The sequence below is a fragment of the Rhodanobacter hydrolyticus genome, assembly GCF_044904645.1.
The window spans coordinates 746,669-859,044 of record NZ_JADIKK010000008.1; the positions used below are offsets into that span (position 1 = coordinate 746,669).

Annotated in this window: 110 protein-coding genes, 2 tRNA genes, 1 other RNA gene and 2 pseudogenes (2 of these 115 running past the window's edge); 45 read left to right on the top strand and 70 right to left on the bottom strand. The window is 64.6% G+C overall.

Features of this window, described 5'->3' with window-relative positions; all coding sequences use genetic code 11:
- The 16 genes from ISP25_RS05745 to ISP25_RS05820 all read right to left on the bottom strand — a co-directional run.
- On the bottom strand, positions 1-226 hold the 5' portion of the coding sequence (locus ISP25_RS05745; protein WP_192155088.1) for an NADH-quinone oxidoreductase subunit A. Its footprint begins 131 nt before the window's first position; only the first 226 of its 357 coding nucleotides appear in the window; its start codon is at positions 224-226; its stop codon lies off the left edge, out of view.
- A 233-nt stretch (positions 227-459) separates the two neighbouring features.
- Positions 460-819, bottom strand: a complete 360-nt coding sequence (locus ISP25_RS05750) for a PilZ domain-containing protein (protein ID WP_192155086.1) — start codon at positions 817-819, stop codon at positions 460-462.
- A gap of 345 nt (positions 820-1,164) precedes the next feature.
- Positions 1,165-2,106, bottom strand: a complete 942-nt coding sequence (locus ISP25_RS05755) for a PIG-L deacetylase family protein (RefSeq protein ID WP_404612358.1) — start codon at positions 2,104-2,106, stop codon at positions 1,165-1,167.
- Positions 2,097-3,032: a DNA polymerase III subunit delta' gene (gene holB / locus ISP25_RS05760; RefSeq protein ID WP_404612360.1), complete on the bottom strand. Its 936-nt coding sequence runs from the start codon at positions 3,030-3,032 to the stop codon at positions 2,097-2,099. Before holB ends, ISP25_RS05755 begins: the two co-directional genes overlap by 10 nt.
- Positions 3,029-3,664, bottom strand: coding sequence for a dTMP kinase (tmk, locus tag ISP25_RS05765; RefSeq protein ID WP_192155081.1), 636 nt, complete (start codon positions 3,662-3,664; stop codon positions 3,029-3,031). The genes holB and tmk overlap by 4 nt, the downstream gene beginning before the upstream one ends.
- Positions 3,657-4,700, bottom strand: coding sequence for an endolytic transglycosylase MltG (mltG, locus tag ISP25_RS05770; RefSeq protein ID WP_404612362.1), 1,044 nt, complete (start codon positions 4,698-4,700; stop codon positions 3,657-3,659). Before mltG ends, tmk begins: the two co-directional genes overlap by 8 nt.
- A complete protein-coding gene (gene pabC / locus ISP25_RS05775) occupies positions 4,697-5,512 on the bottom strand; it encodes an aminodeoxychorismate lyase (protein WP_404612364.1) in 816 nt (271 codons plus the stop codon). The genes mltG and pabC overlap by 4 nt, the downstream gene beginning before the upstream one ends.
- Positions 5,509-6,861: an aminodeoxychorismate synthase component I gene (locus ISP25_RS05780; RefSeq protein WP_404612366.1), complete on the bottom strand. Its 1,353-nt coding sequence runs from the start codon at positions 6,859-6,861 to the stop codon at positions 5,509-5,511. The genes pabC and ISP25_RS05780 overlap by 4 nt, the downstream gene beginning before the upstream one ends.
- Before the next feature lie 14 nt (positions 6,862-6,875).
- On the bottom strand, positions 6,876-8,114 hold the full coding sequence (gene fabF / locus ISP25_RS05785) for a beta-ketoacyl-ACP synthase II (RefSeq protein WP_192155075.1): 1,239 nt from the start codon (positions 8,112-8,114) through the stop codon (positions 6,876-6,878).
- 188 nt (positions 8,115-8,302) lie between these two features.
- Positions 8,303-8,542, bottom strand: a complete 240-nt coding sequence (gene acpP, locus ISP25_RS05790; protein WP_007513179.1) for an acyl carrier protein — start codon at positions 8,540-8,542, stop codon at positions 8,303-8,305.
- Between the two features lie 227 nt (positions 8,543-8,769).
- A complete protein-coding gene (fabG, locus tag ISP25_RS05795; protein WP_404612369.1) occupies positions 8,770-9,513 on the bottom strand; it encodes a 3-oxoacyl-ACP reductase FabG in 744 nt (247 codons plus the stop codon).
- Position 9,514: 1 nt separating this feature from the next.
- Positions 9,515-9,718 carry a DUF1737 domain-containing protein gene (locus ISP25_RS05800; RefSeq protein ID WP_404612370.1) on the bottom strand — a complete coding sequence of 68 codons (204 nt, stop codon included), beginning with the start codon at positions 9,716-9,718 and terminating at the stop codon, positions 9,515-9,517.
- Between the two features lie 15 nt (positions 9,719-9,733).
- Entirely contained in the window at positions 9,734-10,687 is a 954-nt protein-coding gene (gene fabD, locus ISP25_RS05805) for an ACP S-malonyltransferase (RefSeq protein WP_404612372.1), read from the bottom strand.
- Between the two features lie 106 nt (positions 10,688-10,793).
- Entirely contained in the window at positions 10,794-11,768 is a 975-nt protein-coding gene (locus tag ISP25_RS05810) for a beta-ketoacyl-ACP synthase III (protein WP_192155069.1), read from the bottom strand.
- A 184-nt stretch (positions 11,769-11,952) separates the two neighbouring features.
- Positions 11,953-12,147, bottom strand: a complete 195-nt coding sequence (gene rpmF / locus ISP25_RS05815) for a 50S ribosomal protein L32 (protein ID WP_192106966.1) — start codon at positions 12,145-12,147, stop codon at positions 11,953-11,955.
- A gap of 63 nt (positions 12,148-12,210) precedes the next feature.
- A complete protein-coding gene (locus ISP25_RS05820; protein ID WP_404612374.1) occupies positions 12,211-12,729 on the bottom strand; it encodes a YceD family protein in 519 nt (172 codons plus the stop codon).
- A 133-nt stretch (positions 12,730-12,862) separates the two neighbouring features.
- Between ISP25_RS05820 and ISP25_RS05825 the strand changes: the two genes are divergently transcribed.
- From ISP25_RS05825 to ISP25_RS05855, 7 genes are all read left to right on the top strand, one after another.
- Entirely contained in the window at positions 12,863-13,312 is a 450-nt protein-coding gene (locus ISP25_RS05825) for a hypothetical protein (RefSeq protein ID WP_192155067.1), read from the top strand.
- Positions 13,309-13,899: a Maf family protein gene (locus tag ISP25_RS05830; protein ID WP_404612376.1), complete on the top strand. Its 591-nt coding sequence runs from the start codon at positions 13,309-13,311 to the stop codon at positions 13,897-13,899. Before ISP25_RS05825 ends, ISP25_RS05830 begins: the two co-directional genes overlap by 4 nt.
- A gap of 55 nt (positions 13,900-13,954) precedes the next feature.
- The gene (locus tag ISP25_RS05835; protein WP_404612378.1) at positions 13,955-15,151 is read left to right on the top strand and encodes an RDD family protein; all 1,197 of its coding nucleotides are present in this window, start codon (positions 13,955-13,957) and stop codon (positions 15,149-15,151) included.
- A complete protein-coding gene (locus ISP25_RS05840; RefSeq protein ID WP_192155061.1) occupies positions 15,148-16,095 on the top strand; it encodes an AAA family ATPase in 948 nt (315 codons plus the stop codon). Before ISP25_RS05835 ends, ISP25_RS05840 begins: the two co-directional genes overlap by 4 nt.
- Positions 16,096-16,288: 193 nt before the next feature.
- The gene (locus tag ISP25_RS05845; protein ID WP_404612380.1) at positions 16,289-17,236 is read left to right on the top strand and encodes a DUF58 domain-containing protein; all 948 of its coding nucleotides are present in this window, start codon (positions 16,289-16,291) and stop codon (positions 17,234-17,236) included.
- Positions 17,233-19,191 carry a transglutaminase TgpA family protein gene (locus tag ISP25_RS05850; RefSeq protein WP_404612382.1) on the top strand — a complete coding sequence of 653 codons (1,959 nt, stop codon included), beginning with the start codon at positions 17,233-17,235 and terminating at the stop codon, positions 19,189-19,191. The genes ISP25_RS05845 and ISP25_RS05850 overlap by 4 nt, the downstream gene beginning before the upstream one ends.
- A gap of 44 nt (positions 19,192-19,235) precedes the next feature.
- On the top strand, positions 19,236-19,814 hold the full coding sequence (locus ISP25_RS05855) for a Slp family lipoprotein (RefSeq protein WP_192155054.1): 579 nt from the start codon (positions 19,236-19,238) through the stop codon (positions 19,812-19,814).
- A 67-nt stretch (positions 19,815-19,881) separates the two neighbouring features.
- Here ISP25_RS05855 and ISP25_RS05860 read toward each other — a convergent pair whose 3' ends face one another.
- The 8 genes from ISP25_RS05860 to ISP25_RS05895 all read right to left on the bottom strand — a co-directional run bounded on the left by ISP25_RS05860 (position 19,882) and on the right by ISP25_RS05895 (position 25,097).
- The gene (locus ISP25_RS05860; protein ID WP_192155052.1) at positions 19,882-20,226 is read right to left on the bottom strand and encodes a histidine triad nucleotide-binding protein; all 345 of its coding nucleotides are present in this window, start codon (positions 20,224-20,226) and stop codon (positions 19,882-19,884) included.
- A gap of 141 nt (positions 20,227-20,367) precedes the next feature.
- Positions 20,368-20,958, bottom strand: a complete 591-nt coding sequence (recR, locus tag ISP25_RS05865) for a recombination mediator RecR (RefSeq protein WP_404612384.1) — start codon at positions 20,956-20,958, stop codon at positions 20,368-20,370.
- Between the two features lie 76 nt (positions 20,959-21,034).
- Positions 21,035-21,358, bottom strand: coding sequence for a YbaB/EbfC family nucleoid-associated protein (locus ISP25_RS05870; RefSeq protein WP_404612386.1), 324 nt, complete (start codon positions 21,356-21,358; stop codon positions 21,035-21,037).
- Between the two features lie 15 nt (positions 21,359-21,373).
- Positions 21,374-23,035, bottom strand: a complete 1,662-nt coding sequence (gene dnaX / locus ISP25_RS05875; protein ID WP_404612388.1) for a DNA polymerase III subunit gamma/tau — start codon at positions 23,033-23,035, stop codon at positions 21,374-21,376.
- A 252-nt stretch (positions 23,036-23,287) separates the two neighbouring features.
- An RNA gene (ffs, locus tag ISP25_RS05880) (signal recognition particle sRNA small type) lies at positions 23,288-23,384 on the bottom strand.
- 49 nt (positions 23,385-23,433) lie between these two features.
- A tRNA-Ser gene (locus tag ISP25_RS05885) sits at positions 23,434-23,526 on the bottom strand.
- Positions 23,527-23,616: 90 nt separating this feature from the next.
- Complete coding sequence (locus ISP25_RS05890) at positions 23,617-24,375, bottom strand: MBL fold metallo-hydrolase (RefSeq protein WP_404612390.1); 759 nt, start codon at positions 24,373-24,375, stop codon at positions 23,617-23,619.
- Complete coding sequence (locus tag ISP25_RS05895) at positions 24,372-25,097, bottom strand: 3-deoxy-D-manno-octulosonic acid kinase (protein ID WP_404612392.1); 726 nt, start codon at positions 25,095-25,097, stop codon at positions 24,372-24,374. The genes ISP25_RS05890 and ISP25_RS05895 overlap by 4 nt, the downstream gene beginning before the upstream one ends.
- A gap of 39 nt (positions 25,098-25,136) precedes the next feature.
- Here ISP25_RS05895 and ISP25_RS05900 point away from each other — a divergent pair, with 39 nt between their 5' ends.
- Entirely contained in the window at positions 25,137-26,180 is a 1,044-nt protein-coding gene (locus ISP25_RS05900) for a glycosyltransferase family 9 protein (protein ID WP_404612394.1), read from the top strand.
- 15 nt (positions 26,181-26,195) lie between these two features.
- On the opposite strand, the gene ISP25_RS05905 is transcribed toward ISP25_RS05900, so the two are convergent.
- The 5 genes from ISP25_RS05905 to hisS all read right to left on the bottom strand — a co-directional run bounded on the left by ISP25_RS05905 (position 26,196) and on the right by hisS (position 33,838).
- Positions 26,196-26,939: a 3-keto-disaccharide hydrolase gene (locus ISP25_RS05905; RefSeq protein WP_404612396.1), complete on the bottom strand. Its 744-nt coding sequence runs from the start codon at positions 26,937-26,939 to the stop codon at positions 26,196-26,198.
- Between the two features lie 50 nt (positions 26,940-26,989).
- Entirely contained in the window at positions 26,990-29,428 is a 2,439-nt protein-coding gene (locus ISP25_RS05910) for a GH92 family glycosyl hydrolase (RefSeq protein ID WP_404612398.1), read from the bottom strand.
- A 570-nt stretch (positions 29,429-29,998) separates the two neighbouring features.
- Positions 29,999-30,397 (bottom strand): DUF6165 family protein, encoded by a 399-nt coding sequence (locus ISP25_RS05915; RefSeq protein WP_404612400.1) that lies wholly within the window; start codon positions 30,395-30,397, stop codon positions 29,999-30,001.
- A 15-nt stretch (positions 30,398-30,412) separates the two neighbouring features.
- Positions 30,413-32,314, bottom strand: a complete 1,902-nt coding sequence (locus tag ISP25_RS05920; protein ID WP_404612402.1) for an HAL/PAL/TAL family ammonia-lyase — start codon at positions 32,312-32,314, stop codon at positions 30,413-30,415.
- 150 nt (positions 32,315-32,464) lie between these two features.
- On the bottom strand, positions 32,465-33,838 hold the full coding sequence (hisS, locus tag ISP25_RS05925) for a histidine--tRNA ligase (protein WP_192155032.1): 1,374 nt from the start codon (positions 33,836-33,838) through the stop codon (positions 32,465-32,467).
- 134 nt (positions 33,839-33,972) lie between these two features.
- On the opposite strand from hisS, the gene ISP25_RS05930 reads away from it, so the two are divergent.
- A tRNA-Pro gene (locus ISP25_RS05930) sits at positions 33,973-34,049 on the top strand.
- 114 nt (positions 34,050-34,163) lie between these two features.
- Here ISP25_RS05930 and ISP25_RS05935 read toward each other — a convergent pair.
- Positions 34,164-34,664 (bottom strand): hypothetical protein, encoded by a 501-nt coding sequence (locus ISP25_RS05935; RefSeq protein ID WP_404612404.1) that lies wholly within the window; start codon positions 34,662-34,664, stop codon positions 34,164-34,166.
- 191 nt (positions 34,665-34,855) lie between these two features.
- Positions 34,856-35,704, bottom strand: coding sequence for a ferritin-like domain-containing protein (locus ISP25_RS05940; RefSeq protein WP_404612406.1), 849 nt, complete (start codon positions 35,702-35,704; stop codon positions 34,856-34,858).
- Positions 35,705-35,799: 95 nt separating this feature from the next.
- On the opposite strand from ISP25_RS05940, the gene ISP25_RS05945 reads away from it, so the two are divergent.
- Positions 35,800-36,177 carry a VOC family protein gene (locus tag ISP25_RS05945; protein WP_404612408.1) on the top strand — a complete coding sequence of 126 codons (378 nt, stop codon included), beginning with the start codon at positions 35,800-35,802 and terminating at the stop codon, positions 36,175-36,177.
- A gap of 4 nt (positions 36,178-36,181) precedes the next feature.
- On the opposite strand, the gene purF is transcribed toward ISP25_RS05945, so the two are convergent.
- From purF to ISP25_RS05980, 7 genes and pseudogenes are all read right to left on the bottom strand, one after another.
- Positions 36,182-37,657 carry an amidophosphoribosyltransferase gene (purF, locus tag ISP25_RS05950; RefSeq protein WP_192155028.1) on the bottom strand — a complete coding sequence of 492 codons (1,476 nt, stop codon included), beginning with the start codon at positions 37,655-37,657 and terminating at the stop codon, positions 36,182-36,184.
- A 12-nt stretch (positions 37,658-37,669) separates the two neighbouring features.
- Positions 37,670-38,374 (bottom strand): CvpA family protein, encoded by a 705-nt coding sequence (locus tag ISP25_RS05955; RefSeq protein WP_404612410.1) that lies wholly within the window; start codon positions 38,372-38,374, stop codon positions 37,670-37,672.
- 24 nt (positions 38,375-38,398) lie between these two features.
- Positions 38,399-39,553: an SPOR domain-containing protein gene (locus ISP25_RS05960; RefSeq protein WP_404612412.1), complete on the bottom strand. Its 1,155-nt coding sequence runs from the start codon at positions 39,551-39,553 to the stop codon at positions 38,399-38,401.
- A 75-nt stretch (positions 39,554-39,628) separates the two neighbouring features.
- Positions 39,629-40,912: pseudogene (folC, locus tag ISP25_RS05965) on the bottom strand (bifunctional tetrahydrofolate synthase/dihydrofolate synthase); the annotation flags it as partial.
- 79 nt (positions 40,913-40,991) lie between these two features.
- Complete coding sequence (locus tag ISP25_RS05970; protein WP_404612414.1) at positions 40,992-41,123, bottom strand: hypothetical protein; 132 nt, start codon at positions 41,121-41,123, stop codon at positions 40,992-40,994.
- A gap of 112 nt (positions 41,124-41,235) precedes the next feature.
- Positions 41,236-43,845 (bottom strand): heavy metal translocating P-type ATPase, encoded by a 2,610-nt coding sequence (locus tag ISP25_RS05975; protein WP_404612416.1) that lies wholly within the window; start codon positions 43,843-43,845, stop codon positions 41,236-41,238.
- Positions 43,842-44,267: a heavy metal-responsive transcriptional regulator gene (locus tag ISP25_RS05980; RefSeq protein ID WP_404612418.1), complete on the bottom strand. Its 426-nt coding sequence runs from the start codon at positions 44,265-44,267 to the stop codon at positions 43,842-43,844. The genes ISP25_RS05975 and ISP25_RS05980 overlap by 4 nt, the downstream gene beginning before the upstream one ends.
- A 175-nt stretch (positions 44,268-44,442) precedes the next feature.
- Here ISP25_RS05980 and ISP25_RS05985 point away from each other — a divergent pair, with 175 nt between their 5' ends.
- Positions 44,443-45,267: a hypothetical protein gene (locus ISP25_RS05985; RefSeq protein WP_404612420.1), complete on the top strand. Its 825-nt coding sequence runs from the start codon at positions 44,443-44,445 to the stop codon at positions 45,265-45,267.
- Positions 45,268-45,292: 25 nt separating this feature from the next.
- Here ISP25_RS05985 and ISP25_RS05990 read toward each other — a convergent pair whose 3' ends face one another.
- The gene (locus tag ISP25_RS05990) at positions 45,293-45,766 is read right to left on the bottom strand and encodes an Lrp/AsnC family transcriptional regulator (protein WP_192155020.1); all 474 of its coding nucleotides are present in this window, start codon (positions 45,764-45,766) and stop codon (positions 45,293-45,295) included.
- A 162-nt stretch (positions 45,767-45,928) separates the two neighbouring features.
- Here ISP25_RS05990 and ald point away from each other — a divergent pair, with 162 nt between their 5' ends.
- The gene (ald, locus tag ISP25_RS05995; RefSeq protein WP_192155019.1) at positions 45,929-47,047 is read left to right on the top strand and encodes an alanine dehydrogenase; all 1,119 of its coding nucleotides are present in this window, start codon (positions 45,929-45,931) and stop codon (positions 47,045-47,047) included.
- A 193-nt stretch (positions 47,048-47,240) separates the two neighbouring features.
- On the opposite strand, the gene ISP25_RS06000 is transcribed toward ald, so the two are convergent.
- The gene (locus ISP25_RS06000) at positions 47,241-48,224 is read right to left on the bottom strand and encodes an aldo/keto reductase (protein WP_404612422.1); all 984 of its coding nucleotides are present in this window, start codon (positions 48,222-48,224) and stop codon (positions 47,241-47,243) included.
- 122 nt (positions 48,225-48,346) lie between these two features.
- Here ISP25_RS06000 and ISP25_RS06005 point away from each other — a divergent pair, with 122 nt between their 5' ends.
- A complete protein-coding gene (locus ISP25_RS06005; protein WP_404612424.1) occupies positions 48,347-49,237 on the top strand; it encodes a LysR family transcriptional regulator in 891 nt (296 codons plus the stop codon).
- Positions 49,238-49,264: 27 nt separating this feature from the next.
- On the opposite strand, the gene ISP25_RS06010 is transcribed toward ISP25_RS06005, so the two are convergent.
- Positions 49,265-51,106 carry an ATP-binding cassette domain-containing protein gene (locus ISP25_RS06010; RefSeq protein ID WP_192155448.1) on the bottom strand — a complete coding sequence of 614 codons (1,842 nt, stop codon included), beginning with the start codon at positions 51,104-51,106 and terminating at the stop codon, positions 49,265-49,267.
- 159 nt (positions 51,107-51,265) lie between these two features.
- Here ISP25_RS06010 and ISP25_RS06015 point away from each other — a divergent pair, with 159 nt between their 5' ends.
- Complete coding sequence (locus ISP25_RS06015; RefSeq protein WP_404612426.1) at positions 51,266-53,692, top strand: DUF3772 domain-containing protein; 2,427 nt, start codon at positions 51,266-51,268, stop codon at positions 53,690-53,692.
- A gap of 218 nt (positions 53,693-53,910) precedes the next feature.
- Here ISP25_RS06015 and ISP25_RS06020 read toward each other — a convergent pair whose 3' ends face one another.
- The 3 genes from ISP25_RS06020 to ISP25_RS06030 all read right to left on the bottom strand — a co-directional run bounded on the left by ISP25_RS06020 (position 53,911) and on the right by ISP25_RS06030 (position 58,120).
- Positions 53,911-54,408 (bottom strand): DUF3761 domain-containing protein, encoded by a 498-nt coding sequence (locus ISP25_RS06020; RefSeq protein ID WP_192155015.1) that lies wholly within the window; start codon positions 54,406-54,408, stop codon positions 53,911-53,913.
- 211 nt (positions 54,409-54,619) lie between these two features.
- Complete coding sequence (locus ISP25_RS06025; RefSeq protein WP_404612429.1) at positions 54,620-56,269, bottom strand: alpha/beta hydrolase; 1,650 nt, start codon at positions 56,267-56,269, stop codon at positions 54,620-54,622.
- Between the two features lie 192 nt (positions 56,270-56,461).
- Complete coding sequence (locus ISP25_RS06030) at positions 56,462-58,120, bottom strand: serine hydrolase (protein ID WP_404612431.1); 1,659 nt, start codon at positions 58,118-58,120, stop codon at positions 56,462-56,464.
- 125 nt (positions 58,121-58,245) lie between these two features.
- Here ISP25_RS06030 and ISP25_RS06035 point away from each other — a divergent pair, with 125 nt between their 5' ends.
- The 4 genes from ISP25_RS06035 to ISP25_RS06050 are packed head-to-tail and all read left to right on the top strand — an operon-like array spanning position 58,246 to position 60,151.
- Complete coding sequence (locus ISP25_RS06035) at positions 58,246-59,025, top strand: phosphatase PAP2 family protein (protein WP_404612433.1); 780 nt, start codon at positions 58,246-58,248, stop codon at positions 59,023-59,025.
- 45 nt (positions 59,026-59,070) lie between these two features.
- The gene (locus tag ISP25_RS06040) at positions 59,071-59,484 is read left to right on the top strand and encodes a ribonuclease domain-containing protein (protein ID WP_404612435.1); all 414 of its coding nucleotides are present in this window, start codon (positions 59,071-59,073) and stop codon (positions 59,482-59,484) included.
- Positions 59,481-59,909, top strand: coding sequence for a barstar family protein (locus ISP25_RS06045; RefSeq protein WP_404612436.1), 429 nt, complete (start codon positions 59,481-59,483; stop codon positions 59,907-59,909). The genes ISP25_RS06040 and ISP25_RS06045 overlap by 4 nt, the downstream gene beginning before the upstream one ends.
- Positions 59,906-60,151 carry an RNA-binding S4 domain-containing protein gene (locus ISP25_RS06050; RefSeq protein ID WP_192155003.1) on the top strand — a complete coding sequence of 82 codons (246 nt, stop codon included), beginning with the start codon at positions 59,906-59,908 and terminating at the stop codon, positions 60,149-60,151. Before ISP25_RS06045 ends, ISP25_RS06050 begins: the two co-directional genes overlap by 4 nt.
- Here the strand turns inward: ISP25_RS06050 and ISP25_RS06055 are convergent.
- Complete coding sequence (locus tag ISP25_RS06055; RefSeq protein WP_404612438.1) at positions 60,141-60,296, bottom strand: hypothetical protein; 156 nt, start codon at positions 60,294-60,296, stop codon at positions 60,141-60,143. The genes ISP25_RS06050 and ISP25_RS06055 overlap by 11 nt on opposite strands.
- Before the next feature lie 166 nt (positions 60,297-60,462).
- Positions 60,463-61,278, bottom strand: coding sequence for an arylamine N-acetyltransferase family protein (locus tag ISP25_RS06060; protein ID WP_404612440.1), 816 nt, complete (start codon positions 61,276-61,278; stop codon positions 60,463-60,465).
- Between the two features lie 107 nt (positions 61,279-61,385).
- Between ISP25_RS06060 and msrA the strand changes: the two genes are divergently transcribed.
- Positions 61,386-62,066, top strand: a complete 681-nt coding sequence (gene msrA / locus ISP25_RS06065) for a peptide-methionine (S)-S-oxide reductase MsrA (RefSeq protein WP_404612441.1) — start codon at positions 61,386-61,388, stop codon at positions 62,064-62,066.
- A 12-nt stretch (positions 62,067-62,078) separates the two neighbouring features.
- On the opposite strand, the gene ISP25_RS06070 is transcribed toward msrA, so the two are convergent.
- A complete protein-coding gene (locus ISP25_RS06070) occupies positions 62,079-64,799 on the bottom strand; it encodes a putative bifunctional diguanylate cyclase/phosphodiesterase (RefSeq protein WP_404612443.1) in 2,721 nt (906 codons plus the stop codon).
- Between the two features lie 93 nt (positions 64,800-64,892).
- A complete protein-coding gene (locus ISP25_RS06075; RefSeq protein ID WP_404612445.1) occupies positions 64,893-65,669 on the bottom strand; it encodes a TenA family transcriptional regulator in 777 nt (258 codons plus the stop codon).
- 381 nt (positions 65,670-66,050) lie between these two features.
- Here ISP25_RS06075 and ISP25_RS06080 point away from each other — a divergent pair, with 381 nt between their 5' ends.
- Both ISP25_RS06080 and ISP25_RS06085 read left to right on the top strand, forming a co-directional pair.
- Complete coding sequence (locus ISP25_RS06080; RefSeq protein ID WP_192154994.1) at positions 66,051-66,896, top strand: YXWGXW repeat-containing protein; 846 nt, start codon at positions 66,051-66,053, stop codon at positions 66,894-66,896.
- A 143-nt stretch (positions 66,897-67,039) separates the two neighbouring features.
- Positions 67,040-69,244, top strand: a complete 2,205-nt coding sequence (locus tag ISP25_RS06085) for a penicillin acylase family protein (protein WP_404612447.1) — start codon at positions 67,040-67,042, stop codon at positions 69,242-69,244.
- 574 nt (positions 69,245-69,818) lie between these two features.
- Here the strand turns inward: ISP25_RS06085 and ISP25_RS06090 are convergent.
- Both ISP25_RS06090 and ISP25_RS06095 read right to left on the bottom strand, forming a co-directional pair.
- Positions 69,819-70,667 (bottom strand): methyltransferase domain-containing protein, encoded by an 849-nt coding sequence (locus ISP25_RS06090; protein WP_404612449.1) that lies wholly within the window; start codon positions 70,665-70,667, stop codon positions 69,819-69,821.
- Positions 70,664-71,365 (bottom strand): glutathione S-transferase N-terminal domain-containing protein, encoded by a 702-nt coding sequence (locus tag ISP25_RS06095; RefSeq protein WP_192154988.1) that lies wholly within the window; start codon positions 71,363-71,365, stop codon positions 70,664-70,666. Before ISP25_RS06095 ends, ISP25_RS06090 begins: the two co-directional genes overlap by 4 nt.
- 126 nt (positions 71,366-71,491) lie before the next feature.
- On the opposite strand from ISP25_RS06095, the gene ISP25_RS06100 reads away from it, so the two are divergent.
- Positions 71,492-72,541: an NAD(P)-dependent alcohol dehydrogenase gene (locus tag ISP25_RS06100; RefSeq protein ID WP_404612451.1), complete on the top strand. Its 1,050-nt coding sequence runs from the start codon at positions 71,492-71,494 to the stop codon at positions 72,539-72,541.
- A 108-nt stretch (positions 72,542-72,649) separates the two neighbouring features.
- Positions 72,650-73,495 carry an NAD-dependent protein deacetylase gene (locus ISP25_RS06105; protein ID WP_404612453.1) on the top strand — a complete coding sequence of 282 codons (846 nt, stop codon included), beginning with the start codon at positions 72,650-72,652 and terminating at the stop codon, positions 73,493-73,495.
- Positions 73,496-73,587: 92 nt separating this feature from the next.
- Here ISP25_RS06105 and ISP25_RS06110 read toward each other — a convergent pair whose 3' ends face one another.
- Positions 73,588-74,553, bottom strand: a complete 966-nt coding sequence (locus ISP25_RS06110) for an alcohol dehydrogenase catalytic domain-containing protein (RefSeq protein ID WP_404612455.1) — start codon at positions 74,551-74,553, stop codon at positions 73,588-73,590.
- Between the two features lie 315 nt (positions 74,554-74,868).
- Entirely contained in the window at positions 74,869-75,255 is a 387-nt protein-coding gene (locus ISP25_RS06115; protein WP_404612457.1) for a carboxypeptidase-like regulatory domain-containing protein, read from the bottom strand.
- 522 nt (positions 75,256-75,777) lie between these two features.
- Between ISP25_RS06115 and ISP25_RS06120 the strand changes: the two genes are divergently transcribed.
- From ISP25_RS06120 to ISP25_RS06135, 4 genes are all read left to right on the top strand, one after another.
- Positions 75,778-76,221, top strand: coding sequence for an SRPBCC family protein (locus ISP25_RS06120; RefSeq protein ID WP_404612459.1), 444 nt, complete (start codon positions 75,778-75,780; stop codon positions 76,219-76,221).
- Positions 76,222-76,325: 104 nt separating this feature from the next.
- Positions 76,326-76,805 carry a VOC family protein gene (locus ISP25_RS06125; RefSeq protein ID WP_404612461.1) on the top strand — a complete coding sequence of 160 codons (480 nt, stop codon included), beginning with the start codon at positions 76,326-76,328 and terminating at the stop codon, positions 76,803-76,805.
- 145 nt (positions 76,806-76,950) lie between these two features.
- A complete protein-coding gene (locus ISP25_RS06130) occupies positions 76,951-77,577 on the top strand; it encodes an AHH domain-containing protein (protein ID WP_404612463.1) in 627 nt (208 codons plus the stop codon).
- Positions 77,578-77,590: 13 nt separating this feature from the next.
- Positions 77,591-78,148 (top strand): hypothetical protein, encoded by a 558-nt coding sequence (locus ISP25_RS06135; protein ID WP_404612465.1) that lies wholly within the window; start codon positions 77,591-77,593, stop codon positions 78,146-78,148.
- A gap of 152 nt (positions 78,149-78,300) precedes the next feature.
- On the opposite strand, the gene ISP25_RS06140 is transcribed toward ISP25_RS06135, so the two are convergent.
- On the bottom strand, positions 78,301-78,777 hold the full coding sequence (locus ISP25_RS06140) for a hypothetical protein (protein WP_404612466.1): 477 nt from the start codon (positions 78,775-78,777) through the stop codon (positions 78,301-78,303).
- A 429-nt stretch (positions 78,778-79,206) separates the two neighbouring features.
- On the opposite strand from ISP25_RS06140, the gene ISP25_RS06145 reads away from it, so the two are divergent.
- Positions 79,207-79,908, top strand: coding sequence for a pirin family protein (locus ISP25_RS06145; RefSeq protein ID WP_404612468.1), 702 nt, complete (start codon positions 79,207-79,209; stop codon positions 79,906-79,908).
- 81 nt (positions 79,909-79,989) lie between these two features.
- Here the strand turns inward: ISP25_RS06145 and ISP25_RS06150 are convergent, their stop codons facing one another.
- The gene (locus ISP25_RS06150) at positions 79,990-81,126 is read right to left on the bottom strand and encodes an MBL fold metallo-hydrolase (protein WP_404612469.1); all 1,137 of its coding nucleotides are present in this window, start codon (positions 81,124-81,126) and stop codon (positions 79,990-79,992) included.
- Positions 81,127-81,332: 206 nt separating this feature from the next.
- Between ISP25_RS06150 and ISP25_RS06155 the strand changes: the two genes are divergently transcribed.
- Positions 81,333-81,560, top strand: coding sequence for a hypothetical protein (locus ISP25_RS06155; protein ID WP_192154964.1), 228 nt, complete (start codon positions 81,333-81,335; stop codon positions 81,558-81,560).
- A gap of 81 nt (positions 81,561-81,641) precedes the next feature.
- Here ISP25_RS06155 and ISP25_RS06160 read toward each other — a convergent pair whose 3' ends face one another.
- The gene (locus tag ISP25_RS06160) at positions 81,642-82,646 is read right to left on the bottom strand and encodes an MBL fold metallo-hydrolase (RefSeq protein WP_404612472.1); all 1,005 of its coding nucleotides are present in this window, start codon (positions 82,644-82,646) and stop codon (positions 81,642-81,644) included.
- A 312-nt stretch (positions 82,647-82,958) separates the two neighbouring features.
- Here ISP25_RS06160 and ISP25_RS06165 point away from each other — a divergent pair, with 312 nt between their 5' ends.
- The 5 genes from ISP25_RS06165 to ISP25_RS06185 all read left to right on the top strand — a co-directional run bounded on the left by ISP25_RS06165 (position 82,959) and on the right by ISP25_RS06185 (position 87,811).
- A complete protein-coding gene (locus ISP25_RS06165; protein WP_404612473.1) occupies positions 82,959-83,678 on the top strand; it encodes a hypothetical protein in 720 nt (239 codons plus the stop codon).
- Between the two features lie 179 nt (positions 83,679-83,857).
- Positions 83,858-84,688, top strand: a complete 831-nt coding sequence (locus ISP25_RS06170) for an AraC family transcriptional regulator (RefSeq protein WP_404612475.1) — start codon at positions 83,858-83,860, stop codon at positions 84,686-84,688.
- Between the two features lie 31 nt (positions 84,689-84,719).
- Positions 84,720-85,793: an alpha/beta hydrolase family protein gene (locus ISP25_RS06175; protein WP_404612477.1), complete on the top strand. Its 1,074-nt coding sequence runs from the start codon at positions 84,720-84,722 to the stop codon at positions 85,791-85,793.
- A gap of 560 nt (positions 85,794-86,353) precedes the next feature.
- On the top strand, positions 86,354-86,908 hold the full coding sequence (locus ISP25_RS06180) for a YaeQ family protein (RefSeq protein ID WP_404612479.1): 555 nt from the start codon (positions 86,354-86,356) through the stop codon (positions 86,906-86,908).
- A 498-nt stretch (positions 86,909-87,406) separates the two neighbouring features.
- A complete protein-coding gene (locus ISP25_RS06185; protein ID WP_404612480.1) occupies positions 87,407-87,811 on the top strand; it encodes a GFA family protein in 405 nt (134 codons plus the stop codon).
- 311 nt (positions 87,812-88,122) lie between these two features.
- Here the strand turns inward: ISP25_RS06185 and ISP25_RS06190 are convergent, their stop codons facing one another.
- The 3 genes from ISP25_RS06190 to ISP25_RS06200 form a co-directional block, all read right to left on the bottom strand.
- Entirely contained in the window at positions 88,123-88,602 is a 480-nt protein-coding gene (locus ISP25_RS06190) for a hypothetical protein (protein ID WP_404612482.1), read from the bottom strand.
- A 101-nt stretch (positions 88,603-88,703) separates the two neighbouring features.
- Complete coding sequence (locus ISP25_RS06195) at positions 88,704-89,339, bottom strand: hypothetical protein (RefSeq protein ID WP_192154948.1); 636 nt, start codon at positions 89,337-89,339, stop codon at positions 88,704-88,706.
- Positions 89,340-89,539: 200 nt separating this feature from the next.
- Positions 89,540-90,061: a hypothetical protein gene (locus ISP25_RS06200; protein ID WP_404612484.1), complete on the bottom strand. Its 522-nt coding sequence runs from the start codon at positions 90,059-90,061 to the stop codon at positions 89,540-89,542.
- 355 nt (positions 90,062-90,416) lie between these two features.
- Between ISP25_RS06200 and ISP25_RS06205 the strand changes: the two genes are divergently transcribed.
- Both ISP25_RS06205 and ISP25_RS06210 read left to right on the top strand, forming a co-directional pair.
- The gene (locus tag ISP25_RS06205; RefSeq protein ID WP_404612485.1) at positions 90,417-91,169 is read left to right on the top strand and encodes a nuclear transport factor 2 family protein; all 753 of its coding nucleotides are present in this window, start codon (positions 90,417-90,419) and stop codon (positions 91,167-91,169) included.
- Positions 91,170-91,432: 263 nt separating this feature from the next.
- Positions 91,433-91,780 (top strand): YciI family protein, encoded by a 348-nt coding sequence (locus tag ISP25_RS06210; RefSeq protein ID WP_404612487.1) that lies wholly within the window; start codon positions 91,433-91,435, stop codon positions 91,778-91,780.
- A gap of 182 nt (positions 91,781-91,962) precedes the next feature.
- Here ISP25_RS06210 and ISP25_RS06215 read toward each other — a convergent pair whose 3' ends face one another.
- Positions 91,963-93,123 carry an AAA family ATPase gene (locus ISP25_RS06215; RefSeq protein WP_404612489.1) on the bottom strand — a complete coding sequence of 387 codons (1,161 nt, stop codon included), beginning with the start codon at positions 93,121-93,123 and terminating at the stop codon, positions 91,963-91,965.
- Positions 93,124-93,308: 185 nt separating this feature from the next.
- Positions 93,309-94,046 carry a hypothetical protein gene (locus tag ISP25_RS06220; RefSeq protein WP_404612491.1) on the bottom strand — a complete coding sequence of 246 codons (738 nt, stop codon included), beginning with the start codon at positions 94,044-94,046 and terminating at the stop codon, positions 93,309-93,311.
- Between the two features lie 276 nt (positions 94,047-94,322).
- Here ISP25_RS06220 and ISP25_RS06225 point away from each other — a divergent pair, with 276 nt between their 5' ends.
- Positions 94,323-95,645 (top strand): amidohydrolase family protein, encoded by a 1,323-nt coding sequence (locus ISP25_RS06225; RefSeq protein ID WP_404616279.1) that lies wholly within the window; start codon positions 94,323-94,325, stop codon positions 95,643-95,645.
- 279 nt (positions 95,646-95,924) lie between these two features.
- Here the strand turns inward: ISP25_RS06225 and ISP25_RS06230 are convergent, their stop codons facing one another.
- Positions 95,925-96,320 (bottom strand): MAPEG family protein, encoded by a 396-nt coding sequence (locus ISP25_RS06230; protein ID WP_404612493.1) that lies wholly within the window; start codon positions 96,318-96,320, stop codon positions 95,925-95,927.
- 81 nt (positions 96,321-96,401) lie between these two features.
- Between ISP25_RS06230 and ISP25_RS06235 the strand changes: the two are divergent.
- Positions 96,402-96,527 (top strand): annotated as a pseudogene (locus ISP25_RS06235) (IS3 family transposase); the annotation flags it as partial.
- A 20-nt stretch (positions 96,528-96,547) separates the two neighbouring features.
- Here ISP25_RS06235 and ISP25_RS06240 read toward each other — a convergent pair.
- Positions 96,548-97,729: a S41 family peptidase gene (locus tag ISP25_RS06240; RefSeq protein WP_404612495.1), complete on the bottom strand. Its 1,182-nt coding sequence runs from the start codon at positions 97,727-97,729 to the stop codon at positions 96,548-96,550.
- Positions 97,730-97,837: 108 nt separating this feature from the next.
- On the opposite strand from ISP25_RS06240, the gene ISP25_RS06245 reads away from it, so the two are divergent.
- The 3 genes from ISP25_RS06245 (at position 97,838) to ISP25_RS06255 (ending at position 100,941) form a co-directional block, all read left to right on the top strand.
- On the top strand, positions 97,838-98,323 hold the full coding sequence (locus ISP25_RS06245; RefSeq protein WP_404612497.1) for an Lrp/AsnC family transcriptional regulator: 486 nt from the start codon (positions 97,838-97,840) through the stop codon (positions 98,321-98,323).
- A 247-nt stretch (positions 98,324-98,570) separates the two neighbouring features.
- Positions 98,571-99,962: a hypothetical protein gene (locus tag ISP25_RS06250; protein ID WP_404612499.1), complete on the top strand. Its 1,392-nt coding sequence runs from the start codon at positions 98,571-98,573 to the stop codon at positions 99,960-99,962.
- Between the two features lie 463 nt (positions 99,963-100,425).
- Complete coding sequence (locus ISP25_RS06255; RefSeq protein ID WP_404612500.1) at positions 100,426-100,941, top strand: hypothetical protein; 516 nt, start codon at positions 100,426-100,428, stop codon at positions 100,939-100,941.
- A 226-nt stretch (positions 100,942-101,167) separates the two neighbouring features.
- On the opposite strand, the gene ISP25_RS06260 is transcribed toward ISP25_RS06255, so the two are convergent.
- Entirely contained in the window at positions 101,168-101,692 is a 525-nt protein-coding gene (locus ISP25_RS06260) for a hypothetical protein (RefSeq protein WP_404612501.1), read from the bottom strand.
- Positions 101,693-102,111: 419 nt separating this feature from the next.
- On the opposite strand from ISP25_RS06260, the gene ISP25_RS06265 reads away from it, so the two are divergent.
- Positions 102,112-103,752 (top strand): diguanylate cyclase domain-containing protein, encoded by a 1,641-nt coding sequence (locus ISP25_RS06265; RefSeq protein ID WP_404612502.1) that lies wholly within the window; start codon positions 102,112-102,114, stop codon positions 103,750-103,752.
- A gap of 89 nt (positions 103,753-103,841) precedes the next feature.
- On the opposite strand, the gene ISP25_RS06270 is transcribed toward ISP25_RS06265, so the two are convergent.
- The 6 genes from ISP25_RS06270 to ISP25_RS06295 all read right to left on the bottom strand — a co-directional run bounded on the left by ISP25_RS06270 (position 103,842) and on the right by ISP25_RS06295 (position 107,934).
- On the bottom strand, positions 103,842-104,360 hold the full coding sequence (locus ISP25_RS06270) for a hypothetical protein (RefSeq protein WP_404612503.1): 519 nt from the start codon (positions 104,358-104,360) through the stop codon (positions 103,842-103,844).
- Between the two features lie 111 nt (positions 104,361-104,471).
- Positions 104,472-104,900 carry a hypothetical protein gene (locus ISP25_RS06275; RefSeq protein ID WP_404612505.1) on the bottom strand — a complete coding sequence of 143 codons (429 nt, stop codon included), beginning with the start codon at positions 104,898-104,900 and terminating at the stop codon, positions 104,472-104,474.
- Positions 104,901-105,482: 582 nt separating this feature from the next.
- Positions 105,483-105,860: a hypothetical protein gene (locus ISP25_RS06280; protein ID WP_404612507.1), complete on the bottom strand. Its 378-nt coding sequence runs from the start codon at positions 105,858-105,860 to the stop codon at positions 105,483-105,485.
- Positions 105,861-106,133: 273 nt separating this feature from the next.
- Complete coding sequence (locus ISP25_RS06285) at positions 106,134-106,490, bottom strand: DUF1428 domain-containing protein (RefSeq protein ID WP_192154914.1); 357 nt, start codon at positions 106,488-106,490, stop codon at positions 106,134-106,136.
- A gap of 164 nt (positions 106,491-106,654) precedes the next feature.
- Positions 106,655-107,119, bottom strand: a complete 465-nt coding sequence (locus ISP25_RS06290; RefSeq protein WP_192154906.1) for a hypothetical protein — start codon at positions 107,117-107,119, stop codon at positions 106,655-106,657.
- A gap of 395 nt (positions 107,120-107,514) precedes the next feature.
- Entirely contained in the window at positions 107,515-107,934 is a 420-nt protein-coding gene (locus ISP25_RS06295; protein ID WP_404612509.1) for a VOC family protein, read from the bottom strand.
- A 956-nt stretch (positions 107,935-108,890) separates the two neighbouring features.
- Here ISP25_RS06295 and ISP25_RS06300 point away from each other — a divergent pair.
- The 3 genes from ISP25_RS06300 to ISP25_RS06310 all read left to right on the top strand — a co-directional run bounded on the left by ISP25_RS06300 (position 108,891) and on the right by ISP25_RS06310 (position 111,313).
- Positions 108,891-109,439, top strand: coding sequence for a hypothetical protein (locus ISP25_RS06300; protein WP_404612511.1), 549 nt, complete (start codon positions 108,891-108,893; stop codon positions 109,437-109,439).
- Positions 109,440-109,547: 108 nt separating this feature from the next.
- Positions 109,548-110,462 carry a hypothetical protein gene (locus ISP25_RS06305; RefSeq protein ID WP_404612513.1) on the top strand — a complete coding sequence of 305 codons (915 nt, stop codon included), beginning with the start codon at positions 109,548-109,550 and terminating at the stop codon, positions 110,460-110,462.
- A gap of 488 nt (positions 110,463-110,950) precedes the next feature.
- A complete protein-coding gene (locus ISP25_RS06310) occupies positions 110,951-111,313 on the top strand; it encodes a hypothetical protein (protein WP_404612515.1) in 363 nt (120 codons plus the stop codon).
- Between the two features lie 317 nt (positions 111,314-111,630).
- Here the strand turns inward: ISP25_RS06310 and ISP25_RS06315 are convergent, their stop codons facing one another.
- Positions 111,631-112,376: the 3' portion of a hypothetical protein gene (locus tag ISP25_RS06315; protein ID WP_404612517.1), read on the bottom strand. 409 nt of this gene lie beyond the right edge of the window; only the last 746 of its 1,155 coding nucleotides appear in the window; its start codon lies beyond the right edge, outside the window; it ends in the stop codon at positions 111,631-111,633.

A 112,376-nucleotide genomic window follows, 5' to 3' on the forward strand; every position in this document is an offset into this window, starting at 1 on the left:
AGGCGATTTCCAGATCGAAAATGATGAAGAGGATGGCCAGCAGGTAGTAGCGCACGTCGAAACGCGCTCGGGCATCCTCGAAGGCTTCGAAGCCGCACTCGTAGGGCGCAAGTTTTTCCGCACTGGGCCGGTGCTTGCCGGCCAGCATGCCGATCACCAGCAGGACGATGCCCAGGCCGGCGGCCACGGCGATGAAAAGTAATACAGGCCAATATTCGGCAATCACGGTGCAACCTACCTCCGCGCCATCGGGGCGCATCAGCGACCGCGGGGAAACGGTCCGGCAATGCATTTCGGGCAACCACGCTCCCGTCTGGTGACAACCACGGGCGCCCGACTCTCCACGATCCAGGTCGTGAACCGACGCATTGTATCAGCGCATGCCGACACCACAACAGCTTGACGTTCGTCGGATGCGCGAAAACAACCCCTAGGTGCGCATGCGCTGGAAGCCGATGGTCACATCGTGTGCGTGGGCCGCTCGGAATTGAGCACGCCGGCCAGCATGTTCTCGATCCGTTGACGCGCCACTTCGGCGTCCGGCGTCTCGTTGAAATGGATGCCGATGCCCGCGGTGCGATTGCCCTGGGCACCAGTGGGGCAGATCCACGCCACCTTGCCCACCACGGACAGTCGCTCGCTTTCGTCGGCCAGGCTCACCAGCAGTACCACCTCGTCGCCCAGCGAATACGCCTGTGCGGTAGGTGCGAACAGGCCGCCGTTGCGCAGGAAGGGCATGTAGGCGTTGTAGAGCGCGGCGACGTCCTTGATCTTCAGCGAGATGATGCCCTGGCGGGCGGCAGCGGCAACGGGATTCATGCGGGCTCCTGGACGACTCTCGGCTGTCGATGCGACGACGCCCATGCTAGCGAGGGTCGCTCGCCGCGCAAAGCTCTAAGAGCTTGTTCACGATCTCTCCACGTCTCGCGCCGGGAGCTGTTTGCACGCAGCCCTAGGGAAAACCAAGGAGTGGATGCCCATCCACGACCGAGTGATGAAGCAGGGACGTTGGCAAACAGACCCGGCCCTTCGGGTTGTCTTGCCGCGACCGTCAGGCGGTAGCGCGCGGCGCAGCGGTTACCTGGCCGGCAGGTCAAGCCGCGCGCTACCGCATGACGTCCATCGCAAGACAACGCGGGCTACGGGAAAATCGTGAACAGGCCATCAGATCTCGCGCCAACCCCAATGGTCGAAGATCCATGGCGATGGCAGCGCCAACGACAAGCGTGCGAAGCAGACTTCGTTTGCCTGCGCAGCCGGCCAATCCAGCTGCCAGCCCCCATGCCCGTCGCGCCGCAACGGCGCGTCACGCCATGGCCATTGCCTCACTTCGCCGGAGGTGGTCGCTACGGTCAGGCGCAGGCATGGCCATAGCAACGGCGACGGGCGCCACGGCAGTCCCCGATCCGCAGCGGACGAAACGGACGCGATCGACGCATGGCGTTCGGGGCGCCGGGCCAACCGGCGAAACCGCTCGCCACTCAGGGCCAGTTGGGTGCCATAAGCGGCCAGCGCTTCTTCTTTGGCGGCCTGCTCCGCGGCGGTGCCGATCGATCCGGGCTCCGGAGCGGCATCACCAGGCCCGTGTATCAGATAACCGAGCAAGGTCGGCGTATATCCCAGCCGTGCCAACGCCATGCGCACCAGCACATGCGCTGCGCCGTGATCAGGATGGCGATCGGTCAGCGCCGGCATGGCGATCAGGTCGGGGGCGAAATCCGCCAACGTCACCGCCAGTTCGGCTGGTGCCTGACGATCCGGCTGCAACAGGCGGTCAAGCACACCCATGTCCGGCCAGCTCAGCGGTTGCAGCGCCGAGGGCGGCACGCCTAATCGATACAGCGCCTCTCCGCATTCGGCGCGGCGGCGGGATCCCCAGCGCGCCCGCCCGGCCGCGCCGATGAACCAGCGCCGTTCCAGCCAGCGCTGCGGCCATGGATTGTTGTCGCCATCGGTGAGCAGCAGTACGCGCACCGCACCGCCGACCGCTAGCACGCGCTGGATCAACAGGCCATTGGCAAGGGTTTCGTCGTCGGGATGCGGCGCCACCACCAGCAGGCGGGTTTGCGCCGTGATGCTCGGTGGCGTCGGCGCACTCAGCGCCATTGCGCCAGCAGTTCCAGCAACAACAGGTCGCCGCGCAAGGGGCCGCGCAAGGCATCCCGGGTGCGGTTGGCGGCGTCGTACCAGCGCGCCAGCGCTTCGCCATCCATCACGCTGGCGAGCGGCGACGCGGCCTGCGACGCCTGCGCACGACGTTCGTCGGCCACCGCCTGCGCGGCAAACCACAGGCGCTGTGCGGCTTCGTCGTCCAGCCAGCGACGGGCCATATCGGCCGCCTGTCCGCGGCCGGCGGCCAGCGCAGCCAGGTCGCGGCGTACTTCGGCGCGACGCTCCAGTGCGCCTTCCTGCGTCCATGCCAACGCCAGGCCCGGATTACCCAGCGCCGCTTCGAGCGCCTTCTGAGGTTGCGCCACGCCCTGCCCCTCCAGCCAGGATTGCGCCTCCGCGGGTGGCGGCACGTTGAATTCGATGCGCTGGCAGCGGCTGCGTATGGTCTGCGGCAAGCGCCACGGTGCATCGGCAAGAAGGACCAGCATGGTGCGCGTGGCTGGTTCTTCCAGCGTCTTCAACAGCGCGTTCGCGGCCGCCGCGTTCATCGCATCGGCCGGATCGATCAGCGCCACCTGCCAACCGCCAAACTGGCTGCTCATCGCCAATCGCGCGGACAGGTCGCGGATCTGCTCGACCACGATCTCGGTGCGCGGCGTGCCGTCTTTGCGCAGGCCGAAGCTGAGCGTCACCACGTCGGGGTGCGTGCCCGCAGCCAGCAGCAGGCAGCTGCGGCATTGCCCGCAGGCTTCGCCATCCTGTGCACGCTCGCACAGCAAGCCACGCACGAAGCGCTGCGCGAAGGCACGCTTGCCCAGTCCGGCGGGACCGCACAGCAACAAGGCGTGCGGCAAGGCGTCGCGCTGGCGGCGCGCCTGCAGGCGTGCCCAGTCCGCTGCGTGCCAGGGCATTGCGCTCATGCTGTCGCCCCGAACAAATGCGCGGTGGCCGCAATGGCGGCGCGCAGCACCGCCTCGGGCGGCTGGCCGGCGTCGATCACGCGGAAGCGATGCGGCTCGTCCACTGCGCGCGCGCGATACGCAGTACGTACGCGCTCGAAAAAACCATCCGCCTCGACCTCGATGCGATCCGCCTCGCCACGACCGGCTGCGCGCGCGCGCCCGTCGGCCACGGGCAGGTCGAGCAACAGGGTGAGGTCGGGCTTCAGTCCGGCGCAGGCCCACCGTTCCAGCGCGGCGATGCGCTCGACCGGCTGGCCGCGGCCACCGCCCTGGTAGGCATAGCTGGCATCCACGTAACGGTCGCACAGCACCCAGCGGCCTGCCGCCAGCGCGGGTTCCAGCGTTTCGCGCACCAGCTGCGCACGCGAGGCGAACATCAGCAGCAGTTCGCTCTCTGCACACATCGAGCGCTGCGCGGGATCCAGCAGGATGGTGCGCACCTGTTCGCCCAGCGCAGTGCCGCCTGGCTCGCGCGCCAGCAACGGATCGACACCGTGGCTTTCCAGGTGCGCACGCAAACCCTCCAGCAAGGTGCTCTTGCCTGCGCCTTCGCCGCCTTCCAGCGTGATGAGTCGGCCGCGCTCAATCATTGCCGCAATGCTTCAGCTGGTAGCAGGCCACGTTGCGGCTCTGCTGGTCGAGGGTGTCGGCAAACACGTGCGTGCCGTCGCCACGCGCCACGAAATACAGCGCGGTACCGGGCTCGGGATGCAAGGCCGCCATGATCGCCGGCTTGCCCGGCATCGCGATGGGCGTGGGCGGCAGGCCCGGGCGGGTGTAGGTGTTGTAGGGCGTATCGGTGGTGAGGTCGACCTTGTGGATCTTGCCCTGGTAGCTGTCGCCCATGCCGTAGATCACGGTGGGGTCGGTCTGCAGCAGCATGTGGTCCTCCAGGCGGCGCACGAATACGCCGGCGATCTTCGCGCGCTCGTCGGCGCGGCCGGTTTCCTTCTCCACGATGGAGGCAAGAATCAGCGCATCGTAGGGCGTGGCCAGCGGCAGATCCTTGTCGCGCCCCGGCCACAGCTGGTCCAGCATCTTTGCCATCGCCACATGCGCACGCTTGAGGATGTCGAGATCGCTGTCGCCCTTCACGTAGGCGTAGCTCTCGGGCAGGAAACGGCCTTCCGGCTGTTCACCCGTCGCGCCGATCTTCTGCATGATCGCCGCATCATCCAGACCGGCGGTGTCGTGTTTGAGCTTCTCCGCCTTGGCCAGCGCCGCGAGCACGTCGCGGAAAGTCCAGCCGTCGACAATGGTGAAGTTGCGCTGCAGCACCTTGCCCGCGGCCATATTGGCGAGCAGCTGGCGCGGAGTAATGCCGACGGGCGTGGCGTATTCGCCGGCATGCAGCTTGCCCGCGGCGCGCATCTGCATTGCCAGCAGGCGCCAGTACAGCGGCGACGCGCCGCTTAGCTGCTGACTGCGCAGCTGTCTCACGATTTCCTTGAAGCTGCTGCCGCGACCGATGTCGATGCTCTCGCCCTGCGCCGAAACGTGCAGCGGCGTATTGCCGAAGCGGCTGAAATCGCGCCAGCTCCACACCGCGACACCGATCAGCGCCAGCAACAGCACCAGGATCGCATTGCGCCAGAAAACACGTCCGCGCGAGGTCTTGCCAGTCATGCCTGCTCCCAAGTGAAGCCAAGCCCGCGCCAATGCGCCTGCATCGCGCGGGCCACCGGGCCGGGAGCGAACACCCTATCGCCCACGGCCTGAACGGGCAGAATGCCGCGAACGCTGGAGCATAGGAAGAGTTCGCCGGCGACAAGGCATTCGGCCAGCGGCAGATCGCGCACTTGCGCCTGCGGCAATGCAGCCAGCAGCTCGGCACGCAATACGCCGGCCACGCCGCAGCGGTGCACGCGCGGCGTCACCGGCACGTCGCCGATCACCGCAAACAGATTGGCCGCGGTAGCCGAGATCGCATTGCCGTGCGGATCGCACAGCACTCCTTCGGCGATCGCGGGATCGCTCCACTCGGCGCGCGCCAGCACCTGTTCCAGCCGGTTGAGGTGCTTGATGCCGGCAAGCAAGGGCTGCTCGGCCAAGCGCGTTTCACACAGGTGCAGGCGCACGCCGTCGCGGTACGCCGTCGCATCGATCTCCGGCAGCGGGAACGCCGCCACGATGCGGGTGACATGCGGTACCGCGGGCATCGCGTACCCGCGTGCACCGATGCCGCGGGTGAGCGTGATGCGCAGCACGGCATCCACGATGCCCTGAGTTACCGCCAGCGCCTCGCGCCATAGCAATACGGGATCGGGCGCAGGCAAACGCAGCCGCTCGCAGCCATGTGCAAGCCGCTGCATGTGACGCGCCCACAGCGGCGCGTTGCCGCCCACAAAACGGATCGTCTCGAACAGGCCATCGCCATACAGCAGGCCGCGATCCAGCGCGGCGACCGTGTCCTGCGACTGACCATCGACGAGCATCATGTGTCCCCTGCCCCCAATGCGCGCAACAGGCCGCGCGCCTTGGCGCGGGTTTCGTCGAGCTCCTTCTCCGCCTCCGAGTCGGCCACGATGCCGGCACCCGCGCGCAGGCACACCGTGTCGCCGGTCAGCGTCAGCGTGCGGATCAGGATGTTGAGGTCGAGATCGCCATTGCGGTCGAGATAGCCCAGCGCACCGGTATAGGCGCCGCGTGGCGCATCCTCCAGCGCGGCGATGATCTGCATGCAGCGCACCTTGGGGCAGCCGGTGATGGTGCCGCCCGGGAACACCGCTGCTATCGCCTGCCCCGGCGTCACGCCTTCGCGCAGGCGCCCGCGCACGTTGGAGACGATGTGGTGCACGTGGGCATAGCTCTCCACCGTCATCAGCTCGTCCACCTCGACGGTGCCCGGCACGCAGACACGACCAAGGTCGTTGCGCTCGAGATCGATCAGCATCACGTGCTCGGCGCGCTCCTTGGGATGCGCGGCGAGCTCGCGGATACGCGCAACGTCGTCGTCGCCGACCGTGCGTGGGCGGGTACCGGCGATGGGACGCGTCTGCGCGATGCCGTCGCGCACTTCCACCAGCCGTTCGGGCGAGGAGCTGGCGATTGCCCAGCCCGGCTGCTGCAGCAGGCCCGCGAACGGCGCGGGATTGGCGCGCCGCAAGGCCAGGTGCAGCGCCGCCGCGGTCGGCGGCTCGGCGTAGTGCGCACGCCATGCGCGCGACAGGTTCACCTGAAAGATGTCGCCCGCGGAAAGGTGTTCGTGGATGCGCGCCACGCCGTCGAGGAAAAGCTTTGGCTCGTCCTCGGCCAGTCGTACCGGCAAAGGCAACGTCGGCGCGGACGTCGCGGGCGCCGTTGCCAGATCGGCTTCCAGCACGTCGAGCAGGTGCTCGCTGCCGGCCTCGGCCACCAGCACGGTGCAACCGCGCGCATGGTCGACGATGACGGCGGCCGGGCAGCGCAGGGCCAGTGCCACCGGCAGCACGGCATCGGTGCGCAAGCGCAGCTTCGGCTCGATTTCGCTGGCCAGCTCGTAGCCGAGCAGCAGCGCCCAGCCGCCGTGGAACGGCAGGCCATCCTCTTCGCGCGGCAGGCGCTCGGCCCGCCAGGCGGAATCCAGTGCGTCCAGGAAGCGCGCGCCCACCGCATCGCCGGAAGCATCGCGCACGACACCGTCGGCAGTCAGCGTGAGGCTACCCTGCGGAAACGCGAACAGGATGTCGTAGCGCGCCTGCGGCGTGCCATGCAGCACGCTTTCGAGCAGGCAGGGATAGCGCTGCGGAAATGCAGCGGCCGGCGCGAGCAAGTCGCGCCGGCCGTGCAAGGTTCGACGATGTGTCACAGCGCAGCGGCTTATTAAACGCGACGGAACGCCAGCGTGCCGTTGGTGCCCCCGAAGCCGAAGGAGTTGGAGATCGCCACGTCCAGCTTCGTTTCGCGTGCGGTGTGCGGCACGAAGTCGAGGTCGCAGCCTTCGCCCGGCTCGTCGAGGTTGATGGTCGGCGGCAGCACCTGGTCGCGCAGCGCCAGGATGGTGAAGATCGCCTCCACGCCGCCAGCGGCACCCAGCAGATGGCCGGTCGCCGACTTGGTCGAGCTCATCGCGAGCTTGTAGGCGTAATCGCCGAACACGCGCTTGGCAGCCAGCACTTCGCCCAGGTCGCCCAGCGGCGTCGAGGTGCCGTGCGCGTTGACGTACTGCACGTCAGTCGTATTGAGGCCCGCGTCCTTCAGCGCGGTATCCATGCTACGTGCCGCGCCCTCGCCGCCCTCGCTGGGGGCGGTGATGTGGAACGCATCGCCGCTCATGCCGAAGCCCACGAGTTCTGCGTAGATCTTCGCGCCACGCGCCTTGGCATGCTCGTATTCCTCCAGCACCAGCACGCCGGCGCCGTCGGACAGCACGAAGCCGTCGCGATCCTTGTCCCACGGCCGACTGGCCTTGGTCGGCTCGTCGTTGCGGGTGGACATGGCCTTGGCCGAGCAGAAGCCCGCCATCGCCGTGCCGGTGGTGGCGAACTCGGCGCCGCCGGCGATCATCACGTCGGCATCGCCGTACTGGATCATGCGCGCGGCCAGGCCGATGTTGTGCGTGCCGGTGGTGCAGGCAGTGACGCAAGCGATGTTCGGACCCTTCAGGCCGTACATGATCGACAGATGCCCGGACACCATGTTGATGATCGACGAAGGCACGAAGAACGGCGATACGCGACGCGGGCCTTTCTCGTGCAGCTCGATCGAGGTGTGTTCGATGGTGTGCAGGCCGCCGATGCCGGCCGCCACCGCCACGCCGATGCGCGGCGCGTTGGCCTCCGTCACTTCCAGTCCGGAATCCTTCAGGGCCTGCGTGCCCGCGGCGATGCCGTAGTGGATGAAGGGATCCATCTTCTTGATCTCTTTCGGCGCGATCCATTGCGCCGGATCGAAATCCTTCACCTGGCCGGCGATGCGCGTGGCATAAGTGGTCGCATCGAAATGGGTTACCGGGCCGATGCCGCTGGCACCCTTGAGGATGTTGTCCCAAGCCGTGGACAGGTCGTTGCCGACCGGCGAGATGATGCCCATGCCGGTCACTACCACGCGTCGCTTGCTCATGCTCTTTTCCTTCGTGTTGCGGGGAGCCGGCGCGTGGCCGGCACCCTTCGTTCGCGGATGCCCATGGCCATGGCGCACCATACGGGATCGGACGTTACGGATTACAGAAACGAAAACTGCGCCAGTCGGCGCAGCTTCCGGTACCGCTCGCGAAGCAATGGCGCATTGCGCCTGCCTGCGTCGCTTGATCAATCCTTGGAGTGGGCCTTGATGTAGTCCACGGCTTGCTGCACGGTGGTGATCTTCTCGGCGTCTTCGTCCGGAATTTCGGTCTCGAACTCTTCTTCCAGCGCCATCACCAGCTCGACGGTATCGAGCGAATCGGCGCCCAGATCGTCCACGAACGAAGCGTTCGCCGTGACTTCATCTTCCTTCACGCCCAGCTGCTCCACGACGATCTTCTTGACGCGCTCTTCGATGGTGCTCATTGCAAATCTCCCACGGGGAATGTGTTGTGCGCCGGCTTGCGGCCGGCAAAGACCGGCGGATTGTAGTGGCTAAACCGCAAGGCCGCCATGCACCTGCCAGTGTTGCTGTGCCAGCCTCGCGGCCGATGCGAAAACGCGATTGTCGCCGAAAACGCGACCCTGTGCGACAGGTTTGGCATGCGTTGCCGTATGGACTCGGCACCGTTTGAAACTGCCGCGCCAAGCGCTCAGGGCATGTACATGCCGCCATTGACGTGCAGGGTTTCGCCAGTGATGTAGGCGGCAGCGGGCGATGCGAGGAAACCCACCGCCTTGGCAATGTCGCTGGCCTCGCCCAGTCGGCCCAGCGCGATCTGGTTCAGCAGGCCCTCTTTCGCGGACTCCGGCAGCGCACGCGTCATGTCGGTATCGATGAAGCCAGGCGCCACCACGTTCACGGTGATGCCGCGCGAACCGATCTCGCGCGCCAGCGACTTGGAGAACGCGATGATGCCTGCCTTGGCCGCCGCGTAATTGGACTGGCCGGGATTGCCGGTCAAGCCGATCACCGAGGCGATGGAGATGATGCGCCCCTTGCGCGCCTTCATCATGCCGCGCATCACCGCCTTGCTGGTGCGGAACACCGAGCTGAGGTTGGTGTCGAGGATGGCCTGCCAGTCCGCCTCGGGCATGCGCATCAGCAGCTGGTCACGGGTGATGCCTGCGTTGTTGACCAGGATGCTCACCGCGCCGAACTCCTTGGCGATGCCGTCGATCAGTGCCTCCACGGCGGCGGTATCGGCCACGTCCAGCACGCGGCCATGGCCGCCGTGCGCAGCCAGCCGCTCGCCGATGGCGGCCGCACCGTTTTCGCTGGTGGCCGTGCCGATCACGGTGGCGCCCATCGCCGCCAGCTCGTCCGCGATCGCCGCGCCGATGCCGCGGCTGGCGCCGGTGACCAGCGCGATTTCACCTTGCAGAATTGCACTCATGTCAGTTCTCGTGGATTGTGTGATGCGACGGCCAGACCACGGCCTGCGCGACAATGACCGACTTGCCGTCGAAGGTTGCGGCAGGGGATCCGTACAGCGTATAGCCCAGCGCCAATGCTTCGCTCACCCTCCGGCAGAACGCGGAGTCGTCCGGGCCGGTAAGCAATCGGTATGCAGGAAGCCCCTCGGGTGGCGATGATTTCACGGGTACGACTCCGGATCAGGGGTTCTGCCATTCGCCTTGCGTCTGGGCAAGTTCGGCAGGCATACCGATGGCGCGCGCTTCCAGCGATTTGTCGATGCGCTTGACCAGGCCGGCCAGCACCTTGCCCGGGCCGCACTCTGCGATGCGCGTGGCGCCGCCGGCGGCCAGCGCCTGCACGCATTCGGTCCAGCGCACCGGCAGGTAGAGCTGGCGCTGCAACGCACCGCGGATGTCTTCGATGCTGTCGTAACGCTTCGCCTCGGCGTTCTGCACCACCGGAATCGCCGGCAACTGCCACGACAGCGCAGCCATGCGCTCGCCCAGCCTGTCGGCGGCATCGCGCATCAGCATGCAGTGCGAAGGCACCGACACGGCGAGTTTCACCGCCTTCTTCACGCCCAGCTCGGCGAGCCTGGCCAGCGCGCGATCCACCGCCTCGGCGTTGCCCGCGATCACCAGCTGGCCCGGCGAGTTGTAGTTGGCCGGCGCCACCACCTGGCCTTGCGCAACCTCGTCGCACACCTGTGCGATCTGCGCGTCGTCGCCACCGAGGATGGCCGCCATCGCGCCGGTGCCCGCCGGCACCGCCGCCTGCATCAGGCGACCGCGTTCAGCCACCAGCGCTGCCGCGTCGTGCAGCGACAGGACATTCGCGCAGACCAGCGCGCTGTACTCGCCGAGGCTGTGGCCGGACAACTGCGCAGGCTGCGCGCCACCGAGCTTCTGCCACACGCGCCACACCGCCACGCTTGCGGCGAGCAGCGCGGGCTGCGTGTTTTCGGTGCGGTTGAGCTGGTCCTCCGGCCCCTGCTGGCTGAGCTCCCACAGATCCACGCCCGCGCCCTGCGAAGCCTCGTCGAAGCTCGCCTTCACCTCGCCATGCGCGGCGGCCAGTTCGGCCAGCATGCCGACCGATTGCGAACCCTGGCCGGGGAAGACGAAGGCGAGATGGGAATGGGTGGCAGTCATGCAGGTTTCTCCAACGGAAAAGCTCAAGGCCTCCGCTCCGGGTCCGCACCCACATTGCTGGAGATGGGGAACTCGGGCTGGAGGCTTCGGACGAATCGCGAGTCGATCAGTAGCGCAGCAGCGCCGAAGCCCAGGTGAAGCCGCCGCCGAACGCTTCCAGCAGCAGGTTCTGGCCGCGCTGCACCTTGCCCGAGCGCACCGCGTAATCCAGTGCCAGCGGCACCGAGCCGGACGAGGTGTTGGCGTGCTGGTCGACGGTGACGATCACGCGATCCATCGGCATTTCCAGCCGTTTCGCGGTGGCTTCGATGATGCGCAGGTTGGCCTGGTGCGGAATCAGCCAGTCGATGTCAGCCTCGTGCATCCCGGCCGCCTCCAGCGTCTCGCCGACCAGCGAATCCAGCGTCTTCACCGCGACCTTGAACACTTCGCGGCCGGCCATCTTGATGCGCACGCCATGGTTGGGTTCGTCCTTGAAGCCGACGGACACGCCGACCGGGTTCCACAGCAATTCCTTGTAGCCGCCATCGGCATGCATGCAGGTGGCGTAAACGCCGGGCTCGCTGGAGGCTTCGAGCACTACCGCGCCAGCGCCATCGCCAAACAGCACGCAGGTCTCGCGCTCGTTCCAGTCGATCATGCGGGTCAGCGTCTCGGCGCCGATCACCAGCACCTTCTTCGACTGGCCGCTCTTGATGAACTTGTCCGCGATGCCCAGCGCGTACATGAAACCCGAGCAGGCGGCGTTGACGTCGAATGCCGCGCATCCATTGGCGCCGAGACGCTGCTGCACGAGGCAGGCGGTAGACGGAAAGATGATGTCGGGCGTAGTGGTACCGACCACGATCAGGTCGATCTCGGCAGCCTTCACCCCGGCAGTTTCCAGCGCGCGTTGCGCAGCAAGGAAAGCGAGGTCGCCCGTGGTCTCGCCATCGGCGGCGATGTGGCGCTGACGGATGCCGGTACGGCTGCGGATCCATTCGTCGCTGGTGTCGACGATCTTCTCCAGATCGGCGTTGCTGACGGCGCGCTCGGGCAGTGCGCTGCCGGTAGCGATGATGCGGGAGTAGATCGAGGCCATTCCGTTTTCCGTGGGACGCAAACCGTGCATTGAACGCCCTGTGCGGTGCATGCGCAACCGTTCGGACATCGGGAATCCGGGCGACGTGAACCGCCCGGCATGCTCAAACGCGAAACGGCGCGTCGCCGCGCCGTTCCGTTCGATGCCTGCAGGCGGACTCCGCGAAGAGAGTCCGCAAGCGCGATCAGTCTTCGACCGACACGGCGCCCTTGGTCTCGATGACCTTCTTGCCGCGGTAGAAACCGTCGGCAGTGACGTGGTGGCGCAGGTGCACCTCGCCGCTGGTCGGGTCGGTGGACAGCTGCACGGTCTTCAGCTTGTCGTGTGCGCGACGCATGCCGCGGGTGGACGGGGTACGGCGGCTCTTGGCAACGGCCATGGTAGTTCTCCAACTGAACCTGTTTCGATGTTCACATGATCGGGGCTGCATGCCCCGACCGGTTTACTTCTTCAGCTCGCGCAACACCGCGAACGGATTGTTTTCTTGTAACTGCACCTCGTCCTGCTCCAGCTCGCCAGGATCCACCAGCGCATCGGGCAGGCTGCTGTCCGGATTCACCGGCACCAGCGGCAAGGCCAGCAACAACTCGTCCTCAACCACGTCAGCCGGATGCAGACGACCGTCTTCGGCCACCAGCAACGGCTCGCAACCCGGCGGCAAACCCGCCTCGTCGCGCTCCTGCCGGATCAGGCCGAGCCGGCTGTCCACCGTCACCGGCAACAGGAACGGCTCAAGCGTACGCTGGCAGGTCATCGTCAGCGGCGCCTGCGCATGGACATCCACATAGTCCGTACCCAGCTCGTCACGGCCGAAATCCAGCCGGTAACGCACCTCGCCTTCGCTGTTGGCCAGTGCACCGCACAGGCGCTCCAGAGCAGCAACAGGCATCGATCCTTCGAACGAACGCCGCGCCGAAACCATGCGCCAAGCGTCCACAGACTCTGGCAATGTCACGGACATAATCGGCAAATGGTAAGTTCGCGGACGGCCGAAGTCAACCGACAATCAAGCGCTTGCGTCATCCGTTTTGCGTATTTTGCCTGATCCACCCCGCTTGCGGCAGACTGCACGCCCACCTCAATCATCTGTCCACGTGAACCTTTCCCTGTCGCTCGGCGTGCTCGCGCTGCTGATACTGGTCGTCGCGTCGATCTGGGCGCTCACCTCGCGTCGCTGGCAGAACCGGCGTGCCACCGACCTTCAGCAATTGCTCGACCTTGCCGACCGGCTGGAAACCGACCTGAAAAGCTGCCGCGCCGGTCTGCAGCAGGCACACGCGGTCATGGCGACCAATCCCGACCTGCCCGCCGCCAGCGAACAGGATGCTCGCCACGCGGTCGATGCCGGCTTGCAGGCGCTGCTGCGCCAGCGCATCTGGATCCGCGACCGCGCCGCACGTGCCAGTCAACAGGAGCTGGCCGAAACCGCCGCCGCCATGCGCGCCAGCCGCGACCGCCTGCAGCCGCTGCTGCAGGCCCTGGACGCCGCCCAGCGCGACCTCGACAGCGCCATGCGCGAACACATCCATCGCGACGCCGAATGAGCGACACGCCGCCCCGCATCGTGCTTGCCTCCACCTCGCACTACCGCGCCGATTTGTTGCGCCGTTTGCTACCCGATTTCGAACAGCGCGCACCCGGCACCGACGAAACGGCGCTGCCCGACGAAGCGCCAGGCACCCGCGCGGCGCGGCTCGCCATCGCCAAGGCCATGGCCGCCGCGGACGATTTCGCCAATGCACTGGTGATCGGCTCCGACCAGGTCGCGGAGCTGGATGGCAAAACCCTGGGCAAGCCCGGCACCGCCGCTCATGCCTGCGCCCAGCTCACCGCCAGCTCCGGCCGCGTGGTGCATTTCCATACCGCGCTGTGCCTGCTCGACACGCGCGATGGCTGTCGTCAACTCCACATCGATCGCACCCGCGTGCATTTCCGCGCACTGGAAGCCCAGGAAATCGAACGCTACGTGGCGCGCGAGCAGCCCCTGGACTGCGCCGGCAGCTTCAAGTGCGAGGGACTGGGCATCAGCCTGTTCGAGCGTATCGACAGCGAAGATCCCACTGCGCTGATCGGCCTGCCCTTGATCGCACTGGCTGGGATGCTGCGTTCGGCCGGCGCGGCCATCCCATAGCGGTGACAGTTCACGCAAGCTGCCGCTACTCTGCACATGGACTTCAGGGGACAACATGAGCACGGAAACGACCTGGTATTACGCGGATCGCCACGGCCAGCAGCAGGGGCCGGTATCGCGGGAAGACTTCCTTCGTGTGATCGAACGCGAACGGCTGTCCCCCGACACACTGGTCTGGCGCGACGGACTGGCGCAATGGCAGCCGCTGTCTTCGCTGGCCGATGAACTGGGCCTGCCCACCGCGCCACCGCAACCGCCACCGACCATTCCGCCAGCGCCGCGTTTCAGCGCACCGGCTCCGTTCGCGGCGACGTCCGTGGACGTGGTCTACGCCGGCTTCGTCCGCCGTTGGGCAGCCTACCTGATAGACGGGTTGATTCTCGGCGCGATCACCTTCGTGCTGATTTTCGCGTTCGCGCTGGTGCTCGGCCTGTCGTTAGCCCTGGGGCAAGGCCACGAGCCCGATCCCGCCCATGCCGCCTTGATCCTGCTGATCTACCCAATCGTCTTCGGCGTGTCATTGCTGTACTACTCGCTGCAGGAAAGCTCCGTGCACCAAGCCACGCTGGGCAAGCGCGCGCTGGGCATCAAGGTCACCGACCTGGAAGGTCGGAGGATCAGCTGGAAGCACGCCGTCGGCCGCTGGTTCGCTGCGGCGCTGTCCCATCTCACGATGGACATCGGCTTCCTGATGGCCGCTTTCACCGAACGCAAGCAAGCCCTGCACGACATGGTGGCGAGCACGCTGGTGACGGACCGTTGGGCCTTCACCGACCACCCGGAGAGGCAGAACCGGCAGACGTCCGGCTGCCTCATCGTGCTGCTGATCGGCGTGCTCCTGATCGTGCCGGTGATCGCGATACTCGCGGCTATCGCGATTCCCTCTTACCAAAACTACCTGCAGCGCGCGCAGGTCGTCACCGCCATCGCGCAGGCCGAGCCGCTGGAAGCGCAAGTGGTTCAGGCATGGCAGACCAACGGGAAATGCCCGAGCAACGGCGAAGCGGGCATCCGCGACGCCGACAGCTATGCCAGCAAGCAACTGCAGTCGATCACGGTCGGCAGCATGAAGGCAGACGGCAGCTGTGCGCTGGAACTCACCCTGCACGCGCCGGGCCAGTCCATGCTCGACGGCAAACGCGTCTGGCTGACGATGGACAAAGGTAGCGGCATCGCCCCAACCTGGCGTTGCAGTTCCGAACTGCCGGCCCGTACCTTGCCGATGAACTGCCGCGAGCCCCAACAGCAATGAACCTGCCCTTGCCTGCCACGCCACCCGCCGACGAACTACGCCAGCGCCTCGCCGCTGCCGAGGCGCAGCTCAACCGCGTCGTGCTGGGCAAGGCACGACAGGTAAAGCAGGCACTGGCCTGCCTGATCGCCGGTGGTCACCTGCTGCTGGAAGACGTGCCCGGTGTGGGCAAGACCACGCTGGCGCACGCCTTGGCGGCGAGCTTCGCGCTGGAGTTCCAGCGCGTGCAGTTCACCAGCGACCTGCTCCCCTCCGACATCCTCGGCGTCAGCGTGTACGAACGCGAGACCGGCCAGTTCCGCTTCCATCCCGGGCCGATCTTCGGCGGCCTGCTGCTGGCCGACGAGATCAACCGCGCCACGCCCAAGACGCAGAGCGCGCTGCTGGAGGCGATGGCCGAAGGCCAGGTCACCGTGGACGGCCAGACGCACGCCCTGCCGCACCCGTTCTTCGTGGTGGCCACGCAAAATCCGCTGGATCTGGCCGGCACCTTTCCGCTGCCCGATTCGCAACTCGACCGCTTCATGCTGCGGCTGTCGCTGGGTTACCCCGATTCCGCGGCCGAACGCGAACTGCTCACCGGTGTCGACCGTCACGACCTGTTGAGCACGTTGACGCCTGCACTGGACGGCACCGCCCTGCTTGCACTGCGCAGGCAGGCACAGGCCATCACCACCAGTCCCGCCCTGCTCGACTATCTGCAAGCCTTGCTCGCCGCGAGCCGCCGCCATGCCGACATCCGCACCGGCCTGTCGCCGCGCGCCGGCCTGTCCCTGCTCGCTGCCGCACGTGCGTGGGCACTGCTGCATCGCCGAGCCTACGTGTTGCCGGAGGACCTGCAGGCGTTGTTCGTGCCGTTGGCCGCGCATCGGTTGGTGGCTGCACGCGGCGCCAGCGGCGAGGCGCTCGCGCGCCAGCTCCTCGCCGAGGTAGCGGTGGATTGATGGCACCCGTCCGCGGCTCCCTGGCGTCCCGCGCCGGCTCGGCTTGCCCGCATCCCGGCGGCGTCATTCGGTCATGGAGGGATGTCCACTCCCCGCTCTCCGGAGCCGGGCTTCTCCCTGAACTCTCGCCGCGTGCCCCCGTTCCTGCGTGGCCCGCGTGCGTACCGCTCCCACCGATGGGCACCCGGAGACCATGAACGGGCTCCTGCGCAAGCTCGCGCAACACGCCGAACGCCGCCTGCCCGCGCTCACCCGCCTGCGCCAACCCGAGCCGTTGCCGATCGAACTGGACCGGCGGCGCATCTACATCGTGCCCAGCGCGTTCGGCATTGCCTTCAGCGTGCTGTTGATGGTGATGCTGGTAGGGGCGCTGAACTATGCGAACAATGCCGCGTTACTGCTGACCTGCATGCTCGGCGCGGCCTGTGCGTCCAGCATGCTGCTGGCTTTCCGCGCACTGGATGGCCTGCGCTTGCGCGACATCCGCGCCGGTCACGCCACCGCGGGCGAGCCGCTGGAACTGACCCTGTCCTTTTTCGCATCGCGCCCGCGCGAAGCCGTGCGACTGGACTGCGCGGACGAAACGCACGCCTTCCCCGTGGACGGCGTCACCGAATTGAAGGTGTACCTGCCCACCGTTTGGCGCGGCTGGCAGGAACTGCCGCGGTTGCGCATCTGGAGCACCTGGCCGCTGGGACTGTTCCGCGCATGGAGCTGGTTGCATCCGCAGCAATCTGTCCTGGTGTGGCCGCGGCCGGAAGTGGGCGGCCCGCCGCCCTTCCTGCCCGCCGACGCGCAAGAACGGCTCCGCCCGCAACCGGGTGAGGAATTGGCCGCGCTTCGCGACTACCGTCGCGGCGACGCGCCACGCCACATCGCCTGGAAGGCCAGCGCCCGCCATCACGACCTGCTGGTGAAAGACTTCGACCGCCCTGAGCCGCGTGAAACCTGGCTGTTGGACTGGGATGCCCTGCGCTCGTTCGACAGCGAGACACGCATCGCCCGCCTGGCCCGCTGGCTGGGTGAGGCAGAGGCTCAGGGCCGCCGCTATAGCCTGAAATTGCCGAGCGGGTCCATCACCGCCGGCTGCGGGCCAACGCATTACGCGCGCTGCATGAGTGCGCTGGCGTTGTTGCCATGAACGCAGCCACTGCCGCGCCGCTGGGCGAACGCAGCTTCGACCTCGCCGCACTCTCCGTCGTCGCGGTGATCGCACTGCATGCGCCTCATCTGCCCTGGTGGTTGACCGCCCCCTTGCTGCTGGTCCTTGGCCTGCGCTGGTGGCAACGTCGCAGCCAGCACGCGCGCACTTCCACATGGCTGAAGCTGCCGCTGCTGGCATTGCTGGTGCTGGCGGTCGTAGGCCGCTACGGCAATGTGTTCGGTCAAGGGCCGGGCACCATGCTGGCCATCGGCCTGCTGGTGATGAAGCTGCTGGAAACCGAAACCGTGCGCGATGCCCGCGTGGGTATGAGCTTCGCCTGTTTCACCTTGATGGCCGCGCTGCTCTCCGACCACAGCCTCGTCGCCACCATCGCTGTGGCGCTGGGCCTGCTGCCGCCACTGGCCGCGTTGCGCTCACTGGAGCCGGGACGGCGTGTACCCGCCCCACTGTGGCGTGAACTGCTGCCCGGCATGGGCCTGCTGGCGGTTGCGCTCCCGCTGGCAATGCTGGCTTTCCTGCTCGTACCGCGCCTCAGTTCGCCGCTATGGGGGGCGCCGAACAGCGCTGAACAGCGCAGCGGCCTTGCCGACAACATGACGCCATCCGGCTTCACCCAACTGCTGGTCGACAACAGTCCCGCGCTGCGCGTGAGCTTCGAAGGCCCACCGCCACCGCCGGACCAACGCTACTTCCGCGCCTACGTGATGGACCAATACGACGGCGTCAGTTGGGCATATCGCGACGCGGCCGACGAACCGCCGGCGGCCCTTGAGGCCGCACACGGCATCCGTTACCGCATCAACCTGGAGCCGACCCGGCAACGCGTGCTGCCAACGTTGGATGTGCCGCTGTCCGCCCCGCCCGACGCCAGCCTGCGCCGCGATCGTGTGGTGGTTGCCGACAAGCCGGTGGACAAGCTGCTCGACTACACATTGACCTCCGCCACTGCCTACCGGCTGGAACCACAACCGGGCGGCGACCAGGCACGCTGGCTGGAACTGCCCGATGGCTTCAACCCGCGCACGCTGGCGCTGGGCCAGTCATGGCGCAAGCAATATGGCAGCGACGATGCCGCCATCGTGCAGGCCGCCCTGGCGTTGTTCCACGACGGCGGCTTCCGCTACACGCTGGCGCCCGCGCCGCTGGGCCGCGATGCGATGGACGATTTCCTGTTCGACACGCACGAGGGCTTCTGCGAGCACTACTCATCCGCCTTCACCGTGCTGATGCGCGCCGCCGGCATCCCCGCCCGTGTGGTCACCGGCTACCAGGGTGGCTACTGGAACGCGATGGGCAGCTACCTGCTGGTGCGCAATTCCGATGCGCATGCGTGGAGCGAGGTGTGGCTGACAGGCCGCGGCTGGGTGCGCGTGGATCCCACCGCCGCCGTGCGTCCGCAACGCATCGATTTCGGTGCCGCCGCCGCGGCTCCTGGCGGCCAGCTGCCCTGGTACCAAAGCGGCTGGCTGCAATCGATGCGCAATCGCTGGGACATCGTCAACCGTTGGTGGAACCTGGGCGTTAATGGCTTCGACGCGCTGCGCCAGCGCAGCCTGCTCAAGCCATTCGGCGTCGGCGAGACGGAGACGTCCACACTCGTCGGATTGCTCGCCGCATCCTCCGTGCTGGCCATGCTGATCGGACTGGCATGGGTATGGCGGCGGCGCGAACCGGAAGACGCCGTACGCGCGGCTTTGCGCGGCTTGGAACACAAGCTGGCGCGGATGGGCGTGGTGCGAGCGAGAGGCGAAGGGCCGCGCGATTTCCTGCAACGCGCCGCCCGCGTGCTGCCGACGCAACGCGAGAGGCTGATCAAACTGATGCACCACTATCTCGAACTGCGCTATGCCCATAACGAAGCGGCCGCTGAATCCCTCCGGGCACTGCAACGCGCCGTGCGGGATTTTCCTGTCAGCCGCGTGGTCAAATAAGCGTTAACCGGGTAGCACCACTATCACGTGATGGAGAAACCGCCATGTCTTCCCTGTATCGCCCTCTCGCACTAGTCGCAGGCATCGCCCTGCTCGGCGGCTGCGCGACCATGCCGCAACCGCTGCAAGGCAACTACGCCAACGTCACCAGCACCTCCGTGCAGCAGGGCAGCGCCGGCGGCACCCGTGTGCGCTGGGGCGGCGAGATCATCAAGACCGAACCGGGAGCGCAGGAAACCTGTTTCTACATTCTGGCTCGCCCGCTGGACGAACAGGCCCGCCCCGAGCTGGGCAACGCAAGCGAAGGCCAGGGCCGCTTTGTCGCCTGCCACAGCGGCTTCTATGATCCCGAAGTATTCACCCGCGGCCGCGAAATGACCGTGACCGGCACCATCAACGGCACGGTGTCGAAGAAGGTGGGTGAATACAGCTATCCCTATCCGCGCGTGGAAGCGGACGTGGTGTACCTGTGGCCGAAACGCCAGGCCTACGTGGGCGCGCCCTACCCGCCTGGTTTCTACGATCCGTACTGGGGCCCGTGGGGTCCGTGGGGTTACGGCCCGTACTGGGGCTGGGGTGGTCCGCGCGTGATCGTGGTGCGTCCGGCGCCGCCGCCCAGGTAATCTGCACGCACACGAAAAAGCCGGCCCATGTGGCCGGCTTTTTCGTGTGCGTCGATGCCAGCAACAGTCAACCCGGCGGCCATTTCAAATGACGCCCCGCCAGCAAATGGACGTGCAGGTGGTACACCGTCTGACCGCCGTATTCGCGACAGTTGCTCACCGCACGATAACCCTGCTCGGCGAAACCCTCGCGTCGCGCGTATTCGGCAATGGCCAGCAACAGGCGGCCCAGCAATGCAGCGTCCTCCGGCTTCGCGTCGTCCAGCGTGGGAATGGCCTTCTTCGGGATGAAAAGCACATGGACCGGCGCCTGCGGGTTCAAGTCACGGAACGCCAGCACTTCGTCGTCTTCGTAGACGATGTCCGCCGGAATTTCACGTCGGATGATCTTGTCGAAAATGGTGTCGGCCATGTCGTCGCCCTGATTTGAAGAGTGCGGCCAGGGATGGCCGCCCATTTGATTTTCGCGATCATGGATGATCGCAATACTTGAAGCCTGCGGCCACGGACGACCCGCCTGTTTGATCCCCGCGATCAGGGATGATCGCAAGGCTCAGAGCTGTTGGCGACCACCGAACGCATGCGCCAACGTGCCACGATCCACGTATTCCAGTTCGCCGCCCAGCGGCACACCGTGCGCCAGCCGCGTTGGCCGCACGCCTCCGGCGTGCGCCAGTTGCGCCAGATAATGCGCGGTGGCCTCGCCTTCCACAGTGGGATTGGTGGCGATGATGAGTTCCTCCACCTGGCCTTCGCCGAGGCGTTGCGCGAGTTGCGCCAAGCCCAGTTCCTCCGGCCCCAGGCCGTCCAGCGGCGAAAGCCGGCCATGCAGCACGAAGTAGTGCCCGCGATAACCGGTGGCCTGCTCGATGGCCGCGAGATCGACCGGCGACTCCACCACGCACAGCAAATGACGGTCGCGACTGCTGCTAGCGCAGAGCGCGCACAGCGGCTCCTCGCTGAAGTTGCGGCAACGCGCGCAGTGCCCGATGCGCTGCATCGCCTCGCGCAACGCATCGGCCAGCTTCAGTCCGCGCTCGCGGTCGCGCTCCAGCAGATGAAAGGCCATCCGCTGCGCACTCTTGCCGCCTACGCCGGGCAGGCAGCGCAGCGCCTCGATCAGGTCGGTGAGCAGCTTGCTCATGAGCCTTCGCTACGAAGCGGTTGTTGTTGAAAAGTCCGGCCAGGGATGGCCGGGGTTTTGCCGAGGGATCGGCATATCAAAATGGCATCTTGAAGCCCGGCGGCAGGTTCATGCCGGCGGTGACATTGCCCATCTTGTCGCGGCCGGCCTGGGCCACTTTGTTCACTGCGTCGTTGATCGCGGCGGCGACCAGGTCCTCGGCCATTTCCGGGTCGTCGGCAAAGGTCTGGCGGTCGATCACCACCTTGCGCACCTCGTGCGCGCCGCTCATCGTCACCCTCACCAAGCCGCCGCCGGCGCTGCCGGTGACTTCCAGCTTGGCGATCTCTTCCTGCGCGCGCTTCATGTCTTCCTGCATGCGCTGGGCCTGCTGCATCAGCTGGCCGATCTGACCTCTCATCGCACTACTCCGTCATCAACTGCCAAAGGGTTTCACCGACTGCGGCACCACGCGGGCGCCGAAGTCGCGTTTCATGGATTGCACGAAGGGATCCTCGGCGATGGATTGCTCCGCCGCCGCCTGTGCCGCGTCGCGCGATTGCGCGGCGCGCGCAGCAGGGGTGGCGGAGGCCGCCGACTTGTCGATGTCGACGAAGCGCAGTTTGATGCGTTCCCCCAGCGCATGGCTGATGCGCTCCTCCATCTGGCTGAGCATCGGTTCCACCGCCATGCCCATGTGCGCCGGCTGCAAGGCCAGCACCAGGGTATTGCCTTCGCGTTCGCGCAACACGGCGTTTTGCGCCAGCACGCCGAACGGGCCACGCAGGCCAGCTTGCTCGATCAGGCTTTCCCAATGCGGCAAGCCACCGGCATCGCGCGACGGTGCGGCCGGGGCCAGGGCCGACTCGCGCTCGGCGGGTGCCGGCGCGGCGACGGGTGGCGCAGCACGATAGGCCGAAGCCGGGGGCGCCGCCGGCGCTGCACCATGCGCGGGCGCAGCCGCAGCTCGAGGAACGGGTGCCGCGCGTTCCATGGCCGGGCGTGCCGCTTCGCCACCTGGGCGGAACGCCAGCATGCGCAGCAACGCCATCTCGAAACCGGTACGCGCGTCGGGCGCCAATGCGAGATCGCGACGGCCGCCGATGGCAATCTGGTAATAGAGCTGCACGTCTTCCGGCGCAATGCGCACCGCCAGCGCATGCAAGGCCTCGCCGTCGGAATCGTCGTCGAGCCGATAGCCGGGAACCAGCTGGATCAACTGCAGGCGGTGCAACACGCCGGCAAGATCGTCCAGCACACCACCGAAATCGGGCGAATACGAGGCGATCTGCGCACATTCGGCAAGCAAACGTGCACCGTCGCCGTCGGCCAGCGCATCGAGTACGCCCAGCACCTGGCCACGTGCCACGCTGCCCAGCATGGTGCGCACGTCGTCGGCATGCAGCGTTCCTCCGCCATAGGCGATGGCCTGGTCTAGCAGCGAGAGGCCGTCGCGCAGCGAGCCGTCGGCGCCTCGCGCCAGTTCCTCGATCGCGGCATCTTCGTAGGCGATGTTCTCGGCGCCGAGGATGTGCCGCATCTGGCCCGCGATCTGTTCGGGCAGCAGGCGCTTCAGGTTGAACTTCAGGCAGCGCGACAGCACCGTCACCGGCAGTTTTTGCGGGTCGGTGGTGGCGAGCAGGAATTTCACGTGCGGCGGCGGCTCCTCCAGCGTCTTCAATAGCGCATTGAAGGCCGGCTTGGAGAGCATGTGCACCTCGTCCACCAGGTACACCTTGAAGCGGCCGCGCGAAGGCGCGTACTGCGCGTTCTCGATCACTTCGCGCACGTCGTCCACGCCGGTGTTGCTGGCCGCATCGATTTCGAGCAGGTCCACGAAGCGGCCCTGGTCCACCGCCACGCATACCGCGCATTCGCCGCAGGGATCGGCCGACTCGCCACGCTCGCAATTCAGCGACTTGGCGAAGATGCGCGCGATGGTGGTCTTGCCCACGCCTCGCGTGCCGGTGAACAGATAGGCGTGGTGCATGCGCCCGGTGTCCAGCGCATTGGTGAGCGCGCGCACCACATGCTCCTGTCCCACCAGTTCAGCGAACTTGCGCGGGCGCCATTTGCGGGCAAGAACTTGATAGGACATGCGCAGCCACCTTGGAACGAACGTCGATTGTGCCAAGGTGGGGGCGGCAAGTCAGTAAAACATGCGCGGATTGATGCGAGCCCCGCCCGTCATCCCCACCTTCCTCACCCGGCAAGGCCGGCGCGATCCATGAGGCTTCCCCGCGGGCCTCCCGGCGGGGAGAAGGGGCGAACCCGCCGTGCGAGTCTTGCCAGCCCCCGGTAGCTGGATGGTCTCGGGCTGCGGTCAGGGCCTGCTCCGGATGGGCGGCGGCCCCGCCAGCCACACCCCGGCACCCGAATCATCCACTACCGTTGCTTCCTTCCGGACCTGGCGGGATTTGCGGACTATCGTCGCGGGGGGACCGACGGGGCCACCATAAGACGTCGCACGAGGTTTGGTCGTGACTGACTAGAAACTGGCGGAGAGGGCGGGATTCGAACCCGCGATACGGGGATAAGCCGTATACACACTTTCCAGGCGTGCTCCTTCAACCACTCGGACACCTCTCCGCACGCAACCTTCCCACCGACCCGAACAGCGGCAGGTGAAGACGCGGAAGGATACCGGGCACCACGGCCACTGACAAGGGACGGCGATGCTCAACCGGCATCCGCACGCGGTGGTGTCGGCATCCGCAAGGCGATGCGCTGCCCCGTCGCGGCGACCCGGTAGCCGCGCGCCGACAGCGCCGCGCCATCGGCCGCGCTGCCGTAGTGATAAAGCAGCAGGCGGCGGCGCAACACAGCGTCGTATTCGCGCTCAATATCGTCGATACCGGTATGCGAAGGGTTCCCATGCAAGCCGCAGTCGTGCGCGACCAACTCTCCGTTGCCCGCGTATCGCTCCAGGACTTCCGGGATCGGCCGCGTATCCCCGGTGTAGGCAAAGCTGCCCGCAAGCGCCAGGCCGAACGAGGTGTCGGGACGGTGGTGGCGCGTGGCGAACACGTCGAACCACAGACCGTCCAGCCAGAAGCCGCGCGTGCACGGCACGAGGCGGAATGCCTCCCAGTAGTTCACGCCACCTTCGGCGAGCACGCCGGGGTAGTCGGCTACGCGCGCCTGCAGCCACGGCACCAGGGCAGCGTGGCAGAACACGCGGATGGTGCCGCGCAGCGCCTCGTCGAACCACACGCGGGTGAACAGGCGCTCCATGCCGCCGATGTGATCCATGTGCGTGTGCGTGATGTACAGCGCTCGAGGCAGACTGCCGTAGGCGGCGCGGTAGCGATCGAGCGTGTCCGGCCCGCAGTCGATCAGCAGCAGTGGCTCGCCGTCGCGTTCCAGCACGACCGCCGACGAGCCCAGCTCCACCGCATGCGCGGCGCCCGTGCCAAGAAAATGAAGATGCCAGTTCATGCTCCGAACGTCGCCTCATAGGCTTCGGTGAGGGGTGTCCACACGGTCGCGCGAAACGCCGATTCGCCCTGCGCGGCTGCGCCGAGTTTGACCAGCGAGCGATGCAGCCGTGCAAGGTTGGCAAGTCGCCAATCTTGCGCCGGATCGCGCATGCGGCCACGATCGAAGTCGATCAGGTGCAGCACCGCAGGCGTCACCAGTACGTTATGCGCGTTGAGATCCGCATGCCAGATGCCTGCGCGATGGAAGCGCGCCACCAACGCACCGACTTCGCGCGCCAACTCCGCATCGAGGCTGCCGGAAGCAAGGCATTCGGCCAAGGTCTGCGCCCCCGCGATGCGGCGGGTGATGAGGTCGGCGCGATAAAACAAACCGTGCCGGCGATAGCGCGCAGCCACGGGAGCCGGTCCCGGCAACCCCAAGTGCGCGATCCTGGCCAATAGACGGAATTCGGCAAAGCAACGCGTGGCATCCGCGCCGCGCCACAGGTAGCGATCCCCCATCAGCTTTGCCACCATGCCGCCGCGACGGTAATGTCGCAGCACGCATTCGCCGGCCGGCGTGGCGATGATCTGCACACCGCCGCGCCCGCCCGCCTGCGAGCGCAACGCGCCGCGTTCGCGCCAGCGTTCCGGCTCGAACCAGTCGTTGTCGACTTGTGGCGATGCCGCGGCGTCGAACAGAATCGCGCCTTCGGCGTCTTCGCGCAGTTGCTCTTGCATCGGTGCTGGCGCGTCTTCGTTAACCCTCGGCGATTCTACATGTCCGCTCCCTCCTCGCTTTGCCTGCTGCGTACCTCGGCCATCGGCGACGTCACCCATGTCGTGCCGCTGGTACGCACGCTGCAGGCGGCGTGGCCACAAACTCGGCTGACATGGATCGTGGGCAAGCTGGAGCGCAGGCTGGTCGGCGAGCTGCCCGGCGTGGACTTCGTCACCTTCGACAAGGCCGCGGGCTGGGCCGGCATGCGCGAAGTGCGCGCGGCGCTGCGCGGCCAGCGTTTCGATGCCTTATTGCAGATGCAGGTGGCCTTGCGTTCCAACCTGTTGAGCTTGGGCATCAAGGCGGATCGACGCATCGGTTACGACGCTGCGCGCGCCAAGGACCTGCACGGCCTCGTCGTCAACGAACGCATCCCCGCACGCAGCGGCAAACACGTACTGGACGCCATCGGCAGCTTCTGCGAACCGCTGGGGCTGAAGCAGACCACGGTGCGCTGGGACCTTCCGATTCCCGACGAAGCACATGCCTGGGCCTCGGAACAACTGCCCGGCGACATGCCCACCCTGCTGGTCAGTCCCAGCTCCAGCCACGCGCTGCGCAACTGGCGGCCGGAGCGTTATGCGGCGGTGATGGAACATGCCACCGCCCGTGGCTGGCGCGTGGCGCTGGTGGGTGGGCCTTCGGCCAGCGAGCGCGCGATGGCAGACGCGGTGCTCGCCGCATGCACGCATGCACCACTCGACCTCACTGGCAAGGACACGTTGAAGAAATTGCTCGCGCTGCTTTCCCGCGCGCAGCTGCTGCTGACGCCGGACTCCGGCCCCATGCATATGGCCAACGCCGTCGGCACCAAGGTGCTGGGCCTGCACGCGGCAAGCAATCCGAACCGCTCCGGCCCCTACTCCGATCGCCGCTGGTGCGTGGACAAGTACGACCAGGCCGCGCGCAAATACCTCGGCAAGCCGGCCAGCGAACTGGCCTGGGGCACCAAGATCGAGCACTCCGGCGTGATGGACCTGATCGAGGTCGACGACGCGATCGAACGTTTCGATGCTGCCAGCACCCATCTCGGGATCGGCTGAAGCCGCAGGTTGCCTCTACAGCTCCCGCAGCTTGATATCGCGGAACTGCAGCCGGATCGGCGTCGTGCCCTTGTCCTCGGTGCCCTGCAGGGAAACATGTCCCTTGCGGAAGGTGCCGAAGTCCGGCCACGCCTTGAACTTGGTGGAGGCGACCAGCTTCTTCCACTCGTCCGTCCACAGCGAGGTGTCGAGCACCTTGTGGCCGTTCTGGAAGAACTGCAGGTGTCCGTGGTCGGCGACGATCTCGAAGCGATTCCACTGCGGCGCCTGGTTGACCCATTCCACCGGCGAGGAAATCAGGTCGAACAGATCGCCCGAGCGCTCGTTCAACACGCGACTGTCCGGCTTCGTGCAAGCCAGGTCGGCGATCTGCATCTCCGGTCCGGTCTCGTAGGTCTGCGCATATTTCGGCGACTCGTTCACGTAGAACATGACTCCGCTGTCGGCACACGGCGTCATCCGCCATTCCAGCTTCAGGTCGAAATCAGCGTATTCGCCATCGGTGACCAGGTCGGCGAAATCCTCGTCGCGACCGGTTCTTCCGCGTTGCAGTTCGATGCTGCCGTCGTGGACCGACCAGTCCTTCCCCGGCGTCTTCTGCAGGTAGGAATGCCAGCCATCGAGGTTGCGGCCGTTGAACAATAGTTTCCAGCCTTGCGCCTTCTCCTGCGGAGTAAGTGTATTGGGCGCCTGCGCATTGGCGATTCCGCATGCCAGGCAGGCCCACGCCATGAACAGCATGCGTTGTCTCGCGGACATGTCGTGGCCTCTTGTCGTCGGTTGCTTGCGTGGTCGTCGTGCGGTGTCGATCAGGAACCGGCGTGCCCGGCGGCGGGCGGGAAGGAAGGCGGTGCGACGCGCGGGTCGCTACCCCAGGCCTTGTCCGGTGTCGCCTGCAGCGAGAAGCGCAACTGGCCGCCATGCGTGGCGAAAGCCGCCGGCAACCAGGGCTGCGTGTACGGCTTGCCGTCGACCTGCAGGGTGTGCACGTAGGGGGTGTCGGCCGAAGCGCCTGGCGCATCGATCACCACGTCGCCGCCGCTGCGATGGACGACGGCGCGGTCGAACAACGGGCTGCCCACGACCAGGTCCGCGCTGCCGGGAATCTCGGGATACAGCCCCAGCGCCGACCACACGTACCAGGAGGACATCTCGCCCAGATCATCGTTGCCCGGGATGCCGTCGGGCGTGTTCTTCCACAGCGTGTTCACCACCGCGCGCACGGTCTCCTGGGTCTTGTATGGCTGGCCGGCGAAATCGTAGAGCCAGGGCGTCTCCACCGACGGCTCGTTGTTGAGTTCCGCATGCAGCGGCCCGGCGTTGGTGAAGGCCCAGTGCCCGTCGGCGTCGCGGAAGAAGCGGTCCAGCCGCGCCACGGCCTTGTCGGCGCCGCCCATCGCATCGAACAGGCCGTGCAGGTCGAACGGCACCATCCACACATACACCGCCGCGCTGCCTTCGACGAAGCCCTCATCGGTGGATGGCGTGAAGGCGGGCCAGCTGCCATCGGCATTGCGATTCTGGACGTAACCGCCATCAGGCGCGGCCTTCGGATTGAACAGGTTGCGCCAGTAGCCGGCGCGCGCACGGAAGCGTCGCTCCCCTTCCTTGTCGCCCACGTCGGCGGCGAGTTCGGACAGCGCGAAGTCCGCCGTCGCATCCTCCAGCGTCTCGGCGGCTCCGCCCCATGCGTGCGACTGGGTGGCGATGTAGTGCAGCTTAAGCCACTGGTCCAGCGAGGGCCGCTGGCCCACGCACTCCACGTTGCAGCCGTCATCCGATCCGTCGTGCGCGGTCGGCACGGTGGCGGCGCGGACCAGCGAAGCGTAGGCACCATGCAGGTCGAAGTCGCGCCCGCCGAAGGCGTAGATGTCCGCCAGCGCGGGCACCGCGGGGTCCCCGCTCATCACGTGGGTGCCGCCGCTGTTGTGCGTCCAGCGATCCCATTCGCCGTGGTTCTGTTGCGCCTGGTTGTAGAGCGACTGCGCGATGTCGCTGCCGACTTTCGGCATCAGCCAGGTCACCAGCTGCAGCTGCGAGCGGTACACGTCCCAGCCGGAGAAGTTGGCGTACTGCGCCTGCTGGTTGCCCTGCACGCGATGAATCTTCTGGTCGAAGCCGCGGTATTCGCCGTCCACGTCGCTGAACACGTTCGGATGCAACAAGCTGTGGTACAGCGCCGTGTAGAACACCGTGCGCTGGTCGGCGCTGTCCCCATGCACCTGGATGCTGGCCAGCGCCCTGTTCCAGGCATCGCGTGCGCGCCCCCGCACCTGCGCCAGCGTGGCACCTTGTGGAATCTCGGCATCGAGATTGGCGCGCGCATTCGCCAGGCTCACGTAGGAAATGCCCACGCGCATCCCGACCGGCCCCTTGGCTGGATCGAACGACACCCACACGCCCGAACCCTTGCCTGCGGCCGGGAAACCCTTGGCGTCATAGCCGGTGCCGCCCTGTTCGGTGTTCGCACCACCGCGCACCACCGCATCCCGCCAGGCACCGGTAGCGGTGAACGGCTGGTCGAAGCGCGCCACGAAATAAAGCGTGTAATAGCTGCGCTGGTCGGCCTTGGCCAGGTAGCCGCAGAAGTTGCCGCTGGTGACCGAACCGCTGACTGTCCGCTGTGCCGGATCGATCCGCGCTTCGGCCGCACTGCTGCCCACTTCCGAATCCGAGGTGCGGAACAACAGGTTCGCCGGCTTGCCCGTGGGAAAGGCGAAACTGGCCATGCCGCTGTGCATCGCCGCCGCCAGTTCCAGTTGCACGCCGTTGGCCAGTGCCAGCCGGTAGTCGCCCGGTGTCGCCCGCTCGTCGGCATGGCGGAAATCGACGGCATACCGCGAGTCGTCGGTGTCCATCGAAGGCGAGGCAGTGAGCGGCTCGGTGACCGGCAGCACGGGAATGTCGCCGCTCGCCCCCGCACAACCCGCACCCGACAGATGGGTGAGGCTGAAGCCTCGGATACGCTGCGCATCGAACTGGTAGCCGCTGGGCGAGGCCGTGCGTATGTGATGTCCGCGCGTGTTCTCCGGGCTCCACTGCAGCATGCCGAACGGCATGACGGCGCCAGGATAGGTATTGCCGCCGTTGCTGCTGCCGATCAATGGGTTGACTGCATCGGCCGGCTGCATATCTGCCGCCGTCGCGCATGCCGCCGCCAAAGAAAGCAGACCGCCCGACACGAACAGGCATGCGAGGGAGAAGAACTTGTGCCTGGTACCACTCGGATTCCGTTTGCACGTGGGCATGGACAGGTATCCCTTTGAGTGATTGTGATTTTGGATCGATCTAAATCGAAGGCAGGAATCTAGCCCAAGCCGCACCATGAATCGAGTTGCACAGCAACATCGCAGCTATACAGGCAAACGGAAGCACGGGGTCATGGATGCCGGGCACGTCACTACCAACCGCAGTCACAGGGCGCGCAAGCAGCATCAACCGTATGGCCAGATCTCCAAGAATCGTGCGGAAACTGGGCAAGAAAACATCAAGGCTATCGATTCGCCATTGGTCCGGCGAGAGGGAGCGCGAACCACGTCGCTTGAGCATGGACAAGCATCACGAACCCGCGCACAGCCGCCTCGGCAAGCCATGGCGAGCTGGGTGGGAGTATCAAAATCGAGAAGACGGGCGGGATGGATTTGGTCGGTGTCGATGACGCGTCCAGCGATGCGAGGCTGCTGCACTCGCCAAGGCCCGGTTTGAATGCCCCAATCCCCCCAGAGAGGGATTGGGGTAAAGGTGGGGCAAAACCTCTGCGCCACGCTCCACTTGCACCCGCCTGTTGACACCCCCTCCCGGAGAGAGGGCTTCCGTCATCAGACGGCGCGATAGTCCTGATAGGACTTTTCCTCGACCAACTGCGAGCCGAGCTTCACGTTGATCTCGCGCTTCACTGCAGCGCGCTCGTCGTTCCTGAAATACACCGAGCGCGCCAGCTCGATGAACTCGGCATCGAAAGCCTGCGCCTTTTCCTTGAGGCGGATATCGTCCTCGATCACCCACAGCGCTTCGTTCACCGCGAGCAGGCGCGCGCGTTCGTCACGGATATCGGCATTCGAGGCGGGGTGCGCGGCCCAGGTGGCGTTGAGCAGGTCGAGCTCGGTGCGCACATTGGCCAGCTTGGCGGGATCGCCGATGCGTTGCGACTTGATTTCGAGGATGGTGATCTTGTCGATCAGCTCGCCGTAGGACACCGGGGTCTGGATCAGGCTCATGGATAACTCCTAAGGTCAGGCCGCATGTGCGGGGTGGAAAGCACCCTGCCGCACGAGTTCGCAGATGCTGCGCACATCGCCGTCCAGCGCGCGGTCGCGGTGCAGGAAGGCTATGTTCTTGCGCAAAGTGGCGTGGGCACGCTGCACGTCGGTGCCAGCGTGGAAATCGCTGCTGCCGGCCAACGCCTCGGCCAGCTGGCGCGCCTCGGTGACGAACTGTTCGTGATGCGGCTGGCCTTCGCGCGGCGCATTGGACACCTTGGCCGCCAGTGCCTGCCAGCCGCCGCGCTGCGCGAGGCGGCGTGCCGCGTTGAGCATTTCCTGGCGGTAATCCAGCGCCTGCGCGGCGGTGTACAGCTCCAGCGCGATCACGTGACCGAGGTCTTCGATCATCTCCAGCACGTGGCGTGCCTCGTTGGCGCCCATCGAGACGTGGTCCTCGGCGTTCGCACTGGTCGGCACCGAATACACGCTGGCCGGATGCGCGCGGGTGGCGAGGTCGTTGACCAGGGCCGCGGCGGTGTACTGCACGATCATGAACCCGGAGTCGGTGCCGTCCTCGTTGCCGCTGAGGAAAGCCGGCAGGCCGTCGTTGGTGGCCGGGTCGACCAGCTTGTTGAGGCGGCGCTCGGAAATCGAAGCCAGCACCGGAATCGCCGCCTTCACGTAGCTCATCGCCAGCGCCAGCGGCATGCCGTGGAAGTGGCCTGCGGAGATCACCTGCTCCTCGATGAAACGCGCGCCTTCGGCATCGGGGAAGATCAGCGGATTGTCGGTAACCGCATTCAATTCGATGTCGAACACGCGGCAGGCCTGTGCCCACGCGTCGCGCACCGCGCCGTGCACTTGCGGCATGCAACGCAGGCAGTACGCGTCCTGCGGTTGGTGCTTCTTGCCGCCCTTGAACGGCAGGAAGCGCGCATAGAACGCCTCGCGGCCGTGGCGCTGGTTGGCCGGCACCCAGTCCCAGCCGATGTCGAAGCTGAGCGCCTGGTCGTCCGGCTCGCTCCACGCCTCGGTCGTCCACGGCTTGAAGCGCGGCACGAGATGATAGGGAATGTCGAGCAGGGTCGAGCCTTGCAGCAGCTCGCGCACATGCGCGGCCACCGCGACCTGCCCCGGGTGCGGACGCAGCTCGTGCACTTCGGGGCGCAGCGCACCGCTACGGCCGGCGAAGGCGTCCAGCGTCATCGCAGCGGCGAGGTCGGCGGCGTCGAGAAGGCGTTCCAGGTCGTGCAGCGCCAGCGTGCCGGTAGCCAGCATCTGCGCGGTGCCGTTGTTGAGCGCGAGGCCTTCCTTGAACGACAGGCGCACGGGCTGCAGCCCCGCGCGCTTCAGCGCCTCGCTACCTGACAGACGCTCGCCTTCGTAGAACGCTTCGCCACCGCCGAGCAGCACGATGGCCAGATGCGAGAGCGGCGCGAGGTCGCCGCTGGCGCCCACCGAACCCTTCTCCGGCACCACCGGCACCACGCCGGCATTGAGCATGGCAGCCAACGCTTCCAGCGTGCACACGCGGATGCCCGAATGTCCGCGCATCAGGGTGTTGATGCGGATGGCCAGCATCGCGCGCACCACGTCGGCGCCGAACGGCTTGCCCACGCATACGGCATGGGTGGTGATGAGGTTGTGCTGCAGCTCTTCCAGCAGCGTGCCTTCCGGCGTATGCGTGCGGCTGTTGGGCAGCTCGTCGCGTATGCGATGCGCACCCAGCAACTTGTCGGCATTGCTGCCGAAGCCGGTGGTGACGCCGTAGGTCGGCTCACCGCAGTTGACCTTGTCGGCAAGGAAATCCGCTGCGTGCTGCACTCGCTCCAACTGCTTCGCATCCAGCGCCACCTTGGCGCCATCACGAGCCACTGCCACCAGCTGCGCCCGCGTAAGACTGCTGCCGTCGAGAAGAATGGTTTTGCTCACAAATGCTCCAAAATATCCGTACGGCCAAGGAAATTCCGACTTTGCTCGCCGTTTCTGCGAAAGCAGGAATCCAGTGCACTCCCTGCAATGCGAAACGGTCTGCAGGCACTGGTTCCCAGCTTTTGCTGGGATGACAAGCAAAGAGCCGCTTCAGCCCATTGCCGCCGCCTGCTCCAGCTCCACCCGCAACGTCTTGACCAGCTCGGCACGCGCAACCTCGAACTGGTCGCCTCGGCGCAGGTCCTTCACGGTGACCACACCCTTGGCGAGCTCGTCCTCGCCCAGCACCACGGCGAAGCGGATGCCGGCGCGGTCGGCGTATTTGAATTGCTTGCCAAGCTTGCCTGCTTCCAGCACCGCCTCGGTGGCGATGCCGGCGGCACGCAGCTCGCCGGCCAGCGCGAGATAAGCTGGCAGCTGCGCCTCGTCCATCTGCGTGACCAGCACGTCCACCGTGCTCTGCGCCGTGCCGACGAGGCCGGCCTCGCGCAATTGCCAATACAGGCGGCTGAGGCCGATGGAGATGCCCACGCCCGGCAGGTGTGACTTGGTGTACTGGGCGGCAAGATTTTCGTAACGGCCGCCGGAACAGATCGAACCGATCTGCGGATGCTCGTTGAGCGTGGTCTCGTAGACGATGCCCGTGTAGTAGTCGAGGCCGCGCGCGATCGACAGGTTCAGCGCGTAATGCGTTTCCGGCACGCCGAGCGCATGGATCAGGCCGAGCACTTCCTTCAGCTCGGCGCGCCCCTGTTCCAGCGCTTCCGGACCGGCACCCAGCGCGTCGAGCTTGTCGAAGGCATCCTGCAGCGATGTGGAACGCACCTGCACGAAGGCCAGGATTTTCTCCACCGCCGCGGCCGCCAGGCCGAAGCCTTCGCCGGTGAGCGTGTCGCGCACGTAATCGGCCCCGCGCTTGTCCAGCTTGTCCACCTCGCGCAGCACCAGCATCTGCTGCTCCGCATCGGCCACACCCAGGCTCTCGAAATAGCCGCGCATCAGCTTGCGGTTGTTGAGCTGGATGGTGAACGGGCCGATGGCGAGCTCGCGGAACACGCTGTAGATCACTGCCGGCAACTCGGCGTCGTAACGGATCGACAGGCTGTCCTTGCCGATCACGTCGATGTCGCACTGGTAGAACTCGCGGAAGCGGCCGCGCTGGGCGCGCTCGCCGCGGTACACGCGCTGCATCTGGTAGCGGCGGAACGGGAAGTTCAGATCGCGCTCGTGCTCGGCCACGTAGCGCGCCAGCGGCACGGTGAGGTCGAAGCGCAGCGCGAGATCGGGTTTCTCGCCCTGCTCCAGCGCGCCGGTCGACTGCACGAAATACACCTGCCGCTCGGTCTCGCCGCCGGTCTTGGTCAGCAGCACGTCGGCGTATTCGATCGCCGGCGTTTCCACCGGCAGAAAGCCGAAGCGCTCGTAGTTGCGGCGGATGGTGTCGAGCATGCGCTGGAACGCGATCTGGTCGAGCGGCAGCAGCTCGAGCACGCCAGGCATGGTGCGGGCCGGGGTAAGCGCCATGGAAACCTCTGTGACGGGGATGGAATCGCCGCACGGCGATAGCCGCCAAGATTAACAGATGGCCCCCCGGCCTCCGCAGCCGGCGAAGACCTGTTGCCAAGGCCTGCCGCCGTCATTAAGATACGCGGCTCCCACGGGGTGTAGCTCAGCCTGGTAGAGCGCTACGTTCGGGACGTAGAAGTCGCAGGTTCAAATCCTGTCTCCCCGACCAAGTTCGAACTCCCGAGTCCCTCGGTCTCGAGAACGGAAAAGCCGCCCTCCAAGGCGGCTTTCTTGTTTCCGGCATCCCTTGCGCAAACCGTGCGGCCTGCACAAGGGATCGACGTCAGGATTTCGAACCTGTCGCGTCCGGCATTTGCCCGAAACGCAGCATCACCAATTGGCCGCCAGGGCTGCAGGCGGCTTCTGCTCCCACCTGTCCTTTGTCGAACTTCATCGGGACAAGCACGATGACGTCGCCTTGCATCAACTGGCCCTTGTCTGCGTTGCCGATCGACTTGGGATTGCCGTACTGCTTGGTCAGCGACCCCCAAGCCTGCTGCAGCTTGTCTGTTGAAGGTTTCTGCTGCGGAGCGAACGCCTGCGTCGCTCCATCGAAGTCGCCTTTGTCCATAGCCGTGATTGCCTTGTTCGCAACGCCACCGCAACTTGCCATCTGCGCCGCCGAAACCTGCAAGGGTGCCTGCTGCGAAGGCTGCTCCTGCTGTGCAGGCTGTGATTGCTGCTGTGGTTGCGGGGCTTGCGGCGCGGGAGCCCTCTGCTGAGCGGATGCGCTACCGAAAACCAGCAGCATGGCCGGGAAAATGAAATGCGTGGCCTGTTTCATGTCGTCTCCTCCTCGGGGGGAATGGGAGCGCGACGGCAAACCTGTCAGCAGGGGAATCACATCACGCCGAAGCGCCGAAGGATGCTGACGACGAAGTAGCCAAGGCCGTCGCGAAGAGAGCGCCGTCGATGCAGCGCGTCCCCATCCTCGTGAGCAGGGATGGCTCTGTCAAACCAGCGCGACGCTGGCGTTCAGCAACGTGAGCATTCAGTGTCCGCGAATCTGGGGTTCCGATCCGTGGTGGCGAGTGTCGTCAACCGATCCAACTCGGCCTCGACAAAACCGGCTTCCAATCGCGCCGGACGGTTGAACGGGCCACGCAAACTGACGCCGAGATAGTCGCGCAGCAAGTCGAAAAAGGTGTCGAAAGGATCGATGCCGTCCCGTTCGCAGCACCAGCGGTACCAACGCGTGCCGGCGGCGACATGGGCCACCTCTTCGCGCAGGATCACTTCCAATACGGCAATGGTGCGTTCGTCGCCTGCATGGCGCAGGCGTTCGATCATGCCGGGCGTCACGTCCAGTCCGCGCGCCTCCAGCACGCGCGGCACCAGGGCCATGCGTGCGGTGTCGGAGTGCGCGGTTTTCTCGGCCATTTCCCACAGACCGTTGTGCGCATCGAAGTCGCCGTAGGCATGGCCCAACTCCGCCAGCCGCGTAGAAAGCAACGCGAAGTGGCGGGCTTCGTCGTGAGCGCAACTGGCCCAGTCGCGGTAATAGGCATCAGGCATGCCGCGGAAGCGATGGACGGCGTCCCACGCGAGATTGATTGCGTTGAACTCGATGTGCGCCACCGCATGCACTAGCGCGGCGCGGCCTTCGGCACTGCCAAGGCCGCGCTGCGGCACCTGACGAGCGCTGACCAATTGCGGCTTGGCGGGGCGACCGGGGGCGCCGATGGGGGCTGCCGCGGATGCCGGATCGCCGGGCCGCAAATCGCCGATCTGCAGGGCTTGCCAGGTTTCATGGGTGAGGCGCAATTTCTCGGCCGGATCGCTGGCGTCGAGGCAACGCTTGGCGGCTTGGTGCAGATCGTTCATGGCGCGCAGTGTAGCGACCACTGGGTGCCAGGCCGAATTGCCGCCGTCATGCGCGGCATGCATAGTCAGCCGCGGATCCTCGCAAGGAATGGACCATGACCGGGCTCGGCGCGATCGAAATCAAGACCTTTGTTCCCGCACGCGACTATGAGCTGTCGCGGCGCTTCTACGCCGATCTCGGCTTCACGGAAAAATCGGAGTTCGAAGGCGTCGCCTACTTCGCGCTCGGCGGGTGCAGCTTCCTGCTGCAGCATTTCTACCAGCAGATGCACGCCGACAATTTCATGATGCATTTGCTGGTGGACGATGCGGACGCCTGGCACCAACGACTGACCGAGCAGGACATCGTGGGCAGATACGCCACGCACGGCGTACGCATGAATGCACCCGGTGATCGCCCATGGGGCATGCGCGACTTCCACCTCATCGACCCCACCGGCGTGTTGTGGCACATCGGCCACAACACGCGCTGAGCAGTCACGCGCTGCGGCGCGCAGCCTTGGCGTCGTCCGAGCGCAGCATCTCGATCTGCTCGAGATAGTGGCGGTCGAGGCCGGTGATGTATTCGCCGTTGAAGCAGGATGAGTCGAAATGCTTCAGCGATTCGTTGCCATCCTGCACCGCCCACACCAGGTCCTTGAGATCCTGGTAGATCAGCCAGTCGGCGCCCAGCATCTGCTGAACTTCGGTTTCGGTCTTGCCGGCCGCAACCAGCTCGGTGGCCGAAGGCATGTCGATCCCGTACACATTGGGGTAGCGCACCGGCGGCGCGGCAGAGGCGAAGAACACGTTCTTCGCGCCGGCGTCGCGCGCCATCTGGATGATCTGTTTCGACGTGGTGCCGCGCACGATGGAGTCGTCCACCAGCAGCACGTTCTTCTTGCGGAACTCCAGTTCCACCGGATTGAGCTTGCGGCGCACGGATTTCACGCGGTCGCCCTGCCCCGGCATGATGAAGGTGCGGCCCACGTAGCGGTTCTTGACGAAACCCTCGCGGAACGGCACGCCCAGCGCCTCGGCCAGCGCGCTGGCGGCAGTGCGCGCGGTGTCGGGAATCGGGATCACCGCGTCGATGCCATGGTCGGGACGCTCGCGCAGGATCTTCTCGGCCAGCTTCTGGCCCATGCGCAGACGCGCCTTGTACACCGACACGTTCTCGATCATCGAGTCGGGACGCGCGAGGTACACGTATTCGAAGATGCATGGCGCATGTGTCGCGCTCTCCGCGCAGTGGCGCGAATGCAGTTGGCCGTCGTCGGTGATGAACACCGCCTCGCCGGGCGCCACGTCGCGCAGGCGCTTGAAGCCCAGCACGTCCAGCGCCACCGACTCGGACGCCACCGCATATTCACGGCCTTCCGCCGTAATGCGCTCGCCCAGCACCAGCGGACGGATGCCGTTGGGGTCGCGGAACGCCAGCAGGCCGTAGCCAAGCACCAGCGCAATGCAGGCATAACCGCCTCGCGCACGCGCGTGCACACCGGCCACGGCCTTGAAGATGTGGTCGGGCGTCAACGCCATCCGCTCCTGGATCTGCAGCTCGTGCGCGAGCACATTGAGCAGCACTTCGGAATCCGAGTCGGTGTTGATGTGGCGGCGGTCTCCTTCGAACATCTCCTTGCGCAGCGCCTCGGTGTTCACCAGGTTGCCGTTGTGCGCGAAGGCGATGCCGTAGGGCGAGTTGACGTAGAACGGCTGCGCCTCCTCGGCGCCCTCCGAACCCGCGGTGGGATAACGGCAATGGCCGATGCCGATGCGTCCGCGCAGGCGGGCCATCGATGCCTGGTTGAACACATCGCGTACCAGGCCGTTGCCCTTGTGCAGGCGCAGGCGTGCGCCGTCCACGGTGGCGATGCCGGCGGCGTCCTGGCCGCGGTGCTGCAGCACCGTGAGGCCGTCGTAAAGCGCCGATGCCACTTCGGTGGTACCGACGATGCCGATGATTCCGCACATGATGGAGACCTGCTAAAGGTGATTCGAAGGAGAAACGGTGGCGGCCGGCGCGGGCGCCGCACCTGGCGTGGATATGGTGGCTGGCAGCTGGCTGCGCAATGCCTCGGGCAAGGCCGAAGGATCCAGGTGGCCGCGCAAGGCGTTCGACCACGCAGGCGAATTCAACTGTCCGCGCAAGGTACTCGACACCGATGCGGGATTCAGATGGTCGCGCAACGAATTTGTCGCCGCCGTTGCATTGAGGTGTTGGCGCACACTGGGCGGTACCTGCTGGCCCAGCCAGATGGTGGCGCTCTGGAACGGCGGCAGCAGCATCGACTGCCGCCACATCGGCTCGCGGGTGAAGCCGGTGAGCTGGCAGAGGAATACCAGTACGCACACGATCAGCGCACCGCGCACGAATCCGAAAACCATGCCGAGCAGGCGATCGGTGCCCGACAGGCCCGTGCTCACCAGCAAACGCTGCACGAAGAAGCGCAGGAACGCCCCCAGCACCAGCACCAGCACGAAGCACAACGCGTAGCCGGCTACCTCCCGCAACATGGGCATGGTGATCATCCCAAGGTGCGCGGACACCATCGGCCCGAACAGCCACGCCACCCAGAACGCGGCGATCCAGATCGCCAACGCCAGCACCTCGGAGACGAGGCCGCGGAACAGGCCGATCAGCACCGACACGCCCAGCACGCCAAGGATGGTGAAGTCGATCCAGTTCATGGGCAACTCAGGCTAGTCCGCGGTTCATGGAACGCGAACCACGTTGCCGCCGACGCTCAGCTTCGCCTGGATCTGGTCGCGCACGCGCTCGGCGTCGGCGCGCTGCGTCTGCGGTCCGGCGCGCACGCGCCACAGCTGCTTGCCGTTCACGCTGACGGTATCCACGTAACCGTCGAAACCAGCGGCACGCAGCTTGTCGCGCAGTGCATTGGCGTCGGCCTGGCTGCCCATCGCAGCCAGTTGCACGGCATAGCCGCCGGCGCGCGGCGCGGCGGCGGCAGTTGTCGGGCTTGCGGCGACCACCGCGGTGCGCGGCGCATTGGCGGCCATCGTCGTCGCCACCGGCGTCGACGCAATATTGGAGTCGGCGTGACCCAGGCCTTCCACCAACCTCGCCGGCACGCTGGGGATCGCCTGGGTGATCTTCAGGCGCGCCGCCTCGGCACTGGTACGCGAATCGAACGGGCCAGCGGTCACCAGGGTGAGCTGTTTGCCCGCCTGCGTGATGATGCGGGTGAGCACGGGGTAACCGAAGCCGCGCACGCGGCGCACCAGGCGATCCACGCTGTCCGCATTGGCGTAGGCGCTGAGGTTGAGCACGTAAATCGAACGGTCCGCCGCTGCAGACGGCGCCGGCGGCGTGGCTGCCGGCGTGGCCGCAACCGGCGCAGCGACCGGGCTCTTGGTCGGCGACGAATCATGCGTCGCGGCGACCACCACGGCCGCCCCCGTCATCGCAGCACCCGCCGCGACCGCGCCCTTCGATATCCCCGAGGAACCGCCCTGCAGTGGAATCACCGGCTGCGATGGCGAAGCGCCGGAGCCCATCGTCGGCCCGTTCGGCTGCGCCTTGGGGGCGGCGGCATCGGTGCCCACGTCGGTGGGGCGATTCGAGGGAATGTCCACCGAGGCAAGCTGGCTGCTGCTTGCCGATGCCTGCGCCGTCGTGGCCGCGCTGGCTGCGTTGGCCACCGGAGCCGCCGTGCCGGAAGCCGCCGGCGCCCCTGGCGCGAGACTCATGGTGCGCGTCTGCAGGTTGCTGTCCTGCACGGGCGGAATCGTCAGGCTCACCGACTGATCGCCGGCCGGGGCCGACGACGGATTGCTGGAGAAAAACATCGGCACGAAGATGACAAGCAGGGCTACCAGTACGAAGGCCCCCAGCAGACGTGTTTTCAAGAGTTCGCTCCGAGGCGGCCGGCGCGGCCTGCGATCCGGCGATTATACCTGCCCTGCCCCGCGCACCGCCCGCCTTCACCCGCCGCGTTCAGCCATCGCCGCTGCGGCAACGAAGAACGAACCAAACGCGAGGATGCGTTCGCCCGGCTTCGCCATGGCGCGCGCCGCGGCCAAGGCGCCCGCCACGTCGGCGTGCCGGTCGAAATCCGACCCGGGCAAGATCTGCCGCAGGATGTCCGCCAGTGCATCCTCCGCCAGTCCACGCGAGGTCACGCCATCCAGCCCGGCGAGATGCCAGGTGGCGATGCGCGTCCCGAGCGCGGCGATCACGCCGGCCACGTCCTTGTCCGCCAATGCGCCGTACACCGCATGGGTGCGTGCTGGCGGCTGCGCATCCAGCCATGCCGCCAGCGCACGCGCGGCCTGCGGGTTGTGGCCCACGTCCACGACCAGCGGCGGATCACCGCCCAACACTTGCAAGCGTGCGGCCACCCGCGCATCCCGCAGGCCTCGGCAGACCGCGGCATAGGCGTCCTCCGCCGCCAGCAAGTCGCCCACCGCCCACAGTGCATGCAACGCGGCAATGGCCGCCGCCGCATTGGCGATCTGCACCGGTGCCGCAAGCGCAGGCAACGGCAATTCCATCGCGGTGCCGTCGCGATGCCGCCAGCGCCAGCCAGCCGCCCGCCGCTCCGCAGTGAAGTCCGCACCTGCGCGTTCGACGTCCGCGCCGCAGGATGCCAGTGCATCCAGCAGGCCTTGCGGCGGCTCAAGTTCGCCCACGATCACTGGCCGGCCAGCGCGTGCGATGCCGGCTTTCTCGCGGCCGATGCTGTCGCGATCCGGACCCAGCCAGTCCATGTGGTCGAGGTCCACCGTGGTGACCACAGCCACGTCGGCGTCGACGATGTTCACCGCGTCCAGCCGGCCGCCAAGGCCGACTTCGAGGATCGCCAGATCGAGCTTCGCGCGGGCGAAGAGATCCAGCGCCGCCAGCGTGCCGTATTCGAAATACGTGAGAGGAATGTCCCTGCGCGCGTTTTCGATGCGCTCGAAGCTGGCGACCAGCGTGGCATCGTCTACGTCATGTCCATCGATGCGTACGCGCTCGTTGTAGGCAATTAGATGTGGTGAGGTGAACGCGCCGGTGCGCAGGCCCGCAGCGTGCGCCATCGCCTCCAGCAACGCCACGGTGGAACCCTTGCCGTTGGTGCCGCCCACGATGATGACGTGGTGCGCCGGCGCGGGCGCGCCCATCCGTTGCCAGACGCTGCGTACGCGTTCCAGGCCCAGTTCGATGCTGCGCGGGTGGACGCGTTCCTGGTATGCCAGCCATTCGGCAAGGGTACGGGACATGCGCGGGGCTTCACGTGCTTCGGAAAAGCGCGCAGCTTAGAACCTGTCCGAAGCCTGCGCATAGCCCGCGCGCATGTGCTGCTCAGGCGAGCGTGTGGATGGCCGCATGCAGCGACCAGAGGAAACCGAACGCGATGGACAAGCTGGAAAGCAGCGCCAGCAGCACTGGCGCGTGGCGGCTCATGGCATGGCGAGCTGCGGCGAACGTATTCATTGGGATCTCCTTCGACCCGCGTTGGTGGTGAAGGAGATGCTCCGCCAATGGCCCGCTTCGCGGCAGGCGCTATCGTCAGCGATCGGAAGTGACAGCCGTCACGGCAGACCGCTCATAGCCGTGTGCCACGCAGACGCAGCGCATTGCCCACCACCGACACCGAGCTCAGGCTCATCGCCAGCGCGGCGATCATCGGCGAGAGCGTGATGCCGAACACCGGATACAGCAGGCCGGCCGCCAGCGGGACGCCGATACCGTTGTAGGCGAAAGCGAAGAACAGGTTCTGGCGGATATTGCGCACCGTAGCGCGCGACAGCGAGCGGGCACGCAGGATCGCAGCCAGATCGCCCTTCACGAGGGTGACTTGCGCACTCTCCATCGCCACGTCGCTGCCGTTGCCCATCGCGATGCCGACATCGGCAGCCGCCAGCGCGGGCGCGTCGTTGACGCCGTCGCCAGCCATCGCCACCTTGCGGCCTTGCGCACGCAAGGCGTTTACCGCTGCCGCCTTGTTGGCCGGCGAAACCTCGGCGTGCACCTCGCCAATATCCAGTTCCTGCGCCACCGCCTGCGCGGTGGTGGCGTTGTCGCCGGTGAGCATCACGACGCGTATGCCTGACGCCTTGAGGGCCCCCACGATCCGCCGCGCCTCGGGCTTGACGCGATCCGCCACCGCGAACAGCGCGACCAGCGAACCGTCCACGACGAGATGCATCACCGTGGCGCCCCTCACACGCAGCGCACCCGCGCACTGGCTTGCCCGCGGCTCGATCTCGACCCCGATTTCTCCAAGCAGCTTCGCATTGCCCAATGCCACGCTGGCGCCATCCACCGTGGCGACGACGCCGCGGCCGGCGAGCGCATGGAATTCGGCCGCATCCAGCGACGCCACGCCTTCGTTGTCTGCCGCGTCCACGATGGCATGTGCCAGCGGGTGCTCGCTGGGGCGCTCCAGTGCAGCGGCCAGCGCCAGCAGCCGTTCGCGCGGCTGGCCGTTCAGCGCCACCACTTCGGTGAGCGCGGGCCTGCCTTCGGTGAGCGTGCCGGTCTTGTCCAGCACCAGGGTATCGATGCCCCGCAGCGCCTCGATGGCACCGGCGTCCTTGAACAACACGCCGAGCTGCGCGCCGCGCCCGCTGGCCACCATGATAGAGATCGGCGTGGCCAAGCCCAGCGCACAGGGGCAGGCAATGATGAGCACCGACACCGCCGCGACCAGCGCATGCGCGAATGGCGGCGGTGGCCCGAGCATCATCCATGCAGCGAACGCCAGCGCGGCCACCGCCACCACCGCCGGCACGAACCATGCGGCCACCTTGTCGGCCATGCGCTGCAATGGCGCCTTGCTGCGCTGGGCCTGCGCGACGAGGCCGACGATCTGCGCCAGCAGGGTTTCGCTGCCGACCTTGTGTGCACAAATCAGCAGTGCGCCTTCGCGGTTCAAGGTGCCGCCGGCCAGCATGTCGCCCTTGCCCTTCGCCATCGGCATGGCTTCGCCGGTGAGCATCGACTCGTCCACGTGGCTGCCGCCCTCGATCACCTCGCCGTCCACCGGCACCTTCTCGCCGGGACGTACCCGCAGGATGTCACCCACGCGTACCTCGTCCAGCGGCACATCGGATTCGCTGCCGTCGGCGGCAACGCGCCGCGCCGTCTTCGGCGCCAGCCCAAGCAGCGCCTTGAGCACCGAGCCGGTACGACGGCGCGCGCGCAGTTCGAGGAAATCGCCCAACGTCACCAGGGTGACGATCACTGCCGCCGATTCGAAATACACGCCCATGCGACCGTGCGTGTCGCGCAAACCCGCCGGGAACAGACCCGGCGCGAGAAAGGCCACCGCACTGAACGCCCATGCCACGCCGGTGCCCAGCGCAATCAGCGTGTACATGTTGGGCGACCATGGCTTGAGCGAACGCCAGCCGCGCGCGAAGAACGGCGCGCCGCCCCACAGCACCACTACGCTGGAAAACAGCGCCTCGACCCAGCCGGCCGGCACAGGCAAGTGCCAACCGAACATGTGCGGCCCCATCGCCAGCAGGAATACCGGCAGGGTCAATGCAAAAAGCGTCCAGAAGCGCCGCGCCATGGTGCGCAGTTCGCCACCGTCGCCCTCGTCCAGCGCAGGCATCATCGGCTCCAGCGCCATGCCGCACCTGGGGCAATCGCCGGGGCCGATTTGCTGCACCTCGGGATGCATCGGACAGGTGTAGACGGCATCGGCTTGTACCGGCGACGAAGGTCTGCGCCCATCGAGGTAAGCCGAGGGATCGGCCACGAATTTCTCGCGGCAACGTGCGGCGCAGAAGTGGTAGTCGTGGCCGTCGTGCGTGGCATGGTGCGCCATGGTTTGCGGATCAACGGCCATGCCGCACACCGGGTCTTTCGCCAGCGCATGCCCTTGATCGTCGTCCCCGCGAAAGCCAGGATCCGGCGGCTTCGGTTCACTGGCCGCCGAGTCGCTGGATTCCCGCTTTCGCGGGAAGGACGGCATCGCCTCGGACGAGCAGCAGCCGCCCGCCACTCCCGTCCCGCCACCGGGATAACGCTCCGGCTCCGCCTCGAACTTCGCCTTGCATTCGGCGCAGCAGAAATGCACCTCGCTGCCCGCATGCACGCTGCGATGCTGCGAGGTCGCCGGATCGACCGTCATCCCGCACACCGGATCGCGCGCCGCGACGTTCGCGCTGCCTGACGACGCACAGCAATTGTCCTGGCCGCTCATGCGCGCGCCTCCTCGTCGCTCAACGCGCGCAGGATCGGGCACTCCTCCGGCCTGCCGTGACCGGGGCAGGAGGACACCAGTTGCGCCAGCCCGTCGCGCACGCGCTGCAGTTCCGCGATGCGTTGCTCGATGGCCATCAGCCGCTGCTCGGCGCGTTTCTTCACCGCCTTCACGCCGCGCTGGCGATCCGCCGACAGCGCCAGCAGGTCGCGGATTTCCTCCAGCGTGAAACCCATGTCCTTGGCGCGCCGAATGAAGCGCAACTGCGCTACGGCGCTTTCGCCGTAGCTGCGATAGCCGGAAGCTCGCCGCGACGGCTCGGGCAGCAGGCCTTCGCGTTCGTAGTAGCGGATGGTGTCGATGGCCACGCCGGCGCGCTTGGCGACGGCACCGATGGTGAGGGGTGTGGTTTGCGTGCTCATGAACCAAGTCTAGAGCTTTGATCTAGGTCCAGAGTCAAGCCGTGGATGGCAGAAACTTCAGCAGCCTGTGCGATCGCCGATAGCGGGGCGACACCCATCCGATGCCCAGCATCCAGCCGGACACCTCATGAGCCCATCGCGCACCCGCCAAATAGCCCGTTGTTGCACCTTCCTGATGCTCGCCCTGATTGCCGGCATCAGCCAGGCCGCCGACTGGAGCGACGTGGCTATCGACTGGAGCGGCGGCGAGCGTTTCCGCGAGCCGTACAACAGCAGCGAGATCCACAAGAACATCCTTTCGCTGACCTGGGTCAGCGGCTATCGCTACGGCACCCAGTTCTTCGATCTCGACGTGCTCAAGTCCGACCACAGCGACCCGGCCTCGCCCGGAAGCCGCAACGGTGCGGTGGAGACCTACGCCACTTACCGCTACACGCTGGATCTGGGCAAGGTCGCCGACCGCGACCTCGGTTTCGGCCCGGTGCGCGGGCTGGGCCTCACCGGCGGCTTCGACTGGAACATGAAGCACGATGTCGACTACAACTCGCGCAAACGCATGCTGGTGCTGGGCCCCAGTCTGCTGTGGAACGTGCCCGGCCACTTCAACACCGCCGTGCTGATGGCGTGGGAGAGCAACGCGCCGCACGGCCCGTACCCACCCATTTCTGAAGTGCAGGGTCGCTATTACTACAAGGCCCATCCGATGCTGGCGATGGATTGGGGCATACCGCTGGGCGCGCACTGGTCGTTCGAGGGCTACGCCAACTACATCGCCGCCAAGGGCATCAACGAGATCGGCCAGGCCACCGGTCCGGAAACCGATGTCGACATGCGCCTCTTGCTGGATGCGGGTGAGTTATTGGGCGCCCGCAAACATCGCTTTCTCGCCGGCGTGGAATACCAGTACTGGCGCAACAAGTTCGGCAATACCCGCATCGGCACTGACGGGCAAGGCTACGTCGCCAATACGCCGATGCTGCGGATGGAATACCACTTCTAGCGCCAGCGCTGCGTCGCGCACGCCCTCACACCGGCAGCTCCGTCGTCCGCTTCACCGTGCGCAACGCCAGCGTGGACTGCACGCGCACCACGCCGGGCAGTTGGGTAAGGATGTCGGTATGGATGCGCTCGAAGTCGGCGGAGTCGGCATAGGCCACGCGCACCATGTAATCCGCTGCGCCCGCGAGCAGGCAGCATTCGGTGACTTCCGGATGGCGCTGGATCGCCGCCTCGAATGCGTCGAGCGCGGTGCGCCCCTGCTGGTCCAGCGTGACCAGCACGAAGGCCGTGCCCGGCAGGCCCACCGCCTTCTCGTCCAGCAGCATCACGTAGCGTGAAATCAGCCCGCGCTCCTCCAGCAGCTTCACCCGGCGCAGGCAGGCCGAAGGCGAAAGATTGATCTGCTGGGCCAGTTCCAGATTGGTCAGGCGACCGTCCTGCTGCAGCAGTTTGAGGATGGCGCGGTCACGTTCGTCGAGGGCGGGATCAGGATGCAGCATGAAATTTCAATCCATGGGGATTTTTCACGTGACAAATTCTACATGATGGCCGAAGCACCACCGAAATTGGCGAGTAATTGCGCAACACAGTCGTCATACTGCCGCCCCATCGGCAGGCAATACGCCGATCCGCCTTTCACTCCAAATCAGAGAGTCATCGCCATGCGCATCGGTGTGCCGAAAGAAATCAAGAACCACGAATACCGCGTGGGCCTCATCCCCTCGTCCGTGCAGGAACTGGTGCACAACGGCCATCAGGTGACGGTGGAAACCGGCGCGGGCCTCGGTGCGGGCATCAGCGATGCCGACTATGTCGCCGCCGGCGCCACCATCGCGAGCGGCCCCGACTCGATCTTTGCCGAGGCCGACATGATCGTGAAGGTGAAGGAGCCGCTGGCTGTCGAGCGCAAGAAGCTCCGCAAGGGCCAGATCCTGTTCACCTATCTGCACCTCGCCCCGGACCTGGAACAGACCAAGGACCTGATCGACTCCGGCGCCATCTGCGTCGCCTATGAAACGGTGACCGCGCCGAACGGCACGCTGCCGCTGCTGACGCCGATGTCCGAAGTGGCCGGCCGCCTTGCTCCGCAGGTGGGCGCGCATTCGCTGGAGAAGGCCCAGGGCGGCCGCGGCGTGCTGCTGGGCGGTGTGCCCGGCGTGCCGGCGGCGGAAGTGGTGATCCTGGGCGGCGGCGTCTCCGGCACCCACGCGGCGACCATCGCCGTGGGCATGGGCGCCAAGGTCACCGTGGTCGACCGCTCGGCCGACGCACTGAAGCGCCTGGCCGCGCAGTTCGGCACCGCGATCTCCACCGTGTTCTCCACCCGCGCCGCGATCGAGGAACTGGTGCGCCGCGCCGACCTCTTGATCGGCACCGTGCTGATCCCGGGCGCCGCCGCGCCGAAACTGGTCACCCGCGACATGCTGAAGACCATGAAGCCGGGCTCGGTGATCGTGGACGTCGCCATCGACCAGGGCGGTTGCGTCGAGACCTCGCACGCCACCACCCACGCCGAGCCGACCTACGTGGTGGACGGCGTGGTGCACTACTGCGTGGCCAACATGCCGGGCGCCGTGGCGCGTACCTCCACCTTCGCACTCAACAACGTCACCCTGCCCTTCGCGCTCTCGCTGGCCAACAACGGCTGGAAGAAAGCGCTGGCGCAGGACGCGCACCTGCGCAACGGCCTCAACGTGTGCGAAGGCAAGCTGACCTGCGAGCCGGTGGCCGAAGCGCATGGCCTGCCGTACGTGAAAGCAGAGACGGCGATCGGGATGTAAACAGTCCGTCGTTCCAGCGAGAAACCTTTCGACAACCGAAGACGGTCAAGCTGGAACCCGGGTTCCGGGAATTGCATGGAAGGACTCGCCAGATCCCGGCTTGCGCCGGAATGGCGACACAAACCCAAGGATCGAAGAAAAGGCCAGGCGCGCGCCTGGCCTTTTCGTTGGCACCGCTCCAACGCGGGCTCAATCATCCACCGTCCACGGCTGCGGCCAATTGTGGCGGGTAACGATCCCCCTGCACCTTGATGTGCGCGAGCGCTTCGTCGATGCGCTGAAGCGCATCGGGTGCCAGTTGGATCGCGGCGGCGGCTATGTTTTCCTGCAGCCGCTGCGATTTGGTGGTGCCGGGGATCGGCACGATCCACGGCTTCTGCGCCAGCAGCCAGGCCAGCGCCACCTGGGCAGGCGTGGCAGCCAGCCCTGCGGCCACGGCGCCCAGCAGATCCACCAGCGCCTGGTTGGCCTGGCGCGCCTCGGGAGAAAAGCGCGGCAGGCCGGCCCGGAAATCCTCCTTGGCGATGGGCGCGTTGGCGTCGATGGTTCCAGTGAGGAAGCCCCGGCCCAGCGGACTGAACGGCACGAAGCCGATGCCCAGTTCCTCGCACAATGGCAGCAAGGCATGCTCCGGCTCGCGCCACCACAGCGAATATTCGCTTTGCAACGCCGCCACCGGCTGTACCGCATGCGCACGGCGGATCGACGCCACACCCGCCTCGGACAATCCGAAATGCCCGACCTTGCCGGCCGCGATCAGCTCCTTGACCGTACCGGCCACATCCTCCATCGGCACCTGCGGGTCGACACGGTGCTGATAGAGCAGGTCGATCCGCTCTGTCCGCAAGCGCTTCAGCGCGGCGTCGGTCACGGCGCGGATGTTTTCCGGGCGACTGTCCAGAGCGGGCGCGATGCCGTTCCTGAAACCGAACTTGGTGGCGATCACCACCTTGTCCCGCAGTGGCGCCAGGGCCTCGCCGAGCAATTCCTCGTTGGCGAACGGACCATAGGCTTCGGCGGTGTCGAAGAAATTCACACCCGCCTCCACCGCGTCGCGCAGCAGGCGGATGGCCGACGCGCGTTCCATCGGCGCGCCATAGGCAAAGCTCATGCCCATGCAGCCGAGGCCGAGGGCGGAAACGGTGAGGCCGCTGTGGCCAAGCGTGCGCATCTGCATGGGGGAACTTCCGCGTGGAAAGGGTGAGGCGACGAAGTCTGCCGTTACGCGTTTGATTTGATTAGCCCGTGCTGTGCGAATGCTTTCATGAATTCTTCTCATCAATGCGGAACAATCGGCGGATGACGCGCACAAACTACAACGATCTGCTGGCCTTCCTCGCCGTGGCGCGAGAACGCAACTTCACCCGTGCGGCGGCACAACTGGGCGTGTCGCAATCGGCACTCAGCCACACCTTGCGCGCGCTGGAGGCGCGGCTCGGATTGCGGCTGCTGACGCGCACCACGCGCAGCGTGATGCCGACCGAGGCCGGCGAACGGCTGTTCCGGCAACTGTCGCCGAACTACGCCGACATCGATGCCTCCATCGCCGCCCTCGGCGACTTGCGCGACCGGGCCGCCGGCACCGTGCGCATCACGGCCAACGAGCACTCGGCCAGCACCATCCTATGGCCGGCCTTGCGCACGTTGCTGCCGCGCTATCCGGACATCCACGTCGAAGTCGTCACCGATTCGGCGCTCACCGACATCGTCGCCGAGCGCTTTGACGCCGGCATCCGGCTCGGCGAACAGGTGGCCAAGGGCATGATCGCCGTGCCCATCGGACCGCCGATGCGGATGGCGGTGGTCGGAGCACCGTCCTATCTGGGCGAACGCCCCGCCGTGCGCACGCCGCGGGACCTGACCAGCCACGACTGCATCAATCTGCGCTTCCTCACCCTGGGCAACTTGTATGCATGGGAGTTCGAGCGCGACGGTCATGCATTGAACGTGCGCGTGGAAGGCCGGCTCACTTTCAACAACCCGCGCCAGGTGCGCGAGGCGGCACTGGATGGCTTCGGCCTGGCCTGCCTGCCGGAGGACGTGGTGCGCGCCGATATCAAGGCGCGCCGGCTGCGCTGCCTCCTGTCGGACTGGTGCCCGCCGTTTCCGGGTTATCACCTGTATTACCCCAGTCGGCGCCAGCACCCACGTGCCTTTGCGCTGCTGGTCGAGGCGCTGCGCCGGCGCTGATCGGGCTACGCCGGCGCGCGCGACTCGTCAAGCCGTTTCATCCTCCGCCGCCACGAAACCGCCCGTCTGCCGCTTCCACAGTCGCGCATACAAGCCGTCGCGCGCGACCAGTTCGGCATGCGTGCCGGTTTCCACGATGTGGCCCTTGTCCAGTACCACGAGGCGATCCATGCGAGCGATGGTGGAGAGGCGGTGCGCGATGGCGATCACTGTCTTGCCCTGCATCAGCAGATCCAGGCTCTCCTGGATCGCCGCCTCGGCCTCGGAATCCAGCGCGCTGGTGGCTTCGTCCAGCACCAGGATGGGTGCGTCCTTCAGCAGCACACGGGCGATCGCGATGCGCTGGCGCTGGCCGCCGGAAAGCTTCACGCCGCGCTCGCCCACCAGCGCCTCGTAGCCGGTGCGGCCCTCGCCGTCGACCAGGGTGGGGATGAACTCGTCGGCGCGCGCCTTGCGCACGGCCTCGGCGATCTGCGCCTCGCTGGCGTCGGGCCGACCGTACAAGATGTTGTCGCGGATCGAACGATGCAGCAGCGAGGTGTCCTGGGTCACCACGCCGATCTGCGAGCGCAGGCTTTCCTGGGTCACCTGCGCTACGTCCTGGCCGTCGATGGTGATGCGGCCGTCCTCCAGGTCGTAGAGGCGCAGCAGCACGTTCACCATCGTGGACTTGCCCGCGCCGCTCGGCCCGACCAGGCCGATCTTCTCGCCCGCACGCACGGCCAGCTCCAGCCCCGCGATCACGCCGCCCTTCTTGCCATAGTGGAAATGGATGTCGTGGAAGTGCACGGCGCCATTGGTCACTTCCAGCGGCATCGCACCTTCGCGGTCCTGCACCGCGCGCGGCTGGGCGATGGTGGTGATGCCGTCCTGCACCGTGCCCACGTTTTCGAAGATGCCGTTGACCACCCACATGATCCAGCCGGACATGTTGTTGATGCGGATCACCAGGCCGGTCGAAAGCGCGATCGCGCCCACCGTGACATGGCCTTCGTTCCACAGCCACAACGCCAGCCCCGTCGTGCCGGCGATGAGGAAACCGTTGAGCGTGGTGATGCTGGCATCCATCGCCGTGGTCACGCGGGTCATCCGGCGCAGCTTGTCGGTCTGCTCGCCCATCGCCTCGGCCACGTAGGCCTCCTCGCGACGCGTGTGCGCGAACAGCTTGAGCGTGAGCACGTTGCTGTAGCCGTCCACGATGCGCCCCATCATTTTCGAACGCGCCTCCGACGCCTTCCACGAGCGCTGCTTGATGCGCGGTATGAAGATCCACAGCAGGCCGATGTAGGCGAACACCCAGACCACCAGCGGCACGGCCAGCCACACGTCGGCATGGGCAAACAGCGCGACGGCGCTGCCGGTGTAGATCACCACGTACCAGATCGCATCGACGATCTGCACCGCCGATTCGCGCAGCGCGCTGCCGGTCTGCATAATGCGGTTGGCGATGCGCCCGGCGTAGTCGTTCTGGAAGAAGCCCAGGCTCTGGCGGATCACGTAGCGATGGTTCTGCCAGCGGATGCGGTTGGTGAGGCTGGGCACGATGGCCTGGTTCACCAGCAGGTCGTGCAGGCTGTTGAATACCGGCCGCGCGACCAGCGCCACCAGCGCCATGCCCAGCAACTCGCGCCCGTGCCGGTGGAAGAAATCCGCCGCGGGCACACCTTTGGCCAGGTCCACGATGCGTCCGATGAAGCCGAACAACGACACCTCGACCACGGCCACGCAGAAGCCGACCACGATGGCCGCCACGAACACCGGCCACACCTGGCGCAGATAGAACGCGTAGAAACGCCACACCGGCTGCGGCGGCATGCCGTCGACCGGCTCCTTGAAAGCGTCGATCAGGGATTCGAACCAGCGGAAGATCATGGCGGCCGCACGAGATGCAGGGAGACACCTAGCGTGGGTGCACACCCGCTTGCGCACAAGAGGCAGGACGCACATGGGCTGAACGCCAGCTCTGCTTTGATACGCGCCTCGGTTGACCCTCTGCGACGCGGCCGGGATCATGCCGGAATGCTTACCATGATCCGTCGCCTGCCCGTACTCCCGGTCCTCCTGCTGGCCTTGGCCTTCGTCGCCACGCCCACGTGGGCACGTGCCGATGCGAATGCCGGCGCCGCCGCCACGCCGGCGCAGACTCTGCAGCAGTTGAGCAACCAGCTCAACGCGGTGAAGGCTGCGTTGTCGAATACGCCGCAGGACAAGCTCGACAACGCCACGCTGAATGACCTCCGCGCACGCGCCATGCAGGTGCAGAGCGGTGCGCAGCAAGTCGTCGATGGCCTCGCGCCGCAGATGGCCACATTGCAGGCGCAACTCACCGTGCTCGGCCCAGCCCCGGCCAAGGGCGCTTCGTCGGAGGCACCCGAGGTAGCCGCCCAGCGCCGACAACTGGACAAGGCGCAGACCAACCTCAATGCACAGATCGTGCAGGCGAAGTCGTTGGGCCTCGATGCCCTGCAGCTGATGGAGCAGATCAGCGGCCTGCTCAGCGACCAGTTCCAGGCGCGCTTGGCTGAACGCACCGACACGCCGCTGGGCCACGCGTTCTGGGTCGACCAGGTGCGTTCGCTGCCGAACGACATGCCGCGTCTCCAGCGCTTCGCCGCAAGCTGGGCCCAGGGCTTGAACGACGCCTGGCAGCCGCCGAACCGCACGCCGCTGCTGCTGTGCGTGGCCGCCGCCGTGCTGCTCCTCGCTGGTGGCCGGCGGGGACTGCAACACTTGTGGCAATTCATCGCAACGCGCTGGTTGCCGGATGGTCATCTGCGCCGCAGCGCAATGGCGGCGGTGATGGCGCTGTCCACCACGCTGGTGATCGGGCTGGCCGCGAAGCTGGTGCACCTGGGCATCAACTGGAACGACACGCTTGACACCGACCTCGACCAGCTGGCGACGTCGACGATGCGCGTCGTGATCATCTCCTCGCTGATGGCCGGGCTGGGCAGTGCGCTGCTCTCCGCGAAACGTGCGTCGTGGCGTCTGCCGCCACTGTCGGACATCACGGCGCAACGGCTGCGCAGCCATCCGTGGCTGCTGGGCGGCGTGGCACTGCTGACCGGCCTCACCGAGCACATCGTGCGCAGCATCGGCTCCAGCCTCCCGGCCACGGTGCTGCTGCACGCGCTGCTGGCGCTGCTGATCAGCGGACTGGTCGGCTCAGCGCTGCTGCGCCTGCGCCATGCGCGGCACGAAGCCGACGAAGCGAAGGCCGGCAGGGTGCGCCGGCCACTGTGGGTCGGTGCATTGGGCTTTGCCGCCGCCCTCGGCGTCGTGGTGTGCTGGTTGTCGGTATGCACGGGCTTCATCGCACTCGGCTTCTTCGTGGCGATACAGATGCTGTGGACTGGCCTAGTGGTGGCCAGCCTCTATCTGCTGCTGCTGCTGGTGCGCGACCTGTTTGAGACCCTACTGTCGCCGCAGAGCCGCAGCAGCCAGCATCTGCAGGCCAGTTTCGACATCTCCTCCGAAACGCTGCAACAAGCCTCTACCGTACTCACCGGGGTCACCCGCGTGCTGCTGACGCTGGTTGCGCTGGCGATGGTTCTGGCGCGATTCGACGCCGGCCCGGCGGAGTTGGCGCAACGCACGTCGCAGTTGTTCAGCGGGCTCAAACTGGGCCAATTGCCCATCAGCCCCGGCACCATCATGGGCGCCATCTCCGTGTTCGTACTTGGCCTGGTGGCATTGCGCGCACTGAAGAACTGGCTGCGGGACCAGTTGCTGCCCACCACGTCGATGGACGCGGGCATGCGCAATTCGGTGGTCACCCTGCTCGGTTACCTGGGCGGTGTGTTCGTGTTCGCGCTGGCGCTGGCCGCGGCGAACGTGAGCCTGCAGAGCATCGCCTGGATCGCCAGCGCGTTGTCGGTAGGCATCGGCTTCGGCCTGCAGCAGATCGTGTCCAACTTCATCTCCGGCCTGATCCTGCTGGTGGAGCGGCCGGTGAAGGTGGGCGACTGGGTCAGCCTGTCCAGCGACGTGGAGGGCGACATCCGCCGCATCAACGTGCGCGCCACCGAGATCCAGCTGGGGGATCGCTCTACCGTGATCGTGCCGAACTCGCAACTGATCACCCAGAACGTGCGCAACGTGACCCACAGCAGCGCGCAGGGCCGCGTGCGCATCATGCTGCCGATGCCGCTGGACACCGACGCCGATCGCGCCCGCCAACTGATGATGGAGGTTCTGAAGGCGCATACCTCCACGCTGGAGAATCCGCCTCCGGTGGTGCGGCTGGACAACATCAACGCCAGCTCGATGACCTTCAGCATCACCTCCTACGTGCGCAGCCCACGCGATGTGGCGGCGGTGAAGAGCGACATGCTGTTCGAGATCCTTGCCCGCCTGCGCACCGAGAACCTCCCGCTGTCCACGCCGACGAGCATGGTGGTGCGCAATCTGGGGCCGCTGGGGGAAGACAGTCCGGCGGCGCCGTCGTCGGGGTAGCGCTTCACTTGCTTGTCATCCCGGCGAAGGCCGGGGTCCAGTTCAAATACCGCGTCCGAAGGACACAAGATCTTTTTGAGTGCTTCGCACAGCAAGTGAAACCGGATCCCGGACTTCGCCGGGATGACGAGCCGAAAAAGCCCGCGAACTCGCCACGCGGACAAAACGAAGGCCGGCTTGCGCCGGCCTTCGTTTTGTCCGGTGATGCAGCGCCAGGATTACGGCGTGCAGGCCTTGCCGTGCTCGGCATGGTTACCCTTGGCCTTGGCGTCGGCCTCGCTCATGTACTCGCCATGCTTGGTCTTGCCATACCACTTGTCGCCCTGGCAGTGGTAGACCTTGCTGCTGTCGTTGACCCATACCATACCCGGGCCACCGCCCGGAGCCGCCGCCGCGGCCGGAGCAGCAGCAGACGCCTTCTTCGCCGGGGTCGCAGGCGCCGCCGCAGCGGCAGGCGCGGCAGCGGCCATCTTCGACGACGAAGCAGCGCTGGCGGCGTACCACGTCTTCACGCCCTTGTGGCCCTTGCAGGCACCGCTCTTGGTGGCGGTGCTGGTATAGCTGCCGTCCTTGCACTGGCCGGTGGAACCGGCAGGCGCGGCAGCTGCGGGAGTTGCGGGGGTTGCGGGCGCAGCCGGCGTTGCAGACTGTGCGAACACAGCCGGCACGGCCAGCACGCAGCCGAACGCCATGGCGAACACGGTGGATGCTTTCATCTTCAAACTCCCTCTTGCGCGATGGTTGCTCGGTGGCGGCCGGCCCTGCCCTCGCCTCAGTGTGCCGTGCCGCTCGCCCCTTGCACGCAACGCTCCGCATGGCGAAGTCGCTTGCATGCATCGTGGCGCCCGGACGCGGGAAACTCCGCGTCGGTGGCGCCACTATGCCGCAAAACCATGTCGATACAACGCGAAGCGCGCGACGCATTCATCATCCGTGTTGCGCCTCGGGCTTCAACGCGGAATGCGGCCGCGCCACCTCGTACATCTGCCAGCTGATGTCCTTCAGCAGGCCCTGGCGATCGTCGCCGATGCGGTAGAGGTCGAAATGGGTGCGATCCGGGATGAAACGGATGTCGGACTTCGCATGCAGGCCATCCAGTACCGCCTTGAGCTTGTGTGCGGCACCGTCCAGGTAGAACGTATCGGCCGTACCGACATAGAGGTGAATCTTGCCGTCGAGGTCGGGCGCAAGTTCTTGCCAATGGCGGGAGAGGCGATAGGCAATGTCGTAATGGTCGTGCCAGTAATCCACCACGGCCGGATCGACGTCGCCGGTGTCGCGGTCGAACATCGGCTCGGGCCGGCCGTCCTTGCCCTTGGGCGAGAACACCCACTCGAACGAGGCCATCTGGCCGCCGTACGGGCCCATCACGCGCTCAAGCTGGGCGAACTGTTGGTAGGTGGCCAGCACCTTGCCGTGGTCGCGCACCAGCGGATAGGGCGTGCCGTCGGCCTTGCGGTAGACGTTGGCATGCTGTGCGTAGAGATCCACGCCGGTGAAGTCGTGGAAGTCGCTGGGATCGGGCGAGGTGGACCAGGTGCCGCCGAAGATCTTCGGATAGCGCGTCTGCAACCACAGCGTGGCCCAGCCGCCGGAGGAATGGCCCTGCAGGAAACGTCCGCTGGACTTCGCGTCCATGCGGTAGGTCTTCTCCAGCTGCGGGATCAGCTCGGTGGTGAGCGCCACGCCCCATGGGCCGTTGTTCACCGAGTCGGCGAACTCGGTGGTGCCGGTGGGACTGGACTGGTCGAGGAATACCCAGATCATCGGCGGCATCTGCTTTTCCGCCGTGGCGCCGTAGACCATCGCGGCGCTGCCGGCCAGCGTGTCCGCGTCGCCGCCGTAGCCATGCGTGTAGTACACCGTGGGATAGGTCGCCTTGGCCTTGGGGTCGTAACCCGGCGGCAGCATCACCCAGCCGCGCATGTGGATGGGCCGGCCCCAGAACGCGCTCAGCGCGGGGCTGACGAAGTCGATGGCCTGCGTGTGCTGGCGCGCCTCGTCGAAATGCTTGAGCGAAGTCTCGCTCATGTAGCGCTTCGGGATGTCCCACGCCTTGCGCTCCGGCAATGTATCCGTCAGCGTCAGGTCGGGCATGGTGGCCGCCGGCAGATGCAGCTTCACCACCTTGCTCGCCAGATCGCCGCCGTCGCGGCCGTGGTAGTTGTAGTCGTGGTGCACGTCGAGCACGGCCTGCACGTAGTAATCGCCCGCCGGCAGCCGTGACCAGGCTTGCGGGAAGGCGATTTCATCGGCATCGACATCCACCGCGTGGCCCGGTGCCAGCCGGCTCATCTCGCGTGCCGCCACCGCCGTCTGGGTGGGGAAGAACGGACTGGTGTCCACCTCCTCCACCTTGCCGTCGCCGCCATGCTCCTTCGCCGCCGCCTCGGCATCCTTCGCGGCGATGGCAAACAGCAGCAACCGGCCCGACACCGGCTGCGTTTCGGCGCTGCCCAGTTGCACATGAAAGAAGCTGTGCGCCGGCACGGTCGGCGCCGCGTCGCGCGCTTGCGCGGCGACGGAAAGCAGCAGGCCGCAGCCGAGCAGCGCGGCAGTGAGATGACGATGACGCATGGTGATCCCCTTTGGTCTGGCAACGTGGGTGAAGCGATTTCTTTCTTCCTACGCAAGCTGGAGCGCCGGAAAAGCGAGGAGGTTCGGCCCCGTCACGCAACGCACTTCGGCCGGCTCTTCGCACCTCCTGCCTGTGTGCCGGGACGACGACGCCCGCGAATCCTCCCGCATCCAGCGGGAAGAGGCGATGGTTCAATCCTGCTTTTCGGCAGCCTTCACCGGCACCGGCCGCAGATCCTGGAAATCGAAACTGAAGTCGGTGAGCGGCGAGATCGGCTGCATGCGCATCTCCCGCACGTGGCCATCGTCGTCCAGCGCGAAATTGACGAAGGCGTCGGCGTCGAGTGATCGGTCGTCCCAGCGCACGATGAAGGTATCGTGCTGCCACGGCGCCATCGTGCCGACCAGTTGCCTGGTCTTGCTGAAGCGCAGGCGCAACTTGCCCTGCGCCTCGCTGACCACGATGTCGCCGTACCACGGATCGCGGTAGGTACCGGCGTAGCCGGACAGCGGCAGCGAGGGCTTGCTGTCCTTGTCGCGCGCGGCCTCGTGCTTGGCCCAGCTACTGTCGGCATCGGCTTCGCCCTTCTTCACCGCCTTGTCGTACACCGCCACCCAGTCGGTCTTGTGTTCGGCGTTGAGGTAGGCGTCGAGCACGCGATAAGTGACCGCGTTGAACGCGGCGCCGGACTGCTGGTTGGTGAGCACCACCACGCCGAGGTTCTGCCCGGGCACCAGGGTGAGGCGCGAAACGAAACCCGGCCAGCCGCCGGTATGCCACACCAGCTTGCTGCCCTGGTAGTCGCTGAGGAACCATCCCTCGCCGTAGCCGGAGAACTGCGGGGTCAGCGGCGCCAGCTCGGGAATCGGCGGCTTGCCGACCGGGATCGGCGTGAGCATCGACCACATCTCGCGGTGGCTCTTCTCGGAGAACAGCTGCTTGCCGTCGGGCAGCTTGCCGCCGGCGAGCTGCACGTTCATCCATTTGGCGAGGTCGTTGACGCTGGCGTAGATGCCGCCCGCGCCAGGGTCGTTGAGCCAGGCCATCGGCGGCACCGGCTTGACCTCCTTGAAGTTGTAGGGCGCATGGCCGGTAGCCGCATCCATGCTGTGTTTCAGGTAGGTCATGTCCACCAGTGTTTCGGTCATGCCCACCGGCCGGAAGATGTGCTGGCGGATGAAGTCGGCATAGCTCTGGCCGGACACCTTCTCGATCGCCTGCGTGGCGACCGCGAACAGGATGTTGTCGTAGGCGTAGTGGCCGCGGAAGCTGTTCTTGATCGGCACGTCGGCGAGGCGCTTAACCACGTCCGCGGTGGTGTAGCTGGTCGGCGGCCAGTACAGCAGGTCGCCCGCGCCGAGACTGAGGCCGCTGCGATGCGCCAGCAGGTCGCGGATGCGCATCTCGTGCGTCACGTAGGGGTCGGACATGCGGAACCCGGGCAGGTAATCGATCACCCGGCCGTCCATGTCCAGCTTGCCCTCGTCGGCCAGCATCTGCAGCGCCGCGGCAGTGAACGCCTTGGTATTGGAGGCGATCGCGAACAGCGTGTCGGCATCCACGCGGTCCGGCTTGCCCACCTCGCGCACGCCATAGCCCTTGGCCAGCACCACCTTGCCGTCCTTGACGATGGCCACCGCGATGCCGGGCACCTTGAAGGTCTTCAGGGTGTCGGCCATGTAGGCATCGAAATCCTGCAGTTGCACCGGCAGTGGACCCTGCGTGCCGGAAGGTTCGAGCGATGACGAGGACGCCGCCTGCTCCGGTGCGGTCTGTGCCGACGCCGCGACGGCGAAGGCAAGCAGCGTGACGCACACCGCCAGACGCGGGGAAAGATGACGCAGAGGCATTGCAGGCTCCGGCAACATGAATCGATCCACTATCGCGGCAAAACCCGGACAGAGCCAGCGCTGGAAGTCATGCCGGCCTTCCGGCAGGCTTCACTGTTTCATCGAACGCGGACGAAACGAGTTTCATGGAATCCCTCCCCCACTGGATAGGCCAACACGCCCTGGCGTTGTGGGCCACCGTGCTGATCCTCGCCTTGCTCGCGGGCGACCTGCTCTGGCGCCTGGAGCGCCGCCGCAAACTGGCTGCCACCGGCAGGAACGACTACCTCTCGCTGCAACCACGCACCGCCACGATCCTGCTGATGCTGTTCGGCGCGTTGTTCGTCTCGCTGTCCTGGGCGGTATGGACGCATACCGCGCTGACTGGCTTCGATGCCGAGCTGGCGCAAGCATTGCGCGCACAGCTCCCGCCGGAGGTGCTGGGCATGGTCGCCCTCGTCACCAACATCGGCGACCCCATGCTGCTGATGGCCGCTGGTGCAGCAGTGGCCCTGCTGCTGGCGCGGAAGCGCAGTTGGCGGCTGTTCGTGCCGTGGTGCGTTGCGCTGGGCGGCACCGCGGCGTGTGGTGAATTGGCGAAACGCTTCGTGAAGCGCGTGCGCCCGTTCGACGGCCACGGCTTCGTCGTAGGAAACGGCTACAGCTTCCCCAGCGGCCACGCCATGATGAGCATGGTGTTCTTCGGCATGCTGGCCTACCTGCTGTTACGCCAATTCCGCCCCCCACGCCATCGCGCCACCGTTGCCACCGCCGTGGCGCTGATCACCATCGTCGGCATCAGCCGCGTGATGCTGCAGGCGCATTACCTCAGCGATGTGCTGGCCGGCTATGCCCTTGCTGCGTTCTGGCTGGTGCTGAGCGTGTCGCTGGCCGAACGGCTGCGGCGAAACACACGGGCGCCGTAGCCGCACTTGCTAGACTTGCCCCTCGACCAACTACCGGTGATGCGCATGCGCTCCTGGAAGCCGCTGCTCGCCCTGGCGATCGTTCTGGTAGCCGCCCTGTGGGGCCATTTTGCAACCACGCCTCCATCGTCCGCCCCGGTCGCCGCGCCGGCTTCCGTGGCAAGTGCCGGGACCTCTGCTGCGTCGCCGGCCTTTCTGCCGCCCGAGGCGCGCGACACGCTGGCGTCGATCATGCATGACGGGCCGTTCCCGCACAGCCAGGACGGCGTGGTGTTCGGCAACTACGAGCACCTGCTGCCCGAGCAGCCGCGCGGCTACTACCACGAGTACACGGTGGAGACACCCGGCGCACGTACGCGGGGCACGCGGCGCATCATCACCGGTGGTACACCACCTGCGGTGTACTACTACACGGACGACCATTACCGCAGCTTCCGCCAGTTCATGGTGTCCCGATGAACAGCGCGCATCCGCTCGATCCCGATCTCACCCGTCCCAGCCAGAACGGCGTCTATTTCGTGGGCGATGGCGATCTTGCCCGGCTTGCCGACGCAGGCAGGCGCGACGAGCTTGCCGTGTGCCGCACCGATCTCACCGGCTGCGCCGACAAGGCCGGACTGCTGCAGCGGCTCGCCGCTTCGCTGTCGTTGCCCGCCGACTTCGGCCAGAACTGGGATGCGCTGGCCGATTGCCTGCGCGATCCCGCTTGGCTGCCTGGGTGGGGGCATGTGCTGCTGTTCGACCATGCCGGCGATCTGCAACGCGATGCCGTCGTGGATTTCGACGTGCTGCTGGGCATGCTCGACGACGCCGCCACCTTCGCGCAGGACGCGGAGCGCCCGTTCTTCGCCTTTTTCTCCCTGCCTGGCCACCACAACGCATGAGCAAGCCACCTCTTCGCTTCGAACTCGACCGCGACTACGTCAAGCTCGACAACCTGCTCAAGCTGGTGGGCATCTGCGACAGCGGCGGCGCCGGCAAGCACCTGGTCGCCAGCGGCGCGGTGACGGTGGACGGCGCGCAGGAGCTGCGCAAGACCTGCAAGATCCACGCGGGACAGGTGGTGCGTGTCGGCAACGAGGAAATCCTCGTACTGGCCGATCCTCGCCAGCCCGTTACGCCTTGAGTTCCCGCCAGGGCCGGTGCATCGCGCTCGCAGTTCCATCCTTCTGCTGCATCTCGGGCAGGCGCTGCTTGCCGATCGGATTGGCGTATTCGGCGTAGAGGATATCCAGCTCGAGGTACGTGCGGTCGTCGCAATAGAACGGCACCGTAGTCCTCGCGGATGGTGATGTAGATCACCTGGCGCTGGCTGCCGTAGTGCAGCGAGCCAAGACACATCGGGCAGGAGCTGGCCAGTATGCGGATATCGCAGAATGATCTTCGAGTACCCGTTCGCAGTGACCTGAAAATCCGGTCGCGCCTGGCAACGCGGGCTCACTGCGGCAACGCATCCAGTTTCTGCAACAACCGGGTACGGTCCGGCAATCGCAGCAGGAACTCCTGTTCCAGCACCCGGCATATGTCCTCGCTGCCAGGGAGCGTGTGCCGCTCGGGCTCCATGCCCGGCCTGCGCACGGTGAACTCGCGGTCACGCAGGGTCAGCCGGCGATCCTGGGTCGTGCGCGCCGCGATCAGGTGTTGCACGAAGTTCGACGAGGGATAGGTGGAGACGTAATGGTTCGCCACCACGTAATCGACGGATGCACGCGGTTCGAGATCGAAGCGGTACAGGGTTAGCCAGTCTCCGCGCACGCAGGCCTGCATGCGCCACTCGCCGTTCCGCTCGAGCAGCCGGAACGGCTCCAGCCCCGTGACCTGCGCGACATCGGGCTCCAGGCGCAACGCACCAGCCAGGTTCATGCTGCCGAAGCCCACGTCGGTCAGCCAGCTCTCGCCATCCGCCTCCACCCTGAGCAACATATGGGTCTGCGCGGTGACCGCATCTTCCGGCTGGTTCCACAGCACGCGCGCGATCAGACCCTGCACGGTAAAGCCGATCATGCGCAGAGCCGCGGCGAACAACAGGTTCTGTTCGAAGCAATAGCCGCCGCGCCCCTGATACAGCAGCTTGCGTTCCAGCGCGTCCAGCTCCAATTGCACCGGCACGCCACACAGCGGGTCGAGATTCTCGAACGGCAGCGCCGCCGCATGCGCCACCGCCAAAGCACGCAGGGTCGTCTGGTCAGGCTTCGGTGCACCGCGATAGCCGATGCGTTGCAGATAGGCGTCCAGGTCGATCGCGTCGGACATGCGCGGAGCTCCAATGAAGGAGGCCACGGTAGCACCGGGCATGACACACGGGTAACCGCCCGGGCTCCGCCAGCGAATAACGACTGAATCCCCATCGCGAGGCCGCCATGAATGCCAGTCGCCATCCCATCCGCACGCTGTGTGCCGCGCTCGCATTGAGCCTCCTCGGTGCCTGCGCGCTGCCGCCAACGGCCGAAGCCGCCACGAAATTGCCGGCACCGCTGCAGGATGCTCCTCACACCGCCGTGCACGGCGAACAGGTCGCGGTGTTCGCCGGCGGCTGCTTCTGGGGCGTACAGGCCGTGTTCGAGCACGTCAGGGGCGTGCGCAAGACCTGGGCCGGCTACAGCGGCGGCAGCGCCGCCACCGCGCATTACGACCAGGTCAGTGAAGGCGACACCGGCCATGCCGAATCGGTGAAGGTCTTGTTCGACCCGGCGCAGGTCAGCTACGGCCAGTTGCTGCAGGTGTTTTTCTCGGTCGCAAGCGATCCCACCGAGCTCGACCGGCAAGGGCCGGACAGCGGCATGCAGTACCGCTCGGTGATCTTCTACGCCAGCCCGGAACAGCAGCGCATCGCCGGCGCCTACCTGGACCAGCTAGGCAAGTCGCGGATCTACACCGCCCCCATCGTCACCCAGCTGGTGCCATTGCAGGCTTTCTATCCCGCCGAAAGCTGGCACCAGGATTACGCCAGTCATCACCCGGACGATCTCTACATCGCAATCAACGACGCGCCCAAGGTCGCCAACCTGGAACGATGGTTCCCGGCCTTGTATTCCAGGTAGCTGCAACCCGCCTCAGGACTGTTGCTTGGGTGGCACCAGACTCAGGCGCGCCGGCGTCTGGCGAGGGTTCAACAGGCGCTCCAGCGCCGCCGCCGGCAGCGGATAGGAATAGAGGTAACCCTGCCCCTCGTCGCAGCCGGCCTTGCGCAGGAATTCGTGCTGCGCTTCGTGCTCGATGCCCTCGGCGATGGTGCGCAGACCCAGGCTGCGCGCCATCGCCAATATGGCTTCGACGATCGCCACGTCGTTGGCATCGTGCGGCAGGCTGGTGACGAATGAACGGTCGATCTTCAGCCAGCTCACCGATGGCAGCTTGAGGTAGGCCATCGACGAATACCCGGTGCCGAAGTCGTCGATCGCCACCTCGATGCCCAGTTCGTGCAGTACGTGCATGGTGCGCTGCGTCTCGTCGCCCAGTCGCAGCATGGCGCCTTCGGTGATCTCCAGCGCGAGACGCCGCGAGGGAATCTGGAAATCACGCATCGCCTTGCCCAATCCGCTGATGAAGGCGGGATGGGCCAGCCAACGCGCGGACACGTTCACCGCCACGCGGAACTTCGGCATGCCGGCACGATCCCATTCGCGGATCTGCGCGCAGGCGGCCCGCAGCACCCATTCGTCGATGCTGCGGATCAGGCCGAGGCTTTCGGCCACCGGGATGAATTCGCCCGGAGACAGCTCGCCGCGCTCCGGGTGCTGCCAGCGCAGCAACGCCTCCACCGCCTCGATGTGCCCGCTGCGCAAATCCATGCTGGGCTGGTAGCGCAGACTGAACTCGTCGTTGGCCAAGGCGCGGCGAAGCTCGGATACCAGTTGCAGGCGCTGGCGCGCATTGGCCTGCATCAGCGGCGTATAGAACCGCAGTGCGTTGCGTTCACTGCTCTTCGCCGTGTACATCGCGGCATCGGCGTTGGCGATCAGCGTAGTGGCATCGGCACCGTCCAGCGGATACCCGGCGATGCCGATACTGGCGCTCAGCACGATCTCGTATTCGTCCATCACGATGGGCGCGGCCAGGTTGGCAAGCAGTCGCTCCGCCACGATGCCGGCGTCCTCGCGCAACTCCAGCCGCCCCAGCAATACCGTGAATTCGTCGCCGCCGATGCGCCCGGCCATGTCCGTGGCGGAAATCTGCTTCCTGATCCGCTCGGCGATCTTGCACAGGACACGGTCGCCCATCGCATGGCTGTAGCTGTCGTTGACGATCTTGAACGCATCCAGGTCGATGAACAGTACGGCGACCGCGGTACGCAGACGTCCCGCGGCGGCAATGGCGGCGTTGCATTGCCGCTCGAACGCAGCCCGGTTGGCCAGCCCAGTGAGCGGATCGTGTGTGGCCAGGTGCTCCAACCGCTGCCGCTGCGCCTTGGCCTCATGGACATTGCTGAAGACTGCCACATAATGCAGCACGCGATGTTGCGCGTCGCGGATCGCGCTGATGCTCAATTGCTCCGGATAGGTGCTGCCATCATAACGGCGGCTTTGCACCTCGCCGCTCCAGTGACGCCCTCCGGCGAGCGCCGACCAGATCGATTCCGGCAAGGGCTCGCCGTCGGGCAGGCGGCGCATTTCGTCGAGACGACGCCCGAGCATTTCATGCAGGCCGAAGCCGGTGATTTCGGCGTGGGCGGCATTGACCGAAACCACCCGGCGCTCGGCGTCGGTGATGATCACGCCCTCGGCGATGCCGGCCAACGCTTCGGCCGCCACACGGCGCTCGCGTTCTATCGCCATCCGCTCGGAAATGTCGCGGATGATGGCTTGCCGCACCTGACGGCCATCCCAGTCGACCAGGTTGCTCTCGATTTCCACCTGGCGCAGGCCACCCGTGTTGTCGTCCAGCAGCGTGCCGGTGGCGCCCCCTTTCGGCTTCGACTGGAGCCCGTTGGCGAACAGGTCGTCGAAGCGGCGCCCGGCCAGCGGGACGCGCGCGCTGCTGATCCACGCCCTGGCCGTATTGTTCGCCTCAAGGATCCGCCCGCCGCTTTCGTCGATCATCATGATCGCGTCGTTCGCGCTGTCGAACAGGAGGCGATAGCGCTCTTCGCTGCTGCGTATGCCCTGCAGGATGCGACGCGCCATGCGCAGCCACAACAGCGAGGCGGCGATGGCCACGGCAAGCACGGCAAGGAACAGCACGGTGCCGATCCAGGCCGCGCCATCCGCGATCTGCGCAGAGAACGTGTCGGCGCGTGGCCCGATGAAGTGGTTGGCCTCCGCAATGCGCGCTCGCGCGGTCGCCACCATGGCCGGCGTGATGCTGCCGTCGGCATGGGCTCGCTGCAGATCGCCGGCGATTCGATCCAGCCCGTCGATGGTGTCGTCGGTCGAATACCAGGCGTCGATGGCCGGCTTCATGTAGGGCGCCGAGGAAAAGTGGCCCATGATGAAGATCATGCCGTCGATCGCATCCGGGATGACGCCGGCGCTGCGGAAGGCGCGCCAAACGGCAGCATGGTCGTAGTGCCCGCTGGCAATGGCGTCTCGCGCCCAGCGATCCGCGCCCAGCACCCGCATGTTCTTCCGGTAATCGGCCAGCGCGTCGGCGCGGCCGTCCTGGGCGTAGATCTCCAGGTCGATCACCGCCTGCTTCTGTGCCTTGGACCAAAGACTCTCGCCGTTGAGGAAACCGGCGAGAGTCACCTGGATCCTCAGGGCACCCCAAGTCAGGCCCAGGATCAAGCCGACCACCAACGCCAGCGCGAGCGCCAGCGGCGTCAAGTGTTGCGACACTGACCTTGGTCGGCTTGCAATCATGCGCTGCCTTGTCGTACCCCTAGAAACACATCGAAAACGCTGGCTTCTACCAGTCGCTTGATGCCGGCATCAAGCCGCCGCATCTGCCCACGTGCCCAATTTTCCCGAGCTTTCCATGCAACGGTCGAGCGTGATGCCCATGCTCGTGTAACTGCGGCTAATGCATTCACCCAGGTGCCGGACCTGGTCCACTCCTGGAGTCATGCCCACCAGGGTACAGACGATTTCCAGCGCCTCCCATGGATGAGTATCGTCATAAGCGGCGTGAAGTTGAAGCCAACGCAAGCCCTTGGTGCGCCCCTGTTCGGGCAGACTTTCGGCGTAGGTCACGCTTTCGTAGATCCGCTGCGACCATTCGCCGGTAGCCCCCTCCACCGCGTAGTTGGTGGCCGCGATACCCGCCGCCAGCTCACCGCCGCGGCTCACCTCCTCGCACCACGAGGCCAGCACCTGGCTGCCTGCGGGCGGCCGCCCCATCGTCACCTCCTCCAGCCGTACGCCGGCGCTCTCGGCCCAGTTCAACCAGTACTCGGCGTGGTTCTGCTCCACGCGGATATTGCGCACCAGCCAGCGCCGGGCCAGATTGTCGCCCGGGCTCCGGCCATAGTTGGTCTTCAGCAGGTTGTAGGCCATGTAGGCCGGAAAACGCTCGATCACCGGCCACACGCCCACCATGAAGTTGCGCGTGGATTCCCTGTCGAGGCGAGCCTCGCTCATCCGTGCCCACAATTCGTGCTGGACCACGCCCTGCTTCGCCTTCTCGCAATCGGCCACCATGTCCTGCGCCCAGTACGGATAGCTGCTCAGCTCGGTCAGCGCGCCAGTGCGTTCAAAACGGGTATTCATGTGATTCTCCTGAGTCGGTTGGGATGCCCGGCGATATGTCGCTGCGGGTTGGCCGTCTCGGGGCCGGGCGCCCGCGAATCGGCCGCCATCCATCGCCATGCATGCGATGGATGTCCGAGTATGCTTGCGCTCGAGCAGCGTGCGGACTGCGCGGTGCCGCCCGGCTCCGTGGTGTGCGCCGGGCCGGAGCCGCAGCGAATACACGCGACCCGACTCCGGTTCACTTGCCGTACGGAAAGCCGCCAGCCCTTGGTACACAAGGCTTTGCGTACGGCCGCCGGCATTCGCGCGCTGAACCCCGCCCAACGCGGCGCCGTCCGGCAGTCGCCGCGGCGGCCACTGCCGCGTTATTGATACCCACACAGCAACCGGGAGGACGCCATGCAAGCCCACACCGCCACGATCAACCTTTCCTTGCGCCGCCAATGGCTGGCGAAGGGCGCGGCAGCCCTGCTCGCCGCAGCCGTCGCCGCCGCCATTCCCAGCCGCGCGCACGCCGGCGTGTTCGTCTCGGTGAACATCGCGCCGCCGCCACTGCCGGTCTATGTGCAGCCGGCCATCCCCGCGCCGGGCTACATCTGGACGCCTGGCTACTGGGCCTGGAACGGTGCCGGGTACTACTGGGTGCCGGGCGCCTGGATCCTGCCGCCCTACGTCGGCGCGCTGTGGACCCCGGGCTACTGGGGCTGGAGCGGCGGCGTGTACCTCTTCCATGCCGGCTACTGGGGCCGCACCGTGGGCTACTACGGCGGCATCAACTACGGCTACGGCTACGGCGGCCACGGCTATGACGGCGGCTACTGGCACGGGGGCGGCTTCTACTACAACCGCTCGGTGAACCACATCACCAACAACATCACCAACGTCTACAACAGGCCGGTGGCGGCCGGCGCAGCCGTCGGCCGCGCCAGCTTCAACGGCGGCCCGGGCGGCGTCCACTACACGCCGCGGACAAGTGCAGAGCTGCGCTCAGCCAATTACGCGCCGCGAAGCAATGCCGCGGGCTACCAGCCGGCAAGCAACAGCGGTTATCGCCCCACGCATTACCAGCCGCAGAACTACTACCACGAGCAGCCGGCCTATCGTCCGGCACAGCAAACCTACCGTCCGCCGCAAGGCGGCAATGCCCAGCCTGCCGCACGCCCGACGCAGTACGCGCGCCCCGCGCCCGCGGCACACGGCGGCGGCAACGGCAACAGCGGCGGACAGGACCACCATCACCACTAACTGATAACTGACCTGCCGACACGGCATGCAGGACGAACAGGCCCGCCGCATGGCGGGCCTGTTCGTTGAAGCGTGCGTGCATTGCCGGATCACGACATCGGCCGCAAGATGCCCCGACGCCCACCTGCAGCGATGCCGCCCGCATGCCCACACATCGTCCAACCACCTGCGCGCGCCACATCCGTCCGTGGCTGGCCGCGCTCGTCCTCGCCATGGGCATATCGACTGCGGCATCGGCGCAAACCACCGAACATGCGCGCCTGCAACGCGAAGCCTCTGCGGCGACCATTACTCGCGACGACTGGGGCATCGCCCACGTGCACGGCAAGACCGATGCCGACGCGGTGTTCGGCATGGCCTACGCCCAAGCCGAGGACGACTTCAACCGCGTGGAGAGCAACTACCTCGCCGCACTGGGCTGGACGGCGCAAGCCGACGGCGAAACCGCTATCTGGCAGGACCTGCGCCAGCAGCTGTGGGTCGACCCGATGGAGCTGAAGAAGCTTTACGCGCAGAGCCCCGCCTGGCTGCAGAAGCTGATGGACGCCTGGGCCGACGGCCTCAACTGGTATCTCGCCACGCATCCGGACGTGCATCCGAAGGTGATCACACATTTCGAGCCGTGGATGGCGCTCTCCTTCACCGAAGGCAGCATCGGCGGCGACATCGAGCGCGTCTCGCTGAAGGACCTCGCCGCGTTCTACGGCGACGCGCACCCGCAGCTGGCGCAGGCGAACCCGCCGAGCTGGGCCGAGCCCACCGGCTCCAATGGCATCGCGATCGCACCCAGGCTCACCACCGACGGCCATGCGCTGCTGCTGATCAACCCGCACACTTCGTTCTACTTCCGCTCCGAGCTGCAGATGTCCAGCGACGAAGGGTTGGACGCCTACGGAGCCGTGACCTGGGGCCAGTTCTTCATCTACCAGGGTTTCAACCAGCACATCGGCTGGATGCACACCTCGACCGGCCTCGATGCAGTGGACGAGTTCGCCGAAACCATTGCGCACAAGGACGGCAAGCCGTACTACCGCTACGGCACGGAACTGCGGCCGGTAACCGAGCGTGCGATCGACGTGCGTTATCGCGCCGCCGATGGTTCGCCGAAGACGCGCCGTTTCATCGCGTACTTCACCCACCACGGTCCCATCGTGAAGAACGAAGGCGACAAGTGGATCGCCGAGGCGCTGATGGACAAACCCATCGCCGCGCTGGAACAGAGCTGGCTGCGCACCAAGGCGCACGACTACGCCAGCTACATGAAGGTGGCCGAACTCAAGGCAAACTCCTCCAACAACACGCTGTTCGCCGACGACAGGGGCGAGATCGCCTTCCTGATGCCGCAGTTCGTGCCCAAACGCGACAATCGCTTCGATTACACCAGACCCGTGGACGGCAGCGACCCGGCCACCGACTGGCACGGCCTCACGCCCTTGGACGAACTGCCGCAGGCGGTGAACCCGCCAAGCGGCTGGGCGATGAACACCAACGACTGGCCGTACTCCGCCGCCGGCAAGTACAGCCCGAAGCAGGCCGACTTTCCGCGCTATATGGACACCTTCGGCGAGAACCCGCGTGGCATCCACGCCACGGACATGCTCACCGGCGCAAGCGGCTTCAGCACGCCCAAGCTGATCACCGACGCGTTCGATTCGTATCTGCCGGAGTTCGCCAAACTCATTCCCTTGCTCACGAAGGACTACGACACGCTGCCCTCCGGCGACCCGCTGAAAGCGAAACTCGCCGGCCCTGTCGAGTTGCTGCGCCACTGGGACTACCGCTGGGGTATCGCTTCCATGCCCACGTCGCTGGCGGTGTTCTGGGGCGACACGCTATGGGACGAAAGCGTGGCCAGAGCGAAGGCCGCCGGCATCCCGCCCTACGACTACATGGCACGCGATGACGGTGCGCAGGAACGCCTGCACGCGCTGGACGAAGCGGTGGAGCGCCTCACGCGGGACTTCGGCAGCTGGGGCGTGGCCTGGGGCGAGATCAACCGCTTCCAGCGCCTCGACGACGCGATCCAGCCGCACTTCGACGACGGCAAGTCCAGCATCCCGGTGCCCTTCGTCTCCTCGCGCTGGGGCTCGCTGGCCTCGTTCGGCGCGCACCGCTGGCCGGGCACGAAGAAATACTACGGCTCCAGCGGGAACAGCTTCGTGGCCGTGGTCGAATTCGGCGCTCGCGTGAGCGCCCGTGCCGTCACCGCAGGCGGCGAAAGCGGCCGCCCCGGTTCCCCGCACTTCGCCGACGAGGCCGAGCGCTACGCCAGTGGCAACCTGCGCACGGTGTATTTCTGGCCCGACCAGCTCAAGGGACATATCGAACGCGTCTACCACCCCGGCTGAAGGTTGGCGGGTGATCCCTCCTTCTCCGTCACCTTGGGTTTTCGACAAACTTCGGAGACCATCTCCGTGAGGGTCTCTTGATACGACACATACAGTCCGCCCGTATCGCCTGGGTCAACCATGCGCGAGTATCGCAGCCGACCGTCCATGGTCAGCGCGGGTGTCCCAAGATTTTCCGAATTACCGCTAATGCTGCGGATTCGCTCCGCTACCGGCACTCGTTGCCGACGGGGGCGCGGCACTGGTGGTCGCGGGCATCGGAGTGCTGGCCGGCATGGCCGGCGGTGGCGTAGCCGGGGCCTGCGCGCTTGCCGCGTGACCGGGAGCCTCAGGAGGGGGAGGCATATCGCCGCTCTTGTTGCATGCCGACAATGCCAGCGAAGCCGCGATCAACAGCCCTGCTGTGACTGAACCTTTCATGGGTGGTCTCCGTTGCGGGGTTGGGTGCGAGCGCGGCGCCGTTGCAGCCTCACGTTCCACTTCCACGGCGAAACCGTGGTGCCGCGCTCGCGTATCGACCCTACTCAGGCGTTCGTCGATATTTCAGAGTCATTGCATGAAGACCTGGTTAACATCACCGCGGCGAAGACGGCCGCTGCGCGCGGAAGATCGCGACGCGATCGGATCTTGGTTCATCGTCAGCCGCCAGCCAGGATTCGGCGGCCAGCACGGCCGTGCAGGGCCCGAAACTGCATACGCGGAACGTGCGCCGAGCGGCCTCGCACCGCAATGCATCGAGCACTTCACGCAGAATCGTTCCGGTGAAGGGCGTATAGAGGTAGAACACGCTGCCGATGCCGAAATCGGCTTCGCGGGCATCGCCACGAACGAAATGTGCATTCGCCAAGTGCAGATCTCGCGCGCAGCGACGCGCGCTTTCCACGTAGGCGTGCTCGATCTCGATACCCAGACAACGCGCATCGCTGCAAATCGCCGCCAGCAGCGGCACGTGACCGAGACCGGCACCGAGATCGACCAGGGTGTCGTGCCCGCCGAGTTGCAGGCGATCCAGCAAATCGAACACATGGCGTGCCGGCGTGGGTTGGTAGAACACCATCTCCGGCGGCAATGCCTCGGCTTCCGCAGGCGTGCCGTGCGGCAACACGCCCGCTACCCATTCGTCCAGCCAGTCGTAGGCGTCGCCGCAGACGGATGCCGCGCCATCGCCGTCGCGCCACCTATGCCTCATCGCTTCGCGACCACGGCCCTGGCGAATCGCCAGGCGAACGGCTTCGTACTCCGTCGCGTTGGCCGCCTCCAGCTTCCGCTGGATCGCCTGCACGCGCCACATCCACTCGCCAGCCACCGGCATCCATGCATCGAGTCTGTCCAATGCCTCGATGCGTTCGCGCAAGCGCGCAGGTTCCGCCAGCGCATCATCGCGCTCCAGGGCTTCGATCAGCGTACGCAGGGCGTCGCTCAATGCGATGGAATCTTCAGGCCGCGCTGCACCGCCGGTCGCGCCAGGCCGCGCTGCAACCAGGCATCGACGTGCCTGAAGCGCTCGTATTCCACCAGCGCACCGGCGTCGTACCAGCCGATGAGGTTGTTCACCCAACCCAGCGTGGCGATGTCGGCGACGGTGTATTCGTCGCCCATGATCCATTCGCGCCCGGCGAGACGCTCGTCCAGCACGTCGAGCAGACGCTTCGATTCGTTGACGTAGCGCGCCAGCGGCCGCTTGTCCTCGTATTCGCGGCCAGCGTATTTGTGGAAGAAACCCACCTGGCCGAACATCGGCCCGATGGACGCCATCTGGAAGAACACCCATTGGATCGTCTCCCACCGCAGTATTGGGTCGGCAGGAATGAACTGACCGCTCTTCTCCGCGAGGTAAAGCAGGATCGCGCCCGACTCGAACAGCCCCAGCGGCTTCCCTCCCGGGCCGTGGGGGTCGACGATCGCGGGGATCTTGCCGTTCGGATTGAGCGCGAGGAACTCCGGCAGATGGCTCTCGTCCTTGCCGATATCCACCAGATGCGCCTCGTAGGGCAATCCGGTTTCCTCCAGCATGATCGATACCTTCACGCCATTCGGCGTGTTGAGCGAATACAGCTGGATGCGGTCGGGGTGCTGCGCTGGCCAACGCTGCGCAATCGGGAAGGCGGACAGACCGGGCATGGCAGGCTCTCGCTGGGGACAATCTCTCGCACATGGGTATGACCACCCCGCGCTTCAATGGCTTTGTTTTTATGGCCTGAAGCGTAGACTCGGCCGCTTGCGCTAACCCATCCCCGGAGAATCCGCATGACCCAGACCCGCGCCTACGGAGCCACTTCCGCCAGCGAGCCGCTGGCTCCGCTCAACATCGAACGTCGCGAACCCGGCCCACGCGACGTGAAGATCGACATCCTGTATTGCGGCGTCTGCCACTCCGACCTGCACACCGCACGCAACGAATGGCAGAACACGCTCTATCCCTCCGTGCCCGGCCACGAGATCGTGGGCACCGTGACCGCGGTAGGCGCGCAGGTGACCCAGTTCAAGCCCGGCGACACCGTGGGCGTGGGCTGCATGGTGGACAGCTGCCAGCACTGCGCCTCTTGCGCCGAAGGCGAGGAGCAGTACTGCGAGAACGGCTTCACGGGCACCTACAACGGCCCAATGTTCGGCGGCGAGAACACCTGGGGCGGCTACTCCGAAAACATCGTGGTGGACGAGAAATTCGTATTGCGCGTCAACCACAACGCGGAGCAGCTCGCCGCGGTGGCGCCGCTGCTGTGCGCTGGCATCACCACCTATTCGCCACTGCGCCACTGGAACGTCGGCCCCGGCAAGAAGGTGGGCATCGTCGGCCTGGGCGGCCTCGGCCACATGGGCGTGAAGCTGGCGCACGCGATGGGTGCGCACGTGGTGCTGTTCACCACCTCCCCCGGCAAGCAGGAGGACGCCAAGCGCCTCGGCGCTGACGAAGTGGTGGTGTCGAAAGATCAGGCGCAGATGGCCCAGCACACGGCCAGCTTCGATTTCATCCTCAGCACCGTGGCCGCCTCGCACAATCTCGATCCCTTCCTCGCCCTGCTCAAGCGCGACGGTACGCTGTGCCTGGTCGGTGCGCCGGAACACCCGCATCCGTCGCCCACCGTGTTCAACCTGATCCTCAAGCGCCGCCAGATCGCCGGCTCGCTGATCGGCGGCATCCGCGAGACGCAGGAGATGCTGGACTTCTGCGCGAAGCACGGCATCGTTTCCGACATCGAGATGATTCCGATCAAAGACATCAACCAGGCCTACGAGCGCATGCTCAAGGGCGACGTGAAGTACCGCTTCGTGATCGACATGGCGACGTTGGACTGACCGCCACTGAACCGTGTAGGAGCGCACCCTGCGCGCGATTGCCTCGGCCTCGATCGAGCACAGAGCCATCGTGCACAGGGTGCGCTCCTACAACAGGTTTGGCTCACCATGACCCCACTGCAAGCCTTCGTCGAAACCCACCCGCGACTGTTCGTGCTGACCGGCGCCGGTTGCAGCACCGCCTCCGGCATCCCCGACTACCGCGACCGCGACGGCCAGTGGAAGCGCACGCCACCCGTCACCTTTGCGGCCTTCATGCAGGAGCCGCACACCCGCCGCCGCTACTGGGCGCGCAGCCTGCTCGGCTGGCGCCGCTTCGGTCACGCGCTGCCGAACGCCACGCATCACGCGCTGGTCGAGCTGGAACGCCAGGGCCGGATCGAGCTGCTGGTGACGCAGAACGTGGACGGCTTGCACCAGCGCGCGGGCAACGGCAACGTGGTCGACCTGCACGGCCGGCTCGACACCGTGCGCTGCATGTCCTGCGACTGGCGCGGCACGCGCCACGACTTCCAGCGTGCACTGGTCGAGCGCAACCCGGAATGGACTCGGCTCGATGCCAATGACGCACCCGACGGTGACGCCGATCTCGAAGGACACGACTTCGGCCGCTTCGATGTGCCGCCCTGCCCGCACTGCAACGCCATCGTGAAACCCGACGTGGTGTTCTTCGGCGAAAACGTGCCGAGCGAACGCGTAGTCGCCGCCATGGATGCCTGCCGGCGTGCCGACGCGATGCTGGTGGTCGGCTCCTCGCTGATGGTGTATTCCGGCTACCGCTTCGCCCACGCCGCCGCGCAGGCCGGCAGGCCAGTCGCCGCCGTCACGCTGGGGCGCACCCGCGCCGATGCGCTGCTCGCATTGAAAGTGGATGCACCCTGCGAGGAAGCGCTCGGCTTCTTGTTGGCACCTGCATCACCTGACGCCCCCGGCGTCGCGACAGCCGCCACCTGAGCGAACCACTGATGCAACCGCCGCCACGCTGACGTGCCGGTCTCGTCGATGCGATACATGAGCGGCACGCGAGGCATGCCGCTCCCACGGCGTCAAACCAGCAGGACCTTGCCGCCCTTGCCAGCACTGGCCGCCGCCAGTGCCGCATCGAAGTCGCGCATGGGATAACGCGCGGCGATGGGAACCAGCTCGGGATGGCGCGACAGCAACTCCCAGCATTCGCGCTGCGCTCGTGCGAGCGTCGTGGCTTCGCAATGGTTCAGCCAGCCATCGATGCCGAAGCCCTGCCAGGAAAGATTGCGGTACACCATCGTGGCCGCATGCATTTCGAACGGCCGGTCGTCGAGCACGCCGTAGGACACCAGTCGGCCGCCGGGTACGGTCGCGGCGATCAACGCCGGTACGCCCGGGCCGCCCACCGCATCCAGCACCGCATCGTAGGGAGCGACGGCCGCCAACGCCCGCGCCACGTCGTCCGCCTGCGCCAGCATCTGCGTACCGGAGGCATCCAGCAGGCTATAGCTGTCGCCTGCGCGCACCAGACGCTCGGCCACCAGGCCACTCTGCAGCGCGAGATGCCCAAGCAGGCCCGCGACCACGGAACGTCCCGCCGTGACGAGTACACGCGCTCCCCGCGGCAGGCGCGCCACGTCGAGCAGGCCCCACGCAGTGAGCGGGTTCAGGCCAAACTGGCACACGACACCGTCATCCAGTTGCGCCGAAAGATCGTCGGGCACTGGGTAGACGCGCGCCGCCGGCGCCACGGCGAAATCCGCCCACGCCCCCGGATAGCGAAAGCCCACGCGCTGCCCCACGCGCACGTGACTTACTTCCACTCCGGCACTTTCGACCACGCCGGCCGCATCGAAACCGGCCACTTGCGGAAAAGCGGGCTTCACGCGATAGCGTCCGGCGATGAACATGCTATCGGCCGGCTGGATGACTCGCGCGCGCACTGCAATCAGTACATCGCGGGGACCGAGTTGCGGCGGCGGCACGTCCGCGAGACGAAGCACCTCGCGTGGCTCGCCAACCCGGTCAAACACAAGTGCAAGCATGGATCTTTCCTTGAATGAAGGGGGGACGCGTCTCTCACGCTGTGACGCAAGGGAGCGCATCTTGAAGCAAATGCCCGGGGAAAGGTTGTGTCGTGACGCACGATGGAAGCGTGACAACCCAGAAGCCATTGCTTTCTGGTCGACAGACTGCCCACGGAACACCGAACCCGGCGAGCCAAGCATCGGCACCCGCACGGACAGACGAAAAGGCCCGGCACCTTTCGATGCCGGGCCTTTGTTTGAGACAACCTCATGCCGGGCGAGTCCGCGGTCGTGCGCCATGGATCGAACCGCCCGGCGCATCCAGACCCAAGGTTACTTGCTCGCGATCTCTCCGCACTTCAGCACGGAGCAGTCGAAGTCCACCTCGATGCCGCGCCCCACGGTCACCGGCACGTTGAGATGCTCCGCAACCGCCTGGCCGTTCTGCTTCAGCGTGACCGTGTAGGTTCCCGGCATCAACGACGGTGCACTGTAGCGGCCAGCGGAATCCACGGTGACCGTGCGCCCGGAGCCGTTCATGACGCTACGCGCGGTGATGCTGTAACCCGTCGGCGCCTTGCCGAACACGCTGCCCGTGGTGGCCTGCGCGCTGGCCGTGGAAATGCCCGCCACGGCAAACGCGACGGCGACACCCGCCAGCACCAGGCTGCGGGACAGACGGCGCGAGATGCCGGAACGGATCGAGGAAATAGTATTCATGACTTGACGATCTCCATTGAGTACCAGGGGGAAAAGCGCGGACATGCCAGGGGTTTGGCGCTTGCCCGCGAAACGGGGCGGACAATGCCGCCCCAAACCGGCGTGTTGCCGGTATTTCGTGTGATCGACCGCTCAGGCCAGCAGCATGCCGCCGACAGTCATCACGCAAATCAGCAGGCAGGCACTGAACAGGCTCTGCAGGATCAGGGTTTCGTACTTGAAGAATTTCATGGCGGCTCTCCGTTGGATGGGAAATGAAGCTTTCGAGTTGGATATGGCAAAGGGCGTGCCAACACCGACATGCCTCGAAAACCCCTGTTTCAGGCTATTTCCCGCCGGCCGCCGGAAATCTTTGTCCGTCCGCGGACACACGCAACGGACAACGGACGCGCCGCGGACACGCACACTGCAGCGAGGGCAGCGACGACCGCAGAGTCCCCTCGCATCATCTGTGTCGATAGGCGACCGGCCCGTTCGTCGCCATCATGAGAACCCAACCCGCCACTCCCTTTGGAGGCCACCATGTCCGGCACCGTCCGCCTGCTGCGTGTATTCACCGCCCCGCCCGAGCGCGTCTACCGCGCCTTTCTCGATCCCGCGGCACTGGCCAAGTGGCTGCCGCCGGACGGCTTCACCTGCACCGTGCACGAACTCGATGCACGCGTCGGCGGCCGTTACCGCATGAGCTTCACCAACTTCGGCAGCGGCAACGGCCACAACTTCGGCGGTACCTACCTGGAACTGGTGCCGCACCAGCGCATCGTCCACGATGACCGCTTCGACGATCCTGGCTTGCCAGGCACCATGGTCACCACCATCGTCCTGCGCGAGGTCGGTTGTGGCACCGAGGTGCAGATCGAACAGGCAGGCATCCCCGACATGATCCCGACCGAGCAATGCCACCTCGGCTGGCAGGAATCGCTCACTTTGCTGGAGCGGCTGGTGGAACCGACGATTCCAGGCTGAGCCCGCGCATCAGGAAGATGGCGACATGGCACTGGCCGCGCCATTGGCTTCACCCTGCTTCGAATGAAGGGACGAATGCATCGCCCCATGCCAGGAGAACCCCGATGATGAGCAAGAACACGATTTGCCTCTGGTACGACGGCGCCGCGCTGGACGCCGCCACGTTCTACGCCGAGACGTTCCCGGACAGTACCGTGGGCGCGGTCCATCGCGCACCGGGCGACTATCCCGCAGGCAAGCAGGGCGACGTGCTGACGGTGGAGTTCACAGTGATGGGCATTCCATGCCTGGGCCTCAATGGCGGTCCCGGCGTTCCGCATACCGATGCGTTTTCGTTCCAGGTGGCCACCGACGATCAGGCCGAAACCGATCGCCTATGGAATGCCATCATCGGCAACGGCGGCCACGCCAGCGCCTGCGGCTGGTGCAAGGACCGGTGGGGTTTGTCCTGGCAAATCACCCCGCGCGCCCTGATGGCCGCGATCACCGACCCCGATCCAGCCGCGGCCAAGCGCGCATTCGCGGCGATGATGACAATGGCGAAGATCGATATTGCGGCGATCGAGGCGGCACGACGCGGATGACGGCAGCAACGCTCGACCACACCCCGGGTCGAGCATGCTTCCTTCCAGGCCGGCAACCTGAAAAAAACGTCACTGGCGTCCTCCGGGAAAAGGCACTCCCGCCCCCTGTTTTGCCGCATACTCGCCCCCTGCATTGGACAGCAACGTGCTCGCGCAGCGCAGCGGGGGACAGGCCATGACAGCGAAACCGAAGGACCTCCAGGCAGCCGGTGCATTGGCGCCCAGTACGCCTGGCAAGGTGTTCGAACTCACGATCGCGACCAACCGGATCGCAGCCGGCGCCCCTGACGTCAATCCATACGGAGTACGCAACGACCTGCTGACCCGCAAGGAGAAGGCGCGGGTGCGCTACAACAACGGCGTGACGCTGCCGACGTCGGCCGAACAACTGCTCGCCAATGCCGAGCGCCGCGACTACAACCACCGCCGGACCCTGTCCAGGAACATCGTCAAGGCGACGACGCAATCGCGTCCGGCCAGCACGTGCGCGCACCACATCGTCGCCTTGCGCGACCCGGAAGCGACCAACTCGCGCGCCCTGCTTTTCGGATGGGGCATCGGCATCAACGACGCCGACAACGGGGTCTTCCTGCCGCAGTCCTCCACCGGGCTGCCCGGCCATCCCAACGCGCCGCGCCACAACCCGCATCACCGTGTCGCCTATCACCTGGCCGTGTACGACGAACTGCAATACGCCGGAAACACCCAGCAAGGCCGGGCGACCTTGCGATTCCTCAAGACCAAGATACTTTCCGGAGCGCTACCGCTCTGACATGGACACGCCGATGACGATCTGGGAATTGCGTTGCGCCTCGGTCAACGATTACGCGATGGCTGTCCCGCTCAATCCGGGCGACGTGTCGGCCGGCCTGTTCCGCATTGACGGCAAGCCGCTGGAATGGAAGCGACCGCCGCGGATCGGCTTCGCCGACAGCACGCGCAAGAACCATGAGCGCCCCCCCGCCGACGTCAGCGCGATGGTGCCCGGCGCGATGGTGCTGAACGCGCATGCGCACGCGGTGCTGGCGCCGTTCCTGTCGGCATTCGGACAACTGCTCGAGCTCGACAGCGAGGGAGCGCCTGGTCCGCGCTTTTTCTACAACGTCACCCATCTGGTGCGCTGCGTGGACGTCGAGCACTCGGAGAAAAACGAACTCGGCCGCATCCGGCGTGAAGTGTTCGACCTGTCGAAAGTCCCCGCCGAAGCCGCCGTCTTCAAGGATCCTGCGACCGCCAGATCGCGCATCTACGTCAACGACGCCGGCAAGGCGGTCATCGACCAGTTGATCGCCTCGGCCGGGCTCAGCGGCATCGAGTGCGGGATGCTGGAACCTACCCTGTAGGAGCGGCTGGGTTCGCTCTCGGGCAGATCACGCCAAGCCCCCCCCTGACACGTGGCGGAGACGAACCAAGGATTGTCGATTTCGGCTTCGCAAAATCGGGAAATGATTTTTCCGTCGTCCCGATCTTTGCAGTCCGCAGCCAAGATCAAAAGTTAGAAAAAGAGATCCTTGATCTCCTGCGCACTGCTGCCGCGCCCCCCAGATTCCTCCTGAAACGCGCCAACCACGTCAGGATCCAGTGCCTCGAATATGTCTTGGGCGAATCGCCTGCAATTTGCACGGTCGTAGGTCGGACATAGTCGGCGCACCTCGCCGAACGCCTGCAAGACTCTACGGCAGGTGATCGTGTCTCCGCTGACGTGCCGCTCCACCAGCGTGTTGTACTTGCTCGGGTTGGCGCCAATCTGGAAGGTATCCATGCCATTGTTGCGCGAGATACGCAGCAGAAGCTGACCCTGAAGCTCGATCATCAGCTCCTGGTGATGCGATCCGTCCCAGCCGGTCCCTCGCAGCATGATCCTTCTGACGAAACGGTGCTGGTGCTGCCAGAACGGGTACCGGGGGTTCATCGTGAGCCCGTTGTTGAGGCCGCCACCACCCATGAAATCGTCATCGAAGATGTCTGCCATGGCACTCTCCCTGGTTGCCTGCTCAACTAAGCTTGGTGCGGATTGACGCGGCCTATTCGGCCATTCGACGCCCTGCATCGCCCAACTCCCCGTCCCAATGCTTGCCTCACCCTCTGGAGCTGCTGCTCGCCACCTGATCGCGAGTGCGGCGCACTGCATTGATCGCATTCAGAATACATCTATCAAACGCAGGTGGACTCTGCTCGTTCGAATGGGCAGCACCGGCGGTTGTAACCACGCCGCTATTAGCGTCGTCCGAGGCAGTGGATGGAGTCGCCCCCACTTGTGGCAAAAATGCACGCCTACTGCTTAGCCCCACTTTCATTGTCACCAACGACCCGCGACGGAAACAATCCGTTCACCGTTTGCCGGTTCCCCTCCGCCCTCCCCGGCCCCATGCTGTGCGCATCCACTCTTGAGGGCATTCCCATGATCGAACGCAGGCCTTTCGACCGCCTCGGCGGCGCCGACCACAGCTGGCTGAAGGCGAAACATCATTTCTCGTTCGCCGGCTATCACGAGCCTGCGCGCATGGGCTGGGGCGCGCTGCGCGTGTGGAACGACGACACCATCGCGCCGCACACCGGCTTCCCGCCGCATCCCCATTCCGACATGGAGATCATCACCTACGTGCGCGAGGGCGCGATCAGCCACCAAGACAGCCTCGGCAACAAGGGCCGCACCGTGGCGGGCGACGTGCAGGTGATGAGCGCCGGCAGCGGCATCACGCATGCCGAATACAACATGGAGGACGAAACAACGCGCATCTTCCAGATCTGGATCATCCCCGATGCGCACGGCCAGGCGCCGGCGTGGGGCACACGGCCCTTCCCCAAGGGCGAGCGGGCCGGGCGTTTCGTGGTCCTGGCCAGCGGCATCGCCGGCGACGGCGACGCCCTGCCCCTGCGCACCGATGCACGCGTGCTGGGCGCCACGCTGAAGGCCGGCGAGACGGCGGAATACGCGATGGCTACCGGTCGATACGGCTACCTGGTGCCGGCCAGCGGCGCAGTGGAACTCAATGGCGTGAAGCTGGAAGCCCGCGACGGCGCGGCGATCCGCGACGAACCCGTCCTGCGCGTCACCGCGCTGGAGGATGCCGAGCTGGTGCTGGTGGACGTGGCTGCCTGAAACTCCGCCCGGTTGCCATCGCGGCAATCGGGCGAAGCGGGTGCGTCGATCCTCGAAAAGTGCTCAGCTCCGTTTTCCCGCTCAATCCAGCGGCCAGGGCAACTGGTCGCTCAACTGCTCGTTGATAGCCGGTTCGGGCGATCCGGATCTGGTTGAAGACCTGTCGCCGACAGGCTGTCCGTGCCGCCACCAAGGCTGCACTTCGCGCCGTTCGACCGGCTCGACCGGCTCGCCGAGACGCGGCAACAGCAGTGCGGTGCCGTTGGGATCGGCCAAGGCGAGCAGGTCTTCGACCGGCTCGTCCCAGGCATGCGTGGACAGCGCGAACGTGCCCCAGTGCACCGGCATCAACACGCCGCCGCCGAGCAGGCGATGCGCCGCCAGCGCATTGGCGGGACCCAGATGGATGTCGCCCCAGGAGGGGTGGAACGCACCGACCTCGAGCATCACCAGGTCGAACGGGCCAAGCCTGTCGCGGATGGATTCGTATTCCGTGGTGAGACCCGTATCGCCGCTGAAAAACACGCGGTGGCGCTCGCCCGCCATCACCATCGACGACCACAGGGTCTGGTTGCGATCCTTCAGGCCGCGGCCGGAGAAATGCTGCGAAGGCGCGGCGGTAATGGTGAGACCGGTGCCGGGCACGCGGTGGCTTTGCCACCACACCAGTTCGGTGATGCGGGAAGGTTCGATGCCCCAGCTTTCGAGATGGGCGCCGACGCCCAGCGAAGTGACGAACGGCACCTTCGACTTCGCCAGTGCGCGTATGGTCGGATAGTCCAGGTGATCGTAATGATCGTGCGAGATGACCACGGCATCGATCGCGGGCAGGTCGCGCAGCCCGACCGGCACCGGCTGGAAACGCTTCGGCCCGAGCAGGGTGAACGGCGAGGCGCGCTGGCCCCACACCGGATCGGTGAGGACCCGCCACCCGTCGATCTCCAGCAGCACCGTGGAGTGCCCCAGCCAGGTGGCGCGCAACCCGCTCGACGGCCTGCGCAGCCATGCCGCACGCGGGTCGTCCGCGGGCAAGGGCTCCAGCGGCGTGCGGTTGTCGTCACCGCACAGAAACTCGCGCAGCGTCGGCCGCGCCGCCTGCGGATCGCGCAGGCCGGGCAGCACCGGATGGATATTGCGCAGGCGTTCGCCGTCCCACATCGGCAGATCGCGCAAACGCTCCAGCCGCTCGCCCTGCGGCGCCTTGCCGAAGGATTTCATGTTCCGCTCTCCGTCATCGCCAACCGCTTCCCTGAAACCATGGGGGCACGGCATGCCCGGACCAAGGTAGCCAGGTCAGAAGCCGTCCCGGCACCCTTTCCATGCGCCGAACATCACGGGCGCCAGGGGTCTTATCGATAACATCACTGCCGGCTAACGATCGCTGGCGCAGATTTGTTGCTCTGGCTATGCGAGGCCCCCCGTCCATGACACTCGAATCGCAACCCCAATCGCCGCGGCGCTTCCGGACATGGGTCAATTACTTCACGCATATCATGCATCCGTCATCGACGGCAGCATCCGACCGGCCTTTGCGGCCGATGACGAGGCGGCAACAATTGCTTGAAGCGCAGGAACTGAAGCAGCGCGCACAACGGGAGCATTTGCTTGAACTTCTTCGTGAGGTGAAGGACAGGCATCAGCCCCACGTTTGAGACATCCACAGGCACTCACTGAAAGGCCCGCAACAATGCGGGCCTTTGCTTTTCGGCAGGCGCGTCGCAGGCGTCGCGTCGTCAAGCCGGAGCAAGCGCACGCCGCCGTCGGATGCTTCTCCAGCGGCGCACCAGCCAGCGCACCAGCATGATCGCCAGAACGAGTATCAGGAAGGCTGCAAGACCCAATGCCATCAGTTCGTGCGGCTGATGGATGATGGTGAAACCGTCGTGCTCAGCATAGAGGCCATTGAATCCATCCAGGATGGCCGGAAGACGCAACAAGTCCGCCTTGGTCATCGGCAGCGCATGTTCGTCCGGATGATGGGTGGACCCGAACGGGAAGGTTTCACCGGCGCGGTTCATCTCGACATGGCCGCCCAGCACATAGGTGATCGGGCGGTTCTCGACGAAGTTCACCGCACGCTTCGCGCTGGCCTGGGCCGCGGCGGTGTTGTCGATCAACAGGCGACCCGGCAGGAAAAAATCCCCGGAGAAGAAAAGACCGGTATTGCGGTCGTAGAACGCGATGTGCGAAGGGTAGTGGCCGGGAACCGGCAACACGTCGACGGTCCGGTCGCCGAGATCGATCTGGGCAACGCCGTTGGGCCAGTCGGTGAAATGGAAATAGGATCGGACGTGATCGAGATCGGCGGGAACCACCGTCGCATCAGGCAGGTGCTCGAACTGCGGATCGCCGGCGCGATGGTCCAGGTGGCCATGCGTGTGGACCACGATCAAAGGCATCTTCGATGCCCCCTTACCCGGCAGCAGTCCCATGACCGTCTGTGCCAGCGGCATTCGTCCCGGGTCGGCCACGTCGCCCGTGTCGATCAACAGCGCTCTGTGGGAGCCCACCAGCAAATACATGAAGGGCGCCTCGAAGGTGGCACACAGGTTCTCGCGCAAAACATAGGTACGGTCGTTGTACGGATGCACCTGGATGGGCGGATGCGGCTTCGCGGTGCAGTCGTCCGCACCTTCATCCCAGTGCATATCCACCGAACCGGGCACAAGCTGCGACCGTGCGGATGGGGCCGCCGCCAACAGTCCAGCGGCGAGCAAGACACCAAGCAGGAATTTCATCGAGGTAGCCTTTCGACAGGGGAATCCGGCAAACGTAGCCGCGCGTTTGTCATGTGATGCCCAGATGCCGCGCAGGGTTTAATGCGTTCGGCCAAGGCATCGGCGTGCAGCAGCGGCATCGACGGGAAGGCTGGCTGCCACGCAAGCACGCATCCCTACGATGGCCCTGGCCGGGGGCGCCCAAGGGCCGGCTGGTTCCCGGCAAATCAGATTTGCCCACGGGATCGGAAAATCCGAAGGCTCATGCCGCCGCATCCAGGCGATCCGTGTGACCATCCCGGGTATCCCGCCCGACAACGAAGAGGTAAGCCCATGCAACCCATCGGCCAGCGTTTCCTGACGATCTATGCCGGCGTGCTCACCGTGGTATTCGCCGCCACGGTGCTGAGCGGCTTTGCGCTCGCACCCCGCAAACTGTCGCTAGACGAACTGGACGTGCACCGCATCAACGTGCGCGAGCCGGACGGCACGCTGCGTCTGGTGATCTCCGATGCCGCCACTGAGCCGGGCATCATCATCAAGGGCAAGGAATACCCGCACCCCAGCCGCAAGGCCGCCGGCATGATCTTCTACAACGACGAGGGCACCGAGAACGGCGGCCTGATCTTCGGCGGCGAGAAGGACAAGGACGGCACCAAGGAGTCGCACGGCCATCTGTCCTTCGACGCCTATGAGCAGGACCAGACCATGGCGCTGGATTCCCACCAAGAAAAGGACGGCCGCTATACCAAGCTGCAGTTCAACGACTATCCCGACTATTCGATCCTGGACGAAATCCAGCTCATGGATTCCATCAAGAGCCTGCCGTCGGATCAGCAGCAAACCCGGATGAAGGCGTTCTTCGCCGAACATGGCGGCCCGACCAAGCGCATGGCGCTCGGCCGCGACACCGACGGCAGCGTGCAGCTCGCCATGGACGACCTGCAGGGCCATCCGCGCATCGTGATGAAGGTCGCCAAGGACGGCTCGCCGTCGCTGCAGATGCTGGACGCCAACGGCAAGGTGACGGGCGAGCTGGTGCCCAAGCCGTAATCGACGCGTGTCGGTGCCAGCGAGAAAATCGCTGGCACCCCCTTCCCCCGGTCACGGGGAAAAGGGCGCTCTGCTTCCCTTTTTCTTCCACGGACCGAATCGCCCGCAAGAACGATCAAACGCGGCCGTCGAGGCTGCGGTTACCCTGCATCCCTCGACTCCACCGCCGGGTTTCAGGGATGGCTGCTGCCGAAAAAGCGCTCTGGTTCATTGAAAGCCACTACAGCGAGGATCTGTCGCTGGGTCGCATCGCCGAGGTGGCCGGGGTCTCACCGTTCCATCTGGCGCGGTTGTTCCCGGCGATGACCGGCTGTTCGGTGGTGCGCTACCTGCGCGGCCGCCGGATGACCGAAGCCGCGCGTCGCCTGGCCGGCGGCGCGCCGGACATCCTGGAGGTGGCACTGGCCAGCGGCTACGGTTCGCACGAGGCGTTCACGCGTGCCTTCGGCGAACAGTTCAGCCTGAGCCCGGCCAGCGTGCGCGAGCGCGGTTCGGTGACCGGTCTGGCGCTGGTCGAACCCTGGCGCACCGCCGACGGCGTACGCGCGACGTTGGACGAGCCCCGCCTTGCGCATGACGACACGCGCTTCATCGCCGGGCTCGGCTGCCGCTACACATCCGACACGACACAGGGCATTCCCGCGCAGTGGCAACGCCTGTCGCTGCATTTCTCGGCCGCCCTGCCGAAACGGCAGACTGCATACGGCGTGTGCTGCAACAGCGACGACGAGGGCAGCTTCGAGTACATCGCCGGCGTGGACGTGCCGGGCTTCGGCGGCCTGGATCCCGCGCTCAGCACCCTGCGGCTGCCGGCCCGCGAGTACGTGGTAGCCACCCATCACGGCCATATCTCGGAGATCCGCCACACCTGGCAGACCTTCGTCAACGACTGGCTGCCGCGCTCGGGCCTGCGGGTGGCCGATGCGCCCGATTTCGAGAAATACGGGGCCGATTTCAACGACACCACCGGCAGTGGCGACGTCGAGATCTGGCTGCCGTTGCAAACCTGACTCCCACGCCATCACCTTCGACGAGGACCGCATGACTGCACGCACCCTTCTTATTGTCTTGGCCGCCGCATCGCTGGGCGTCTGCACCCTGGCCCGCGCCGGCACGGTGGGCGAAACCCATCGCGTGGCGCATACACCGAGCGCCGCGCTGCGCGACGCGCAACATCGCGACGAACTGCGCATCACCGTGTGGTATCCCGCGGCCGGCAACGTCGCCGAGACGCCGCTGCAGATCGGTCCGCCGGAGCATCCGGTGTTCGACGCCGGCAGCGCCGCCGCCGATGCGCCCTTCGCGCCGGGCCGGCATCCGGTGATCCTGCTCTCGCACGGCTTCGGTGGCACCGCAAGGATCATGGCCTGGTTCGGCACCGCGCTGGCGCGTGCCGGCGACGTGGTGATCGCGGTGGACCACCCCGGCACCAACGGGCGCGATCCGATGACCATGACCGGCGGCCTGCTGGTGTGGGATCGCGCGGTGGACCTGCGCGTGGCCCTCGATGCAGCCAAGGACGACGCCCTCATCGGGCCGCATCTCGACGCGCAGCGCGTGGGCGTGGCGGGCTTTTCGATGGGAGGCCTCGCGGCCCTGGTGAGCGCCGGCGCGCGGGTCGACATCGACCACTACATCCAGTTCTGTCGATCGCACGCCACCGACGCCACGTGTGCCGCGCAGGCCGAGGCGCCCGACCAGACCTTGGCGGCCCGCGAGCAGGCATTGAAGGCGCCGGCGATGGCGGCGCTGGCGAAACACGCCGGCGACGATTACGCGATCCCCGGTGTCCGCGCGGTGTTCGTGATGGCACCCGGCGGTATCGAGGCGATGGCTCCCGCCAGCCTGCACACGCTGGACACTCCGGTGAGCATCCTGCTCGGCGAGGCTGACCCGGTGGCCCCGCCGGCCAGCAACGGCAAGCTTGCCGCGACCCTGCTGCCCCACGCCACCTTGAAAGCCCTGCCCGGCGTCGGCCATTACGACTTCCTCGCCGACTGCACGGCACAGGGCCAGCAACAGGAGCCGATCTGCCAGCACATCCGCGTGCCGCAGCAGCGCACCCATGCCACCGCGATCGCCACCGCGGAAGCGTTCTTCGCTGGCCATCTCTAGCGCCCGCCGGATGAAAGTGTCAGGGACAGGTGATCGCAAGTCGGGCAGCCCCGCCACCGCCAGCGCGCACGCATCGGTTGCTGACCGAAACGATGCGCCGCGTGTCCTGCGCGCGTTCGCGCAACCAGTCGAGCAGGCGCGCATCGCCATGGAAAGCAGGTGCGCCGCGATACCGCCAGGTATCAGCGGCGTATCCAGTGGCGGCACGTCATCCAGCGTGTATGCAGGCACGACAGACAGGCCGTACTACTACGCGCGCACTGCGCGCGACTGCAGACCGATGATGCAAAGCGCGTAGGGTGGTGCATCTTGGGCAAATGAATTCGCTGCGCCAAATATGTCCAGCGGGCCGGCAAGATCCAAGCCTGCATGTCGTCATAGGCAAGCAGACCAACGGTCCTGGTGGGAGATTGCGCACTCATCGTGCGGGCACCGTGACCGACCGGGCCTGGCCGAAGTGGCGTCTTCGGCGTCCCAAGGAATAGGGTCACTACTCTCCGCTCCTCACCTGCGCTGCAACGCCGCGTAGAATGGGCGGTTTATGCTCCCTCAATACGCCCATGGCCCTCACCGCCACCATCCACAAGGCCGAACTGTCGATCAGCGACATGGACCGGCACTATTACGCCACCCATGCGCTGACGCTCGCGCGGCATCCGTCGGAAACCGAGGAGCGGCTGATGGCGCGCCTGCTCGCGTTCGCGCTGTATGCCGACGAGCGGCTGGAGTACGGCAAGGGACTCAGCGACACCGACGAGCCGGCGCTGTGGCGCAAGGCCTATACCGGCGAAATCGAACTGTGGATCGACGTCGGGCTGCCCGATGAAACGCGCCTGCGCAAGGCGTGCAACCAATCGCGGCAAGTCGTGGTGCTGGCCTACGGTGGCCACGCCGCCGACATCTGGTGGAGCAAGATCGCCGGCACGCTCACGCGTCACGACAACCTCAGCGTGCTCGCCATTGACCACGCCGACATGCAGCAACTGGCCGCCCTGTGTGAACGCGGCATGCGCCTGCAATGCCTGATCCAGGACGGTGAACTGCAACTCATCGCGGGCGACCTCACGCTGCCGATCCGCCCGGATATCCGCATGGGCGACTACGCCGTCGCCTGAGCCCAGCCGATCCATCCGGCGGAACCCCCGTCCAGGCATCATGCTTTCTCTGCTCGCCCAGTTCGTCCCCGCCGCCTGCAAGCGCGGTCCGCCGCAACCCTGGCAGGTTCGCATTCGATGCCGGGCCGCCACGCGTGACGTCCGCTGAAAGAAAAAGGACCCGGCGCAGCCCAAAGCTGTCACCATGATTCCGCGGCGAATCCACGCCCGCAGGAGCATCCCATGAAAGGCATGAACCAGAAAAAGAGCGACAAGAAGAAGCCCTTGAAGACGGCCAAGGAAAAGAAAGCCGAAAAGACCGCCAAGAAGGCCGCCAAGAGCTGACCGGTACCATCGCGCACCGAGAGGTGCCAGCTTCACACGCTTCCGCCTGCGCCACCTCGCGCCTAGCCGGCGGATGACAGCTTCCTCGGGCGCGTCGATGATCGACTGCATCGCGCTGAATTCGCCGCCGTTCGCCGTGCGTGAGGCATCCCGAAACCGTCGCCGAGGTATCCGATGGAAAGCCGAACCGCCTCCTGCTACTGCGGGCAACTGCGCATTGAAGTCCAAGGCCGGACCCTGGGCGCCGGCATCTGCCACTGCCTGGCCTGTCAGCGGCGTACCGGCAGCGTATTTGCGGCGCTGGCTGGCTACGCGGCGCCCTGGAAAATCGAAGGCGCGGCCACCGAGTTCGTACGCACCGGCGACCAGGGCGCCAGCTTCCGTTTCCGCTTCTGCCCGGTGTGTGGCAGCCAGGTATTCCACACCGAGGAAGGCAACGACGCCTTCGTGATGGTGGCGGTAGGCGCCTTCGCCGATCCCGACTTTCCGCCGCCGCAGGATTCGGTTTACGAATGCCGCCGGCACGCATGGGTGCAGTTGCCCGAAGGCATCACGCGTTACGACAAGGACCCGGACTGAGGCCGGCATCTACTGCGGCTAGCCATGAAAAAGGCGCGAGTGCCGGCGAAGGCGTGCAGGGCCATTTTTCGCATCGCCGAAGGCAATGATTCCCTGCGTCTTTCTCCTGCGCTCCGGGCCACTCAAAATCGGGTGACCACGCAAGGTTCCAAGCAATCCGAGAGGTGCACTTCGCCCCCGTTTCGGTCTCTCGTTTGAAGGAAGGATTTACGCGTCGCCCGCATACTGGACGGAAGCGCACACCTTAGCGCAAACCCAGGCTCCGTGAGCCCACGGCACTCTTTAGATAAATTAGCTCTTGTATTTCAAGATCAGGCCTTAAAAACATACATTGCGTTCAACGCATAATTTTTGGTGGAAATGTCTACGGATGATATTCCCGCGTAACCCGCAGCAACATCTTCTCGCTTGCCGCTCCTCAGCTTTACTATGTTCGCGACAAATACATCGACGCCCATTGGGGTTATAAGCCTGATTTTGTGATCAAGGAAAGCCTGTATCACATAGGCCACATTATTATAGAAATAGACACAGAACCCATGATTATATTCCGACGGATCGCCCATCAAAGTGACATTGAGAAACAAACCTGATGGATAAATATATTGCGAGCAAGGCCATTCTTGCGGATTCGCACTCAGCCGCTCCAAAATGGCCCCTGCGAAATTTACGCACGACAGTTTTGGCGAAGTCAACTGAGTACTTATGAGCGAGTTCAAGGACGGCATTTCCATCTTGAATTCCCTCAGGGCACCATGAACAGCCTCAAGGACTTGATCGACAGTAGGCATACAGCTTCCTTTTCAAATTGCAGCAATTCGAAAAAAGCATGACTACGTTGCAGATGATGAAGAAAATATCGCAGTCGCGCTTTGCGCCCCCATTCTCGCCTCTAGGGATTCTTTGCATCGAACGGAATCACCGATCCCATGTTGAGTGAACCCAGTCGTCCCGATTCGATGTGATAGCTTCCCGTCAACAGGACGCAGCGCGCCAAAGCGCCATTGGGCACGACATCGCGAATCTGTTGAAGCATGTAGGTATCGCGCAACTTCAGGCCTTCGGCCGATGTCTCCGCCGGACCCTTCATCTTCCCTTTGCCTGCCGAGACCCGGGTGTTGCAGTCCACGAGGAAGATATTCACGCCGCGTCGTACCGCAAACTCCATTACCCGGGCCGTCTTGACCGGATTTGTCTTGTCACCGGGCCACATGAGGCTGGATTGGGCCCTGAATTCCTGCCACGCCGGAATCTGGCTGATGTCCTCGGAGTGTGCTGCACGGTCCCTCAACCACCGACCCAGCTTCTGGCCTGCCGGAAAATCGAAGCCTAGATCGGCGGGCACGAACTCGACATCCTCCAGGAACAAGTTGTCCACGACACCGTCCTGGATCAAGTTGCACAACAGTCCGCGAGGATGCGGATTGACGTGGGTTTCGCCGATCATCAATCCCCTCGCCCTGGTGTCCCGATTGGCGGCGCGGCGCAAATCCGCGGCACGTTGCAATTCCTCTTCATCGAACGGCATCGACCTTCTCCTTAGCTCGAACTTTTCGTTCTCGAATCAAGAAAAACAGAAATCAGAGCACGCTGGGCTGACGCATTGAAGGGCTGCTTCTGCCGTCGCTTTCGCCACGAGATGACCGCCCCCTGCTCTGGCGTGGGCGACAAGATGGAAGCGGCTTGCCACCACTCCTGCCTCGAACCTACCGGCACCGCACCCAACGCCTATCGATCGCCTTTCAGCGCCACCCCCACGCATTCAGCCTTACAAGATGGGTCCGTATACCGAAATTTTGTGCGTGGCGTGTATCGACTGGTGATAAGGCCTCGACGGACTGCTTTCGACTGCTTCACTTCCTGGTTGTTGCCATAGACGCCAATTCCGCCCTTCTTGACTATGGCGAACGCGTGCCCCCTGCCGCCGCTGGAGCCACTTGGCCCCCAATTGGTTGCGTAATAGCGCCCGTCCTGCATGCCCTGCATGCCCACCTTGACGGTTTCCCAAGGCGTATCGGCGTAACGCGCCGCCAAAGCGAGCTTCTCGATTACCTTGTTGATGGTGGTGTCGTTCTCCAAATCGGAGGCCCGGGTGATCCAGCCCTTCCTGATCAGGAAATTGATCGTCGGATACACCCCCACGCCAAGCAACCGGGAGAACGTCATGGCGACACAGTTCTTGTCGTACGGGAGCATGCCATCCGGCTGCGAGTAATCGAGCGCCTCGCCGGTAATAACTTGCGCGACCATGGGCGACCTCCTTTTGCCTCGACAATCATCTGGCTGAAGGTGACAGACCTTAGGAGGCCGATGGTACACCCGTGGATTTGGCGCGCGGGAACGCTCCTGACTCCGCACCTGATTGAGCAATGAAAGCCGACGACAGCGGCTTGGCCAATCGAATGCGGACAAACCGAACCACACCAGACAGGTGAACCTGACCCTTTCGGCTCCAAAAGTCGGTTCTGATCGAACCTCACCGTTCCTACGATCCTGAAGGCGCGACGGTCTTGTCCGCTGCCCATCCCTCATCGCCCGATGACTTCATGCACATACCGCATCGCCAGCCCATCGCTAGGCTGCAGAGCGACACGGGAGAATCGCGATGCGCGGAACACGGTACGGATGGATGTTCGGCCTGATGCTGGCCTGCACGCACGGCGCTGCGCAAGCGGCACCAGCGCCGGACGCTCTGCGCAACCAGCTGCTGCAGATCACGCAGCAGTTGGTCGATGCGATCCCGCGGGGCGATCGCGGTCCCTGGCAACGCTGGCTCGCCGACGACGCCGTACTCGTCGACGAGTTCGGCCGCATTACCCACAAGGCCGACACCATGGCCTCGCTGCACCCGTTTCCGGCCGGCTTCTCCGGCAGCATCGAGCTGCGCGACGCGCACGTGCGCCAATACGGCGACAGCGCGGTGATGCAAGTCGAGGAATACGAACGCGAGACCGTGTTCGGCCAGCAACTGGTGGTGCGTTACGAGAGCCTGCTCACCTTCGTGCGGCAGGCCGATACGTGGAAGCTGGTCGGCTACGAGGACGTCACTCTCCCCACCGCACCGCCGGATCTGCACGTCGTGGGACTGACGTCATCCGATTACACCGGCACCTACCGCTATGCGCCCCGGCGCGCCTGGACCGTCGTCGACCAGCATGGCGTGCTGAGCTACACCACGCATGCCGGCGACACGGCAAACGTCCTGCAGCCGGTCGCGAAGGACGTATTCATGGGCAGCGACGACGAACGGAACCTCATCATCTTCCGGCGCGACGCCCATGGCCGCGTCGACACTCTGATCGAGCGACGCAAGTTCAACGACCTGCGATTGACTCGGGATCCGTCGCCGACGGGTTGATCAGAACGGGGCGAATTCAGTGACTGCGGGCACTCGGTGAATCTGACCCTGCTTTCGGTTGCCGATGCCGCGGCCGACTTCCAGGCAGTAGGGCAAGACCTGCGACCCGAGCCTGCGTCCCGTCCTGATCTCGCCATGTCGATTTCGACGGGCGCCATTCGTAGTGACCGTGGCGCGCCTCGACAGAACCGCCAACCCGACCGGCAAGATCCGCCGGATTCACGCCAGTCTTCACCTCCAAGGAGCCGCACTGCATGCGATACATGATGTTCATCAAGCACCCTACGGATTACGACCACAGCGACGTCCCGCCCGCCCTGTTCGAAGCGATGGGTGGATTCATCGCGGAATGCGCGCAAAAGGGCATGTTCATCGACGGCGCCGGGCTGAAGCCGCTCGCGAAGGGAACCCGTGTCCGCCTTGCTGGCGGCAAGGTGACCGTGTCCGACGGTCCATTCGCTGAAGCAAAAGAGGTCGTGGGCGGATACTCCCTGATCGAGGCCGCCACGCACGCGGACGCCGTCGAGCTGGCCACGAAATTCATGGAGCTGCACCGTACCTACTGGCCCGAGTTTGAGGGCGAGTCCGAGGTGCGCCCTCTGGAGGAGTGAGGGAGCACGGTGTCGGGGACCATTCGCACGCACAGACAGTGCCCCAAGCATGGTCCCTGACACTTTTTCTCCGCGCTCGACGGAGCCGAGGAGCAGGTTCAAGCCTCTCAGAGTGTCCCCGTTCCGGGTTCACTCTCTAGCCGCCTCAAATTGTCCATGGCACTTTGCGGAGCGCCAATTGGCTATCGCTCCGGCCAATGCCATGCCGGCTGGTCGAGCATGCCCTGCCCGCTCACCACCGTCTGGCTCAACTCCTTCTCCAGACGAATGGTGTGGCAATGCGGCTGGTCTTCCAGCGCCGCGATGAGGCGCGGCGCATGCGACACCACCCAGACCTGCGTGCGCATGGCGGCGTCGGCGATCAGGCGCGCCAGCGGTGGCAGGAGATCGGGATGCAGGCTGGTCTCCGGTTCGTTGAGCACCATCAGCGGCGGCGGCCGCGGCGTATGCAGGGCGGCGATCCAAAGCAGGTAGCGCAGCGTGCCGTCGGAGAGTTCCGCAGCCGACAGCGGACGCAACAACCCGTGCTGCGAGAAGTGCAGCAGGAAGCGGCCGTCCGTGTTGCCTACTTTGACTTCCGCGCCGGGAAACGCATCGGCGACGGCGGCATCGAGCGCGTCCGCGTCGCCGATTTCGCGGATGGTCTGCCACGCGGCGGCGACATCCCGACCATCGTGGCTCAGCACGGGCGTGCGCGTGGCCAGCTGCGGCAGGCGCGCCGGCGCATCCGCGTCCGAACGGAAATGGTCGTAGAAGCGCCAGCCGCGGATCGTTTCGCGCAGGGTCAACACCTCAGGGGCACTCTGCGCATCGGCGATCTGGCCGAACAGGCTCTCGAACGGATTGAGGTGCTGATGTATCACTCGCCAACTGCGCCCATCGCGCACACGCGCCATGCCGCCATCCCGATCGACCAGGGTGCTCGCCGCGCGCAGGAACGGCCCGTTCCAAATCGTCTCGCGCTTGATCTGCGGATCGAGCGCGAAAGCGCTCAACGATGGCTCCGGGTAGCCTAGATCGACGGCATAACCGAGGTCGTCGCTGGCGAATCCCAGGCACAGACGCACGGATTCCTGCCGCGGGCCACCCTGCACCGGCACCTCGCCGCGACGCATCGCACGGCTGATCGTCTCCGGCCCTGCCCACAACGCCGAACCCAGGCCGCCTTCGCGCGCGAGCGCCGGCACGATGCCCGCCTGCGCCGATTCGGCGAGCAAGCGCAACGCGCGGTACAGATTCGACTTGCCGCTGCCGTTCGCGCCGACGACGAGATTGAGCCGTCCCAGCTGCACGATCAGTTCGCGCAGCGAGCGGTAGTTCGCAACGGCAAGCGTGGTCAGCATGGGGGCGACTCCTTCGCTCAAACCAGCGCGGACTTTATAACGGGGTCCGGAGCGGGGCCAGAACAAGGCCAAGCGTCGATGTCGTGAGCATCCACGTGAGCCCAGCTGCATTTTCCGCGCGGGTGGGCCGCGAAGTGAACCTGATTCCGATATGGAAAGCGTCCCTGCCCTGTCTTACGACCCTGTCATGCAGGCTCTGGCGCTGGAGCCGGCGCCGACTTCCACGAAAGGATCAGGTAGGCGATAGCGAGAAGCGTAATCACGGCGCTCAGTTCCGCCGCCTTCGCGCAGAACGCGGGAAGTATCCGGTACCAGTGGATAGCGGCGACAAAAACCGCGAGCGCAAGCACGGGAACGGCCTTGAGATACCAGGCGATCCACTTCTCCGGGAACAGCAAGGCAAGCATGGCGGGTATCAACAGGACATCGGCCAGCGCGCCGACCTCGAGAAAGTGCAGTCCCATGCGAAAGCACTTCTCCGCTGGCCCGGAGTCACAAAAGACATTCGCGACCGCGAAGAGCCCCATGCCGAACAAGCTGGCCAGTCCCACCGACCACAGGCACGTTGCAAGCAGGCAGAGCCGGGCGACCTGTGCCCAGGTTTCTCGAAGGCGACCCCGCTCACTGGCCAGCAAAGCGAAAACCGCAACCTTTCGCTGGAACCACCGCCACGTGCTCGCAAGCGATCGCCCCGCCTTTCCTGGCGCCGAATGCGCTTCGATGCTCTCTTCGATGCGAAGCGTAACGATCCCGTCCGCGCCACTGTTTTCCAACGCCTCCACGGTGTAACCGCGGTCCGCAAGTACTTCCAGCAATGCGGCCCTGGCTTCCGGCAACAACCCGTCGCTGCGGTAACGAGCCAACAGGACGCGCGTATCCAACGCCCGGTAGTGGTGAAAAAAATCCTGCGCCTGCCCAGTCATTGGGACATTCCTCTTTGGGGGTTTCCGTTCCGCACTGACCGCTTCCACACCACCATCGAGGCCAAACTAGCGCACGCAACGGAGCCGCTCAAGATCGCGCCAGCGGAAAGAAAGAGAAACCGGAAAGCAGGGTCGATTCCCGCAACGCACGCTTCAAGAACGTGCATGCCGACCGCCGCTCCTAGCAGACTGACGCGCAAGACCGTTGCCGTTATGCTCCCCGGCACAGGCGTCATCGGCGAACGATGAAGCGCAGGCGGGGAGGCCCACGTGACCATGCATCGATTCCAGCGTGCAGCTGTCGCTTTGTTTGCAGCGACCATCGGGCTCGCAAGCATTCCCCAGGCGTGCCGGGCCGACACCGTGCCGAAACCGGCCGATCATCCCTGGCTGATCAAGGCCGACCGCGTCTTCGACGCGCGCAGCGAACAGACGCATTCCGGCTGGGTGGTGCTGGTGCAGGGCGAAAAGATCGCCGCCGTGGGGCCGGCTTCGCAAGTAAACGTGCCGGCCGGCACGCAAACCATCACCCTTCCGGGCACCACCCTGCTGCCCGGCCTGATCGACGCCCATTCGCACATCTTCCTGCACCCGTACAACGAAACCCTGTGGAACGATCAGGTGCTGAAGGAAACGCTGCCCTATCGCACCATCGAAGCCGTGCAGCACGTGCACGACACGTTGATGGCCGGCTTCACCGCCCTGCGCGACCTGGGTACCGAAGGTGCAGGCTATGCGGACGTCGACGTGCAGCGCGCGATCGACCAGGGCCTGATTCCTGGCCCGCACCTGTTTGTCGCCACGCGCGCCACCATCGCCGCGCATTGCTACGGTCCGGGCCCGCTGGGTTTCCGCGCCGACCTGGATCTTCCGCAAGGCGGCATCCCGGTCAGCGGCGTCGCGCAGATGATCGACGCCGTGCGCGACCAGGCCGGCCACGGCGCAGACTGGATCAAGCTCTATGCCGACTACCACTGCGGCAAGAGCAAAGGTGCCGTGCCCACGTTTACCCAGGAAGAATTGAATGCCGCGGTGGAAACCGCACACTCGATGAACCTGCCGGTCGCCGTGCATTCCACCACGCCCGAAGGCATGCGCCGATCAGTGCTTGCCGGCGTCGACACCATCGAGCACGCCTACGGCGGCACGCGCGACGTGTTCGAACTCATGAAGCAGCACAACGTCGCCTACATGCCCACGCTCGAGGCGGAAGCCGCTTACGCAGAATATTTCCGCGGCTGGAAGCCCGGCCTGCCTCCCACCGAAGACATGCAACAGGCGGCCCATGCCTTCAAGCTGGCCATGCAGGCAGGCGTCACCATCGGCTCGGGCAGCGACGTGGGCGTATTCACCCACGGCACCAACTACAAGGAGCTGGAGTGGATGGTGCGCGACGGCATGTCACCGGCGCGCGCGCTGCTTGCCGCCACGGCCGTCGATGCAAAGGTCCTGCGCCAACAGGACCGATTCGGACAATTGAAGGCCGGACTCGATGCCGACATCATCGCCGTCCAGGGCGATCCGACAGCGGACATCAGTGCCATCGAGCACGTGCCTTTCGTGATGAAGGGCGGCGCCATATACAAGCAGCCGCAATAGGCGGGCGGGCTCGGCCGGCCGCTTTCAAACAGGGCAAGCGTCGACTTCCTGCAACGCATGCGTCAAGAAAGTGCACCCTGCCCCTGTTTGATGAAACCCTCGCGCACCCTGCCGCCTACGTCGCCCATGGCGTAGCGCGGCCGGCCTGGCAGCGTAAACCGCGCAGTTGCCGGTATCACAGGCATGCCTCTGGGCAGCGAAGGTCCGCTACGGGTCGCGGATTGCATGGATCGGCGGTCCCGGCGAGACGCAGGGTGTCACACCGATCTTGCCATTCGGTCAGCTCGGACTGAACACGCCGGACAACACCATGACCAGCCCGACGACGGACACGGTCCAGACCAGGGTGCGCAGGTAAGGAATGCCAGCCGCATAAACCGGCAGGTAGACAACGCGAGCCCAGAAATAGAGTTCGGCACCAAGCGCCGTCCTGGCACCGGTGCGCTGCCCCACCACGACCACCAGCACGGCGACGGCAAAGAACGCGAAGGTCTCCAGGAAATTGCGGCTGGCGCGATCCATCCTTGCGGCCATCCCGGTCAGCGGCACCGCCTCGTCGCGATTGCCAGCGTTCCAGGTCATGCCACGCTGCACCAGCGACAGCAGCGTGGCCAGCAACAGGTAGATCAGCCCCAGCGCTGTCGACCACCCCAACATCTTCAGTTCGACCGGCATGTCGCGCCTCCCCGACTGGACCAGGCGACATGATGCGCCGTAAGGGGCGCCCGGTACTATCCGCAAGCTTCACCTCAGGGCTCCGGTGAGGGGCGCGTCCTCAAATACCTGACGGTCGCCGATGACGCCACGCACGAGGCAGTCGTCATCGAAGTCGAGCGGGGGATCTCCGGTATGGATGTGGCACAGGTGATGGATCGCCTGGCGTAGCCCCATCCCCCTTGTCCTTACTTGGGGGGATCGTAGTTGGGCTTCTCTTCCACACCCTTCTCCACCCGCGCCAGCGTCGCCTTCAGCCGGTCCAACTGGTCAGGATCCTTTGTCGTGACGATCTGTTTCTTGAGAATGGCCACGTAGGCGGTTTTCATCGCGTCAGCCGCAGGCACGGCAATATCCGGTTTGACACCGACATGCTCCCAGTTCGTATGCGTGACGGGGTTGACGGCACGGCCCACCGGAATGAAGGCGACGAAACCGTGGCCCAGTGCGAAGACATCGCCGGGATTGGCGCCGCCACCCGTGCTCGTACCCACCAGCGTGGCCCGCTTTTGCGTCTGGAAATCGTAGGCACATTCTTCGCCGCCGGAGAACGTGAGCGCAGACGTCAGCACATACACGGGCCTGGTGTAGCGTGGCCCGCTGACCGCAGCCGTCCAGAACTGCTGTGTCCTGTCGCCTTTGCGCCAGTACAAGTCGTTGAGGTGACGGCTATCGCCCTCGGCGAAGAAGTAGCTGAGCAAGGTGGCGACCGAGGAAGGATCACCGCCACCGTTCTTCCGCAGATCAATGATCAGTGCATCGCTTCCGGCAACCAGGTTCATCGCAGCGGCATATCCCGTCGCCACAAAGTCGGCCGGCAGAAAGCCGCGGATGTCCAGGTAACCCACGTTGCCCGGGAGTCGTTCCACTTTGGCGATGCCGTAGGCGTACTGGCTCGCCATCGTCCGCTGCTCATCGATCTGTTTCGGCGTAAGCGCCGTGTCGTCGTTTTCGTCCGGCTTGAAAGTTGGGTCATACATGATCCGCAGGTGCCGATCCATCCCGACCGACTGCAGGTCATGGGTCAATGCCTTGGCAAACGTGTCGCTCGTTGCGTCGTGCTCATAGGCATGGCCAGCGACCTTCGCGTCGAGTGCGGCAGCCACCTTGCCGGCGACGTCGGGAAATACGTAGTTCGCCTGCATCTGCTTGCCGAGACTCGCAACAACTGCCTGGCGGGTGGATGCGTCGACCGGACCGGCGGACGGGGCCACCTGTGCAACCGCCACGCCCAGTGGTGCCAGCAACAACACACACGACGTAATGACGCGACAAAGGCGCATGAATGCTCTCCTTGTAAAACAGCCGTTGATGAAAACCTGGCGCGGCACTGCCGTCTCGGTTCGCAGCCAACGTGACGCGAACGGCATGTGACCGCACTAAGCGCGGAACGATATCGAAAATGTCGCATGTAATGTTGTCGATGACATAATCTTGTGTCTTTACGCATGAAAACATCAAAACAAGGAGACTAAACGTTGCGAAACCATGCGATAGACGGCATCGACCGCAAAATCCTCAGCGTCCTGCTGACGCACGGAAGAACGAGCTTTCGCGAGCTTGGTGCGCAGGTCAATCTCAGCCCGAATGCCACGGCGGAACGCGTCGCGCGCCTGCAGGAGCGCGGCATCATTACCGGGTTCCAGGCCAACGTCTCGATGGAAGCCATGGGCTTCGGCCTGCACGCGTTTGTCGACGTGAAGCTCCAGCCGGGCGCCAGCATGGAGGCGTTCGAACAAGTCCTGCAAAGCATCGACGTCGTCCACGACGCCGTGTCGCTGACGGGTTCGTTTGACGCGCGCCTGCGCGTCGCCTGCAGGGACACCGCTCATCTTGGAGAACTCATCGAGTCGCTGCGCTCAGTCGCAGGCGTGCAGGAAACCAGCAGCACGGTTATCTGCCGCCCCCTGGACGTGACGGCGCGGGTTGGCAAGGTCGGAAAAGCATCGCGCAAGTCAAAATAGCTGCCGGTGTTCGTGCTGGTTCTCGCCAAAGCAGTCGTCCTTCACCTTCAACAACGGGGCCACAGGCGACCCTCAGTTAGGCGGTCCACTGGCCGGCGATGCTGGTCAGCTCAGTGCCGGGCGTGGTCAGCCGCGATGGCAATACCTGGTCGGCTCGGTGGCAATTTGCACCTCACCGAACCCGCACGACTTCCGCTGTGCGATAGTGCGATGGCGCCAACGAAAGGAAGCCATGGAGGACGGGAATATGGCAACGACAAAGCCTTGGAGCTTAACGCTGCTCCTTGCCTTCTCCCTTGCCTCAGCCGGCGCGCAAGCAACTTCGCCGAACGTGGCAACCCGGGTGACGATTCACTCGTACTGGGATGGCCTTAGCCCCCAATCGCCTCTCAAGACCGAACTGCTCATCCAGCGCACGGCCCACGGGTACGTGCTCAGCGGCGCCAGCAGCCATGGCAATAATTTCGACTCCGAGACAAAGCCCACCGTGGAAACCTACCGGTCGCGCACCGTTCCGGCCGAAGCGGTCGAACGTCTAGTGGCCGCATTACGTGCTCCGCCACAGGTTGAGGTGAGCCTCGCATCGCTAGGCGCGAGCAAGCACGATATGCATGCGGCACTGGGCTTCGTTGCACACGAATACGCGCAGTACGAAACCACTCCCACCTCGCGCGCCCGTTTCGCGGCGCTGCTCGAATCCCTGCGCCAACCGGAGACGTTGGCAGTCACGCTCACGCGCGGCTTCGCCGGGTTCCATACCGATGATGCCCCGCGCCTCTCGGTAGAGGTCGAACTGACCGATCACACCATTCTTTCGGCGCAAAGCAACTCCCAGCACTATCGGATGTTGCCTTGGACCACGCGCAACGGCGAGTCGACCTACGCACCCGCCATCGCCAACGCGCTGCACGCACTCATGCCCGGCGCGGCAACCAATCGCGAGCGCCTGAGCGGCCCCATTGATCTGGTTGAATTGATCAGGGCCGGGCTATCTGAACCGCTCGACCGGATTGACGCCGAAACGATGGCCGGCGCAGCCATGCAGGCATTGTCTTCGCATTTCAGGGTCAGCCAAGCCACCTATTTTGAAGCCGACGAAAACCATGGCGCACAGCTCGAGGTGAAACTGCAGCACCCCGGCTCACCGGATAACCTCACCCTGTATGTGTGGCTGCCACTCCACGGAGATGGGCTGGCTCACGCCGAAGACACTCGCGCGCGCCTCGATGCGGAACTGAGCCTCGTTGAGGCAACGCCAAGTGTCATGCGACGCGTGAGGGCCGCTCCGCATACGCTCTTCGTCATCAATGACCGGAACGACGTGCGCGTCCCTTACCGCAACATCGCCGCGCAATTCGTCGCGCAGATGCACGCGATGCATAAGCTGCCTGGACTGGAACGAGATGGCGCGTGGGCGCAGGGTGCGGTCTTGCTGGATGAAGGCGACCTACCCATTCGGTGGATAATCCTCCCCGACCATCGCGCCGTCCTCTGGAAGCGCTATTCGGGTGCCCCTGCCACACCCGGCACCATGCGTTGCGCATCCGAACCCGATGCCAAAGGCAACGTTGTGGAAACGGAGCTGAGCAACCTGTGCGAAGGCATCGTCTATGACACCGACGGGACCTTGAAGCACTGAACCAATTCCTCGTCGCTAACAACCAAGGTTGCCACTGACACCCTTTCCCTTGCGGTAGCTCTGCCCAGTGAACCCGGCACGTTTTCCCGCTTTAAGTAAGGTCTGATCAATCGGCCTTCTGCTCGTCATTCCTGCGCAGGCAGGACAAAAGCGAGCTATGCGAGCGTTGAACAGCCGAAGGCTGGCCCCGAAGGGGGCCGCGTAGCGAGTCATCCAGTGCCTTTGCGTTCAATGACCTGGAGACGCTGGACCCCAGTTTGACCAGCCTTCGGCTGTTGAGAAGCGCCTCGCTGGGATGACGAGCAAGATCAGAGTCTCCTTGACATGGCCGGCGCCAGCTTCCTGCAATGCATGCCTCAAGGCGCCGCCCTCGCTTGTTCAGGGCTTAGTCCGGAACTCCACTTCGATCCCCGTGGTCAACGCCATGGCGTACCGATGTGGACGCGCTTCGAAAGGGGACTCAATGAAGAAGCAGGCGAATAAGGCCGCTGTTGTTGCCGCAGGTTTGTTGGTTGCGATGCAGGCTTTCGGAACGGACACGGTCAGCGCATCTGGCGCGGATCGGGATGTGGCGGCGCTGCATGCCTTGTGGAATGCCTATGAGCACGCCGTGGCGACGAAGGACGCCCCTGCATTGCTGCGCCTGTACGTGAGCGCAGATGCGCCCGTGCGGGGTGGCTTCGCCCCCAAGTCCTATGCGCTCGTGACTGCCGCCAACAAGCAGCCCGTACCGCGCACCCTCCTGATCACCGCCAAGGAAGACGTCGCCGGCGAGGTGAAACTTCCAACCGACCAGATCGAAAATCTCGACATCCATTCCGACGGCGAGGTCGGCTCGATCTCGTTCGACTACAGGGCGAAGGTGGGGCACGGACGCATCGTCTGGACAACGGTCCTTACAAACGATGGATGGAAAATCGCTTCCGTCGTCTATTCGATCAACCTGCCCACGGCGGATCGCGCGGGAGCCGCGGGCTAAGGTAGCCAATGCCCCATAGGATCTGTGCCGGCTCGCTCGCTGCCACTCGGATAACGTCGGGCATCCTCCCTCTTGCCAGAGCGCTCAGTGAAACCAAGGGTCAGACTCAGACACCCAAAAGCGAACCCGCTTTCTTCCGACCAGCTGAGCCCTCAGGATCGGGCGGCTCCGAAAAACCCGCAGCCACACCGGAAAGTCAGACGTCATACCTGCTTCCCAGGTTCCTTCAGAAAAACAGCTCCATGATCTCTTTCCGGTTGCTGCCGCGCCCATCGGATTCTTTCTCGAAATCCTCGGTCACCTCGGGCACCAGGGCCTCGAAGATGTCCTGGGCGAACCGCCTGCAGTTGCCCTTGTCGTAGCTGGGATAGAGTTTTCGAACCTCGCCGAAAGCCTGGAAGACCCTTCGGCAGGTAATCGTATTGCGACTGACATGCCGCTCGACAAGCGTGTTGTACTTGCTCGCCGAGGCGCCGAGCTGGAAGGTGTCCTGGCCGTTGTTTCTCGAGATCCGAAGCAACACCGGCCGATACCGAAGGTACCCGCGTTTCACCAGCGTCGTAGGGATGGTCTGGCCGAGCTCGATCATGAGCTCCTGATGATGGGATCCGTCCCAGCCCGTGCCTCTCAATGCGATCGACCGGACGAAGTAATGCTGGTACTTGCTGAAAGGAAACTCCGCATTCAACTTCAGCGAGTTGTCCGTTCCGCCCCTGCCGCGGTTAGTGTCATCGTCCCAGATATCATCCATGGCGCCGCTCCTGTTGATGGCCCTATGAGGTATTGCGCAATCGGGCGCGCGATTCGGTCAGCAGATGCCGCGGGGCGCACGCCGGACAAGGAGTGGACCCGATACGCCCCCTTTTCCCCCGCTCTCGCCCGAATAACTCCCGCTCCGAATAAAGCGCGTCCTGCCGCAGCGCGCAGCAGATTGATCTCGCCCAGGCTGCCCGGGCCCAAGCGACCGTTGTTCGCGAAACTGCTCCCCTGAAAACAGGAAGCCCGAGCCGATGGCCGCGGCTTGATCGCCCCTCTCGCCTATCCGCCGCTTATCCGCCGGACGCTGAAGCTGCCGCCTTGGGGGCGCCCGATGGGCTGCGTCATCCCGGCCCGACCTTCACGCCAAGGGGCTGGACTCGACGCTCACGCATCGGTGAGCATAAGCGGCAGATGCCTGTCCCTCCCACGCCGCCCGAAGAATTGCTGCAGTTGCTACCCGACGCGGTGGTGCAAACGGACGCACGGTGGGTCATCACCTACCTCAATCCCGCCTGGCACAAGCTCACGGGTTACCCGATCGACGGGACGCTCGGCCAGTCCCTGCTCGACTTCGTGCATCCCGACGACACGGGCGCCTTGAGGGCAGGCATGCCGGTGTTCCGCCTGCGCTTCGCCGACTCGGCCCATCGCTGGATGCGCCTGCAGTTGCATCCGAAGACCGACGCCGCGGATCGCGTGCTCAGTCGCCAGGGTGTCCTGATCGAGATCACCGAGATCAGCGAACAGGTCCTGATGGAGGACCGCCAGCGCTTCCTGCGGCTGCTTGAAACCATCGACGGCGTCGTCTGGGAAGCCGAGCTCGGCGTGGGCAATACCTTCCTCAGCCCGCAGGTCGAGCGCCTTTTCGGCTACTCGGTGGAAGAGTGGCGGGCCGACCCGGGTTTCTGGCGGGCGCACGTGCATCCCGACGACCTGGCGGAAGCCCTGGTCATCGACGATGCCGCGTACTACGCAACGCACAGTTACGCGTACGAGATGAGTTACCGGTTGATTGCCAAATCCGGCGATGTCATCTGGGTGCGCGACCTGTGCCGCGTGGATGTCGAGCACGGCCGCCCGAATCGCATGATCGGCCTGATGATCGACGTGACCGAACAGAAGAGTACCGAACTCGAACTGGTGCAATCCGACAACCGCTATGCACTCGCCACCCGCGGCTCCAACGACGGCATCTGGGACTGGAACCTGCAGACCGGCGTCCTGCATGTGTCGCAGCGCTTCAATGAGATTGTCGGGCTGAGCGACACCGGCCACCTGCATGAAGACGGCTGGCAGTTTCTGCAGCAGCTCATCGATCCCGATGACCTCGAGCGCGTGGAGGCTGCCTACCGCAGGCACCTGTCGGACCATCACCCGAACTTCTCCGTGGATTTCCGCGCTCGCCATGGATCGGGGCGGCCGGTATGGCTCAACTGGCGCGGCATCGCCCAATTCGAAGACGGCGTCGCCGTGCGGATGGCCGGATCGCTGAGCGACCTGGCGGAACGCGGCAGCTCGTACGACGCCTTGACCAACCTGCCCGGCCGGCCGTTGTTCCGCGATCGCCTCGAACACGCCATCGCGCTGCATCGGGACAGCGCTTCGAAAGGCGGCGACGCGCCGTCACACGAGGACACCACCCCGTTCGCCGTGCTGCTGTTGGACCTCGATCGGTTCAAGGCCGTCAACGACACCCTTGGGCACCATGTGGGCGACCAACTGTTGCAGCAGGTGGCACGCCGGCTTGAATCCTGCGTCCGTGCCATCGATTTTGTCGCCCGCATGAGCGGCGACGAGTTCAACGTGCTGCTTGAGTCCATCGACCACGCGGGCGCCTGCGACCGGGCCCGGCAGATTGCGACCGCCCTCGCGGCCCCCTATCGGATCGACTCGCACACCGTGACCTGCGGCGCGAGTATCGGCGTGGTCAACAGCCAGGTCGGCTTCACAAGCACCGACGACTACCTGCGCGCCGCAGACGCCGCCATGTACCAGGCCAAGAGCCATGCGCTGGGCGTGTATGTTTTTTCGGGGGATGGGGACGCAAGCTGACGAGTGCAGGCCCACTTCCCACAAAGGTACGAGTGAACCTGCTCTGTTCTTGCAGCTGCGCCGTGCCGACCCGGCGCTTGATACGCACCTTACTTGGCCGCTTTGACCATCACGGTTTTGACCATGTGATCGAATCGCTTCTGGTCCTCGCCAGTTTCTGTGCCACCCATCAAATAAAGAAGCGAAGATTTACCTGTTACATTCATCACCGTCACGTGGATGAGGTGCCCGCCGACAATGACGCTACCGGTCCCTTTTGCCCACTCTCCGCGTTCATCCTTGAAAGTCGTGGTCTGAATGCTTCGCACGCCAAACGACTGCGCCGCACCCACCAGGCTCTTCATCCGCTCTTTCAGATTCGGCGGTGCCGAACCGTCCTCGCTTGTTGTGCATTGAGCAATGAACAACGGCGGTTCGTTGGCGTTGGTGACGGCTTGCAGCGCATGCTTTCCATCCGGAGCCACGTGGTCTTCCACATGAGCGGGGCCGGGCACCGTGACGGAAAAGTTGCAATAAGGAGGCGCATATGACACATCCCCGTCGGCCAGGGCCATACCGGATACCGCCAGAAAGAGTAGGAGTATCGAACAGCGTTGATGAATAGGCATGGATAATTCCTTTGATGGTTCGGATCAAGAACAGGACCCAAGAACGGAGGCACATTCACTTCCATAAGCTGGATAAATTAACCCGCCTCCGTTTGTTTCCCTACATCGCTGTTAGGCACGTGTTTGTTCAACGCCATCCTGGATGGCCTTCTTGAGGGTATCCAGGTTGATATCCTTGAGCGCTTTGAACTTGATGCAGTACCCGGTGACATTCGCCTTGCCGATCGAGTCGCCGTACTTACTCTGCAGATACTTCTTGTCGTCCATGCCCATGATGTAGACCGACAGCCCCGCCGAGTTGGCGCTGATCCCTGCCTGAAATACTTGCTTGGTCTTGCCGTTGGCGTATTGCTTGCCAAGCGTGCCGTAACCGATGCACGGGTTGGAGACAATCTTGCCGCTTTCGTCCTTGCCGTCGAGGAACCACAACTTGCAACCCGGGTTCATGTCGAGAATGGCGCCATGGAGCTTCCGCATATCGCCCTGCTTTGGCTCCGGCAGGGCTTCGAGATAGCGGCTGATCTGAGCCTTCGTCGTCATGGTGCGCCTCCGGTGGGCTTGGTCCTGCGCCTGACTATCGAAACATACGGATAATGGGACGGGGATGCGTAGTCTTGGAACGGCTGCTTTGGTCGATAGCGGACAGAATCGCTATCTCCTTACCCTAAATTTCGGCTCGCCCTTTTCGCAAGACATCTCGTAAGTAAGTCCGCCTTCGAACTTGTGCCAAACACTGGGTGGATTGTCTACAAAGATGTAGCCGGGACAGCTGTAACCGATGTCACGGTCTCCTGGGGCTAAGTGGACCTCCAGCGAAGGCTCGCGAGGCAATGCATAGTCGCCAACCATGTAAATACCACCAAGCCTGTCCAAGGGTCGGTCACCTTGGACAAAGATGAGGGTGGCGGCCAATTCTTTTGCCGCAGGCGATGTCGTGGCGCAAGAAACGAGCGCCAGGCTTACTAGGCAAGCTAGGAGTTTGCCAATCACAAATCCCCCAAGGGCGCATTAATCCAACTGTTGCCCGTTTTTGGCTCGATCCGGGTCGAGATTGGATCTTGTGGCATGCACCTTAGCCCGTTCAACTCTCAACCAAAACCTCGCCGAATGATGGATCATGCCTCACTCGTACACAGCAGCTTCTTCGCCGAACTCAAATTCGACAGCGGTACGAACTAAAGCTGGATAGGCAAACCAATACTGGCGTCGGGTGGCATCCGTCACGAATGCAGCGCCGTATTCTGCTATGGCATCCCGGCGCTCCCAATTCGATAGACGACTACGATCAAGCCGAAGTAAGGCTCGCCTGTGCCTCGTCATGAGTCGCTTAAAGTCGCCGACAGAAGTGATCCCGAAGCGCACCAATTCCTGGACAAGCTCTTCGAACGGTGCTTCGCCATAGTCGTTCTTTTTCGGAAAGTGGCGCGACATCACGTGGCGAATAGCATCACCGGTCAGCGGCCTTGCGTAGATAAGTTGCCTCGCCGACTGCCTATTCACTTCCTCTCTCCGGAAACTATACGATTTCCGCCTCGGGTCGAGAGCGGACCTTAGCTCACGTCGCCAGCCAGCTGCAGTTCAGAAGAAATTCTTTACCAGCACGTAGACCACGAAGGCAAAGAAAGCCGCAAAAGCCATCCACCATACGATCTTTCCACCCCTGGTTTTTGGCGATGTGCCGCCTACTCCCGCCATGGCAATTCTCTCCTTTATTTGAATCCGCTCTGGGCCAGAAGCGGACGTTGCTTTGAAAGCGCCCAGCTCAAGGCCTCCCTAGCCAGGAAGGCTAACCACTGGCATGAAGCCGCCAAAGATCATGCGCTTGCCATCGAAAGGACAGTCCGCGGCGGCTTCCATGCGCGGATCTTGCATAAATTTCGCCATGCCGGCATCGCGAGCGGCCTTGTCGGGCCACTCCACCCAGGAAAACACCACGGATTCATCCTGCGTCGCCTGCACAGCGCGGCGAAAGTCGGTGAGCTTGCCATCGGGCACGTTGTCGCCCCAGCACTCCACCACCCGGATAGCGCCGTACTCCACGAAAATAGCGTCAAAGGTGCGGGCGTGCTCGATAAACTTCTCGCGGTTGACGTTGGGTACGGCGATCACGAAACCATCGATGTAGGACATGATTGTCTCCTTGGCTGAAGCGTGGACGGTATGGTCACCTTCATGGGTGCGACGAATGAGCGCCTGCGGGATCGACACGGGGCCTCTTGAGAAGCTGTCCGCTTTGGGTCGAAAGCGGACATACGGACATCACGCCAACTCGGGTCACTCGTCAAGCGTTGCCGTCATTTTGAGATGGACGCTAATAACACCGCATAGGCTTTCGGCATCAGCCGATCGAAGCGCTCACCGCCCGTGGAAAGCAAGTTTGCCAGCCCATCGCACACTTCCGGCTTCGCTTCTATGCCCGACGAAATTGCCTGGCGACGATCGTTCAGTCGCAGCGTGATGCGATTGGCGAGTGCAGGACTGTGGCGAAGTACGGCAACTTCTTTTGAACTCGCCTCCAGAGCTGCGGCGTTATTTTTTCGCCAAATGGCGTAAGCGCTTTGAAATTGATTTGATCTGGATGGATATATTTGTCCGCATCGCGTCATCGCCGCGTCCTTCATGGCCTCATCTTCAGCAACCAACATGGCAGCCTCCCCAAGATTGCTGGAGTCGGGAACTCTAGTTTGCGCAAAAATTCGACCGCTAACGGAAAGTAATTCCATGAAAACCAGGCTCAACAACAAAAATCGATAGCGCATTTCTTTCCCCCATTGATTCCACGATCCACTTCGAAAAACATATCAGGCGTCCGCTTTCCCAAGCTGCAGCCAAGCGAACCTGAAACACTCTTCCGTTCAAGCAGGGTCAGAACCGGCTTCCCGCAGCTCGCGCCTCAAGGAAGTGCGCCCTGCTCCTGTTTGTTCCTTCGTATCCGGGTCACTCCGCATTCGATTTCTCGCTCGGGCGCAGCCAGAGACTGAGGGCGACCATCGCGAGCACCAAAACCCGGGGCAGAGTGGACTTTCCGAAGCATCAAATGAAAGCACACTCTGCCCCCTGTTCCGACGATATCGATGTCCCGCAACAAGACATAGGCCATCTGTCGATGCTTTCTGCGTGCCGATCGGCCTGTGCACGGGCGAACCTCCCATTCTCATCCGAGTTGCTCGGCAAGCCCGACAATGAGGCCTTCAGGCCCGCGGATGTAGGCAAGCCGGTACGAGTTCTCGTACTTCATCTGGCCAATGAGTTCGGCGCCATGAGCCCGCATGTGCGCTACGACAGCATCGATATCCTCGACAGAAAACATGATGCGACGCAGGCCCAGCGCGTTCACTGGCGCGTCCACAGGCCCAAACCTGACTGCATCGGGCGTGTGGAACTTGTCCAGCTCGATGCCTTGCCCATCGGGAGTGCGCATCATCGCGAGGGTGGCCCGGACATCCTTGAGCCCGATCAGGTCCCCTATCGCAGGCCCTTCAACCGTCGTCTGGCCTTCCAGCTCAAGGCCCAGCTCAGTGAAGAACGACTTCATGGCTTCGAGATCGTCGACAACGATGAGAACGTTGTCCATCCGTTTAAGCGTCATGTCATTGAGGCCCTTTTTCAGTGATATCGGCTGGGTCGAAAGCAGACGTTACGATCAGCAATAGCGATCCCCGACAATCCTAGTTACTTGATCACCGTCCCTAGCGTGAAATTTGCGATGTTCCAATCTCGAACTTGCCCGTCGGATTTCCGCACTGCATACCAGCCAACCAGTCCGCTCCCTACCCAATCAGTCCCGCCACCCATTGGGGCAGGATAGTTGGAGCGTAGTGAGAACACGTAGTAACCCTTTGGCCCCATCTTCGCGTCTTCGCAACGATACTCATCATCACCGTGCTTCGCGCCGAGCTGCTTGCTTATAACGGTTCTGAGGTGGTCGCACGCGCCCCTCACTGGCATCGTGTCTCCCAACTTGCCACCAAAAGGTGAGGCACAGACGGACGACCCCGCGAAGAGCAGCAGAGCGCCCAAGCCTAGCTTGCGGTTCATCATGATTGCTCCGTGTTTCCACCACGTCCGCTTCGGGTCGAAAGCCAACCTGTTCTAGCTTCTCACGCGCCGAGGCAGTCATCGCAAAGCTCGGGCAGAGTGGACTTTTCAACGCATCGACATCAACAGAAAGTGCACCCAGCCCCTTGTTACTCTTTAAGAGGCACGCCGGCACTTTGCCCCGGCGCCGCTCTGCTCGACTAACGCGACCAGTGACAATCCTGTTTGGAACTGCACAGGGCTCACGACCATGAGGAGACGCTTGTGGAATACGGTAAATCATCCCTCAACACTGTCGCATTATCTTACGACAAAGGTCTGAAGCGCGGCGCTAATACAGGAATAGTGCGCATGTGCAAAAGACCGCCTCGAATATGATATCGTCGAACTGCTGGGCTCTGTAACAAGTGGCAGTATAAATGCCAACGATTCCGAGATCAGCATGGAAGTGAAGATGCCAACTCATCGACCACGTCTGCAAAGGAGATTGAAATGAAAATCCTAGTATCGGCGTTATTGGTTGCGACAGTTACATTGATCTCTTATGGCCCAGCGTATGCGGCACCATTTCAAAACCAAGGAAGCAATTCTTCAGCCGAAAAACAAATGCTTTTGGCCCAGAAAACAAATCTGTCGACTGCGCTAATTAAAAATCAGGGTGAGCTCCAGCGGTTCATGCAAAGCAACTATAACAATGCAGATAATCCGCTCAACAAATTACCGGCCGCGGCCAGAATGCACTTTGTAGATTCCTTGGTTTTTCGTAGCGAAGGGTTAGCCTCTTTCAGCTACGATGATCTCAGAAATTTGTCTGTTACTGATGCATATAGAATCCTCTCACTGTTTGGCGCACAGGATTCAATCGGGAGCATACCGAATATTAAGCCGGTTACCGATGTAGATTACAACATACTGGCAGCATCGCCACAGCTTTATCCGCCTTATTTGCAGGACAATATTTGCGGATCTCCGAGCGGCAATGGGCAATACAACTGTGTTGGCGCTAGGAGCTATACCTGTAATCCAAATACCTGCCACTAGCAATTCGCTAAATTTAAATAAGCTCCCCCAGTTCTGCTGGGGGAGCTTATCCATCGCACATACAGGCGCCATGCCTTGCCGCATAAATCAGTGCCGGGTGACCCAATCATGAAATTGACTTTCCCCGCGATCATTTTAACAATGAGTTGCTTTGTTTCAGCGAATGCAAGCGCAACTCAAGAATACGCCGACGCGAGCGCAAAAATTGCGTACTACAACCGTCAATTTAGCCAAAGCGCTACTGATAAAGAACGTGAAATTAAGGCAGTGTACGATCTGCATATTGCACCCGCAATAACGCGTGCAAAGCTCCTGAATAATAAAGACCTGCATGATATTTTTTCATCGATAGATACTCTTTGGTTTTTTGCAAATATAACTGGTGACGCGAACAGCGATGTTTATCTCAACAGACAAATTGATATTCTCAATATACTTCGCACACGCAACGACGCTCTCACATCAGAATATATCGACAGTTATAATGCCTTAGTTACCGCCAGGCGATTCGAGGAAGCAAAGCACCTTTTGGCAAATGCTCCCGAGATGAATGTAACGCCTATTCCCGTAATTCAAAGTGCCAAAGATGACGTTACACCAGAGGGTCACGCGATCTTAGAATTGAGTGAGAATGCAACTACATTCAGTCTACGGCCCGTTCAAATAGACGTTGGCGATAGAATCGTTATTGTTGCAGGGTGTCATTTTTCAGAAGACGCCGCACGGGATATAAATTCAAACAATGCGCTTAGGTCGGCCTTTTTGAAGGGAAAGGCAATTTGGCTCGAACCCGCTGAAGCCGATTTAAATACACAGATCATTCAAGAATGGAATCAAAATTTCCCAGACCAGAAACTATCTATAGCCTATCATAATAGTGAATGGAAAGGCGTTGACTTCGCGCGAATCCCGAATTTCTACTTCTACAAGTCTGGACATCTCATTGGAAATGTCACGGGCTGGAAGCGTGGATACATTGACCCGAAGATCTACACCTATCTACACGAAATGGGGCTGCTTTAACCAGGCCACCAAAACAGGCCAAGTTCTGAGCTTTTCCCGCAGCGCTTGTATGGCTAGCCTCAACACCGGATCGCGGCCCGATCGGACATCGCCGACTGCAGGAGCCGCCTCGATGTTCAGGATAATCTCTTTGACAACGAACTCGCGGACATCAGATAGATACCGCGCTTAGTGCAGATACGAGAAAAACAGCAACGCCGTCATGGATCACCTCCATTTGGATCAGGGCAAGTCCACCTTGGCAAAGCCAATTTTCACGACTTAATTGCCCTCTTATCAGCAAAACGGCACATTACAAAACAAAGGCCTATTCCTACAGATTGACTCCACCGGCCTGACAGATTTTCTTTTTCTCCCCACTTAGTATGAAACCGCCAAGGCTCCCTAGCCTCCGGCCGGAGAAAACCAACACCCCAAAACCAACGCGGGCCGCATGGGCAGCCACCCATACGACCCGCTGACCACCACCAACTAGTTAGGAGTTGATCATGGCTAACCCCGATCATACGGCAGCCGCGCACGCCGCTGCGCCCCGCCCCACCAACCCGCTCTCGCGCCCCTACTGGACCCGCGCCGATGCCGGCCCCGACGCGCACGACGCCGCCACCCTGGCCGGCCTCGCCACCGCCATCCACGCCCTCGCCCGCGTGCTGACCAACAGCGAAGCCTTCCGCGACCTGCACGCCAACAGCCAGAGCGACACCGTCGAACCCGGCTGCTGCCCGCTGGACGCGCCCACCACCGAAGGCCTCTTCGCCGCCCTGTACTTCCTCAGCGAGCAGGCCGAACGGCACAGCCAGTTGCCTCTGCCCCAGCCCGCACTGCTTCATCCGGGCGACGTGCCGTATTGAGCCCAAACGCGAACCTGCCGGGTCGCTTCGCCAAGCGTGCCCGGCAGAGCCAATGGCCAGACCCGCACATCCCAAAGTCAACCGGCGAGGGAGACTCGCAAACGAGGAAATTGAACTCATGATTGCGGCTTAATTGCCTCCGCCCCCCTTTCCCCTGCTAGCCCTGAAATCAGTGAATCGGCGTCACCTCAGCATTCACTCGACACTGATCCCACCGAGACGGCCTCTTGGAAGAACGGAAGTGGGCGGGGGCAAAGTGGAATTTTTAAAGCGCCGACATGAACAAAAGGGTACTCTGCCCCGTTTTTTACACCGGCTTATTCAGTACCAAACAAATTGAATTGTGCAGACTCCTCATTTACACCAGCTCGCACTAATTCGCTTGGCGTGGGAGAGGCCTCACCACCTGATGCGGTCCAAGCCTTAGCAAAGCGCTCTCTATCGACTCCCGAGAAATCGAGAAGTGCGCCTAACATTGATTTAGCGTGAACACTGAGGCTATCAAATGGCGGCAATCCCACATGATAGCTAGCCATTTCCAACTCGCGGCCTGTCAAAAACAATTGATCTGCCCGAAGAAGCCGAACTGCTTGATCTGCAACAATTTCGGCTGGTATTTGCTCCAAATCCTTTTTTAGACCAACCTGCATTGCAATAGCGGCCCCTCGACCGCCTGGCGCATACTTCTCAACCAATGCAAGCGCCATATCCAGCGCATGCCGCCCATCTTCGTCACTTAACGCTCCAAGGCGCACGGCATTAAGCATAAGCTCCCTCCGCTCATCAATCGTGCGAAAGGCTGCGCCCACGCTCACATAATCCAAGCTTTCACAGGCAATAGCCGCAGCTAGATACGCCAATCGACCGGCCGCTCGGGCCGCCCCCGAACAGGGATAATAGCCAACGGTAGCGTTGGCCAGCCTACCGAAAGATTCGAGGGATCTCACGACAGATGGCGCACCAAAACCCTCTGAGAGAGAGGACAGGATATCCAAGCGGGCGTCTTGTAAATCCTTACTTCTAAATTCCCGATCCACCGCCTGAAGTTCGGCAATCATTCGCT

Coding starts and splice junctions, on each gene's coding strand:
- ISP25_RS05750 (WP_192155086.1), bottom strand. CDS start 819: ATGAATCCCGTTGCCGCTGCCGCCCGCCAGGGCATCATCTCGCTGAAG.
- ISP25_RS05755 (WP_404612358.1), bottom strand. CDS start 2,106: ATGGCGCTGAGTGCGCCGACGCCACCGAGCATCACGGCGCAAACCCGC.
- holB (WP_404612360.1), bottom strand. CDS start 3,032: ATGAGCGCAATGCCCTGGCACGCAGCGGACTGGGCACGCCTGCAGGCG.
- tmk (WP_192155081.1), bottom strand. CDS start 3,664: ATGATTGAGCGCGGCCGACTCATCACGCTGGAAGGCGGCGAAGGCGCA.
- mltG (WP_404612362.1), bottom strand. CDS start 4,700: ATGACTGGCAAGACCTCGCGCGGACGTGTTTTCTGGCGCAATGCGATC.
- pabC (WP_404612364.1), bottom strand. CDS start 5,512: ATGATGCTCGTCGATGGTCAGTCGCAGGACACGGTCGCCGCGCTGGAT.
- fabF (WP_192155075.1), bottom strand. CDS start 8,114: ATGAGCAAGCGACGCGTGGTAGTGACCGGCATGGGCATCATCTCGCCG.
- acpP (WP_007513179.1), bottom strand. CDS start 8,542: ATGAGCACCATCGAAGAGCGCGTCAAGAAGATCGTCGTGGAGCAGCTG.
- fabG (WP_404612369.1), bottom strand. CDS start 9,513: ATGAGTGCAATTCTGCAAGGTGAAATCGCGCTGGTCACCGGCGCCAGC.
- fabD (WP_404612372.1), bottom strand. CDS start 10,687: ATGACTGCCACCCATTCCCATCTCGCCTTCGTCTTCCCCGGCCAGGGT.
- ISP25_RS05810 (WP_192155069.1), bottom strand. CDS start 11,768: ATGGCCTCGATCTACTCCCGCATCATCGCTACCGGCAGCGCACTGCCC.
- rpmF (WP_192106966.1), bottom strand. CDS start 12,147: ATGGCCGTTGCCAAGAGCCGCCGTACCCCGTCCACCCGCGGCATGCGT.
- ISP25_RS05820 (WP_404612374.1), bottom strand. CDS start 12,729: ATGTCCGTGACATTGCCAGAGTCTGTGGACGCTTGGCGCATGGTTTCG.
- ISP25_RS05830 (WP_404612376.1), top strand. CDS start 13,309: ATGAGCGACACGCCGCCCCGCATCGTGCTTGCCTCCACCTCGCACTAC.
- ISP25_RS05835 (WP_404612378.1), top strand. CDS start 13,955: ATGAGCACGGAAACGACCTGGTATTACGCGGATCGCCACGGCCAGCAG.
- ISP25_RS05840 (WP_192155061.1), top strand. CDS start 15,148: ATGAACCTGCCCTTGCCTGCCACGCCACCCGCCGACGAACTACGCCAG.
- ISP25_RS05845 (WP_404612380.1), top strand. CDS start 16,289: ATGAACGGGCTCCTGCGCAAGCTCGCGCAACACGCCGAACGCCGCCTG.
- ISP25_RS05850 (WP_404612382.1), top strand. CDS start 17,233: ATGAACGCAGCCACTGCCGCGCCGCTGGGCGAACGCAGCTTCGACCTC.
- ISP25_RS05855 (WP_192155054.1), top strand. CDS start 19,236: ATGTCTTCCCTGTATCGCCCTCTCGCACTAGTCGCAGGCATCGCCCTG.
- ISP25_RS05860 (WP_192155052.1), bottom strand. CDS start 20,226: ATGGCCGACACCATTTTCGACAAGATCATCCGACGTGAAATTCCGGCG.
- recR (WP_404612384.1), bottom strand. CDS start 20,958: ATGAGCAAGCTGCTCACCGACCTGATCGAGGCGCTGCGCTGCCTGCCC.
- ISP25_RS05870 (WP_404612386.1), bottom strand. CDS start 21,358: ATGAGAGGTCAGATCGGCCAGCTGATGCAGCAGGCCCAGCGCATGCAG.
- dnaX (WP_404612388.1), bottom strand. CDS start 23,035: ATGTCCTATCAAGTTCTTGCCCGCAAATGGCGCCCGCGCAAGTTCGCT.
- ISP25_RS05890 (WP_404612390.1), bottom strand. CDS start 24,375: ATGAACTGGCATCTTCATTTTCTTGGCACGGGCGCCGCGCATGCGGTG.
- ISP25_RS05895 (WP_404612392.1), bottom strand. CDS start 25,097: ATGCAAGAGCAACTGCGCGAAGACGCCGAAGGCGCGATTCTGTTCGAC.
- ISP25_RS05900 (WP_404612394.1), top strand. CDS start 25,137: ATGTCCGCTCCCTCCTCGCTTTGCCTGCTGCGTACCTCGGCCATCGGC.
- ISP25_RS05905 (WP_404612396.1), bottom strand. CDS start 26,939: ATGTCCGCGAGACAACGCATGCTGTTCATGGCGTGGGCCTGCCTGGCA.
- ISP25_RS05910 (WP_404612398.1), bottom strand. CDS start 29,428: ATGCCCACGTGCAAACGGAATCCGAGTGGTACCAGGCACAAGTTCTTC.
- ISP25_RS05915 (WP_404612400.1), bottom strand. CDS start 30,397: ATGAGCCTGATCCAGACCCCGGTGTCCTACGGCGAGCTGATCGACAAG.
- hisS (WP_192155032.1), bottom strand. CDS start 33,838: ATGGCGCTTACCCCGGCCCGCACCATGCCTGGCGTGCTCGAGCTGCTG.
- ISP25_RS05935 (WP_404612404.1), bottom strand. CDS start 34,664: ATGAAACAGGCCACGCATTTCATTTTCCCGGCCATGCTGCTGGTTTTC.
- ISP25_RS05940 (WP_404612406.1), bottom strand. CDS start 35,704: ATGAACGATCTGCACCAAGCCGCCAAGCGTTGCCTCGACGCCAGCGAT.
- ISP25_RS05945 (WP_404612408.1), top strand. CDS start 35,800: ATGACCGGGCTCGGCGCGATCGAAATCAAGACCTTTGTTCCCGCACGC.
- purF (WP_192155028.1), bottom strand. CDS start 37,657: ATGTGCGGAATCATCGGCATCGTCGGTACCACCGAAGTGGCATCGGCG.
- ISP25_RS05955 (WP_404612410.1), bottom strand. CDS start 38,374: ATGAACTGGATCGACTTCACCATCCTTGGCGTGCTGGGCGTGTCGGTG.
- ISP25_RS05970 (WP_404612414.1), bottom strand. CDS start 41,123: ATGAATACGTTCGCCGCAGCTCGCCATGCCATGAGCCGCCACGCGCCA.
- ISP25_RS05975 (WP_404612416.1), bottom strand. CDS start 43,845: ATGAGCGGCCAGGACAATTGCTGTGCGTCGTCAGGCAGCGCGAACGTC.
- ISP25_RS05980 (WP_404612418.1), bottom strand. CDS start 44,267: ATGAGCACGCAAACCACACCCCTCACCATCGGTGCCGTCGCCAAGCGC.
- ISP25_RS05985 (WP_404612420.1), top strand. CDS start 44,443: ATGCTCGCCCTGATTGCCGGCATCAGCCAGGCCGCCGACTGGAGCGAC.
- ISP25_RS05990 (WP_192155020.1), bottom strand. CDS start 45,766: ATGCTGCATCCTGATCCCGCCCTCGACGAACGTGACCGCGCCATCCTC.
- ald (WP_192155019.1), top strand. CDS start 45,929: ATGCGCATCGGTGTGCCGAAAGAAATCAAGAACCACGAATACCGCGTG.
- ISP25_RS06000 (WP_404612422.1), bottom strand. CDS start 48,224: ATGCAGATGCGCACGCTTGGCCACAGCGGCCTCACCGTTTCCGCCCTC.
- ISP25_RS06005 (WP_404612424.1), top strand. CDS start 48,347: ATGACGCGCACAAACTACAACGATCTGCTGGCCTTCCTCGCCGTGGCG.
- ISP25_RS06015 (WP_404612426.1), top strand. CDS start 51,266: ATGATCCGTCGCCTGCCCGTACTCCCGGTCCTCCTGCTGGCCTTGGCC.
- ISP25_RS06020 (WP_192155015.1), bottom strand. CDS start 54,408: ATGAAAGCATCCACCGTGTTCGCCATGGCGTTCGGCTGCGTGCTGGCC.
- ISP25_RS06025 (WP_404612429.1), bottom strand. CDS start 56,269: ATGCGTCATCGTCATCTCACTGCCGCGCTGCTCGGCTGCGGCCTGCTG.
- ISP25_RS06030 (WP_404612431.1), bottom strand. CDS start 58,120: ATGCCTCTGCGTCATCTTTCCCCGCGTCTGGCGGTGTGCGTCACGCTG.
- ISP25_RS06035 (WP_404612433.1), top strand. CDS start 58,246: ATGGAATCCCTCCCCCACTGGATAGGCCAACACGCCCTGGCGTTGTGG.
- ISP25_RS06040 (WP_404612435.1), top strand. CDS start 59,071: ATGCGCTCCTGGAAGCCGCTGCTCGCCCTGGCGATCGTTCTGGTAGCC.
- ISP25_RS06045 (WP_404612436.1), top strand. CDS start 59,481: ATGAACAGCGCGCATCCGCTCGATCCCGATCTCACCCGTCCCAGCCAG.
- ISP25_RS06050 (WP_192155003.1), top strand. CDS start 59,906: ATGAGCAAGCCACCTCTTCGCTTCGAACTCGACCGCGACTACGTCAAG.
- ISP25_RS06060 (WP_404612440.1), bottom strand. CDS start 61,278: ATGTCCGACGCGATCGACCTGGACGCCTATCTGCAACGCATCGGCTAT.
- msrA (WP_404612441.1), top strand. CDS start 61,386: ATGAATGCCAGTCGCCATCCCATCCGCACGCTGTGTGCCGCGCTCGCA.
- ISP25_RS06075 (WP_404612445.1), bottom strand. CDS start 65,669: ATGAATACCCGTTTTGAACGCACTGGCGCGCTGACCGAGCTGAGCAGC.
- ISP25_RS06080 (WP_192154994.1), top strand. CDS start 66,051: ATGCAAGCCCACACCGCCACGATCAACCTTTCCTTGCGCCGCCAATGG.
- ISP25_RS06085 (WP_404612447.1), top strand. CDS start 67,040: ATGCCCACACATCGTCCAACCACCTGCGCGCGCCACATCCGTCCGTGG.
- ISP25_RS06095 (WP_192154988.1), bottom strand. CDS start 71,365: ATGCCCGGTCTGTCCGCCTTCCCGATTGCGCAGCGTTGGCCAGCGCAG.
- ISP25_RS06100 (WP_404612451.1), top strand. CDS start 71,492: ATGACCCAGACCCGCGCCTACGGAGCCACTTCCGCCAGCGAGCCGCTG.
- ISP25_RS06105 (WP_404612453.1), top strand. CDS start 72,650: ATGACCCCACTGCAAGCCTTCGTCGAAACCCACCCGCGACTGTTCGTG.
- ISP25_RS06110 (WP_404612455.1), bottom strand. CDS start 74,553: ATGCTTGCACTTGTGTTTGACCGGGTTGGCGAGCCACGCGAGGTGCTT.
- ISP25_RS06115 (WP_404612457.1), bottom strand. CDS start 75,255: ATGAATACTATTTCCTCGATCCGTTCCGGCATCTCGCGCCGTCTGTCC.
- ISP25_RS06120 (WP_404612459.1), top strand. CDS start 75,778: ATGTCCGGCACCGTCCGCCTGCTGCGTGTATTCACCGCCCCGCCCGAG.
- ISP25_RS06125 (WP_404612461.1), top strand. CDS start 76,326: ATGATGAGCAAGAACACGATTTGCCTCTGGTACGACGGCGCCGCGCTG.
- ISP25_RS06135 (WP_404612465.1), top strand. CDS start 77,591: ATGACGATCTGGGAATTGCGTTGCGCCTCGGTCAACGATTACGCGATG.
- ISP25_RS06140 (WP_404612466.1), bottom strand. CDS start 78,777: ATGGCAGACATCTTCGATGACGATTTCATGGGTGGTGGCGGCCTCAAC.
- ISP25_RS06145 (WP_404612468.1), top strand. CDS start 79,207: ATGATCGAACGCAGGCCTTTCGACCGCCTCGGCGGCGCCGACCACAGC.
- ISP25_RS06150 (WP_404612469.1), bottom strand. CDS start 81,126: ATGAAATCCTTCGGCAAGGCGCCGCAGGGCGAGCGGCTGGAGCGTTTG.
- ISP25_RS06155 (WP_192154964.1), top strand. CDS start 81,333: ATGACACTCGAATCGCAACCCCAATCGCCGCGGCGCTTCCGGACATGG.
- ISP25_RS06160 (WP_404612472.1), bottom strand. CDS start 82,646: ATGAAATTCCTGCTTGGTGTCTTGCTCGCCGCTGGACTGTTGGCGGCG.
- ISP25_RS06165 (WP_404612473.1), top strand. CDS start 82,959: ATGCAACCCATCGGCCAGCGTTTCCTGACGATCTATGCCGGCGTGCTC.
- ISP25_RS06170 (WP_404612475.1), top strand. CDS start 83,858: ATGGCTGCTGCCGAAAAAGCGCTCTGGTTCATTGAAAGCCACTACAGC.
- ISP25_RS06175 (WP_404612477.1), top strand. CDS start 84,720: ATGACTGCACGCACCCTTCTTATTGTCTTGGCCGCCGCATCGCTGGGC.
- ISP25_RS06180 (WP_404612479.1), top strand. CDS start 86,354: ATGGCCCTCACCGCCACCATCCACAAGGCCGAACTGTCGATCAGCGAC.
- ISP25_RS06185 (WP_404612480.1), top strand. CDS start 87,407: ATGGAAAGCCGAACCGCCTCCTGCTACTGCGGGCAACTGCGCATTGAA.
- ISP25_RS06190 (WP_404612482.1), bottom strand. CDS start 88,602: ATGCCTACTGTCGATCAAGTCCTTGAGGCTGTTCATGGTGCCCTGAGG.
- ISP25_RS06195 (WP_192154948.1), bottom strand. CDS start 89,339: ATGCCGTTCGATGAAGAGGAATTGCAACGTGCCGCGGATTTGCGCCGC.
- ISP25_RS06200 (WP_404612484.1), bottom strand. CDS start 90,061: ATGGTCGCGCAAGTTATTACCGGCGAGGCGCTCGATTACTCGCAGCCG.
- ISP25_RS06205 (WP_404612485.1), top strand. CDS start 90,417: ATGCGCGGAACACGGTACGGATGGATGTTCGGCCTGATGCTGGCCTGC.
- ISP25_RS06210 (WP_404612487.1), top strand. CDS start 91,433: ATGATGTTCATCAAGCACCCTACGGATTACGACCACAGCGACGTCCCG.
- ISP25_RS06215 (WP_404612489.1), bottom strand. CDS start 93,123: ATGCTGACCACGCTTGCCGTTGCGAACTACCGCTCGCTGCGCGAACTG.
- ISP25_RS06220 (WP_404612491.1), bottom strand. CDS start 94,046: ATGACTGGGCAGGCGCAGGATTTTTTTCACCACTACCGGGCGTTGGAT.
- ISP25_RS06225 (WP_404616279.1), top strand. CDS start 94,323: ATGCATCGATTCCAGCGTGCAGCTGTCGCTTTGTTTGCAGCGACCATC.
- ISP25_RS06230 (WP_404612493.1), bottom strand. CDS start 96,320: ATGCCGGTCGAACTGAAGATGTTGGGGTGGTCGACAGCGCTGGGGCTG.
- ISP25_RS06240 (WP_404612495.1), bottom strand. CDS start 97,729: ATGCCGTTCGCGTCACGTTGGCTGCGAACCGAGACGGCAGTGCCGCGC.
- ISP25_RS06250 (WP_404612499.1), top strand. CDS start 98,571: ATGGCAACGACAAAGCCTTGGAGCTTAACGCTGCTCCTTGCCTTCTCC.
- ISP25_RS06255 (WP_404612500.1), top strand. CDS start 100,426: ATGAAGAAGCAGGCGAATAAGGCCGCTGTTGTTGCCGCAGGTTTGTTG.
- ISP25_RS06260 (WP_404612501.1), bottom strand. CDS start 101,692: ATGGATGATATCTGGGACGATGACACTAACCGCGGCAGGGGCGGAACG.
- ISP25_RS06265 (WP_404612502.1), top strand. CDS start 102,112: ATGCCTGTCCCTCCCACGCCGCCCGAAGAATTGCTGCAGTTGCTACCC.
- ISP25_RS06270 (WP_404612503.1), bottom strand. CDS start 104,360: ATGCCTATTCATCAACGCTGTTCGATACTCCTACTCTTTCTGGCGGTA.
- ISP25_RS06275 (WP_404612505.1), bottom strand. CDS start 104,900: ATGACGACGAAGGCTCAGATCAGCCGCTATCTCGAAGCCCTGCCGGAG.
- ISP25_RS06285 (WP_192154914.1), bottom strand. CDS start 106,490: ATGTCCTACATCGATGGTTTCGTGATCGCCGTACCCAACGTCAACCGC.
- ISP25_RS06290 (WP_192154906.1), bottom strand. CDS start 107,119: ATGCGCTATCGATTTTTGTTGTTGAGCCTGGTTTTCATGGAATTACTT.
- ISP25_RS06295 (WP_404612509.1), bottom strand. CDS start 107,934: ATGGACAACGTTCTCATCGTTGTCGACGATCTCGAAGCCATGAAGTCG.
- ISP25_RS06300 (WP_404612511.1), top strand. CDS start 108,891: ATGAAAATCCTAGTATCGGCGTTATTGGTTGCGACAGTTACATTGATC.
- ISP25_RS06305 (WP_404612513.1), top strand. CDS start 109,548: ATGAAATTGACTTTCCCCGCGATCATTTTAACAATGAGTTGCTTTGTT.
- ISP25_RS06310 (WP_404612515.1), top strand. CDS start 110,951: ATGGCTAACCCCGATCATACGGCAGCCGCGCACGCCGCTGCGCCCCGC.